Source organism: Kitasatospora sp. NPDC094016 (assembly GCF_040304045.1).
Lineage (GTDB): Bacteria > Actinomycetota > Actinomycetes > Streptomycetales > Streptomycetaceae > Kitasatospora.
In genome coordinates this window covers 1-87,778 of the sequence record NZ_JBEOUK010000038.1, presented here as the reverse complement: position 1 = coordinate 87,778, position 87,778 = coordinate 1, and the positions used below count along the sequence as shown (strand labels likewise).

Annotated in this window: 84 protein-coding genes and 1 pseudogene; 39 read left to right on the top strand and 46 right to left on the bottom strand. The window is 73.3% G+C overall.

Annotation, left to right across the window (positions count from 1 at the left end; translation table 11 throughout):
* Window positions 1-49 precede the first annotated feature (49 nt).
* The 4 genes from ABT015_RS28575 to ABT015_RS28560 all read left to right on the top strand — a co-directional run bounded on the left by ABT015_RS28575 (window position 50) and on the right by ABT015_RS28560 (window position 2,547).
* The gene (locus tag ABT015_RS28575; RefSeq protein WP_350884051.1) at window positions 50-385 is read left to right on the top strand and encodes a DALR anticodon-binding domain-containing protein; all 336 of its coding nucleotides are present in this window, start codon (window positions 50-52) and stop codon (window positions 383-385) included.
* 111 nt (window positions 386-496) lie between these two features.
* Complete coding sequence (locus ABT015_RS28570; RefSeq protein ID WP_350884042.1) at window positions 497-1,249, top strand: methyltransferase domain-containing protein; 753 nt, start codon at window positions 497-499, stop codon at window positions 1,247-1,249.
* Between the two features lie 67 nt (window positions 1,250-1,316).
* Complete coding sequence (locus tag ABT015_RS28565) at window positions 1,317-2,090, top strand: DUF5919 domain-containing protein (protein WP_350884039.1); 774 nt, start codon at window positions 1,317-1,319, stop codon at window positions 2,088-2,090.
* Window positions 2,074-2,547, top strand: coding sequence for an NUDIX hydrolase (locus tag ABT015_RS28560; protein WP_350884037.1), 474 nt, complete (start codon window positions 2,074-2,076; stop codon window positions 2,545-2,547). The genes ABT015_RS28565 and ABT015_RS28560 overlap by 17 nt, the downstream gene beginning before the upstream one ends.
* Here ABT015_RS28560 and ABT015_RS28555 read toward each other — a convergent pair.
* The 7 genes from ABT015_RS28555 to ABT015_RS28525 form a co-directional block, all read right to left on the bottom strand.
* Window positions 2,535-3,137: an HD domain-containing protein gene (locus tag ABT015_RS28555; protein WP_350884035.1), complete on the bottom strand. Its 603-nt coding sequence runs from the start codon at window positions 3,135-3,137 to the stop codon at window positions 2,535-2,537. The genes ABT015_RS28560 and ABT015_RS28555 overlap by 13 nt on opposite strands.
* A 112-nt stretch (window positions 3,138-3,249) precedes the next feature.
* Entirely contained in the window at window positions 3,250-4,548 is a 1,299-nt protein-coding gene (serS, locus tag ABT015_RS28550) for a serine--tRNA ligase (protein WP_350884033.1), read from the bottom strand.
* 428 nt (window positions 4,549-4,976) lie between these two features.
* Window positions 4,977-5,558, bottom strand: coding sequence for an NUDIX hydrolase (locus tag ABT015_RS28545; RefSeq protein WP_350884031.1), 582 nt, complete (start codon window positions 5,556-5,558; stop codon window positions 4,977-4,979).
* Window positions 5,555-7,255, bottom strand: coding sequence for a carbamoyltransferase family protein (locus tag ABT015_RS28540; protein WP_350884029.1), 1,701 nt, complete (start codon window positions 7,253-7,255; stop codon window positions 5,555-5,557). The genes ABT015_RS28545 and ABT015_RS28540 overlap by 4 nt, the downstream gene beginning before the upstream one ends.
* A 130-nt stretch (window positions 7,256-7,385) precedes the next feature.
* On the bottom strand, window positions 7,386-8,201 hold the full coding sequence (locus ABT015_RS28535) for an aldo-keto reductase family protein (RefSeq protein ID WP_350884027.1): 816 nt from the start codon (window positions 8,199-8,201) through the stop codon (window positions 7,386-7,388).
* Window positions 8,198-9,328, bottom strand: coding sequence for a radical SAM protein (locus tag ABT015_RS28530; RefSeq protein WP_350884025.1), 1,131 nt, complete (start codon window positions 9,326-9,328; stop codon window positions 8,198-8,200). The genes ABT015_RS28535 and ABT015_RS28530 overlap by 4 nt, the downstream gene beginning before the upstream one ends.
* A 542-nt stretch (window positions 9,329-9,870) precedes the next feature.
* On the bottom strand, window positions 9,871-10,590 hold the full coding sequence (locus ABT015_RS28525; RefSeq protein ID WP_350884023.1) for a class I SAM-dependent methyltransferase: 720 nt from the start codon (window positions 10,588-10,590) through the stop codon (window positions 9,871-9,873).
* A gap of 603 nt (window positions 10,591-11,193) precedes the next feature.
* Between ABT015_RS28525 and ABT015_RS28520 the strand changes: the two genes are divergently transcribed.
* The 5 genes from ABT015_RS28520 to ABT015_RS28500 all read left to right on the top strand — a co-directional run bounded on the left by ABT015_RS28520 (window position 11,194) and on the right by ABT015_RS28500 (window position 13,698).
* Complete coding sequence (locus ABT015_RS28520) at window positions 11,194-11,634, top strand: NUDIX hydrolase (protein WP_350884021.1); 441 nt, start codon at window positions 11,194-11,196, stop codon at window positions 11,632-11,634.
* Window positions 11,631-12,215: a P-loop NTPase family protein gene (locus tag ABT015_RS28515; RefSeq protein ID WP_350884019.1), complete on the top strand. Its 585-nt coding sequence runs from the start codon at window positions 11,631-11,633 to the stop codon at window positions 12,213-12,215. Before ABT015_RS28520 ends, ABT015_RS28515 begins: the two co-directional genes overlap by 4 nt.
* 6 nt (window positions 12,216-12,221) lie before the next feature.
* Window positions 12,222-12,353 (top strand): hypothetical protein, encoded by a 132-nt coding sequence (locus tag ABT015_RS28510; protein WP_350884018.1) that lies wholly within the window; start codon window positions 12,222-12,224, stop codon window positions 12,351-12,353.
* A gap of 45 nt (window positions 12,354-12,398) precedes the next feature.
* Window positions 12,399-12,887 carry an NUDIX domain-containing protein gene (locus tag ABT015_RS28505; RefSeq protein WP_350884016.1) on the top strand — a complete coding sequence of 163 codons (489 nt, stop codon included), beginning with the start codon at window positions 12,399-12,401 and terminating at the stop codon, window positions 12,885-12,887.
* 178 nt (window positions 12,888-13,065) lie between these two features.
* Window positions 13,066-13,698 carry a DUF5753 domain-containing protein gene (locus ABT015_RS28500; RefSeq protein WP_350884014.1) on the top strand — a complete coding sequence of 211 codons (633 nt, stop codon included), beginning with the start codon at window positions 13,066-13,068 and terminating at the stop codon, window positions 13,696-13,698.
* Between the two features lie 16 nt (window positions 13,699-13,714).
* On the opposite strand, the pseudogene ABT015_RS28495 reads toward ABT015_RS28500, so the two are convergent.
* Window positions 13,715-13,861: pseudogene (locus ABT015_RS28495) on the bottom strand (family 1 glycosylhydrolase); the annotation flags it as partial.
* A gap of 251 nt (window positions 13,862-14,112) precedes the next feature.
* Here ABT015_RS28495 and ABT015_RS28490 point away from each other — a divergent pair.
* Window positions 14,113-14,337, top strand: a complete 225-nt coding sequence (locus ABT015_RS28490) for a hypothetical protein (RefSeq protein WP_350884012.1) — start codon at window positions 14,113-14,115, stop codon at window positions 14,335-14,337.
* Window positions 14,338-14,490: 153 nt separating this feature from the next.
* Here the strand turns inward: ABT015_RS28490 and ABT015_RS28485 are convergent, their stop codons facing one another.
* From ABT015_RS28485 to ABT015_RS28475, 3 genes are read right to left on the bottom strand one after another with little or no spacing between them, the layout of a single operon-like run.
* The gene (locus ABT015_RS28485) at window positions 14,491-15,888 is read right to left on the bottom strand and encodes an NAD(P)/FAD-dependent oxidoreductase (protein ID WP_350884010.1); all 1,398 of its coding nucleotides are present in this window, start codon (window positions 15,886-15,888) and stop codon (window positions 14,491-14,493) included.
* On the bottom strand, window positions 15,885-17,345 hold the full coding sequence (locus ABT015_RS28480) for a cytochrome P450 (RefSeq protein WP_350884008.1): 1,461 nt from the start codon (window positions 17,343-17,345) through the stop codon (window positions 15,885-15,887). The genes ABT015_RS28485 and ABT015_RS28480 overlap by 4 nt, the downstream gene beginning before the upstream one ends.
* Window positions 17,342-18,484 carry a terpene synthase family protein gene (locus ABT015_RS28475; protein ID WP_350884006.1) on the bottom strand — a complete coding sequence of 381 codons (1,143 nt, stop codon included), beginning with the start codon at window positions 18,482-18,484 and terminating at the stop codon, window positions 17,342-17,344. The genes ABT015_RS28480 and ABT015_RS28475 overlap by 4 nt, the downstream gene beginning before the upstream one ends.
* A gap of 249 nt (window positions 18,485-18,733) precedes the next feature.
* On the opposite strand from ABT015_RS28475, the gene cpt reads away from it, so the two are divergent.
* Complete coding sequence (gene cpt / locus ABT015_RS28470; protein WP_350884004.1) at window positions 18,734-19,285, top strand: chloramphenicol phosphotransferase CPT; 552 nt, start codon at window positions 18,734-18,736, stop codon at window positions 19,283-19,285.
* Between the two features lie 126 nt (window positions 19,286-19,411).
* On the opposite strand, the gene ABT015_RS28465 is transcribed toward cpt, so the two are convergent.
* From ABT015_RS28465 to ABT015_RS28435, 7 genes are all read right to left on the bottom strand, one after another.
* The gene (locus ABT015_RS28465) at window positions 19,412-20,182 is read right to left on the bottom strand and encodes a class I SAM-dependent methyltransferase (RefSeq protein ID WP_350884002.1); all 771 of its coding nucleotides are present in this window, start codon (window positions 20,180-20,182) and stop codon (window positions 19,412-19,414) included.
* A gap of 3 nt (window positions 20,183-20,185) precedes the next feature.
* Window positions 20,186-20,956, bottom strand: a complete 771-nt coding sequence (locus ABT015_RS28460; RefSeq protein WP_350884000.1) for an SDR family oxidoreductase — start codon at window positions 20,954-20,956, stop codon at window positions 20,186-20,188.
* Entirely contained in the window at window positions 20,953-21,813 is an 861-nt protein-coding gene (locus ABT015_RS28455) for a TauD/TfdA family dioxygenase (protein WP_350883998.1), read from the bottom strand. Before ABT015_RS28455 ends, ABT015_RS28460 begins: the two co-directional genes overlap by 4 nt.
* An 18-nt stretch (window positions 21,814-21,831) precedes the next feature.
* Complete coding sequence (locus tag ABT015_RS28450; RefSeq protein ID WP_350883996.1) at window positions 21,832-23,106, bottom strand: aspartate aminotransferase family protein; 1,275 nt, start codon at window positions 23,104-23,106, stop codon at window positions 21,832-21,834.
* A 133-nt stretch (window positions 23,107-23,239) separates the two neighbouring features.
* On the bottom strand, window positions 23,240-27,646 hold the full coding sequence (locus ABT015_RS28445; protein ID WP_350883994.1) for a non-ribosomal peptide synthetase: 4,407 nt from the start codon (window positions 27,644-27,646) through the stop codon (window positions 23,240-23,242).
* Window positions 27,643-28,233 carry a DUF6309 family protein gene (locus ABT015_RS28440; protein WP_350883992.1) on the bottom strand — a complete coding sequence of 197 codons (591 nt, stop codon included), beginning with the start codon at window positions 28,231-28,233 and terminating at the stop codon, window positions 27,643-27,645. The genes ABT015_RS28445 and ABT015_RS28440 overlap by 4 nt, the downstream gene beginning before the upstream one ends.
* A 66-nt stretch (window positions 28,234-28,299) precedes the next feature.
* Entirely contained in the window at window positions 28,300-29,097 is a 798-nt protein-coding gene (locus tag ABT015_RS28435; protein ID WP_350883990.1) for a phytanoyl-CoA dioxygenase family protein, read from the bottom strand.
* A 362-nt stretch (window positions 29,098-29,459) separates the two neighbouring features.
* Between ABT015_RS28435 and ABT015_RS28430 the strand changes: the two genes are divergently transcribed.
* From ABT015_RS28430 to ABT015_RS28420, 3 genes are all read left to right on the top strand, one after another.
* A complete protein-coding gene (locus ABT015_RS28430) occupies window positions 29,460-30,137 on the top strand; it encodes a TetR/AcrR family transcriptional regulator (RefSeq protein WP_350883988.1) in 678 nt (225 codons plus the stop codon).
* Window positions 30,138-30,276: 139 nt separating this feature from the next.
* Window positions 30,277-30,471 (top strand): DUF1918 domain-containing protein, encoded by a 195-nt coding sequence (locus ABT015_RS28425; protein WP_350883986.1) that lies wholly within the window; start codon window positions 30,277-30,279, stop codon window positions 30,469-30,471.
* Window positions 30,472-30,521: 50 nt separating this feature from the next.
* Window positions 30,522-31,169 carry a DedA family protein gene (locus tag ABT015_RS28420; RefSeq protein WP_350883984.1) on the top strand — a complete coding sequence of 216 codons (648 nt, stop codon included), beginning with the start codon at window positions 30,522-30,524 and terminating at the stop codon, window positions 31,167-31,169.
* A gap of 88 nt (window positions 31,170-31,257) precedes the next feature.
* On the opposite strand, the gene ABT015_RS28415 is transcribed toward ABT015_RS28420, so the two are convergent.
* From ABT015_RS28415 to ABT015_RS28395, 5 genes are all read right to left on the bottom strand, one after another.
* Window positions 31,258-32,511, bottom strand: a complete 1,254-nt coding sequence (locus ABT015_RS28415) for an MFS transporter (RefSeq protein ID WP_350883982.1) — start codon at window positions 32,509-32,511, stop codon at window positions 31,258-31,260.
* A 5-nt stretch (window positions 32,512-32,516) separates the two neighbouring features.
* The gene (locus ABT015_RS28410) at window positions 32,517-33,125 is read right to left on the bottom strand and encodes a GNAT family N-acetyltransferase (protein WP_350883980.1); all 609 of its coding nucleotides are present in this window, start codon (window positions 33,123-33,125) and stop codon (window positions 32,517-32,519) included.
* Window positions 33,122-34,264 carry a type III PLP-dependent enzyme gene (locus tag ABT015_RS28405; protein WP_350884049.1) on the bottom strand — a complete coding sequence of 381 codons (1,143 nt, stop codon included), beginning with the start codon at window positions 34,262-34,264 and terminating at the stop codon, window positions 33,122-33,124. Before ABT015_RS28405 ends, ABT015_RS28410 begins: the two co-directional genes overlap by 4 nt.
* Window positions 34,265-34,414: 150 nt before the next feature.
* The gene (locus tag ABT015_RS28400; protein WP_350883978.1) at window positions 34,415-35,803 is read right to left on the bottom strand and encodes a DUF6271 family protein; all 1,389 of its coding nucleotides are present in this window, start codon (window positions 35,801-35,803) and stop codon (window positions 34,415-34,417) included.
* The gene (locus ABT015_RS28395) at window positions 35,785-36,879 is read right to left on the bottom strand and encodes a phytanoyl-CoA dioxygenase family protein (protein WP_350883976.1); all 1,095 of its coding nucleotides are present in this window, start codon (window positions 36,877-36,879) and stop codon (window positions 35,785-35,787) included. Before ABT015_RS28395 ends, ABT015_RS28400 begins: the two co-directional genes overlap by 19 nt.
* A gap of 453 nt (window positions 36,880-37,332) precedes the next feature.
* On the opposite strand from ABT015_RS28395, the gene ABT015_RS28390 reads away from it, so the two are divergent.
* Window positions 37,333-39,282, top strand: a complete 1,950-nt coding sequence (locus ABT015_RS28390; protein WP_350883974.1) for an FUSC family protein — start codon at window positions 37,333-37,335, stop codon at window positions 39,280-39,282.
* A 24-nt stretch (window positions 39,283-39,306) separates the two neighbouring features.
* On the opposite strand, the gene ABT015_RS28385 is transcribed toward ABT015_RS28390, so the two are convergent.
* Complete coding sequence (locus ABT015_RS28385) at window positions 39,307-40,710, bottom strand: amidase (RefSeq protein ID WP_350883972.1); 1,404 nt, start codon at window positions 40,708-40,710, stop codon at window positions 39,307-39,309.
* Between the two features lie 242 nt (window positions 40,711-40,952).
* On the opposite strand from ABT015_RS28385, the gene ABT015_RS28380 reads away from it, so the two are divergent.
* Window positions 40,953-42,284, top strand: coding sequence for a cytochrome P450 (locus tag ABT015_RS28380; protein ID WP_350883970.1), 1,332 nt, complete (start codon window positions 40,953-40,955; stop codon window positions 42,282-42,284).
* A gap of 51 nt (window positions 42,285-42,335) precedes the next feature.
* Here ABT015_RS28380 and ABT015_RS28375 read toward each other — a convergent pair whose 3' ends face one another.
* The 3 genes from ABT015_RS28375 to ABT015_RS28365 all read right to left on the bottom strand — a co-directional run bounded on the left by ABT015_RS28375 (window position 42,336) and on the right by ABT015_RS28365 (window position 44,406).
* Window positions 42,336-42,791 carry a hypothetical protein gene (locus ABT015_RS28375; RefSeq protein ID WP_350883968.1) on the bottom strand — a complete coding sequence of 152 codons (456 nt, stop codon included), beginning with the start codon at window positions 42,789-42,791 and terminating at the stop codon, window positions 42,336-42,338.
* 113 nt (window positions 42,792-42,904) lie between these two features.
* On the bottom strand, window positions 42,905-43,486 hold the full coding sequence (locus ABT015_RS28370; RefSeq protein ID WP_350883966.1) for a DUF421 domain-containing protein: 582 nt from the start codon (window positions 43,484-43,486) through the stop codon (window positions 42,905-42,907).
* Window positions 43,487-43,605: 119 nt separating this feature from the next.
* Window positions 43,606-44,406: a LysR family substrate-binding domain-containing protein gene (locus tag ABT015_RS28365; RefSeq protein WP_402452010.1), complete on the bottom strand. Its 801-nt coding sequence runs from the start codon at window positions 44,404-44,406 to the stop codon at window positions 43,606-43,608.
* Window positions 44,407-44,473: 67 nt separating this feature from the next.
* Between ABT015_RS28365 and ABT015_RS28360 the strand changes: the two genes are divergently transcribed.
* Together ABT015_RS28360 and ABT015_RS28355 are read left to right on the top strand one after the other, a co-directional pair.
* A complete protein-coding gene (locus tag ABT015_RS28360; protein ID WP_350883962.1) occupies window positions 44,474-44,902 on the top strand; it encodes a DUF5997 family protein in 429 nt (142 codons plus the stop codon).
* Window positions 44,903-45,229: 327 nt separating this feature from the next.
* On the top strand, window positions 45,230-46,930 hold the full coding sequence (locus ABT015_RS28355; RefSeq protein WP_350883960.1) for a DUF885 domain-containing protein: 1,701 nt from the start codon (window positions 45,230-45,232) through the stop codon (window positions 46,928-46,930).
* Window positions 46,931-47,025: 95 nt separating this feature from the next.
* On the opposite strand, the gene ABT015_RS28350 is transcribed toward ABT015_RS28355, so the two are convergent.
* The 5 genes from ABT015_RS28350 to ABT015_RS28330 form a co-directional block, all read right to left on the bottom strand.
* Window positions 47,026-47,496: an SAM-dependent methyltransferase gene (locus tag ABT015_RS28350; protein ID WP_350884046.1), complete on the bottom strand. Its 471-nt coding sequence runs from the start codon at window positions 47,494-47,496 to the stop codon at window positions 47,026-47,028.
* A gap of 110 nt (window positions 47,497-47,606) precedes the next feature.
* The gene (gene nadE, locus ABT015_RS28345) at window positions 47,607-48,440 is read right to left on the bottom strand and encodes an NAD(+) synthase (RefSeq protein WP_350883958.1); all 834 of its coding nucleotides are present in this window, start codon (window positions 48,438-48,440) and stop codon (window positions 47,607-47,609) included.
* 110 nt (window positions 48,441-48,550) lie between these two features.
* Complete coding sequence (gene ftsH / locus ABT015_RS28340; RefSeq protein WP_350883956.1) at window positions 48,551-50,464, bottom strand: ATP-dependent zinc metalloprotease FtsH; 1,914 nt, start codon at window positions 50,462-50,464, stop codon at window positions 48,551-48,553.
* Window positions 50,465-50,580: 116 nt separating this feature from the next.
* On the bottom strand, window positions 50,581-51,240 hold the full coding sequence (locus tag ABT015_RS28335; RefSeq protein WP_502897410.1) for a mycothiol-dependent nitroreductase Rv2466c family protein: 660 nt from the start codon (window positions 51,238-51,240) through the stop codon (window positions 50,581-50,583).
* 16 nt (window positions 51,241-51,256) lie between these two features.
* On the bottom strand, window positions 51,257-52,852 hold the full coding sequence (locus ABT015_RS28330; protein WP_350883952.1) for an alpha/beta hydrolase: 1,596 nt from the start codon (window positions 52,850-52,852) through the stop codon (window positions 51,257-51,259).
* Window positions 52,853-53,094: 242 nt separating this feature from the next.
* Between ABT015_RS28330 and ABT015_RS28325 the strand changes: the two genes are divergently transcribed.
* Both ABT015_RS28325 and ABT015_RS28320 read left to right on the top strand, forming a co-directional pair.
* A complete protein-coding gene (locus tag ABT015_RS28325; protein ID WP_350883950.1) occupies window positions 53,095-53,475 on the top strand; it encodes a PadR family transcriptional regulator in 381 nt (126 codons plus the stop codon).
* Window positions 53,472-54,077, top strand: a complete 606-nt coding sequence (locus ABT015_RS28320; protein ID WP_350883948.1) for an HAAS signaling domain-containing protein — start codon at window positions 53,472-53,474, stop codon at window positions 54,075-54,077. Before ABT015_RS28325 ends, ABT015_RS28320 begins: the two co-directional genes overlap by 4 nt.
* Window positions 54,078-54,335: 258 nt before the next feature.
* Here the strand turns inward: ABT015_RS28320 and ABT015_RS28315 are convergent, their stop codons facing one another.
* The gene (locus tag ABT015_RS28315; protein WP_350883946.1) at window positions 54,336-55,256 is read right to left on the bottom strand and encodes a polysaccharide lyase; all 921 of its coding nucleotides are present in this window, start codon (window positions 55,254-55,256) and stop codon (window positions 54,336-54,338) included.
* Window positions 55,257-55,611: 355 nt separating this feature from the next.
* On the opposite strand from ABT015_RS28315, the gene ABT015_RS28310 reads away from it, so the two are divergent.
* Both ABT015_RS28310 and ABT015_RS28305 read left to right on the top strand, forming a co-directional pair.
* The gene (locus ABT015_RS28310; RefSeq protein ID WP_350883944.1) at window positions 55,612-55,983 is read left to right on the top strand and encodes a YciI family protein; all 372 of its coding nucleotides are present in this window, start codon (window positions 55,612-55,614) and stop codon (window positions 55,981-55,983) included.
* A complete protein-coding gene (locus ABT015_RS28305) occupies window positions 55,980-57,200 on the top strand; it encodes an RNA polymerase sigma factor (RefSeq protein ID WP_350883942.1) in 1,221 nt (406 codons plus the stop codon). The genes ABT015_RS28310 and ABT015_RS28305 overlap by 4 nt, the downstream gene beginning before the upstream one ends.
* Before the next feature lie 64 nt (window positions 57,201-57,264).
* Here the strand turns inward: ABT015_RS28305 and ABT015_RS28300 are convergent, their stop codons facing one another.
* Together ABT015_RS28300 and ABT015_RS28295 are read right to left on the bottom strand one after the other, a co-directional pair.
* On the bottom strand, window positions 57,265-57,927 hold the full coding sequence (locus tag ABT015_RS28300; RefSeq protein WP_350883940.1) for a DUF6461 domain-containing protein: 663 nt from the start codon (window positions 57,925-57,927) through the stop codon (window positions 57,265-57,267).
* Between the two features lie 159 nt (window positions 57,928-58,086).
* On the bottom strand, window positions 58,087-59,523 hold the full coding sequence (locus ABT015_RS28295; protein WP_350883938.1) for a purine-cytosine permease family protein: 1,437 nt from the start codon (window positions 59,521-59,523) through the stop codon (window positions 58,087-58,089).
* 71 nt (window positions 59,524-59,594) lie between these two features.
* On the opposite strand from ABT015_RS28295, the gene ABT015_RS28290 reads away from it, so the two are divergent.
* The 3 genes from ABT015_RS28290 to ABT015_RS28280 all read left to right on the top strand — a co-directional run bounded on the left by ABT015_RS28290 (window position 59,595) and on the right by ABT015_RS28280 (window position 63,402).
* Window positions 59,595-60,227, top strand: a complete 633-nt coding sequence (locus ABT015_RS28290; protein WP_350883936.1) for a TetR/AcrR family transcriptional regulator — start codon at window positions 59,595-59,597, stop codon at window positions 60,225-60,227.
* Between the two features lie 48 nt (window positions 60,228-60,275).
* The gene (locus ABT015_RS28285; RefSeq protein ID WP_350883934.1) at window positions 60,276-61,910 is read left to right on the top strand and encodes an amidohydrolase; all 1,635 of its coding nucleotides are present in this window, start codon (window positions 60,276-60,278) and stop codon (window positions 61,908-61,910) included.
* Between the two features lie 142 nt (window positions 61,911-62,052).
* On the top strand, window positions 62,053-63,402 hold the full coding sequence (locus tag ABT015_RS28280; protein ID WP_350883932.1) for an erythromycin esterase family protein: 1,350 nt from the start codon (window positions 62,053-62,055) through the stop codon (window positions 63,400-63,402).
* Between the two features lie 37 nt (window positions 63,403-63,439).
* Here the strand turns inward: ABT015_RS28280 and ABT015_RS28275 are convergent, their stop codons facing one another.
* The gene (locus ABT015_RS28275) at window positions 63,440-63,889 is read right to left on the bottom strand and encodes a MarR family winged helix-turn-helix transcriptional regulator (RefSeq protein WP_350883930.1); all 450 of its coding nucleotides are present in this window, start codon (window positions 63,887-63,889) and stop codon (window positions 63,440-63,442) included.
* Between the two features lie 118 nt (window positions 63,890-64,007).
* Between ABT015_RS28275 and ABT015_RS28270 the strand changes: the two genes are divergently transcribed.
* Complete coding sequence (locus tag ABT015_RS28270) at window positions 64,008-65,369, top strand: aldehyde dehydrogenase family protein (protein ID WP_350883928.1); 1,362 nt, start codon at window positions 64,008-64,010, stop codon at window positions 65,367-65,369.
* Between the two features lie 82 nt (window positions 65,370-65,451).
* Window positions 65,452-66,225 (top strand): maleylpyruvate isomerase family mycothiol-dependent enzyme, encoded by a 774-nt coding sequence (locus ABT015_RS28265; protein WP_350883926.1) that lies wholly within the window; start codon window positions 65,452-65,454, stop codon window positions 66,223-66,225.
* A 283-nt stretch (window positions 66,226-66,508) separates the two neighbouring features.
* On the opposite strand, the gene ABT015_RS28260 is transcribed toward ABT015_RS28265, so the two are convergent.
* A complete protein-coding gene (locus ABT015_RS28260; RefSeq protein WP_350883924.1) occupies window positions 66,509-67,483 on the bottom strand; it encodes a helix-turn-helix transcriptional regulator in 975 nt (324 codons plus the stop codon).
* Window positions 67,484-67,582: 99 nt separating this feature from the next.
* On the opposite strand from ABT015_RS28260, the gene ABT015_RS28255 reads away from it, so the two are divergent.
* On the top strand, window positions 67,583-68,125 hold the full coding sequence (locus ABT015_RS28255) for a DinB family protein (protein WP_350883922.1): 543 nt from the start codon (window positions 67,583-67,585) through the stop codon (window positions 68,123-68,125).
* A 98-nt stretch (window positions 68,126-68,223) separates the two neighbouring features.
* Here ABT015_RS28255 and ABT015_RS28250 read toward each other — a convergent pair whose 3' ends face one another.
* Window positions 68,224-68,439, bottom strand: a complete 216-nt coding sequence (locus ABT015_RS28250; RefSeq protein ID WP_350883920.1) for a heavy-metal-associated domain-containing protein — start codon at window positions 68,437-68,439, stop codon at window positions 68,224-68,226.
* A gap of 447 nt (window positions 68,440-68,886) precedes the next feature.
* On the opposite strand from ABT015_RS28250, the gene ABT015_RS28245 reads away from it, so the two are divergent.
* The gene (locus ABT015_RS28245; RefSeq protein WP_350883918.1) at window positions 68,887-69,588 is read left to right on the top strand and encodes a DUF3152 domain-containing protein; all 702 of its coding nucleotides are present in this window, start codon (window positions 68,887-68,889) and stop codon (window positions 69,586-69,588) included.
* A 35-nt stretch (window positions 69,589-69,623) separates the two neighbouring features.
* Here the strand turns inward: ABT015_RS28245 and ABT015_RS28240 are convergent, their stop codons facing one another.
* Window positions 69,624-71,717, bottom strand: a complete 2,094-nt coding sequence (locus ABT015_RS28240) for a HelD family protein (RefSeq protein ID WP_350883916.1) — start codon at window positions 71,715-71,717, stop codon at window positions 69,624-69,626.
* A gap of 225 nt (window positions 71,718-71,942) precedes the next feature.
* Here ABT015_RS28240 and ABT015_RS28235 point away from each other — a divergent pair, with 225 nt between their 5' ends.
* From ABT015_RS28235 to ABT015_RS28225, 3 genes are all read left to right on the top strand, one after another.
* Window positions 71,943-72,872 (top strand): glutaminase, encoded by a 930-nt coding sequence (locus ABT015_RS28235; RefSeq protein WP_350884044.1) that lies wholly within the window; start codon window positions 71,943-71,945, stop codon window positions 72,870-72,872.
* A gap of 196 nt (window positions 72,873-73,068) precedes the next feature.
* Window positions 73,069-73,479 (top strand): hypothetical protein, encoded by a 411-nt coding sequence (locus tag ABT015_RS28230; protein WP_350883914.1) that lies wholly within the window; start codon window positions 73,069-73,071, stop codon window positions 73,477-73,479.
* Window positions 73,480-73,641: 162 nt separating this feature from the next.
* Entirely contained in the window at window positions 73,642-74,520 is an 879-nt protein-coding gene (locus ABT015_RS28225; protein WP_350883912.1) for an alpha/beta fold hydrolase, read from the top strand.
* A gap of 77 nt (window positions 74,521-74,597) precedes the next feature.
* On the opposite strand, the gene ABT015_RS28220 is transcribed toward ABT015_RS28225, so the two are convergent.
* Both ABT015_RS28220 and ABT015_RS28215 read right to left on the bottom strand, forming a co-directional pair.
* A complete protein-coding gene (locus ABT015_RS28220) occupies window positions 74,598-76,040 on the bottom strand; it encodes a DEAD/DEAH box helicase (RefSeq protein ID WP_350883910.1) in 1,443 nt (480 codons plus the stop codon).
* A 354-nt stretch (window positions 76,041-76,394) separates the two neighbouring features.
* The gene (locus ABT015_RS28215; protein WP_063350360.1) at window positions 76,395-76,598 is read right to left on the bottom strand and encodes a cold-shock protein; all 204 of its coding nucleotides are present in this window, start codon (window positions 76,596-76,598) and stop codon (window positions 76,395-76,397) included.
* 438 nt (window positions 76,599-77,036) lie between these two features.
* Between ABT015_RS28215 and ABT015_RS28210 the strand changes: the two genes are divergently transcribed.
* Both ABT015_RS28210 and ABT015_RS28205 read left to right on the top strand, forming a co-directional pair.
* Window positions 77,037-77,264: a hypothetical protein gene (locus ABT015_RS28210; RefSeq protein WP_063350359.1), complete on the top strand. Its 228-nt coding sequence runs from the start codon at window positions 77,037-77,039 to the stop codon at window positions 77,262-77,264.
* A 178-nt stretch (window positions 77,265-77,442) separates the two neighbouring features.
* On the top strand, window positions 77,443-77,805 hold the full coding sequence (locus ABT015_RS28205; protein ID WP_350883907.1) for a GvpU-like protein: 363 nt from the start codon (window positions 77,443-77,445) through the stop codon (window positions 77,803-77,805).
* Between the two features lie 72 nt (window positions 77,806-77,877).
* Here the strand turns inward: ABT015_RS28205 and ABT015_RS28200 are convergent, their stop codons facing one another.
* Window positions 77,878-78,588: a TetR/AcrR family transcriptional regulator gene (locus tag ABT015_RS28200; RefSeq protein ID WP_350883905.1), complete on the bottom strand. Its 711-nt coding sequence runs from the start codon at window positions 78,586-78,588 to the stop codon at window positions 77,878-77,880.
* 133 nt (window positions 78,589-78,721) lie between these two features.
* Here ABT015_RS28200 and ABT015_RS28195 point away from each other — a divergent pair, with 133 nt between their 5' ends.
* On the top strand, window positions 78,722-79,753 hold the full coding sequence (locus ABT015_RS28195; protein ID WP_350883903.1) for a medium chain dehydrogenase/reductase family protein: 1,032 nt from the start codon (window positions 78,722-78,724) through the stop codon (window positions 79,751-79,753).
* Between the two features lie 199 nt (window positions 79,754-79,952).
* Complete coding sequence (locus tag ABT015_RS28190; RefSeq protein WP_350883901.1) at window positions 79,953-80,543, top strand: lytic polysaccharide monooxygenase; 591 nt, start codon at window positions 79,953-79,955, stop codon at window positions 80,541-80,543.
* 87 nt (window positions 80,544-80,630) lie between these two features.
* Here ABT015_RS28190 and ABT015_RS28185 read toward each other — a convergent pair whose 3' ends face one another.
* The 4 genes from ABT015_RS28185 to ABT015_RS28170 all read right to left on the bottom strand — a co-directional run bounded on the left by ABT015_RS28185 (window position 80,631) and on the right by ABT015_RS28170 (window position 84,105).
* Window positions 80,631-81,671 (bottom strand): NAD(P)-dependent alcohol dehydrogenase, encoded by a 1,041-nt coding sequence (locus tag ABT015_RS28185; RefSeq protein ID WP_350883899.1) that lies wholly within the window; start codon window positions 81,669-81,671, stop codon window positions 80,631-80,633.
* A gap of 91 nt (window positions 81,672-81,762) precedes the next feature.
* Complete coding sequence (locus ABT015_RS28180; protein WP_350883897.1) at window positions 81,763-82,530, bottom strand: SDR family NAD(P)-dependent oxidoreductase; 768 nt, start codon at window positions 82,528-82,530, stop codon at window positions 81,763-81,765.
* A 43-nt stretch (window positions 82,531-82,573) separates the two neighbouring features.
* Window positions 82,574-83,224 (bottom strand): TetR/AcrR family transcriptional regulator, encoded by a 651-nt coding sequence (locus ABT015_RS28175; RefSeq protein ID WP_350883895.1) that lies wholly within the window; start codon window positions 83,222-83,224, stop codon window positions 82,574-82,576.
* A 152-nt stretch (window positions 83,225-83,376) separates the two neighbouring features.
* The gene (locus ABT015_RS28170; RefSeq protein WP_350883893.1) at window positions 83,377-84,105 is read right to left on the bottom strand and encodes a G1 family glutamic endopeptidase; all 729 of its coding nucleotides are present in this window, start codon (window positions 84,103-84,105) and stop codon (window positions 83,377-83,379) included.
* A 190-nt stretch (window positions 84,106-84,295) separates the two neighbouring features.
* Between ABT015_RS28170 and ABT015_RS28165 the strand changes: the two genes are divergently transcribed.
* From ABT015_RS28165 to ABT015_RS28155, 3 genes are all read left to right on the top strand, one after another.
* On the top strand, window positions 84,296-85,249 hold the full coding sequence (locus tag ABT015_RS28165; protein WP_350883891.1) for a LuxR C-terminal-related transcriptional regulator: 954 nt from the start codon (window positions 84,296-84,298) through the stop codon (window positions 85,247-85,249).
* 130 nt (window positions 85,250-85,379) lie between these two features.
* Complete coding sequence (locus ABT015_RS28160; protein ID WP_350883889.1) at window positions 85,380-86,801, top strand: uracil-xanthine permease family protein; 1,422 nt, start codon at window positions 85,380-85,382, stop codon at window positions 86,799-86,801.
* A 153-nt stretch (window positions 86,802-86,954) separates the two neighbouring features.
* On the top strand, window positions 86,955-87,677 hold the full coding sequence (locus ABT015_RS28155; protein ID WP_350883887.1) for a polysaccharide lyase family protein: 723 nt from the start codon (window positions 86,955-86,957) through the stop codon (window positions 87,675-87,677).
* The last annotated feature ends 101 nt before the right edge of the window (window positions 87,678-87,778 follow it).

Below are 87,778 nucleotides of genomic sequence, written 5' to 3'. Positions count from 1 at the left end.
AGAAGATCTACCCCAACGAGCCCGGCCGCAACGAACTCCCACCTACTTCATGACCGTTGGTCCACGACCGCTACACCACTTCAGGGGACACGACCAACGCCAGAGGGGGCACACCGCCACCCGGAGATGGTTCAGCAGAGGTTCGGCAGACTTCCGCGATCCGCTCTCGCAAGAGACTTGCAGTGATGGCGCGCGCATCGGCTCAACAAGACCGGCGCTACTGGGGCTGACGAAGGCCCTCACCGACTTCTACGGGTCCTGTCCCGTCCTCAAGGCGGAGACACCGGCCCGCCGGACGAACCGATTGGCACTGTGCCGACTGACCGCGGAGACGCTGGCCCGGGACCTCGACCTGCTCGGCCTCCAGGCGCCGGACCGGATGTAGTGACAACCACCGCCGCGCCAGCACAATGCCACCCGGATCCCCTTCCGCCGACCGCTGCTGACCAACTGCACGCCCACGTCCGCGCATTGCGGCCCGGGCTGGAGGTGTCCGATGTCCGAGGCTGATGAGCCGATTCACGCTCTCCTCGCAGACCTGTCGCAGCTGCCCGCAGACGGGACACTGGTCGATCTCGGCTGCGGCGCTGGACCGACGCTCACTGCGGTGTCCCGCCGCCACCCTCGGGCACGACTCGTCGGTCTGGACCGGTCAGCGGCGGCACTCTCGACCGCACGAACCCGCCTGACCAGGCATGGTCGAGGCGTACAGCTCGTCCAGGCAGACCTGCGGCGGTCCCTCCCCCTGGCCGGTGGTTGCGCCGACGCAGTCGTGTCCTACAACGTACTCGAGTGCCTCACCGACCCTGCGGAGCTCGTTCGCGAGGCCGTTCGACTCCTCAAGGCCGAGGGCACCCTGGTGCTCGCGCACGTCGACTTCGACTCGATCATGGTGGCCGGTCCGCCGGCTGACCTGGACCGGCGGGTGTGCCACGCCTTCACTGACGATCGCCAACCGTGGATGGACCACGCGAACGGCCGCATCGGTCGCGCGCTGCCTGGCTTGGTCGGGGCCGCCGGGCTGACCCTGCAGCGCACCGAGACACTCACAACCGCCTCGACGGTACTCACGGGCCACCCCGAACGTCGACTGGCCGACATGCGCAGAGCATTGCTGGGCTCAGCTGCACGTGGCACGACGACGGTCACCGCAGCCGAGGTCACAGACTGGCACGCGGGCGTGCAAGCCGCGGCCCGAGATGGGCGGTTCTTCTTCTCCGAGACGGTAGTGGTGGCCGTGGGCCGGTGAACCTGGACTCTTCCGGCGTCCCAGGACGTCCTTGCGGGTCCCGGTGGAGTCCGGTTGGATATCCGCTGTGAACGAGCGATTGCGCTCCGCACTCGTCCAGCGCGGTGTGCCCCCTGCGGCACTCGCAACGGTCTGCGAGGTGGACCCCAAGACCGTGACCCGCTGGTTAGGCGGTCGCGTGCCCCATGCCCGTCACCGGTGGGCTGTTGCGCACCACCTCCAGGTGGACGAGACCTTCCTCTGGCCGGAGCCCCATCCCCGGTCCGCACAGGTCACCGGTCCCGGTGTCGGCCTCGTGGCCACATACCCCGACCGTGCCGGCGTCCCGCGGGAGATGTGGCTCTCCCTGCTGCTGGAGGCAGACCAGAACATTGACGTGCTGGTGTTCTCGGGGACGTTCTTCGCCCAGTCGAACCCGCGCATCGCCACGATGCTGGCGCAGCGCGCGGCGGCCGGGGTGAAGGTCCGGCTGTGCTTCGGAGACCCGCAGGGCCGCGCGGTGGCGATCCGCGGACGTGAGGAGGGCATCGGCGACGCCCTCGCAGCGAAGATCCGCGCCTCGCTGACCTACTACCGGCCGCTGCTGGGCACGCCCGGCTGCGAGATCCGCCTGCACGACACCACGTTGTACAACTCGCTGTTCCGCTACGACGACGACCTGCTGGTCAACCCGCACGTCTGGGGCCAGCCGGCGTCCGCGAACCCGCTGCTGCACCTTCAGAACGACGGCCGGCTGGGCTGGTTCAGCGGCTACGCTTCGAGCTTCGACGCGGTCTGGAACTCCGCCCGGCCGTGGAACGACGACGCACAGGGGAGCCAGTCTCATGGCCGGCAGGACTGAGTACTACGGCGATCCGGACGCACCGGCCGCGAACTCGCTGGTCCCTGCGAGCAACCTGCTCGTGCAGAACGAGGTCGGCGAGATCCTGCTGCAACGCCGACGCGACACCGGGCAATGGGCGCTGCCCGGCGGGAAGCAGGACATCGGTGAGTCCGCCGCCGACTGCGCGGTGCGAGAGTGCGAGGAGGAGACCGGGATCAAGGCGGAGGTGACCGGTCTCCTCGGGGTCTACTCCAATCCGGAGCACATCGTCGTCTACAGCAGCAACGGCGAAGCCCGCCAGCAGTTCGAGGTGGCGTACATCGGCCGCCCGATCGGCGGTACCCCGACGATCAACGATGAGGCCGACGGTGTGCGCTGGGTGCGGCCCGGCGACCTGGACGAGTACGACATCCACCCGAGCATGTGGCAGCAGATCGGCCACTACCTCAGCGGGCGGTACCCCTACCTCGGCTGACCCGCGGCGGCGATCCGCTCTTCGGTGCGGGCCACCGCCGCCGCGATCTCCGGCTGGGCTCGCTGGATGAACCGTCCCACCAGCGTGTCTGCTCCGTACCGGGCGAGGATCTCCGCGACCCGGTCCCTGGAACGGGTCGGCTTCCCGTCGGGGGTAGTGGTCATGTCGCAGAAGATCAGGGCGTCCACCAGTACCTGGTCGGCGAGCATCGGGAACTCCCACTCCAGGGCTTCGCGTAGCCCGCGTTCCTCAGCTTCCAGCAGGGCGAGCGAGTGGTTTGCCACCAGTCGCACGAGCCGCGTGTCCGCGCCGTGCTCGTCCCGCAGGAACCTTGCACCGTCGAGAGGATGAAAGCCCGTCAGGGCCAAGCGGGGAGCGTAGCCGACATCGTGGAGCACTGCGGCGGCGACCAGCAGGCCATCATCCGGCCCGGCGACCGCGGCCAGTTGCTCGGCTTGACGTGTCACCCCTTGGGAGTGCAACCACCGCCTCGACAGGGTGTCCGCCAGCTCCTGCTCGGCGATCCGCCGCGCCCACTGTGGCAAGGTCTCCGTCACGTTGCCAGCCTCCCCGCCCAACACCTGGTCCATGCGTTGCTCTGGGGGGAGCACGCACTGCCCAGGTCACCGCTGTAGCAGTGCCCTGGGCAGTGGCCCGCTGTCGGCCCGGACGCGCTGTGTTCCGGGCCTGCCGCTGGTACGACTACCTGCGTTCAGCTGGGGTCAAGGACTTGCAGCCGAGCCAGCGCTGCAGCACGGTCGGCACCGCGACGGTGCCGTCCGCCTGCTGGTGCTGTTCCAGCAGGGCCGGCACCAGCCGACTGGTGGCCAGCCCGGAGCCGTTCAGGGTGTGCAGGTAGGCGGCCTTTCCTGCCACGGGGCGGTAGCGGATGTTGCCGCGCCGGGCCTGGTAGTCCCGGGCGTTCGATACCGAGCTCACCTCGACGTAGCCGTCGATGCTGGGCAGCCAGACCTCGACGTCGAAGGTCTTGGCCATCGAGGCGCTGGTGTCCTCGGCAGCCAGCCGGGTGATTCGGTGGTGAAGGCCGAGCGCCTCGACCAAGTTGGCTGCCTTGGTCAGGAGTTCCTCGTGGGCGATGTCGGAGGCGTCGGGGTGCGCGAACTGGAACATCTCGACCTTGTTGAACTGGTGGCCGCGAAGGGTACCGCGGTCGGCGGCGCGGTAGCTGCCGGCCTCGCGCCGGTAGCAGGGCGAGTAGGCGACGTACTTGCGCGGCAGTTCGGCCTCCGGGAGGACCTCGTCGCGGTGGAGGTTGACCAGGGCGGTTTCCGAGGTCGGTAGCAGGAACCGCTGCGGCCCGGCCGGACCCTGCTCGAGCGCGAAGACGTCCTCGGCGAACTTGGGGAACTGACCTGCGGTGTAGCCGGCCTGGTAGGTCAGCAGGTGGGGCGGCAGGATCAGCTCGTAGCCGTCCTGAACGTGGGTCTCGATGAAGAAGTTGAGCAGCGCCCATTCGAGGAGCGCGCCGTTGCCGCGGTAGACCCAGTTGCCGGTGCCGCCGAGCTTGACGCCGCGCTCGTAGTCGATCAGACCGAGTCGGCGGGCCAGATCGACGTGGTTGTGCGGCTCGAAGTCGAAGGCCGGGCGGGTGCCGTGCGCGCGGACGACCTGGTTCTGTTCCTTGCCGCCGGTCGGCACGTCCTCGTCGGGCAGGTTGGGCAGCTGGTCGAGGAACGCCTGGCGCTCGTCGGCCAGGGTGGTGAGCTGCTCCTCGAGTGCGGCGAGGCGGGTACCGAGTTCGGTTGCCTCGGTGCGCTTGGCGTGGGCGGCGGGGTCCGCCGAGTCGAGCCGCGCGATCTCGCGGGAGATCTGTTTGCGCTCGGCGCGTAGCGTCTCGACTTCGGTCATGCCGTGCCGGTACTTCTCGTCCAGGGCGAGAAAGGCGGTGAGGTCGATGTGAAGGGCTCGCTTCGCCAGCGCGCGCTCGACGCGCTGGGGGTGCTCGCGGATCACGGTGATGTCCAGCATTTCGGGTCCCATCGATCAGTCGGAGTCCGACGTGATCCCTTGGGGGCGTGGGCGAGAAGGGAACTCGCGGTGCCACCACGCCTTCGCCGGCACCCGGAGGTGACGGCCTCGACAGCTCGATAACGGGAGCGAACCGGCGGGGCATTGGGCCGCAGCCGGCCGTTCCTCCCCCCACTCGGGAGGGGATTCACCCCAGGACGCGAGGCTGCCTTCCCAGCTGCCGGCAGCTCTCTCGGCTCGCGTGCCCTGCGGCTACTTGTCTCCGTCAGCGCGTTGCCCAGAGGATAGATTGCTCGGGCCGCCGCGAGCAACGCAGAATCGCCGTACAGATTCGTCCGATCACCCTGAGCGACATCACGGCGGTGGGTGTGGCTCGCTGTCTTGCCAGCTCAGCAGCTTCACTGCCGCCGGTTCTCGTGAGAGCCGGTTGCCGAAGCTGATCAGTGTCGCTCGGCCAGCGCGATCAGCCCTCGCACTGCGTCCGAGACGTCCGGCAGGGCGTTCGGCCTGGCCCAGACGAAGTCGTCGTGCTCGCTCAGGATGATGGGCGCGGTGGCGGTGAAGGCGTACTGCCGGCCTCGCTGCCCCTTGCGGTTGGTGTAGTCGACAGAGCCGAGGTAGCCGGTGATCGTCGCCGTCAGGCCGCACTCCTCCAGGGTCTCCCGCAGAGCGGCCAGGACCATCGGGATGTCCGGTGAGCGCGGGCTCAGGTCCGGGTGGCGGCCGTCGACGTACTCAAAGACGAGGATGAGCCAGCCGTCGACAGTCCCGGACCACAGCGGCCGAGGCCCGAGGCCGGCTGGCGGGACGGAGTTGATCCCGGCCTCCAGCTGGTGATCCTTCGAGAGCGGGTGGCAGACGGCTATCGCCTTGAGGAAGACGCGTCGGTGGGCCAGGGTGAGAGCGGCGCTGATGCCGGGGGTGTGGCCGCCAGGGCGCTCCTCGATGCGGAGGACGGGTCCGAACTTCCTTTCCACCGCTATGCGTAAGGGGGCGGGGATGATGCCGCCGGGGTGGTTCACCGGGTGGTCTCCTCGATGACGTACGGGCCGGCCACGAGTGCGTCCAGGCCGCACTTCAGGAAGGTCGCGACCGCATCGCTCGGGGTGCAGACGATCGGTTCGTCCGCGCCGTTGAACGAAGTGTTCAGCACGACGGGCAGGCCCGAGAGCTGGTGATAGGCGTCAATGACGTTCCACAGCAGGGGGTTTGTATCCCGGTGCACTGTCTGGACCCGGGCAGAGCCGTCCACGTGGACCACGGCTGGCAGGCGTTCCCGCTGCTGCCGGTGCACCGTGCCGGTCGCCAGCATGTACGGGTAGACGAGTGCGCCGGCGGACGGCAGGGCGAAGTAGTCGTCGGCGTGCTCTGCCAGTACGGCCGGCGCGAACGGGCGAAACGCCTCCCGCTGTTTGATCATGGCGTTGATCCGGGAAGCGGTCGTGGCGTACTGGGGAGAGGCCAGGATGCTGCGGGCTCCCAGCGCCCGCGGTCCGAACTCCATGCGGCCCTGGAACCAGCCGATCACCTTCTCCGCCCTCAGCAGCCGGGCGGCGTCCCGGTGCGGCTCGGCCGTGCGCCGCACCCGGTACCGGCTGGTAGGGATGCCGCTCAGGGCCGAGCGGATGGTCTCCTCGTCGTAGGAGGGGCCGAGGAAGGCGTGTCGAAGCGGGCTCCGGACCGGGCTGACCGCAGTGACCAGCGCCGCGCCGATGGAGGTGCCGGCGTCGCCTGCTGCAGGCTGGATGAAGATCCGGTCGAACCGGCCCGATGCGATCACGGTGGCGTTGGCAACGCAGTTGAGTGCGACGCCGCCGGCCAGGCAGAGCGATCGTCGCGGTACGAGGCGCTGGGCGAAGGCGAGGTAGGAGCAGACCAGCTGCTCCAGGAGGTGCTGGAGGGCGCGGGCAATATCGCGGTGCCGATCGGTGATCGCGTCCTCGGGGTGCCGGGGCGGCCCGAGGAGTTCGACCAGAGCCGGGCTGAACAGGTTGCGCCGGGCGCTGGGCCGGCGGTGGTGGTCGAAGTAGCGCAGGTTCAGGTGCAGTCGGCCGACGCTCTGGTCGAACCAGGCGAGGCGCCCGATCTGGTCGAAGTACCGGGGGCCTCCGTAGGCTGCCAGGCCCATCACCTTGTACTCGTCGCTCTGCGGACAGAAACCGAGGTACCGGGTCAGGGCGCTGTACAGGTATCCGAACGAGTGCGGGTAGACGATGTGATGGCGCCTCGTCATCCGGCCGTCGGTGCTGTCGTAGATCGCGGCGGTCTCGTACTCGCCGCGGCCGTCGAGGGTGACGACCAGCGCCTCATCGAAGGGGGAGGTCAGGTAGACGCTGGCGGCGTGCGCCCGGTGGTGCGGCACGGGTATGAGCGGCAGGTGGCCCGGTAAGAGGCCGCTGCGGCGAACCACCTGGGGCAGCCTGCGCCGCGTGCGGTACTTGGCCAGGTCGGACAGCACCGAACCGATCGACGCCGGTGTGCCGTAGCGTAGGTTCGACGGCGCCAGGAGAAGGTGGAGCTTCGGGTCGACGAACAGCGCTGCTTGGTCGAGGTCCTGTGGGTGGGCGCCGGCCAGGTCCAGGCAGGCCCGGATCGCCTGCTCGGGGAACACCTTCGTGTTCTTGATCCGATTCAGGCGCTCCTCTTCGACGGCGGCGACCACCGTTCCGTTGTGAACGATGGCCGCTGCCGCGTCGTGGGTACCGAAGTTCAGCCCCAAGGTCAGAGTCAACAGCCCTCGCCGATCTGCTTGTGGCTTCCCACGCACGGGCGCAGGGCTCTGGAGGCAAGGATCATGCTGCCGGCCTGGACGTGGCCCTCAGGGCCCGTTCGTGGCAGGGCGACCTCAATCACAGGATGGCCTCCTTGAATCCGGTGCTGCTGGTGCGGGGACCGAAGGGCCTTGAGCGTTGCGAGTTCCGGACGGTGTCGATCACTTCGTTGACGTGTTCCGGTGAGGACATCGTGATGGCGATGGCCTCCACACGCGGATCACTCAGCGCCCAGGTGAGAGGGCGGAGTCTGCCGCGGGCGGTGCGGGCGAGCGGGTCGATCAGGGCACCGCGGTTGAGCGGCGACATCCCGACGAAGCCACGGTCGGCCTGCGAGATCTGGGCCAGATGCGAGATCGGCCACGGAGAGGCGAGGTGGTACTGGGCGGCAACGGCCGAGATCGACTCCTCCCGCAGGGCAGCACGGACCGCGGCCGGGCCGTGGCAGTAGGCGTAGACCGCGCCGATCCGCCCCGAAGCGAACGCGACCCGGGAGCCATGCCGATAGAAATCCCTCAACGCCTTCTGGTCGTCGAGAAGTTCAGCCCGCTCCGTGCGCTTGAGGTCAACCTGCAGCACTACCGCGTCGATCCGGGCGATGCCCAGCTGGCCGGTGGACATCTCGATGGCCGTGCTGATGCGCGCTTCGAGGTCCCCCCGCAGCGGGCACTCCGCCTTGACCAGGTGACGGAGCCCGGCAACGGGGCCGACGTGGTCCAGCACCTCCCGCACCGCCCACTGCGTGCCGAGGTGCGGATTGGAGTGGATCGTGCGGACCCCGGCCTCCAGCGCGGTACGCAGCGCGGCCAGACCGGGCCGCGAGTCCTTGCCGGGCAGCAGACGGCCGGCGACGAACGTCGAAGTGCCGAAGCACAGGCGCTCCAGGCCCGTCACATCTCCCCCCGCGCTTCCAGCGCCTCGCGGGTCAAGATGGTGCGGAAGTGCGCGATCGTCTTCTGCTCGCCGACGACCTTGTCGAACCGCAACTCGCCGAGCTGGTCGCGGTAGTGCTTGCGGTTCGGGTTGTCGATGTCGAACTGCTCGCTGTCGCGGTAGCCGGTCAGCCGCTTGAACGTCTCGCGCTTCTCATCCAGGGACATCCCCCACAGGACCGGAGGGTTCTTCTGGCTGATGCAGACCGTCGTCATCCCGTTCGGGCTGATCCGCAGCTTCCAGCAGCCACCGCACGGGTAGTCCCAGGAGAACATCGCGAGCACCGCGACCTTTACCCCAGTGTCGCCGATCTCGAAGTAGTTGTAGCTCGGATTGTCGCCCTCGATCGACTCCCGCCGCACCGGCCGCAGTTCACCCGCCTTCGCGAGCGCTTGGAGGATCGCCTGCTCCTCCACGAACTGGTTCTTCCAGAAGACCTCGCCCTCGGCGCCGAGCTGGGCGGGGTTCGAGGGGAAGAACTGGTTCAGCTTGATCGCCAGCTGGCCCGCCCCTCCGCTGTTGTTCAGCTCACGGGCGTGGTCGATGAAGGCGGGCAGCTCGTGAAGGGTGTCGCGCATCGTCACGCACGAGATCTTCGTCAGAGTCGGCAGCAACTCGACCGAACGCTCGATGCTGCGCAGGGCGTCACTGTGAAAGCCCCGCCGGGTGATCAACAGATTGCGCTGCTCGTCCAGGGTGTCGATGCTGACGATCGCCCGGGTCAGGCCGGCATCGATCGCCTCTTCGATGAAGTGGTGCAGGCGGTAGCCATTGGTCGTGACGATCTGCTGGTCGTAGCCGATCTCCTTGCCGGCACGCAGCAGATCCACGAAGTCGCGCCTCACGGTCGGCTCTCCACCGGTGTAGTGGACCCTCCGGAAGCCGATGTCATAGCCGGCCTGCAGGACCTCGATCGCCTCCTCCAGCGAAGGCTGAACGATGACTCCCTGCTTCCCTTCCGGAAGGCAGTACTGGCAGCGGATATTGCAGCGGGACGTAATGCCGAACCGGAGATTCCATTTACGCATGCCGGACGAGTACCGATTGTCCATCACCTTCACGGATTTCTGCCTTGCTTCGTGCTTCACGGGCACCTGCCTTTCAGGGGAACAGTGTCCAGAAGGAGAGCTGCGCGAATTGATCCGGTTCCAGGAGTGAGCGCGGTTCTCCAGGCTGCGATTACCTTGCGCCGCCAGAATGGAGAATTCTCCAGATTCTGACGGGTCTACTGGGTGCCTTCCAACCACGTTTCGGGACGCTCTGAGGACGTCCCGAAACGTAACCGGTGGGGCTGCCCGGCGTATCCCACGCGGGTGACAGCGCGAAGCCGGGTCCCACCCCACTGCGAGCGACGGCGGGACCGGCTGAGGGATCTACCGAGGGTGCATGGTGGTCGTCCCGCCCCATTGGTACGAGCCGCCAGGGCGCGATGGCGTTACGCCCGAATGCCCAACTGCCGTATTCACGAAGGCGGCGGGTTCGACACCGACATGGGCCAGGCTCTGGCCTCCGTGCCGGCGCTACGCGTGATGACTGGCTGTTCGCCGACGGTACCGGCCTGCCGAGACGAGCACGCTGTCCACAGAGCGCTGGAGGGTGCGTGCCCCGGCGCCGGGAGCGAAGCGACTGCTCAAGCGTTGGCCAGCCACAGACCCTTGTACTGGATCTTGGGGTGCCGGTGGTCTCTTGTGGTGGTACCGGCCGGGGTGTAGCCGCAGGACCGCAGCAGGTCCGCCGTTGTGACTTGGTCTCGTTCCTCGTTGTAGACGCCGATGATCAATCGGCCGCCCGGGGCGACGACATGGTCCAACAGATGGGCTACGTAGGCTCCACGCAGGTCCGTCGGCACGTAGTCCAGGCCGGTGCGGACGGCGTCGAAGCGATGTGAAGGCTTCCAGCCCATCGCGTTCGCGGTCCAGATCCGATGCGCCCACTTCGGGCAGCGCGTTCGGGCGAGGTCGGCGAGGGCCGTGGAGATCTCCACCCCGTAGGGCTCGATGATGATCCCTGTTTCAGCCGCCCAGTTGGTCAGGCTCTCCATCAGGTGGCCACTGGCGCATCCGACGTCGAGGAACGTCCCGCCGTGAGGCGGAAGCAGGTCGACGAGCAGGCCACGAGCTTCTCGCCAGCGGATCTCGTCGCCGCTGTGGCCGGACTGGGCCCGCGGGTTGTCGCCGTTGAGGTAGGCCGGTTCGATGACGTTCAGGACAGCGGAGTGCCACTCGGTCGCCGTGATCTCGCCTGCCTGGTACGCCTCGTCGATGGGTGCCAGATCGCGCCAGCCTCGCTCCTTCATGCTCGCGATGTCCTCGGCGTCGTGGCCGCCCGGAGGACGCGTGGTGGGGTCCATGCCTGCTCCTTCCGTGTTCGGTGACGATGGTGCAGTAGCAGTACAGCTGCGTTCAGCTCGATTGAAGGGGCCGGATCAGTCGCGCGGCCTCGCGCTGCGCGGGTTCCACGCCCATGTCGTTCGGTCCGGACCCAGCTGCTGCGGTCGGTGCCGGCTCCGACCGTCCGGCGCCTGCTCACCACGCTGGTCCGATCCAGCCTAGTGCCGAGGCGCTGCTCCACCTGGTCCAGGACGTGACGGACGGGCTCCCGCCGGAGGTCCATGGTCTACCGGACAAGGCCGGGGTCGGTGACCTGCGGCGAGGTGACCCCAGCCAGCTCACGTAGTCGCGGGACGGACGCGGGGATGAGCTGTTCCGCACCGAGGGCGCCCTGGCCGGTCGGCAATCGCCTTACCAGTATGACGAGTTGGGGCCGTTCACCGGATCGTGTGGCATCTGCCGCGACACGCCGACACTGCCTCGCCGGGCCGCCTACGGTGGGACACCTGCCGACGCACTCACGTACGACTGACGATCACCAGTTTGATCGCAGCTTCGCCATGTCCTGAACCAGCCGGACTCCCCGCGCTGGCTCTCTCCCGCCCCTGGAAGGAGACATCCCCGTGCCGCACACGCTGGGTGTCGGAGTTCACCTGGTCCTGATCGAGAACGGCCGGGTGCTGCTCGGACAGCGTGCCAACACCGCGTTCGCCGACCAGCACTGGCACGCTCCGGCCGGCCACCTCGAAGCGGGAGAGTCCGTCCTGGCCGGCATGGCCCGCGAGGCCGACGAGGAACTCGGCATCACCATCCGGGAGGAGGACCTCGTCCTGGTGCACACCCTCCACCACCTCGACGCCGACGACGGGGCCGGACGCCTCCAGCTGTTCTTCACCCCCCGCGCGTACACCGGCAAGATCACCAACCGTGAACCGGACAAGTGCACCGCTCTCCGCTTCTGGCCGCTGGACGGCCTTCCGGAGCCGATCGTCGGCTACACCGCGGACGCGCTCACGCAGATCACCGCCGGCCGCCCGCTGTCCGTCGTCGGTTGGCCGGCATGAGCGCCGTGAACCACCCGGTGCCCCCAGCGACCGGGACGCCTGCCGGGAGCGCGGAGACCCGTCTCGTGGTCGTTCGGGGAAACTCGGCGTCGGGCAAGTCGTCGGTAGCGGCGGGCATCCGGGACCGGTTCGGGCGGGGCCTGGCCGTGGTCGCGCAGGACAACCTCCGCCGCATCGTGCTGCGCGAGCGGGACCGCCCCGGCGGCGCGAACATCGGCCTGATCGACACCGTCGCCCGGTACGCGCTGGGCGCCGGCTACCACGTCGTCATCGAAGGCATCCTGTACGCCGACCACTACGGCGAGATGCTTCAACGCCTGGTGGACGACCATCGCGGCGTCACCCGCTGCTACTACCTCGACATCCCGATCGACGAGACGCTGGTCCGGCACGCCTCGAAGGCCGACCGCGAGTACCTGGCGGCCGTCACCGAGCGGGAACTGCGCGACTGGTACCGCGAGCACGACCTGCTCCCGGGCGGCATCGAGACCGTCGTCGGCAGCGACAGCACCCTCCACGACTCGGTCGACCGCATCATGCGCGACACCGCGCTCTCGGAGCTGGCCGGCCGCGACACCTAGGAGCAGTTGCCCGACCGCCGCGCCCGCTCCAGCGACCGCGCCACCGACGCCGACGCCCCGCTCTACCGCAGCCTCGGCTTCGCACCCGTCGACGGCTTCATGGCCCTGCGCCCCACCTCACCAGGACGGACCGGCTGACCGCCGCGACTCCGCCCATCCATCCCCCTTGACGAGGAGTACCTGATGCACGAGACGAGCAGGCTGTCGGTCGGCGTCATCGCCCACGACCTGAACACCGACCGGATCGCCACCGTCCACTACGCGCAGCGCAGTTGGACACCGGGGCCCGCGTGGACGATCCCCGGCGGGAAGGTCGACCCCGGGGAGGAGATCGCCCATGCTGCCGCCCGGGAGCTGCATGAGGAGGCCGGTCTCATCGCCCGGCCGTCCGACCTGCGCCTGGTGCACACGATCCAGGCCAAGGAGGGCTGGGACGGGGGCGGCGGGTTCGTTCTCTTCGTCTTCGCCACCAGCGAGTTCACGGGTGAGCTGGCCAACGTCGAGCCGGACAAGCACCTGGAGGTGCGCTGGCACCACTCCGCCGACGTCCTGCCCAACCCGATGTTCCCGACATCCAAGGCCGCAGTGGAGGCGTACCTCGCAGGTGGGCCCGCGTTCTCCACCCACGGATTCGACACCGCCTCCGGCGGGCACCAGCTCGTCGGAACGTGATCGGTGTCCGCCGGACCCCGTCGGTCCGCCCAGTAGGACCTCGGCGGCCGCCTGCCCCACCCGACCACCTCGACCACCTCGACCACCCAGACCACCCCGACCACCCCGACCACCGCCAGCGTCTGACCGCCTACTCACTACCCCCGACCCGAACATTCCGACCAGCAGGGAGAAGCCAGTGAGTGCACCGACCCCGCCCGAGATGCCGCAGCCATCAGCCCCGACCCCGTCGTGGGACGACCTGCTGCACCGCGGTACCGAGCACATCCAGCGTGCCTTCCACGAACTCGTCGCCGCCACCAGCGACTACGCCGGGCACAGCCCCGACCTGATCTGGGGCAACCTGCAGACCCCCGAGTACGCACGGGAGGTCCTGCGCATGGTCGCCAACCTGCACCAGCTGCCCGACGACTCGCGCGCCGGTGCGGCCGAACGCACCGCCCGCGCCCGCTACCTCGGACAGGGCGGCCGCACCTACCACGTCCTGCTCGGCGAACAGGCCCTGCTGACCGGCATCGGCGGCCCCGAGGTGATGCGTGCCCAGCTGGAACACCTGCTGGCCACCCTCGATACACCCGGTCTGCAACTCGGAATCATCCCCGCCCGAGCCCGCCTGAACATCTACCCCGGCGACGGCTTCGGCATCCACGACGGCACCCGAGTGGAAGTGGAGGGCTACCGCGGGTGCGAGACCATCACCGACCCCAAGCGCGTCGGCCTCTTCCACCGGGCGTTCCGGCTGCTCCAGGAGTCCGCCGTCTACGGGCCAGGCACCCGCGCCCTGATCACCGAGGCTCTGCACGGCTGGTGAGCCCCACCTCGTCCCGCCCGTCGAGGGCGGCGCCGGGGCGGGCGGCGAAGACGTCCCAGACGGACGGCCCGCGACCGTCCTCGGTCACGGCCCCCTCGATCTGGTAGGCGGCGGTGGCGGCGCCCCGGCGGAACCCCGTCGGCAGGTCGTAGCGATCCGGCATGACTGCCTCCTGACGAGAACATGAGGGGAACTCATGTTAGTGGCGCGGCACCGAAACGCCAGGGGCAACCGGCCACCACCACAAGGGAACAGCCGCCACCCGGCCGGAGGAACGCGGCGCGGCCCCGGCGGGCGTGGCCGGACACGCCCCGACCCGCCCGCGCGCCATCCCACCGGGCCCCGTCCGGTGGCCGACCGCCGGGGAGGGGGGTTGCATGGGGTGACCGGGCCCCAGCGATTCGGGAGGCTACCGTGTACGAGATGTGGGCCGAGCACGACCCGGCGGTGTCACCGCCGGCCGTGGTGTGGCACGTGGTGACGAAGAACGACTCGTCGACGTCCCTGTGCGGACGCTTCCTCGAACCCGCCCAGCGCGTCGCGCCGGCTGCGGGTGTCGAGGAGTCGGCGGGCCCGGACCGCTACTGCGATCCATGCCTGATCACCGTTCGCGAGGCCATGGCCGCGGCGACTCGGTGAGCGGAGCCGCTTGGCCGCCCCAGGCCTGTCCGACCGATCCGGGCGGGACAGGGCCTGGGCGTTCGACGGCGGCGACGGCGACGGCGGCGACGGCGACGGCGTGAACTGGAGTGCCGGAGCGGGAGGTTGGGCGGTTCCGACCGGCCGGGCCCGTCAGTACGGCCCGGCCAGTGCGGCCACCCCCGGGAAGCGGGCGATCGCCTGGCCGGCGGTCGGCGGGTGGGCGCGCCGGGGTCGTAGTGCGCCGAGGGCCACCGCGGGTCTGGCCAGCCGGGCGGGTCTGGCGGCGAGGGAGAACACCTCGAAGTAGGCGGCCGAGACGGCAGGGTCGGTGAGGGCCGCGCCCAGCACCCGGCGGGTGTACCAGCGGGTGAACACGGCGGCGGGCCCGGCGGCGGTGGCGGGGTGGCTCGACAGCGCGTCCGGGAAGCCCTCGTCCTGGTCCTTGGCCATGTCCCAGGGCGTGTCGACGATCCTGGCGATCCGCCGCTGGATCAGTGCGCTCACCCCCGGGTGCAGGCCTTCGCTGTCGACGGCGGCGCGGATGGCGGCGGCGCACTGGGCTGCGACCGTCATGCCGTGCCCGTACACCGGGTTCAGCGCCGCCACCGCGTCGCCGGTGGCCGCGAACCCGGCCAGCGGGCCGCCCTCGTAGCACTCGTAGCGGCGTCGGCGGTTCAGCGTCCCGTGGCAGGTGCGGATCGGGCCGAGCGGGCGGGCGGCGCGGGCGAGGTCATGGACGACCGGGTGGTCCAGCGCCTTCAGGAAGTCGTGGAACTCGCGCTCGCCCCGGGCGGGTTCGCCGCCCCGGGTGCCGGAGAGCGTGACGATCCAGCGCCCGTCCTCGATCGGGATGATGGTGGCGCCCCGACCGGGCCGGCCACGCCCCGGGACGGGCACGATGCTCACCACCGGGAAGCCCTCGTTCCCGCCCGGTGTCTCGAACACCCGGGCGGCGTAGGCGAGTCCGGCGTCCACCGTCTCCTCGCACAGGCCCTTGACGCCCAGCGCGCGCAGCCATTCCGGGGCACGGGAGCGGCGGCCGGTCGCGTCCACGACCAGATCGGCCCGCAGGGTCTCCCGCGAGCCGTCCGGGTTCTCGATGTGGACCCCGACGATCCGGCCCGGGCCGCCCACCAGGCCGAGGACGGAGGTGCGTTCGCGGACCGTCACGTTCGCCTGCTCGCGCAGCCGCCGCCGCACGACGTGGTCGAGCAAGTGGCGACTGCACGCGATCAGGTAGGCCGGCGAGTCGAAGCCCTGGAGCCAGCCCGGCCCGAGGCGCATCAGCAGGCCGGCGGGGATCGAGCGGTAGTGGGCGCCGGCGGCGAGCAGGGCGTCGAGCGTCCCGGGCAGGACCTCCTCGACGGCGTCCGCGCCGCCGCCGAGCAGGATGTGGCTGAACTCGCCCTGCGGCAGGCCCCGGCGCGGGCCGGGCAGGACGGGCAGGACGTCCTGTTCGAGAACGGTGACGCTCCGGGCGTGCGGCGCCAGGGCGGCGGCCGCCAGCGTGCCGGCCAGGCCGCCGCCGAGGACGAGGGCCGTGCTCACCCGGCGGCCCCGGTGCGGACGAGGCCGTCCCGGCGGGTCGCGCGCATCCACACCGGGCCGGGGCGCAGCGTGGCGAGCGGCACCTCGCGGACGGTCCGGCCGGGGACGGGCTCCAGCCGCCAGGCCCGCATGATCGTGGCGAGCAGCAGGACGGACTCGGTCATGCCGAACTGCTCGCCGACGCAGCGGCGCGGTCCCGCGCCGAAGCCGATGAACGGGCCGCGCTGCGGGTGGACGCCCACCCACCGCTCGGGGTCGAAGCGGTCGGGGTCGGGGAACAGGGCGGGCTGGCGGTGGAGCAGGTAGGGGCTGTAGATGACCGAGGTGCCCTCGGGCAGGCGGTGCGCGCCGAGTTCGGTCTCGGTGGTGGTGACGCGGGTGAGCAGCCAGCCCGGGGAGTACAGCCGGACGGCCTCGCGGACGACCCTGGTGGTGAGCTCCAACCCGGCCACGCTCGCTGACGTGCCGGCCGGCGCGGTGGCGTCGGCCTCGGCCAGGTCCGCCTCGGCCGCGTTCACCCCGAGCACGTTCACCCCGAGCACGTTCACCCCGAGCACGTTCACCCCGAGCACGTTCGCCCCGAGCACGTTCGCCCCGGCCGCGTCCACGTGGGCCGCGTCCACCTCGGCCCGGACCCGGTCGGCGATGTCCGGGTGCTGGGCGAGCAGGTGCAGGGCCCACACGGTGGAGTTGGCGATGGTGTCGAAGCCGGCGGCGAAGATCGTCATCACCTGGTCGGTGACCTCCGCGTTGGAGAGCGCCTGCCCGCCCGCGTCGGCGGCCACCAGCGTCGACACCAGGTCGCCCCGGTCCTCCGGATCCGCGCGGTAGGCGGTGACGACCTCGTCGACCAGGTGCACCAGCCGGGTGCGGGCGGCGTCGTAGCGGCGGTTGGCCGGCAGCGGGATCCGGTTGAGCCGGTGGGGCAGCAGCATGCGCCGGTAGGAGCCGCCGATGAGCAGCACGAAGTCGTCGACGGTCTCCTGGAGGCCGGTGAACGGCAGCCGGGTGAACAGGGTCGAGACCAGGCTGCGCCCGGCGGCCAGGCTCAACTCGGCGGTGATGTCGACCTCCTGCCCGTCGCTCCAGGACCCGGCCAGCCGTCGGGCCTCCCGGGCCATCACCTCCGTGTACCGCGCGATCCGGTCGGCCCGGAAGGCGGGCTGGACGTAGCGGCGCTGGCGGCGGTGGTCGGCGTGGGGGCAGGTCACCAGGCCGTTGCCGGCGAAGTCGCGGACCCGTTCGAACAGGAACCCGCCCTTGTCGAAGACCCGGTCCTCGCGCAGGACGTGCCGGGTCAGTTCCAGGTCGCAGACCACCACGGCCGAGACCGGCCCCAGCCTGATCTGGACGAGGCCGCCGTACGGGGGGAGGGAACGCAGGAACGCCAGCGGGTCGCGCAGGAACGGCACCAGGTGCCCGAGCAGCGGCAGGCCGCCGGGCGGACGGGGGATCATCGCGGTGACTCCGTACGGTAGCGGGCGGCCGTCGCCGTCCAGTGGATGAGCGCGCGGGTGAAGCGGACCAGTCCGAGGGCGAAGGCCCGCACCTCGCCGGGCGACGACGGGTCGCGGGCGATGCCGTCCGCCAGGAACTCCAGCGTCGTCGACTCGGCCTCGCACAGGGCCCCGAGCCGGGCCGACGCCTCCTCGGGGGCCAGGCCCTCGTGGACGGTGAACGAGCGCAGCAGGTTCTTGCCGTTCCCGGCGGCGGACTCCCCCTCGGCTGAGTAGAGGTCGTTGACCCAGCAGACGACGTGGTTGAAGCGCATCAGAAGGTCCGTCACCCTCGGGTGCCGGAACACCTCGTCGGCGATGTCCAGGCCGTGAGCCAGCTCGATCCAGCCCGCCGCGCACGACACGGCGCCGTCCTGGTCCCGGCGGCGCAGGTACTCGGGGACGGTCTGCACGGCGCCGGCCGGGGCGGCGGCCCCGGGGGCGCGGAAGTCGGGAGTGTGGAAGCCGGGAGTGTGGAGGCCGGGAGTGTGGAGGCCGGGAGTGTGGAACGGGGCATCGCGGAAGGGGGTGCCGTGGAGCGCGGCCTCGTCGAGGTAGCCGAGCGAGGTGTCCAGGTACGCGCGGAAGTACGCCGCGTAGCGCGCCCTCCACTGTGGCGGCGTCAGCTCGACCGTCTCTCGCCACAGCACCGCGAACGCCTCGACGAGTGCGTCACCGGGCGGCTCGACGCCGTCCGAGCCGCCCTCCGAACCGCCGTCCGAACCGCCCTCCAGGACGTCCGTGAGTGCCCGGACGGTCCGTCGGGCCGCCGTGACGGGCCCGCCGATCCACTGGTCGTCGAAGCGGTCGTCGAGGATCCAGGTGAGCACCAGCCACTTCGCCGCCGCGACCAGCCTCGGACCCCGGGGGACGTCGCCCCACGCCTCCGCCACCAGGTCCAGGTGGCCCTGTGCCAGGAACCCTTGGACGTCACCGCCGAGCACGTCGCTCGCCACCAGCCACGCCCCGACGTCCCGGCGGAGGGCGTCGGCCTCGCCGTGCGGCGCCGGTCTGGCGACTCCCGCGAGGAGGTCCGGGCCTCCGGGGTGCTCGGCGGCGAGGCCACACATGCCGCGGTACGGCGAAATGCCCATGCCCATGCCCGTGCTCCCCCTCGCTCACCACTTCCGACCCGGCCGGTCGGAGAAGGACCAGTCTGGCCAGCCACCGCGACTGTTCAAAGCGCAACCATCGCTTTTCCCCCGCACGAGTGACCGCGCCGTCACCACGTCGACACGGACCGTGACCAATGCCACTCCCTCGACGTGCCCCAGCCGTCGGCGGCCGGGCTCCCGCCGGGCGTCCGATATCCGGTTGGGGCGTGGCGCCGGAGTGGCTACGGTGTCGGGATGGCGACTCAGGTGATTGTGCTGAACGGTGGTTCCAGCTCGGGCAAGTCCGGGATCGCCCGGTGTCTGCAGGCGGTGCTGCCGGAGCCCTGGCTGACGGTCGGGGTCGACACCCTGATCGAGGCGATGCCCGCGTCCCTGCACGATACGGACGGGGGCATCGGCTTCGCAGCCGATGGCGGGGTGAGCGTCGGGGCGGCGTTCCGGGCCTTGGAGGCGGCATGGATCACGGGGGTCGCGGCCATGGCGGGGGCGGGCGCGCGGGTGATCGTCGACGAGGTCTTCCTCGGCCGGACGGAGTCCCAACTCCGCTGGGAGAAGGCGCTCGTGGGCCTGGACGTGCTGTGGGTCGCGGTCCGCTGCGAGGCGGCGGTGGCCACCGGCCGGGAGCTCGCCCGGGGGAACCGGATCCTGGGGATGGCCGCCTCGCAGGCGGAGCTGGTCCACCAGGGCGTGCGCTACGACCTGGAGGTGGACACCTCGCGCACCGAATCGCTGGAGTGCGCGCGGAGGATTGCCGCCCACCTTGGCGGCGACGGCGCCGGCGGGTGACCTGGGCCCGGACCCAGCCGGTCCCGGCCCTGACCGACGCGGAGTCGGTGTCGGTCAGGGCCGGGACCGGGACCAGACCTCAGGCGTCAGGCCTCAGGCGTCAGGCGTCAGGCCTCAGGCCTCAGGTCAGGGCTTCTCCCGGTGCCGCCACCGCACCGGGTCGGCGGCGCTCGGCACCGACGCGCCGGCTCCCGGCGCCCCGGCCCCGGTCCGCGCCAGCGGCCGGTAGTCGGCGCACGACAGCACGAGCAACTCGTTGTCCCCGGGCTGGAATTCGTAGTCCACCCGCTCCACCCGGCTCGGGATCCCGAGGGCGTCCAGGTGGTGGCGCAGCCCGTCCAGCTCCCCGTAGCGGACGCCGGTGTCGTACACCATGACGGGGAAGAGCCGGACTTCGCGGCGGGCGATCCGGGCGAGTTCCAGGAGGGCCGCCAGGTGGAAGTCCCCGTCCAGCCGGTTGCCGTACGAGAAGAGCAGGTGCGAGCTGAGCACCAGGTCGAAGGAGTCGTCGGCGAACGGGAGTTCGGGCAGTGAGCCGGCGACGTAGCGGTCCGGGCGGGCGGCGATGTCGGCCTGGAAGTCGCGGGCGTTGGCGATCCACTGCCAGGTGAGGCGGTCGGGGTCGCCGTACCACGTCCAGACGAAGTCCGATGCGTCCCGGACCAGCTGGTCGCGCTTGTGCCGGGTCTCCCGTTCGACGAGGACGCCGAGATCCTCCCGGTGGTGGGCGTACTCGCGGTCGACGGCCACCGCGTCGATGCCGCGCCGACCGGCCTCGGCCGTGAAGGCGGCCGCGCCGCCCGGGCAGTCCAGGATGCGCCGGCCGGGGGCGAGGTCGCCGTCGGTGAGCGCGAACATCGCCCGGTACTCGTCGAAGGATCGCGCGCTGACCAGCACGGTTCAGCCCCTCCCGACGTACGGCATGGTGGTGGGCAGGACGGTCAGGGACTGGACGTTGGTGTCCGGCGGCATCGAGGCCATCAGCAGGACGGCCTCGGTGAAGCGTTCCACCGGGATGGTCGCCTCGACCGCCATCGTGCCGTCCGCCTGCATGGCGGCGGGCTGCGGGCCGCCGTCGACCGGGGTGACGTTGCCGACGTCGATCTGGCCGACCGCGATGCCGTGCGCGCGGCCGTCCAGGGAGAGCACCTTGGTGAGGCCGAGGACGGCGTGCTTGGCGGCCGTGTAGGCGATGGAGTTGGGGCGCGGGACGTGGGCGGACGGCGCGCCGTTGTTGATGATGCGCCCGCCCTGCGGGGACTGGGTGCTCATCACCCGGAAGGCCTCGCGGGCGCAGAGGAAGCCGCCGGTGACGATGGTGTCCAGGACGCGGTTCCAGTCCTCGAACGGGGTCTCGGTGATGGGCCGGCGCGGGGCGGCGGCGCCGGCGTTGTTGAACAGCAGGTCGACCCGGCCAAAGTGGTCGCGGACGGCGTCGAACAGGGCGGCGACCTCGTCCGGTTGGCGGATGTCGGTCGGGACGGCCAGCACCCGGGCGGGGTCGACGTCCGCGAGGGCGATGGTCTCCTGGAGGGCGTCCTTGCGCCGCCCGGCCAGTGCGACGGACCAGCCGGCGCCCAGCAGCGCCAGGGACACGGCCCGGCCGAGCCCGCTGCCGCCGCCCGTGACGACGGCCGTCCGCCCGTGCGGCGCCTGTACGCTCCCGGTCACATGTCCTCCGTGTTCATCCAGATCCGCAGCATCCGCCGGGAGTTCGGGGCCGGCTCGTCCACGTAGGGCGAACGCCCGTGCAGGACCCGGCTGTTGCGGATGATCAGCAGGTCCCCGGCGGCCATCGAGAGGCCGAAGGCGATCTCGGGCCGGTAGAGCACCTCGTCGAGCACGCCGAGCGCGTCCCACTGGCGGTCCGTCAGCGGCGGGCCGCCACGGTCGGGGGACGAGCGGACGGTGCGGGTCTGGTAGTAGCAGGCGATGGTCCCGTCCTTCTGGGTGTAGAGGATCGGGGAGACCACGACCTGGGGCCCGGCCCGACCGGTCCGGTCGAAGGTCCAGTCCTCGGTGAGGGTGGCCAGGGCGTCCGGCCGCTCCCGCCTGATCAGGTCGTAGACGTGCCGTGCGCTCGCCAGCTTGGTCAACCCTCCACCGTTGTAGGCGGGTTGGATGCAGAGCAGGACGAGCAGGTCGCAGGTGTCGCAGTGGAAGCCGAGCTCGGTGTTGCCGTCGCCGTCCTGGTCGCGCAGCACCTGGGTGAAGTCGCCGCGCCCGTTCTGCGGGACGATCTCGCCGAAGTCCCGCAGCAGGAAGGACAGGGCGGCCGCGACCTCCTCCTCCGGGGCGGTCGGATCCATCAGTCCGGTGACGTGGGCGACGCCGACGGAGCGGGCGCCGCCCTGGACGAGCGCGCGCAGCTTCGCCCGGACCGGCTCGGCCGCGCCCCACCGCTCGGCCCGCGCGTCCGCCCAGAGCAGTTGTCGCTCACCCTCGTCGAGCGGGAGCGACCACTGCTCCCGCCGTGCCTCCAACTCCTCGCTGCTCCAGCCGATTTCGGACACCGTGTCGTCGTACATGTGCGGAACCACTCCTCTCTACCGCTGGGCGGCGGCCGCCGCCACCGCCTTGGACCAGAGCGCCAGCGCCTCGTCGACCTGCCCGGCCGTGACGGTCAGCGCCGGAATCATCCTCACCACGTTCAGGTGGACGCCGCAGATCAGCAGCAGCAGGCCGAGGTCGGCCGCCGCCTGCTGGGCACGCTTGGCGGTGTCCGGATCCGGGGAGCCGTCCGGGTGGCAGAACTCGTTGCCGATCATCAGCCCGAGGCCCCGGACGTCGGCGACGCCCGGTGCTCCGGCGGCGACCGCCCGCAGGCCGTCCAGCAGCCGCGCCCCCTGTTCGGCGGCGTTGTCGACCAGCTGCTCGTCCCGGATGACGTCCAGCGTGGCCAGCGCGGCGGCGCAGGCCACCGGATTGCCGCCGTAGGTGCCGCCCTGCGAGCCGGGCCAGGCCCGCCGCATCAGGTCGGTCGGCGCGGCGATCGCGGACAGCGGGAAGCCGCTGGCCAGGCCCTTGGCGGTGATCAGGACGTCGGGCACCACGCCGTCGTGGTGCAGGTGGGCCCAGAACCGGCCGGTGCGGCCGAAGCCGGTCTGGATCTCGTCGACGACCAGCAGGATGCCGTGCCGGTCCGCACGCTCGCGCAGCCCGGCGAGGAACCCGGCGGGCGCGGGCACGTAGCCGCCCTCGCCGAGCACCGGCTCGATGAACATGGCGGCGGTCTCGGAGGGGGCGCTGACGGTCGCGAGCACCTGGTCGAGTCCGCGCAGGGCGTGCTCCACGGCCTGCGCCTCGCTCAGCCCCAGGCTCAGGCCGAGCCGGAAGGCGTCGGGGAACGGCGCCACCGCGACACCGGGCATCACCGGGCCGATGCCCGCGCGGAAGCGGCTGCCGGCCGTGGTGAGCGCGGCCGCGCCCATGGTGCGGCCGTGGAAGGAGCCCTCGAAGACGATCACGTTCTGCCGGCCGGTGGCGTGCCGGGCGAGCCGCAGCGCCGCCTCCACCGCCTCGCTGCCGGCGGTGGCGTAGAACAGCGAGTCCAGGCCGGACGGCAGCACCTCGCCGAGCCGCTCGGTGAGGGTGAGCAGGGGGTCGTGCAGCACGGTGGTGTACTGGCCGTGGATCAGCCGGCCGGCCTGCTCGCGCACCGCCTCCACCACGCGCGGGTGGCAGTGGCCGGTGCTGGTCACCCCCACGCCGGAGGTGAAGTCGAGGTAGCGGCGGCCGTCGGCGTCGAAGAGGTGGAGCCCTTCGCCGCGGGTGGCGACGACGGGGGTGGCCTGCTTGAGCACCGGGGAGAGCTGGGACACGAGGTCCGCCTTCCATGGGTCTGGGGGGTACGGGTCGGTGGGGGCGCGGCTCACGGGGCGGCGGCGCGCCGGGCGGGTCGGTACGGCGGACGGGGGTCGGTCCTGCGGACGGGAGTCGGTGCGGCGGACGGGGTCAGTGCGGCGGTGCGACGGGCGGCAGGTAGCCGGCCTCGGCCGCCCGGGTGAGCGCGGCCGACCACCACTGCGGGGTGGGCTCGGCGAACCGGACGCCCAGCCGGTCCAGCACGGAGGTGGTGTACGCGCGGTCCACGAGGACGTTGCGCTCCTCCTGGAGGGACCACGCGGCGGCCAGCCCCGCCGCCGTCGGGTGGTCGCGTTCGGCCCGGGCGATCGCCGCCGCGAAGGCCTCGTCGTCGGTGAGCCGGACGGGGTGGCCGTGGCCGGCGAGCCAGCGGACGAGCTCGTCGTGCGGCGTCTCGTGCGGGCTTTCGACGTGGTAGGCGCCGGGCGCGGCGTGCGGGTCCAGCGCGATCGCGGCGATCCCGGCGGCCACGGTGTCGACGTAGGAGAACGCGTAGGTGGTGCGCGGCCGGCGCGGGGCGGCGCCGGCCAGCAGGTAGCCGCGGATCAGCTGGTAGATCCGGTTGTCGCCGATGTTGGCCTGGAAGGCGCCGGTCCGGCTGTGCGCCGCGATGTGGCCGCTGCGGTACAGGTAGGCGGCCCGCCCGGTGGCCGCCCAGGCGCGGACGGTCTGCTCGGCGGCGAACTTGGTCCGCTCGTACGGGGTGCGGAAGTGCTGGCCGATCCGCAGGTCGGCCTCGCTGAAGCGGCGGGGCGGGCCGTCCACGCCGCCCGCGACGGCGAGCGTGGAGACGTGGTGGACGCGGGCCGCCGGGGCGTGCTCGTCGATCCAGCCGAGCAGCCGCCGTACCGCGGTGTGGTTGGTCCGCTCCAGCTCGTCGGGCGAGGCCACCAGCCGGACGTCCGCGGCGGCGTGCACGACGAGCTGCGCGCCCCGGGCCCGCTCCAGTCCGGCCGGGGACAGGCCCAGCCCCTCCCGGTCGATGTCCCCGGCGACGACCCGGATCCGGCCGTCGTCGGCGCCCGCGCCCAACCGCCGGACGGCGCCGGCGTCGTGCTCGGCCCGGACCAGGCAGGTGACGTGGGCGCCCCGCTGGACGAAGGCGTCGAGCAGGTGCCGCCCCAGGTAGCCGGTGGCACCGGTGAGCAGCACCCGGGCGGGTTCGCGCACCGTGGTGCGGGCCGCCGGTACGGCGGGTGCCCGGCTGCCGGGGTGGAGCAGCTGGCCGGAGGTCGACAGTGGCTCCCGGACGGGACGGGTGGCGCTGCCGGCACCGACACCGGCCTCGGTGGCCACCGCCTCGGCGAACGCGGCGACGATCCGCTCGGCGGCGGGGTGCGGCAGACCGGGCCACCCGTACACCAGGTCGGCGACCAGCCGGTTCTCCACGATGCGGGCGGTGAGCCGCAGGTCGTACAGCGGGTCTCCGCCGGTACAGCGGGCCACTCCGGCCTGCTCGTCCGCGACGGTCCAGTCCAGTGCGGGCTCGTCGGGCAGCCGGAAGGTGCCGAGGAAGTTGAACCCGGCGGCGGGGCGGGTGCCGGGTGCGTCCATCGCCTGGACGGGGGCCTCGCGCAGGCGCCGCGCGGCCCCCTCGGGGCCGGCCGACGCCTCGACCACCAGCCACTTGACGGCGGTGAACCAACCGACGGTGTCCAGGAATTCACCCGGATCGCCGACGGTGTCCCGGCCGTGGGTCTCCACCTCGACGGGCAGCCGCGGGTGGCCGCTCCAGCCGGTCACGGCGTCGGCGAAGGCGGCCAGCAGGAAGGCCTCCAGGCCGGTCCCGCCGCCGTGGCGGCCGACCAGCCGGGCGGTGCCGTCCTCGTCGAGCGTCCAGCCGACGGCCGCCGGCTGCGCGCGGACCACGGGTTCCGGCAAGAATTCCGGCGCGAATTCCGGCGCGGACTCCGCAGAAGCGGACTCCGGAGAAACGGACTCCGGAGAAACGGACTCCGCAGAAGGCGACACCGGCGCCGGGGGCGGCGGCGCGGCAGCGGCCCACTGGTAGAAGTCCGGGGTCGGCGGCAGGTCGGCCGGCTTCTGGTCGAGCACCGCCCGGTAGGCGTGGGCGAGGTCGTCCAGCAGGATGCGCCAGGACAGCCCGTCGACCACCAGGTGGTGCGCGATCAGGGCGAGCCGGTCGTCGGTGCCGGGCGGGCCGGTGAACAGGTGGGCGCGCAGCAGCCGGCCGGCCAACGGGTCCAGGCTGCGCTGGAGTTCGGTGCAGACCCCGGCGACGGTCTCGGCGATCGGGGCCGCCCCGCGCGGGATCCGGGAGAAGGACAGCGGGTCGAGGTCGGCCACCGGCCGGGGTGCGTCGTAGCCCTCCGGCGAGACGGGCCGCCGCAGCGCCGGGTGGCGTTCCAGGACGGCCGCGAGGGCGGCCGAGAGCGCGGCCGGGTCGACGGCCGTCCGGCAGCGCAGCAGGACGGACTGGTTCCAGTGCCGCAGGTCGTCGACGGACCGCTGGCGGTACAACCACCTTTGGGCAGGGGCGAGTTGAATCCCCCGGCCGCCGCTTCCGGTCCGCCCGGCCGGAGCCGCGGCCGGAACCGGAACGGCTGCGGCGGCTGCGGCCAGGCCGTGCGCGGTCGGGTGCCGGTAGAAGTCGTCGTAGTGGACGCGCAGGCCCGACCGGCGCAGGAAGGCGACGGTGCGCATGGCGAGGATGGAGTCCCCGCCGAGGTCCAGCACGTCGGTGTGCGGCCCGACCCCGGGCAGGCCCAGTGCGGCCGCCCAGAACCCGGCGATCGACCGGGCCAGCGCGTCCCCGCCCGAGGACGGCCCCGACTCCGCCCGGGCCTCGACCAGTTCGGCGACCAGCTCGGCCAGCCGCTCCCGGTCGAGCTTGCCGTTCGGCCCGACCGGGAACTCCGGCAGGGTCAGGATCGGCTGCGGCACCGAGTAGCCGGGCAGCCGGTCGCGCAGGTAGGAACCGATCCCGGCCAGCCCGGCGCCGTCGGCCGACAGCCGTACGGCGGCCAGGAGTTGGTTCCCCACGGCGGTCTCCCGGACCAGCACCGCGGACCGGGTGACGCCCGGGAAGCCGTCCATCGCCCGCTCGATCTCGGCGAGGTCGACCCGGTAGCCCCGGATCTTGACCTGGCGGTCCACCCGGCCGAGGAAGACCAGGCTCCCGTCCGCCCGGCGGCGGCACAAGTCGCCGGTGCGGTACATGCGTTCACCGTCGTGGCGGACGAAGGCGCGCGCCGTCTCGGCGGGCCGGCCGAAGTAGCCGGCGCTGACGCCCCGGCCGCCGATCAGCAGCTCCCCCACCGCGCCGTCGGGCACCGGCCGCCCGTCGCCGTCCAGCAGGGCGAGCCGCACCTCGCCGATCCCGGTGCCGATCGGGACGGTCGGCTCCTCGGCCGGCAGTTGGCGGGAGGTGGCGGCCAGGAAGCAGGTGGCGCCGACGGTCGTCTCGGTCGGGCCGTAGTGGTTGACCAGCCGGGCGGTGACGCCGGTGTCGAGGAGGCCGGCCGCGAACGGGCGCGGCAGCGCCTCACCGCCGAGCAGCACGGTGTGCAGGGGCGGGGTGTCGCCGGGCCGGCCTTCCAGCAGGACGGTCAGGTGCGAGGGGGTGGTCTTCAGCACGGACACCCCGGCGCGCCGCAGCGACGCCCAGAACGCCTCCGGGTCGCGCACCTCGCCGTCCGGCACCACGTGCACCGAACCGCCGACCGCGAGGGCCAGCAGCCAGGCGGTGTGGCCGAGGTCGGCGGCCAGCGTGGTGACGTGCGCGACGCACGGGGCGTCGGCCTCGGTGAAGCCCAGCCGGTCGGCCAGTGCCCGCGCGTAGTGCACCGCGTTGGCGTGGGTGACGGCCACCGCCTTGGGCTCACCGCTCGACCCCGAGGTGAAGGACAGGTACGCGGGGTCCTCGGCCGCGCCGGGCATCAGCTCCTCGGCCCCGCAGAGCAGGAGGTCACCGGCCCCGCAGGGCATGAGGTCCTCGGCCGTACCGGGCGCGCCGCCCGGTGCGCCGGGCAGGCCCTCCGGCCCGGTCAGCCGGTCGACGTCCACCACCTCGGCCGGATGGCCCTCCGGCCCGGGGAAGGCCGCCTCGGTGCTGAGCACCCGGCCGATCCGGACGGCCGCCAGCCGCCGGGCGAGGTCGGCCGCCGACCAGTCCGGGTCGGCCATCACGGCCGCCGCGCCCGAGCGCAGCACGCCGTGCAGCAGCACCAGCATCCGGGCGTCCCGGGGCCCGAGCAGGGCGACCCGGTCGCCCGGGCCGGTGCCGGACGCGGCCAGCCGGGCCGCGATCCGGCCCGCCGCGGCGTCGAGGGTGCGGTAGTCGAGGGTGCGGTCGCCGTCGGTCAGGGCGGCCCGGTCCGGGTGCTCCCGGGCGAGCCGTAACAGGAACCCGGACAGTGACCGGGCGGACGACGCGGCGGACGCGGCCTGGTCGGACGGCGTGCACGGTGTGGACGACGAGGACGGTGTGGACGGTGTGGACGGTGTGGACCGGACGTGCTGCGTCGCGAAGGTCACTCCGGCTCGCCTCCCGTCCGGGCCGCCCGCCCGGCGCGGACCGCCCCGGTCGCGTGCGGGTCCACGACCAGGGGGTCACCCGCGAGGAACGCGTCCAGGCGCGGCCGGTCGGGCAGGCGTCCGGCCAGCTCCCAGGCCAGCATGCGGTGCAGGCCGTCGATGTGGATCAGTCCCTCCCGGACCAGCAGGTCCGTGTAGTCGGAGTGGTCGACCGCGCCGGTGCTCAGGTAGACCGGGGTGAACGGGGCCCACCGCAGCAGCCGGAGCTTGGCGGCGCAGACCGGGTTCGCGGCCGACCAGGCGGCCTCGTCGGAGCGGATGCGCTCGGCCGCCTCGGCCACCGTCAGGCCGGAGCGGGGCACGAGTTCGCGCGCACCGCCCTCGCTCAGGTGCCAGGGCAGGACGACGCCGAGGACGTCCGAGCGCGAGAGCCGGACGCGCCACCAGCCGCCGGGGATCCGGCCGGCGCGTTCGACGTTCTCCTCGCCGTCCCGGTTGCTGTTCGCCTCGTGGGTGCGCTCCGCCGGGTGGTCCCGCAGGTAGGCGTGGTGGACCTCGGCGTAGGCGACGGCGGTGACGATCTCCACGCGGTGCTCCTCAGACAGTTCCGATCAGGCGGTTCCGATCAGACATTTCTCGCCGGACGGTTCCGGTCAGGCGGTTCCGACGTACTCGGTGAAGTGCCGTTCCGCGAACAGTTCCGGCCACCGGCCCTCGGCCAGGCCGAGTTCACGGGCCCGGGCGAGCATCAGCCGCCAGTGCGGCTTCACCGGGCGCCAGCGCGCCCCCACCTGGCAGTAGGAGGCGTCGATGAAGTAGCGGGGCCTGCCCGGGCCGTCCGGCGCCGGTCTGCGGGTGTGGAACAGCGCCGAGTTGAGCAGCACCGTGGAGCCGGGCGGCAGCCGGTCGATGACCACCTCGCCGGGCAGTTCGGCGGTGCCGTGGTGGGCGTACGCCGTCTTGCCGACGGTACGCCGGTGCGAACCGGGCAGGACGGCCAGGCTGCCGACCTTCTCGTCCAGGCCGCCGAGGTAGTGCAGCGCGTGGACCATCAGCAGCGACGGGTCGGCGCGGTCGTTGGGCTCGCAGTCGTGGTGCCAGGCCTTGCCGGGGATCCCCGGGGCCTGGCGGTCGCTGTGCAGGTGGTGGAAGACGAAGGACGGCCCCATCAGACCGGCCAGCGTCCGTAACAGCGGTGGGTGGGTGAGGAGTTGGCCGTGGGCCGGCAGTTCCAGCTCCAGTACCGGGGGCGGGCCGTGCCGGGCGGGGTCGGTGCAGGCGGCTATCGAGCGGGCCCGTAGGCCCTCGTCCACCCAGCGGTCGACCTCGGGGGCGAGCCTGGCCCCGAGCGGCTCCGGCACCAGGCCGGGCAGGACCAGGTATCCGGACTCCAGGAACTGGCGGTGTTGCTCGGTGTCTAGGGCTTCACGCCCTCCGGAAGTCTGCGTCACCGAACCGGCCCCCTCCTTCCGGATGACGGGTCGCACAGTCGGGCACGGCGGATCGGACCTGAACAGGTTGTATGAAACGCACGGGATCATCCAGACCTCGGGTGGCGCCGGGTTCGTCCGTCGTCGCCACAGCTGACACACGTTCACCACGAAAGGGCACGAGTTGATCACGCAAGGTATCCGCTGAGGAGTATGAACCGTTGTTCGTGTCCACCACAAGACCATCGCCGACTCGTGGACATCTTCCCGCCACCGTGACGTTCAGCTCCAGCCACCGATCGACTCGTTTCCCGCCCGAAACTCGTGACCCGTTGCGCCCCGGTGATTCGCCGCTGGCACAGCGGATGCGGCACAGTGACGTCATGAGCGGCGACACCAGGAGTCACGAGAGCGCCGGGCGGGGCCCCGTGACCAGGCGCCGTCCGGTCCAGCAGCGCAGCCAGGAGCGGTATGGCCGGATCCTCGACGCCTGCGCCGGGCTGCTCGACGAGGTCGGCGCCACCGCGCTCACCACGAAGGAGGTCGCCCAGCGCGCCCAGGTGCCGATCGGCACCCTGTACCAGTTCTTCTCCGGCAAGGAGGACCTGCTGGCCGCCCTCGCCGGCCGCAACCTCGACCGCTACCTCCAGCGGCTCGACCACCGGCTGGCGACCGCCGCGCCCCTCGGCCCGGCCGGGTTCACCGACCTCGCGGTGGAGGAGTTCGTCGCGATGAAGCGCGCGGTACCCGGATTCGGCCAGCTCGACTTCGGCCTCGCCGACGCGGCCGCCCCCGCCGGGCTGCGGGACGACCGGCACCTGCTCGACCCGGGCGTGGACAACAACACCGCCGTCGCGCTGCGTCTCCAGGCGCTCGGCGGCGAGGTGTTCGCCACCGGCGACCCGGCGGCGCTCACCCTCGCCCTGCGGGTCGCCCTGGAGGCCGCCGACGCGGTGCTCAAGCTGGCCTTCCGCGGCGATCCGCAGGGCGATCCGGCGCTGATCGCCGAGTGCAAGCGGCTGGTCCGCGGCTACCTCGCGGAGCAGCCGCCCGCCGGCTGAGCCCGGTCCCCGCACGCCCTTCCCCGCCATCCGTCCCGCGCGTCCCGTCCGCCCGCGCCGTTGCGGGCCCGCCTCCGCCGCAGCACAGTGGAAAGCGGAACGGCCGCGGAGGCGGCCGCCACGACCCGAGGAGCAGACCATGCAGGCAGCGGTAGGTGACCAGCTCCACATCCACAGCAGGTCGGTGGGCATGACGGACCAGAAGGGCGAGATCGTCGAGGTGCGCGGCACCGACGGCGAACCGCCGTACGTGGTCCGCTTCGAGGACGGCCACGAGGGCCTGATCTACCCCGGCCCCGACTGCAACATCGAGCACCGCACGGCGGACCGCTGACCGACTCCCCCACCGCCCCGCACCCCACCCGGGCGAGGTGGTGAGCAGCGGTGTCCGCCCCCACGACCCCGCTGCCCGGAGCGCTCGCCGGGCTCGCGCCACTGCTGGACCACTACGGGTACCTCGCGGTGGCGCTGCTCGTGCTGCTCGACAACTGCGGCGTCCCGGTGCCCGGGCAGACCGTCCTGGTGCTCGCCTCCGTGTACGCCGGCAGCGGCCACCTGGACTTCGCCGCCGTCCTCCTGATCGCCATCGGCGCCGCCGCGCTCGGCAACAGCCTCGGCTACCTGATCGGCCGTACCGGCGGGCGCGCCTTCGTCCACCGCTGGGGCCGCTACGTGCTGCTCACCCCGGCCCGGATGGAGCGCGCGGACGGCTTCTTCGCCCGGCACGGCGGCAAGGTCGTCACGGTCGCCCGGTTCGTGGACGGGCTGCGCCAGACCAACGGCATCATCGCCGGGACGACGGAGATGCCCTGGCGCCGGTTCCAACCGTTCAACCTGCTCGGCGCCGCGCTGTGGACGGGCGTCTGGGGCGCCTTCGGCTACGTGGCCGGGGCCAACATCGGCGCCGTCTACCGGACGGCGATCCGCTACCAGCTCTGGTTCGCGATCGGCCTCGGGCTGCTGGTCGCGGTCCTCCTGCTCCGGCAGGTGCTGCGCTACCGGCGCCGGAGCCGCACCGACGCGGGAAGCTAGGGCAAACGCCACTTACTCAAACGGGCTCCATAGGGTACTGACCTGCGAAAACTCGCCCTGGAAGCCGCCAGAGCCACCGGCATCGAAGCTAGGTCCCGTCCGGGGCGAGTCGGCCGTCGCGGGTCTCGGGACGGGGCTCGGGATGGGGCTCGGGGCGGGGCTCCGGGGCGGGCCAGCTGATCCGGGTGGCGCAGAGCGAGACGACCGCGGCGGAGACGGCTACGGCGGCCATGCCCCACACCAGGCTGGTGGCGTCGGCGATGAAGCCGATCACGGCGGGCCCGGCGAGCAGCCCGGTGGTGCCCATCGCGGCGACCAGGGAGAGCGCGTCCGAGCCCTGGCGGGCCGCGGCGACGTAGACGCACGGGGTGACCGCCGCGACGCCGAGGCCGACGCAGGCGAAGCCGATCAGGGTCGGCACGACGCCGCCGACGAGCAGCGCGAGGGCCAGTCCGGCGCCGGCCAGCAGGCTGCCGGTCCGCACGATCCGGCCGTCGCCGAAGCGGGTGCGCCAGCCGTCCGCGAAGATCCGGGCGAGCACCATCATCACCGAGACGACGGCGATGCCCAGCGGGGCGAGCCCGGCACCCGCGTTCACGACGTCCTTGAGGTACAGCGCGGACCAGTCGTTCATGGCGCCCTCGGTGACGGTGCCGAACACCATCGCCAGGCCCATCCAGAGGGTCGCCGCGGCCGGGAGGACGAAGCGGCGGCGGTCCTTCTTCGCGGCGGACGCCTGCGCCTGGTCCGGCCCGTCCTGCGCCGCGGCCGGTGCGTCGTCCGTGAGCAGTCCGGGCCTGGCGGCCACGACCAGCACCGCGAGCAGCGCGGCGGCGACCCCGAAGTGCACGGCGAGCGTGCCGGTGAAGGCGGTGACGCCGGAGGCGAGCAGCGCGGCGAGCAGCGAGCCGGCGCTGAAGGTGGCGTGCAGGCGGGACATGGTGGTCCGCGCGTAGCGGGCCTCCAGCGCCGCGCCCTGGGCGTTCATCGCGACGTTCAGGCAGCCCACGGCGACGCCGTCGCAGAACAGCACCAGCAGGGTGAGCGGGTAGTCGGGCACCACGGACAGGGCGACCAGGACGCCGCCGAGGGCGAGCGCGGAGAGCACGGACAGCAGGCGGGAACCGAACCGCCGCATCAGCACCGCGACCAGCGGGAAGGACACCGCCGCGCCGACCCCGCAGGTCATCAGCAGCAGGCCGATCTGGGCCTCGCCGAGGTCGAGCCGGGTCTTCAGCGCGGGGATCCGGGAGACCCAGGTCGCGTACTGGAATCCGAGCAGGAAGAACAGTGCGGCGATGGCCAGTTGGGACCGGCGGAAGTCGTCGCGAACGGGGGACATGTGCATCAGCCCACTTCGGCTCTGGGTGGGAACCCGGGGGACGGGTCGGTGGAGGGGGTCAACGCCTGGACGGCGGCCGGGACGGCGGACGGGGCCGGGACGGCGACAGAAGCAGCGGCCGGGCTCAGCGGCATCGCCATGTAGAGCGCCTCGGGGCCGTAGCTCCCGGGCAGTCCGATCTCGGGGCGGGCGCGGTAGCCCAGCGGGGCCCACACCACCTGCGAGCCGCGGACGGCGACCAGGGACATGGTGCGGTAGCCGCGGGCCCGGGCCACCTCCTCCAGGCCGCGCAGCATCCGGTGGGCCAGGCCGCGGCCGCGCAACTCCTCGGCGACGACCAGGTCGTGGAGGTGCATGTTGGACGCGCGGACGCCGCCGGCCTCGGCCCGGCTGAGGTCGGGGCACTGGAACAGCGGGTAGGGCAGGGCCAGCAGGTAGCCGCCGAGGCCGCCGGCGTGCTCCAGGACGAAGCAGGTGTCGGGCGAGGCGCGGTGGCGGGAACGCAGCGCCTCGCGGCCTTCGGACAGGCCGCTGGCGGCGTAGGCGCGCTCCTCCAGCGCGACGACGCCGTCCCAGTCCCCCTCCTGGAGCAGCCGGATGCGGAGGTCGGTCATCTGCCCGAGTCCCCGTCCGGGCCGCCGGTCTGGCCGATGCAGGTGTAGGGCAGCGGCTCGAAGCCGTTGAACCCCTGGGTGGTGTAGGCGGTGGCGTAGGCGCCGCAGGAGTGGATCCAGACCGGTTCGCCGGAGGCGATCGCGCGCGGGACGCGCACCAGGCCGTCCTCCTGGGCGTACGCGTCGTCGCTGTCGCAGGTCGGGCCGGCGACGACGGCGTTGACGAACTGGCCGCCGGGGTGGGTGGGGAATTCGAGCCGGTACTGGAGCTCGTCCATCTCGTACAGGCCGTTGAACTTGCCGCAGCTCAGGAAGAGCCAGTCCTCGCGGGTGCCGTCGAGCTGGTGCCGGGAGGAGAGCCGGGCGACGTGGGCGCGGATGGCGCCGTGGTCGGCGACCAGGTGCCGGCCGGGCTCCAGCAGGAAGTCCAGCGGCGCGGCGTTGACGGTGCGCAGCCGGTCCATGCCCTCGCGGATGACCGCGAACATCTTGTCCAGCGGCGGATCGAGCGGGCGGCCGTGCCGGTCCAGGACGCCGAGGGCGGGCAGGCCGCCGCCGAGGTTGATCCGCTGCGGGGTGATGCCGCGCCAGTTGAGCGCCTCCAGGACGGCGGCGAGCGAGTCGACAGCGGCGCCCCAGGCTTCGGCGGTCATCTGCTGGGAGCCGACGTGCACGGAGAGTCCGGACGGGGTGAGGCCGGCCGAGCGGGCGGCGTCCAGGACGCGCAGGGCGTCCTCGGGCGAGCAGCCGAACTTGCGGCTCAGGCCCCACAGCGCGCCGTCGCCCGAGGTGGCGACCCGGCAGAACACCCGGGAACCGGGGGCGTGTTCGGCGATGGCCGCGACGTCCTCCAGGCTGTCGGTGGCGAAGTCGCGCACGCCCAGCCGGTAGGCCTCGGCGATGTTGCGGTCGGACTTGATGGTGTTGCCGTAGTGGATGCGGTCGGGGCTCACCCCGGTGCGCAGGGCCTGGGCGATCTCCTGCGGGCTGGCCGCGTCGAAGCCGGAGCCGAGGGCGGCGAGGCGGCCGAGCACCTCGTCCACCGGGCAGGCCTTCATGGCGAACCGGACGGCGACGTCGGGCAGTTCGCCGATCAGGTCGGTGTACTGGCGCTCGATGCCGTCGAGGTCGTAGATGATCCGGTCGTCGGTGGCGGCGGCGAGGGCGGCGCGGAGCGCCGTCCGGTCGTGCGCGGCCGGGTCGGGCGCGACGCCGGTGTGGGCGGTGGTGTGGTGCGCCGGGGCGCGGTGGGCGATGGTCTGACGTATCACGAATGGCTCCCGGTGCGGCTACCGCGGCAGCCGGTCGGCGGGCGTGGCCTTGCTCGCCCGCATGAGCGGGCCCCACGCGTCGATCAGCAGCGCGAAGTCCTCGATGTCCGCCTGCGCTTCGTCGAGCAGACGCGCCCGCTGGGGCGCCAGGTGGTCGGCGAACTCGGCGTACTTCCCGCCGAGTCGCCGGTAGCAGTGGTCCAGCGCGTCGAGCCGTCGGTGGTTCTCCGCGCGGTCCGTCGCGGCGCTGCGGCGGGCGGAGTCGGCGATGACGTCGGCGCGGATGTGGTTCGCCTCGTCGAGGAGGGACCCGCCGGCCGCCTCCATCTCGGAGTAGACCGGGTACAGGTAGAGCATGGAGAGCAGGAACTTGGCGTAGCGCAGCTGGTAGGCGGTGAAGCCCGTGCCGGTACGCCGTTCCGGGGTGTAGTAGTTGACGATGTGCCGGTTGTGGACGACGCCGGGCAGGGTGGCGTCGCGGACGAGGTGCAGCAGGAAGTAGTCGCTGCCGATGGTGGCGGTGGCGGGCGGCAGCGGGACGCGGTCGTAGACCTCGTGGTCGAGGGCGACGTTGCACATGTCGATCCGCCAGATGTCGGGCAGGTCGAGCACGGCGCGGTCGTGGCGGAACGGGTCGGTGCCGCCGCCGGTGAAGGAGTCGGCGACGAGTTCGCGGCGTTCCCGCTCGCTCGCGCCGGTGGGCGCCCAGAGCGCGACGACCTGGTGGTAGGCGTCCGGGTCGAGTTCGCGGATCTCGCCGATGTCGACGGAGAGTTCACCGACGAAGGAGCCGCCGACCAGGGCGACGGGCTTGTCGGCGTGCACCGGGTCGAGGGTGACCTCGGTGACGGCGGCGGCCGCGTCGGCCGCCTTGAGGCCGAGCGTGGCGAGTTCGTGCTCGATCGGGAACACCGGTTCGCCGTCGAGCAGTTGGTACGCGCTGTCGGAGTCGCGGCGGTGCACGGAGGCGCAGCCGAGCGCGCCGGCGAGCAGGAACGCCCGGTTGGTGCAGGCGCCGTAGGAGACGGCGTCGGGGAGCATCAGGTCGAGCAGCTTGTCGCCGGGCCGCCCGTCCGGGCCGGCGGCGCCGGAGCGCTCGATCACGTCGCACAGGAAGCCGCGTTGGGCGGCCTCGTCGAGGTGGTGGACGACCACCTCCCCGGCCTCGAAGGCGGCACCGGACCCGGCACCGGACCCGAAGGCGGACGCGGCACCGGACCCGACGGCGGGCAGCGCGGCGACGGCCTCGGCGTGTCGCCGGTAGGTGGCCGGGTCGGCGGAGTCCAGGATCAGCAGGTGCACCCGGACGCCGAACCGCCGTGCGGCGTAGGCGGCTTCGGCGCCGATCGCGGCGATGGTGGCCGCGCACTCGCGGTTGGTGGGCAGGGTCAGGCAGACGGCGCGCATGCCGGCTCCCCCGCGGACTCGGCGGGCTGCTGCGGGGCGGGCCGGTCGCCCGTGGGCTCCGGGTCGTGCCAGGAGCGCAGGCCGAGCAGCCGCTCACCGAGTTCGGTGAGTTCGGCGGGCCCGTAGCGCAGCGACTCGTGGCGGGTCGCGTCGCCGACCAGGGTGCGGTTCCAGTCCGGGGTGGCGAGGGTGCGCCAGGACTCCACCCGGGAGCGGCGCATCTGCGCGGCCTCCTCCAGCGCGGGCATCATCGACAGGTACTGCACGGCGCGGACGCCGTTCTCGGAGGTGTTGCGGGCGACGCCGTGGGCGAGCAGGCCGTTCCAGATCAGCAGGTCGCCGGCCTTCAACTCGGGCCGCACCACCGGGAACTCGGTGCGGTCGACGTCCGGGCGGATCGGGTCGCGGTCGGCGGCCTGGGCGGCCTGCCACTCGTTGAAGCGGCGGAACAGCTCCGGGTTGCACTGGAAGCCGCCGTGGTCGGGCCGGGTGTCGTCGAGCGCGATGATGCCCTGGACGCGCTGGGGCAGCATGCCCTGGGTGGTGTCGACGTCCCAGTGCAGTTCGATGTCGAAGCCCCGGTCGGTGGGCTCGATCAGCGCGCGGTCGCGGTTGCGGATGTTCGGCGGGTTGAGGTTGAGCCGGTCGAGGGTGACCCAGAGCTCCTCGCAGTCCCAGACGTCGACGAAGGCGTCGTAGACCCTCCGGGCCTGCCGGCTGTCCCAGATCAGCTGGTGGTGGTAGGCCTCGACGAAGCCGTAGATGTGCAGTTCCCGGTCGAGTTCGTCGCGGTAGTCGCGTTCGCGGTACCAGTCGTCGGGGCGGTCGGGCGAGAGGCCCTGGAAGTCCCAAGCGAAGTCGAGCAGGCGCCGTGCGGCCTCGGCCGGGACGGCCTCCTTGACCACGATGTAGCCGTAGGTCTGCCAGAACGCGAAGTCCTCCTCGGAGAGCACCCGCAGCGGACGCTCCTTGCGGACCTCGCGCAGCGCCGTGCGCGCGAGGTAGCTCTCCCCGTCCTCGCTGAAGTAGGGGCGCGCCGAGGCGGCTCGGTGCAGATATCCGTCAGGGCTCGGCATGGGCAGTCACTCCATGGTTCGTAGTCGACGCAGCGCTTCCTGGACGCACAGTGCGGGCACGGCGAGCCGACGGCCCGTCACCGGCCGTGCGTGGAATTCAGTCCGTGGACCGCATGCCGTCCGCATGCGCTCCACCTCGCCCGGGCCCCGGCCGTGCAAGGTTCCGCCACGTCAGGGGGCCAACTCATCGGTCCGGCACGGCCTCTCACCCCGCCTCAGCCCCTGCCGAACCGCGCCCCTCATACGTTGGACTAGACCAACTAATGGTGTCAACCCTCGACGGCTGGTTACCAATAGGGAAATCCGCGCAGTTCAGATGGCCCCTCGGGGTTCGCTTTATGTTTCGGAGAGTGACATAAGCAGGGGTATGTTTCGGGAATTGACATACCCGGACGTGAACCGAAACGAGTTCCCCAGCGTTGCGCCCCGTCCTTCGCGCCGTACGTTGGGCCTATGGCACACCGCCCCGCCGCCACCCGGCTCACCCCGCCCGGCTGGCTGACCGCGAGCCTGCGCCCCAAGGCCGCGCCGGTCCCCTGGGCCGCCGCCGCCCGGGCCTCGGTGGCGCTGGCCGCGCCGCTCGCGGTCGGCACGGCCACCGACCGGCCCGGGTACGGCGCGCTGGTGTCGATGGGTGCGCTGTCCGGGGTCATCGGGGACACCGCGGACGCCTACCGGATGCGGGTGTTCAACATCGCCGTGCCGCAGCTCTTCGGCGCCCTCGGGATCCTGCTCGGCACCCTGGTGTACGGTGCGGGCTGGACGGCCGTCGCCGTGCTGACCGCCGTCGCCCTGGTCTCCGGCATGATCTCCTCGATCGGCGCGGTCGCCTCGGTGTCCGGACTGCTCCTCCTGCTCAACGCGGTGGTCGGCGCCGGGCTGCCGCTGCCCTCCCCCTGGTGGCTGCCGCCCGGACTGCTGCTGCTCGGCGGCCTGTTGGTGCTCGGCCTCACCCTGCTCGCCTGGCCGCTGCGCGGCGGCGCGCCGGAGCGCTCCGCCGTGGCCGGCACCTACCGGTCGGTCGCCGACTTCCTGGAGGCCGCCGGCACCCCCGGAGCCGACGACGCGCGGCAGGCGCTCACCCAGTCGCTGAACCAGTCCTACGACCTGCTGCTCGCCCGGCGGGCCCGCCGGCACGGTCGCTCCCCCACCCTGGTCCGGCTGCTCGCCCAGCTCAACGCCGCCGTCCCGGTGGTGGAGGCCGCCTCGGCGGCGCAGCTGCGCCCGCGCGAGTACGGTCCGCTGCCGCCCGCCTACCCGGCGGCGGTGCGCGAGCTGGCCGCGGCCGTCGAGCGGGGCCGCGTCGGGTCGGCCCCGCCGCCCGGACTGCCCGATCCGGCCGGACCGTCCACCCGCGCCCTGGTCGCCGCGATCGGCCACGCCCGGGCCGTCGCGCACGAGCCCGCACCCGACCCGTACGCCGGCGACGACCCGCTCGGCCGGCCCGCCGCACTGCAGATCCGCGCCCGCCGGGCCGCCCACGCGCTGCTGCTGTCCCGGGCGTCCTGGCGGTACGGGCTGCGGCTGGCGCTGTGCATCGGCCTCGCCCAGATCCTGGTGTCGGTGATCGCGGTGCCCCGCTCGTACTGGGTGTCGCTGACCGTCACCTTCGTGCTGAAACCCGACTTCGGCTCGGTGTTCTCCCGGGCGGTGCTGCGCGCGCTCGGCACCGCCGCCGGGCTGCTGGTCGCCATCCCGGTGCTGGCCGAGGTGCCGCACGGCTGGTGGGACGTGCCGGTGATGGCGGCGCTGGCGACCCTGATCCCGGTGCTGTCGGCGAAGGGGTACGCGTTCCAGACCGCGGCGATCACCCCGGTGATCCTGCTGCTCTCCGACCTGCTCAACCACCGGGGCTTCCACCTGGTGCTGCCCCGGCTGTACGACTCGCTGATCGGCTGCGGCATCGCGCTGCTGACCGGCTACCTGCTGTGGCCGGACTCCTGGCACACCCGGATCGGGGAGCGGCTGGCCGACGCCGTCGCGGACACCGCCGCGTACGTCTCGCTGGCCTTCACCACCGCGCCCGGGGCCGACCAGCCGGCCCGCGCCCGGTACCGGCGGCGGCTCTACCGGGACCTGTCCGCCGTGCGCAGCGAGTTCCAGCGGGCGCTCACCGAACCGCCGCCGGTCGGGGCCCGGGCCGAGGCCTGGTGGCCGCTGGTGATCGCGGTCGAGCGGATCGTGGACACCACGACCGCCACCCGGGTCCGGGTCGAGCACGGCGCTCCGGCGCCGTCCCCGGCCGAGGTCGGCGCCGTCGTCCGGGAGCTGGGCGACCTGGCCGGGGCGCTGCGCAGCGGCGGGCCGCTGCCCGAGGCCGGGCCGGACGCCCTCCCGCCCGACTGCGCGCTGGGCCGGCTGCACCGCGAGGTGCAGGCGGCCCGGGCGGTGGTGCCCGCCTGAGGGCCGGGCCGGCCGGGGGCCGGGTCAGTCCTGGATCCGCCGCCAGGGCCGGTCCGCCTCCAGTTCGAAGGCCAGCTCCAGCAGCAGCCGCTCCTGCCCGTGCGCGGCCGACAGGTGCACGCCGATCGGCAGGCCGCTCGGTGCGGCGCCGGTGGGCAGGGCGATGCCGGGGCCGCCGGTCACGTTGTTGACCGGGGTGAAGGCCACGTAGCGCTGGAGGCGCTCGATCAGCTCGTCGAAGGCCACGTTCGGGCTGAGGTGGCCGATCGGCGGGGCGGCGTGCGCGAGGACCGGCGAGAGGATCGCGTCGTGGGTGCGGAAGAGGCCCGCGTACGCGGCTTCGGCGGCGCGCAGTCGACGCAGCACGGCCGGGGTGTGCAGGAACTCCCGCTGGTAGAGCCGGCGCAGCCCGGTGGTCAGGCCGTCGAGCCGGTTGATCCGGAAGCTGCGGTCCAGCACCAGCCGGCCGCTGACCGCGATGGCGAAGGCGATGTAGCCCCAGTAGAGGACGAAGTCGCGGGAGAACTCCTCGCCGAACGGCAGGGTGGTCTCCTCGACGTGGTGGCCCAGTGCCGCCAGCCGGGCGGCGGTCTGCTCGACGGCGGCGCGGGTGGGTCCGTCGGTGGTGGCGAGCGGCGAGTCCACGACCAGTCCGATCCGCAGCCGGCGCCGCCCCGGGCCTTCGACCAGGCCGAGCGGGGGCAGCGCGGGGTTGCGGTGGTGGCGCTCGGCGGCGGCGTAGAAGGCGGCGGTGTCGCGGACGGAGCGGGTGAGCACGCCGTCGGTGACGAGGTCGATCGGCAGCTTGCCGCTCTGGGCGTTGGTGACCAGGCGGCCCCGGGTGGGCTTGAGTCCGACCAGTCCGCAGCAGGCGGCCGGGATGCGGATCGATCCGCCGCCGTCGTTGGCGTGCGCGATCGGCACCACTCCGGCGGCGACCAGCGCGGCCGAGCCGCCGGAGGAGGCGCCGGCCGAGTGCGAGGGCTTCCACGGGTTGCGCACCGGCTGGGCGGTGGCGAACTCGGTGGAGGCGTTGAGGCCGAACTCGGGCAGCCGGGTCTTGCCGAGGACGGCCAGGCCGGTGGCGAGGAACTGGTCGGTGAAGCGGGAGTTGCGCCGGGCCGGGCGGGCCTGGAAGGCCTCGCTGCCCATGCCGGTCGGCAGGCCGCGCAGGTCGACGTTGTCCTTGAGGAAGGTGGGGACGCCGTACAGCGGGCCGTCGGTGCCGTCCGGGCCGAGCCGGGGCCGGTCGTAGGACGGGTGGGCGACGGGGGTGAGCGTCCGGTCGATCCGGGCGGCGCGGGCGGCGGCGGCCGCGGCCAGTTCGACGGGGGCCACCTCGCCGGCGCGGACGAGGGCGGCCAGGGCCACGGCGTCGTGCGCGCCGAGGGCGTCGTCGGTGAACCCGTGGGCCCGCTCGTCGGTCATCCGAACTCCCCAATCCCTACTGACCGGTAGTCGCGCAAGAGTTCGCAGTGTAGGCGTGGGGCCGCGCCGGGGGATACCCCACCCCCGGCTCCCGTCGCCGAACCCCGACGGCGCACGGGCGTTCGGCATGCGCCCCCGCGTTCCCCCCACCCGCCGGTCGGAGATCGTTTCGCCGGCGGCCCCGAGGAAAGGCCGGATCACGAACCGATCCGGTCCTCCCACCCAACTCCAAGGTGACGCCCGTGCCCACCCAGTACACCTCGGCCACCGCCCCCGGCGCCCTCCCGCTGCTCGGCCACGCCCCCGCCTTCGTCCGCCGGCCACTGGAGTTCGTCGCCGGCCTGCCCGCCCACGGCGACCTCGTCCGGCTACGGCTCGGCCCGCTCGACGCGTACGTCGCCTGCCACCCCGAACTGGTCCGCCAACTGCTCGCCGAGGACCGCACCTACGACAAGGGCGGGCTCGTCCTCGACAAGGCCCGCGAGGTCTTCGGCGACGGCCTGGCCACCTGCCCGGCCGCCGCGCACCGGCGCCAACGCCGCATGCTGCAACCCGCGTTCCACCGCGACCGGTTGCCCGGCTACGCCGCGATGATGGCCGAGGAGATCGCCGGCACCACCGCCTCCTGGAGCGACGGCGACGTGGTCGACGTCCCCGCCGCGATGTACCGCCTCACCACCGCGGTGACCGCCCGCTGCCTGTTCGCCGCCCACGAGCGGGCCGGCGCGCTGCCCGTCCACGACAGCATGGACGTCATCACCCGCGGCGTCGGCCGGCGCGTCATGATGCCGCTGCCCGGCGCCGACCGCATCCCCACCCCGGGCAACCGCCGCTTCCGCCGCGCCCAGCAGGACCTGAAGGAGGTCACCCGGCGGCTGATCGCCGACTACCGGGCCGCCGGCACCGACCACAACGACCTGCTGTCCATGCTGCTCAGCGCCCGCGACGAGGACGGGCGGGGGCTCACCGACGCCGAGATCCACGACCAGGTGGTCACCTTCCTGCTCGCCGGCATGGAGACCACCGCCGCCACCCTCTCCTGGGCCTGGACCCTGCTCGCCGCCCACCCGGCCGTCCGCGACCGCCTGCACGCCGAGCTGGACACCGTGCTCGACGGCCGCCCCGCCCGCCACGAGGACCTGCCCGCCCTACCGCTCACCGCCAGGGTGGTCACCGAGACGCTGCGGCTCTACCCGCCGGTGTGGATCCTCAGCCGCGTCGTCGCCGCCGACGCCGAACTCGGCGGCCACCGCGTCCCGGCCGGCGCGACCATCCTGTTCAGCCCGTACCTGCTGCACCGCCGCGCCGACGTCTTCGTCTGCCCCGCCCGCTTCGACCCCGACCGCTGGCTCACCAACACCCGCCCCTCCCCCGGCACCTACGCCCCCTTCGGCCTCGGTCCCCGCCGCTGCATCGGCGACGTGTTCGGCACCACCGAGGCCGCCCTCGCCATCGCCACCATCGCGGCCCGCTGGACCGTCACCCCCACCCCCGGCCGCCCGGTCCGCCCGACCCGCAGCTCCTCGCTGTCCCCCCGTCCCTTCACGGCCACCCTCGCCCGCCGGCGGTGGTGACCGGGGCTCCCGCCCCGCGCGGCGCGGACGGGAGCCATGCCTGACGGAACGTCATGTGCGCGGCGGGCGGGGGATGCCCTGCCAGCGGTAGAGCATGGACTCCCACGTGTAGGTGTAGGCGAAGGTGACGTCGAAGCTGGTGGTCCGCTCCAGGTGCGGCTGGCCGGAGGTCTCCGGGTCGAGCCAGGTGGTCGCGCCGTAGACGGACGCCCGCGGGTACACGCAGATCGTCCAGCGGAACCAGCCCGAGGAGAGCTGGACGTCCTGGGACGGCACGTTGCCGCCCGGCGTGCTGAAGCTCCAGGCGTACGTGCCGGCGTCCAGGAACAGCCGCCGCTCGACGCACTGCTGCGCCGGCGTCACCGGGGCCGGCAGCGGCACCAACTGCCCGTAGCCCTGGAGGAATTCGCGTTCGGTCGCGGCGGATGCCGTACCGGCCGTCGGCCCTGCCACCAGGGCGAGCAGGACGGCCGTCAGGGCCGGGATCCAGGAGAGTCTGCGCAGCATGCGTTCCTCCGGCCGGACAAGGGCCCGGCGAGTGTGGACGGAAGTGGTCTACGCCGATCCTGCCGGGCCGGGTGCGGCCGTTCCCATCCCAGACCTCTGGGGTGGCCGCCGGGTCAGTCCTCGCCGCGCCGGTCCGCCGCCAGGGTGGTGAGCAGCCGCTCGATGGCCTCCAGCCGTCGGTGCAGGTCCTCGACGTCGCCGCGGGTGGCGCTCTGCTCGGCGGGCTTGAGGGTGATCACCAACTGGCCGTCGGGCTCCAGCCGCCCGACCGCGACGTCGCGGATGGAGTCGCCGTTCTGGACGCGAACGGCGTGCTCGATCTCGGACGCGCGCAGCGCCAGCCCGCGCAGCGCGCCCGGGACGAGCTTGCCGTCGCGCACCACGGTGGTCGGGGTGCCCTCCAACAGCCGGGCGGCACGCGGGTCGTGGGCCAGCCAGCGGGTGACGGCGGCGTTCACCGCGATCAGGGTGACCGCGCCGATGGCCCCGCCGAGCAGGCTGTTGTCATTGCCGATGATCGCGTTCTGCACCACGTTGGACAGCAGGAAGATGACCACCATGTCGAAGGTGTTCAGGCCCGCCAGCCCGCGCTTTCCCGCGATCCGGAACAGGATCAGGATCAGCGCGTAGACCGCGATCGTGCGGAGGATCTTCTCCACGATCGGAATCTGGACGATCACCAGGTCGTGCCACATGGCCCCGCTCCTTCAACCCCTCGGCCGGACGGGGCGGGCACCGCCCGGGCCCGACGGTACGCGCCCCGCCGGGCCCCGGCCAGCACCCGGACGAACCCGGGACTCCAGCGGGACAGGACCTACGAGCGGCGCTTCGGCTTGCCGCGCTTGGCGGCGGCCGCGCCCCGGCCGCCCGCCGCGGGCTTCGGCCGGCCCTTCTGCTGGCCGCCCTTGTGCTGACCCGCCTTCTGCTGGCCGGACTTCTGCTGGCCGCCCTTCTGCGGCTGCGACTTGCGCGGCGCCGCGGCCTTCTGCGGCTCCGCCGCCGGCTGGGCGCCGCGCCCGCGCGAGCTGTTGACCGTACGGCCCCGGACGATGCCGATGAACTCCTCGACCAGGTCCGTCGTGCGGTCCTCCGGCCAGGCGAGCGCCACCTGGGACTGCGGCGCCTCGGCGACCGGCCGGAAGGTGAGGTCCTTGCGGTGGTGCAGCCGGGCCAGCGACTGCGGCACCAGCAGCACGCCGACGTTGGCCGCGACCAGCTCGACGGCGTCGGCGGTGCTCGCCGGGCGCTCGATCGCCGGGCGGCCGGGCAGCCCGCCCGGCCAGCCGAGGGTGTCGTCGAGCGGGTGGAACACCACCTCCTCGGCGAGGTCGCCGAGCGCGACCTCCTCGGCGGCCGCGAGCCAGTGGTCCTTGGGGAAGACCACGACGGTGGTCTCGGCGTAGAGCGGGATCGCGCTGAGCACGTCCCGGTCGACGGGCAGCCGGACGAGTCCGGCGTCCGCGGTGCCCTCGCGCAGGGTCGCCTCGCCGTCCCCGGCCGGGACGGCGAGGAGGTCGAGCGGCACGTCCGGGAGCCGCTCGGACCACACCCGGACCCATTTGCCGGGGGTCACGCCCGGGACGTACACGAGCCGGAAGGACGGGTTCACCTGCATGTCTGTCACAGGGCAAGGCTACCGACCGTGACCGGGAGCGCCCGCGCACTCCCTTACCCTTGTCACCATGACATCGCTCAAGCAGAAGACCAGCCAGACCATGAAGCCGGCCACCGCCGCCAAGAAGCTGGGGATCTACCTCGACGCGGCGCCGACCGGCTTCCAGGAGGGTGTGGTCTCCCGCGAGGAGCTCAACGCGCTTCAGGCCGACCCGCCGCAGTGGCTCCAGGAGCTGCGCCAGAACGGCCCGCACCCTCGCCCGGTGGTCGCCGCCAAGCTCGGCGTCTCCATCGCCGGCCTGGCCCGCGGCGGCGTGACCGAGGCGCTCACCACCGAGCAGATCGAGGCCGTCAAGGCCGAGAACCCGCTCTGGCTGCAGCACGAGCGCGCCAACCAGGTGGACGTCCGCAAGGAGGCCGTCCGGATCAAGGAGAAGCAGGAGAAGGACGCCGCGGCGCTTGCCGCCAAGGCTGCCAAGGCCGCCAAGGCCGGCTGACCCGCGCGCTCCGGCCGCCGGCCGGGCCCGACGGTCAGATCCCTGCGCAGGGCTGGTGCCGACGTCCGTTCCACGGGCGTCGGCACAGTCGTCGGCGGACATGCGGACAGGGAGCTCGCGGATGGCACAGGCAGCAGGGGCAGCACGGTCAGCGGGGTCACTGGACGGTCGGATCGCCCTGGTCGCGGCGGCGCCACCGGGCGCCGGGGAGAACCCCTTTCCCCGCGCCGCGTATTGACCGCGCCGCCGCCGACTCCGAATAATCGGCGCCACCGGGGCGCCCAGGCAACCCTCGTCACTCTGACCACACCGGACCGGGGAGCGCGCATGACCGACCAACCGCACCACGACGAACCCGCCGCGCTCACCGCCCCCACCGCACTCGCCGCCCTGGCCGAGGAGTACTTCGCCGCCGAGAACGCCCACGCCCCGTTCGACGCGACCCTGAGCGGGGTCGAGGGCTACGCCCACGAGGTGCCCGACCCGTCCCGCGCGGCCGCGCTGCGCCACCGGGACGCGCTGGCGGGCTTCGGGGCGCGACTGGCCGCGATCCCGGTGGACGCGCTGGCCGGCGAGGACCTGGTCACCCACCGCGTGCTCGGGCGGCTGATCGACAACGGCACCGGCCGGATCACCCACGGGCTGGGTGACTTCAGCATCTCGGCGACCATCACCGCGCCCCAGAACGAGGCCTTCACCTCGCTCGCCATGACCTCCGTCGACCAGGAGGGCGCCGACGCGTACCTGGAGCGGCTGGCCGGCCTGCCGGGCTACTTCGACGCCGCCCTGCAGCTCCACCTGGACGCCGCCGCCGAGGGCCGCACGCCCCTGCGCAGCGGCGTCGACGCCGCCCTCGACCAGCTCGACGCCTACCTGGTCGCCGGCCCGGACGACGACCAGGTGCTGCGCGCGCTGCACGGCCGCCCGGAGTTCGACCGGGGCCGGGTGATCGTCCTCGACGGCGTGCGCCCGGCCGTGGCCCGCTACCGGGCCGGCCTGGCCCAGCGGCTGGCCGCGGACGCCCGGCCGGACGACCGGGCCGGGGTCTGCCACGTGCCCGGCGGCGCCGAGGGCTACGCCGACGCCGTCACGCGCTACACCCGGCCCGGGCTCACCCCGGAGGAGGTCCACCGGATCGGCCTGGACACCCTGGCGCAGCTGCGCGAGGAGTTCGCCGAGCTGGGCGGCAAGGTACTCGGCATCACCGGCCCCGACGCCGTGCTGGCCGCGCTGCGGGAGGACCGCGCGCTGCGCTTCGGCAGCGCCGGGGAGATCATCGCCCTGGTCGACGCGGCGCTGGAGCGCGCCCGCCGCGCCTCGGCCGACTACTTCCGGGCCTACCCGATCGCCGACTGCGTGACCCGGGAGATCGACCCGATCGAGGCGGAGACCGGGCCGCTGGCCTACTACCAGCCGCCGGGCCCGGGCGGCCTGCCCGGCACCCACTGGATCAACACGCTGCGCCCGCAGACCAGGTTCAGGTACGAGTACGAGGCGATCGCCTTCCACGAGAGCGTGCCCGGCCACCACCTGCAGATCGCCGTCGCCCAGACGCTGCACCACCTGCCGGAGTTCCGGCGCCGGCCGAGCGGCCAGCTGACCGCCCACGTCGAGGGCTGGGGCCTGTACACCGAGCGGCTCGCGGACGAGATGGGGCTGTACAGCTCGGACCTCTCCCGTTTCGGCATGCTCTCGCTCGACGCGCTGCGGGCCGTGCGCCTGGTCGTGGACACCGGGCTGCACCACTACGGCTGGTCCCGGGAGCGGGCGATCGCCTTCATGCGGGACAACACGGCCACCACCGAGGCCAACGTCCGCAACGAGATCGACCGCTACCTCGCCTGGCCGGGCCAGGCGACCGCGTACCTGATCGGCCGCCGGGAGATCGTCCGGCACCGCGAGCGCGCGCAGGCCGCGCTGGGCGGCCGGTTCGACATCCGGGAGTTCCACCACCAGCTGATCGGGCACGGCAGCCTGCCGCTGGGAGTGCTGGACACGCTGGTCACGGACTGGATCGCGACGCAGTAGGGCCCGCCGCCGCGGGGCGTACGGCTGCGGGGCGGGGGCCCCGCCCCGCAGCGGCGCGCGGCCAGAAGCCGACTCGGCGTCAGTTCGTCCCGGTGTCAGTTCGTCCCGGCGTCGTAGTAGGCGCGCATCAGCTCCGCCGACCAGGCGGGCTGGCTGACCTCGCCGCGCGGGCCGAACTCGGCCAGGTAGGGCTTGATGTCGAGCACCGGCGTACCGGCCACCGCGTCCAGCCCGGTCACGTGCAGGTCCAGGCCGTCCACCCGGACCAGCCGGCAGCGCGAGACGCCGAGCCGGTTGGGGCGGTTCTTGCCGCGCTGGGCGAAGATGCCGACCAGCGGCCAGTCCGGGTTGCCGCGCGGGCGCCGGGCCCCGGTCTCCACCTTGTCGGCGGGCACCCGGTCGAAGTGGTACACGATCTCCAGGTGCGAGAAGTCCGCCAGCCCGTACAGCGCCTCCTCACCGAACTGCGCGCCGTCCAGCCGGATCACCGCGCCGACGCTCCCCCAGTCGTCGTCCCTGACCTCCTCCCGGCCGCCGACCACCCACGCCACCGGACGCGACGTCACCTCGTCCACGCTATCCTCCCTCGATGTCGAACACCTGTTCCCCGTACCGTAGCCGTGCTCCCGCCCGGGTCGTCGGCGGGGCCGGCGACGGCGCCGTCCCCGCCCGGCCCCTACGCCGGGGTGGCGGGCGGGCGGCGCTTGTGCTCGGTGCGGCGGTAGTGGCCGAGGACGGTGCGGAAGACCTCCTCGCTCACCGGCCGCTCCTCCAGGAAGTCGTCCAGGGCCTCGTAGGGGACGCCGAGGGCGTCCTCGTCAGGGCGGCCGGGGGCGAGGTTCTCCAGGTCGGCGGTGGGCGTCTTGTGGACGAGGTCCACCGGGGCCCCCAAGGCCTCGGCCAGGGAGCGGACCTGACGCTTCGTCAGCCCGTCCAGGGGCATCACGTCGGCGGCGCCGTCGCCGTACTTGGTGAAGAAGCCGACGGCCGCCTCGGCGGCGTGGTCGGTGCCGACGACCAGGCCGCCGGTGGCGCCCGCGACCGCGTACTGGGCCACCATCCGCTGGCGGGCCTTGACGTTGCCGCGGACGAAGTCCTCGTGGGAGCGGTCGGCGAAGGCGAGGCCGGCGGACGTCAGCGCGTCGAGGGCGGCGTCGGTCGCGGGCCTGATGTCGACGGTCAGGGTCCGGTCCGGCCGGATGAAGTCGAGCGCGCGGCGGGCGTCCGCCTCGTCCGCCTGGGTGCCGTAGGGCAGCCGCATGGCGCAGAACTCGGCCGGGTGTCCGGCGGCACGCAGCCGGTCGACGGCGAGCTGGCAGAGCCGCCCGGCGGTGGTGGAGTCGACGCCGCCGCTGATGCCGAGCACCAGCGTGCGGGCGCCGGCCGCCCGGAGCTGGTCGGCGAGGAAGTCGGCCCGGCGCTCGGCCTCCCGCTCGGGGCTGGGGACGGGGGCCACCCGCAGGGTGCGGGCGATCTCCCGCTGGAGGTCGGCGGACAGGGGTTCGGTCATATCGACTCCCGGGTGAAGGTGACACGGTGGGTGCCCGCCCAGGACGCTACCAGCGGGTTCGAAGCGTTCGACGAGGTGGTGGCGGTGCTGCGGCAGGCCGGGGCGGGCGCCTACGCGGGGTGCCGCAGGATGTCGAGGACGACGGCGCCGTCGACGGTCTCCTGGGCGACCAGCAGGGCGGCCAGTTCGTCGAGGTGGTGGCGGTGTTCGCGGAGCAGGTCGACGGCGCGGCGTTCGGCGCGGCGCAGCAGTCGGGCCACCGCCTCGTCGACGGCGCGCTGGGTCTGCTCGGAGTACGGGCGGCGGAACAGGTCCTCGGGACCATCGCCGAGGTAGTTCGGGGAGCCGCTGGAGTAGCCGACCGGGCCGAGTTCCGGGGAGAGGCCGAATTCGCGGACCATCCGGGTGGCGACGCCGGTGGCGTGGGCGAGGTCGTTGGCGGCGCCGGTGGAGCCCTCGCCGAAGACCACCAGCTCGGCCGCCCGCCCGCCGAGCTGGACGGTGATCAGGTCGGTGAGGTAGCCCTCGGTGTACAGGTGGCGTTCCGCTTCGGGGAGTTGTTCGGTCGCGCCGAGGGCGACGCCGGCCGGGAGGATGGTCACCTTGGCGACGGGGTCGGCGTGTTCGCAGAGCGCGGCGGTCAGGGCGTGCCCGGACTCGTGGACGGCGACGGCGTGGCGTTCCTCGGGCAGCAGCGCGTTGGAGGAGTCCCGGCGGCCGAGCAGGACGCGGTCGCGGGCGGCGTCGAGGTCGTCGGCGGTGAGGGTGGCGCGGTCGCCGCGGACGGCGTTGATGGCGGCCTCGTTGACCAGGTTGGCGAGGTCGGCACCGGAGAAGCCTGGTGTGCCGCGGGCGATGCGGTTGAGGTCGGCGTCGGGGGCGAGGGTCTTGCCGCGGACGTGGACGGCGAGGATCGCGGCCCGTTCCGCCTGGTTGGGCAGCGGGACGGTGACCTGGCGGTCGAACCGGCCGGGGCGCAGCAGGGCCGGGTCGAGGGCGTCCGGGCGGTTGGTGGCGGCGATGACGACGATGCCGGTGGTCGGGTCGAAGCCGTCCATCTCGGAGAGCAGCTGGTTGAGGGTCTGCTCGCGCTCGTCGTTGCCGCCGAGCCGGGTGCCGCCCGCGCGGCGGCCGCCGACGGCGTCGATCTCGTCGATGAAGATGATGGACGGCGCGCGTTTGCGGGCCTCGTCGAAGAGGTCGCGGACGCGGGAGGCGCCGACGCCGACGAACATCTCGACGAAGCCGGAGCCGGTCACGGAGAGGAAGGGCACCTCGGCCTCCCCGGCGACGGCCCGGGCGAGCAGGGTCTTTCCGGTGCCGGGCGGGCCGACCATGATCACCCCGCGCGGGCCCTTGGCGCCGGCGGCGGCGTAGCGTTCGGGGCTGCGCAGGAAGTCGACCACCTCGCTGACCTCCTGCTTGACGCCCTCGTACCCGGCGACGTCGGCGAAGCGGGTGGCGGGCCGCTCGGCCTCGATGATCTTGGCGCGGGAGCGGCCGATGGCGCTCAGGCCGCCGCCGAGCGAGCGGGCGGCCATCCGGCCGGACCACAGGAACAGCCCGCCGAAGAGCAGCAGCGGCAGGAACAGCAGCAGCGTCGACCAGATCGAGCTGCCGCCGCCGCGGCTGGCGGTGATGTCGACGTGCTGGCCGGCCAGCTCGCCGCTGAGCTGGGAGGTGTCCAGGGCGGTCGGGATCTGGCTGGTGAAGTGCGTGCCGTCCTTGAGGGTGCCGGTGACCCCGCCGGTGTCGGTGATGTCCACGGTCTGCACCTGGCCGGCGCCGACCCGGTTGAGGAAGTCGGTGTAGCCGTAGGTGGCGCCGGTCGAGCCGGAGCGCGAGAACAGGACGAGCAGCAGCAGGGTCACCAGGACGGCGACGGGCAGCAGCCAGCGGCGCATCGCGGGCGGGGGCGGCTTGGGCGGCGGGCCGCCGGGGGTGCGGGGCCGCCCGGGGCCCCCGCCCGGGGGCGGCGGGGTCGCGGGGTGGCGGGCGGCGCGCAGCCGGACTCGGGTGATCATCCACGCTCACCGCCTCTCCGTCGCCGGGCCTTCCTCTCCATGGTGGGGCGAGAAGGGCCCGGACGGGAGGTCCAGGACGAACCGGCCGGCCCCGGCGCGGGGGCCGGCCGGGGCCGTCAGGAGAAGTCGAGCGAGCCGGTCCGGGTCCGCTTGAGCTCGAAGAAGTTCGGGTAGCCGGCCAGCAGCCGCACCCCGTCGAAGACCCGGACGGCGTCCTCGCCGCGCGGGATGGCGGTCAGCACCGGGCCGAAGAAGGCGACGCCGTCGACGTGGATGGTCGGCGTGCCGACCTCCTCGCCGACCGGGTCCATGCCCTCGTGGTGGCTCTTGCGCAGCGCGACGTCGTACGCCGTGCTGTCGGCCGCGGCGGCGAGTTCCTCCGGCAGCCCGGCCGCGACCAGGGCCTCCCGGATGACGGCGTCGTCGGCGGGCCGGTCCTGGTCGTGCAGGCGGGTGCCGAGTTCGGTGTACAGGTCGCGCAGCACGTGCTCGCCGTGCTGTTCGGCGGCGGCGATGCAGACCCGGACGGGGCCCCAGCCGGTGGTCATCAGGCGCTGGTAGCGCTCGGGCAGGTCGGTGCGGCCCTCGTTGAGGACGGACAGGCTCATCACCCGGAAGGTGAGGTCGAGCTCGCGGTGGCGCTCGACCTCCAGGATCCACCGGGAGGTGATCCAGGCGAACGGGCAGATCGGATCGAAGTAGAAATCGACTTTGGTGGTCACGGTGAAGAGCCTAGGCGCCGAGTGGACCGCCTTCCAGGGCCAATCGATCACCATTGCGGTGGGCCACTTCTCAGCTGCAGGTCTTCCCGTCGGCCGGCACGGTGCCGTCCAGCAGGTAGGCGTCCACGGCCTGCTTCAGGCACGGGTCGCCGGTGTTGTAGCCGCCGTGGCCCTCGCCCTGGAGGGTGACGTTGACGCCGACGCCCGGGCCGAGCTGCTGCGCCATCGCGTGGGCGCCCTCGACCGGGGTGGCCGGGTCGCCGGTGGTGCCGACCACCAGGATCGGGGCCGCGCCGGCGGCGGAGACGTCCGGGTGGTCGGCCTTGCCCGGCACCGGCCAGCCTGTGCAGCTCGTCAGGCCCCAGGCGGAGTAGGGGCCGAACACCGGGGAGGCGTCGCGGAACTGCGGCAGTTGCTGTTCGACGTCCTGGTCGGAGTAGCGCTGCCGGGCGTCCACGCAGTTGATCGCCCGGTTGGCGGCGCTCAGGTTGGTGTAGCGCCCCTGCGGGTCGCGCCCGAACATCGCGTCGGAGAGTTCGAGCAGGGTGTTGCCGGTGCCCTGCTGCATCGCCTCGGTGAGCCCGGCGGCCAGGACGGGCCAGGTCTCCTCGCTGTACAGGGCCGCGGCGATGCCGGTGACGGCCAGGGTCTCGGTGAGCTGCCGCCCGCCGGTGGTGGGCAGCGGGGACTGCTCCAGCTTCTGCAGCAGCGCCGTGACCGCCGCCGTGCCCTCGACGCCGCCGGCACCCGTCGGGCAGGCGGCGGCCTCCTCGGCGGCGCAGGCCTTCATGAAGTTGTCGAACGCGAGCTGGAAGCCCTGGGCCTGGCCGAGCGCGGCCTGCTGCGGGTCCTTCGTCGGGTCGACGACCGAGTCCAGGACGATCCGGCCGACCTCCTGCGGGAACAGGTGCGCGTAGACGCCGCCGAGCTGGGTGCCGTAGCTGATGCCGAAGTAGAAGAGCTTCTCGTCGCCGAGCACCTGCCGCATCAGGTCGAGGTCGCGGGCGGCGCTCTCGGTGTCCACGTAGGGCAGCACCGGACCGGAGTTGTGCTCGCAGGCGGCGGTGAACTGCGCGTTGCTGGCGTCCAGCGCCTTCACCGCGTCGGGGGTCCCGGGGGTGTTGTCGATCTCCAGGCTGGCGTCCATCGCCTTGTCGTCCAGGCAGCTCACCCCGGCGCTGGCGCCGACCCCGCGGGGGTCGAAGCTCACCAGGTCGTAGCGGGCGTTGAGGGAGGCGTAGTCGGCGGCGAGGGAGGGCAGCGTGGCGACGCCGGAGGCGCCGGGGCCGCCGAAGTTGAACAGCAGCGAGCCGATCCGGTGCTTCTCGTCCTTCGCCCGGCTCCGGATCATGGCCAGGTCGATGGTCGGGCCGTCCGGCTTGCCGTGGTCGAGCGGCGCCTTGAGGGTGGCGCACTGCCAGTCACCGGCGGGCGCGGTGCCGCTGCCCTGCGCGGGGCTGGGGGCCGAGCAGGCCTGCCAGTCGAGCCGCTGGGCCGCGAGTCCGGTCGCGGACGCGGCGGGCGAAGCGGGTGAGCCGGGCGGGGAGGCCGGGGAGGTCGGTGCGGGCTCGACGGCGGAGCGGGCGTCGCCCTGGCAGCCGGCGGCGGAAGCGAGCAGCAGCACGGCCAGGCCGAAAGCGCCGGCGCCGCGGACGACGGTGTGCATGGAGCGGTCCACCTCTCGGGTTGCCGGGCGCGCCCCGGCAGACGGCGGGGCGGCGTGCGCCCCGGCGCTCGGCACGGTCAACGCATCACAGACCCTAGGGGTGGCCAGGCGGTCACGCCCGTCGGAAGGCCCCGCCGGGGGGCGTGCGCCGGTCCGGCTGCCACCCGCCGTCCGGGTGAGGTGCTCCTGCGGCCCTCGTCCGGATCGCCCACTACCTGGCGTCGCATGCTATCTTGCATCGCATGGTACCTGGCATCACACACCACGACGGCGACGCCGGTACGGCCGACGGACCGGTGGCGACGCAGCTGCGCAAGGGCGTACTGGAGTACTGCGTCCTGGCGCTGCTGCGGGACGGCCCCCGGTACGGGGTGGAACTGCTGCAGGAGCTCGGCCGGTTCCCGATGCTGGCGACCAGCCAGGGCACCATCTACCCCCTGCTGTCCCGGCTGCGCCGGGCCGGCCTCGCCGACACCTTCCTGCGCGACTCGGCCAGCGGCCCGTCCCGCCGGTACTACACGCTCACCGACGCCGGCCGCAGCGCACTGGAGGAGTTCACCACGCTGTGGCCCGCCTTCCGCGAAACCGTCGACCACGTCCTGGCCCCGGGAGAGAACCCGTGAACAACCCCATCGAGCACCCCCTGGTCCGCGCCCACCTGGCCGCGGTCGCCCGGTACACCGCCCCGCTGCCCGAGCAGCGCCGCCGCGAACTGCTCGCGGACCTGCGCGAGCACGTCGAGGTCTCGCTCGCCGAGAGCGACCCCGCCGACGAGGCCGCCGTCCGGCGGGTCCTGGAGCAGCTGGGCAGCCCCCGGCAGATCGCCGACGCCGCGCTCGACGAGGAGGGCGGCACCCGACCGGAGCCGGAGAGCCGCGGCCGCACCGTCCGCACCCTGGTCTTCGCGGTGCTGCCGGTTCCGCTGTCGTTCGTCCCGGTCATCGGGCCCCCGCTCGCGCTGGCCGCCGCCGTCATCGCCGCGAGCAGGGTCTGGCGGTCCACGCAGTGGAGCCGCCGGGAGAAGCGGCTGGCGGCCCTGTTGCTGCTCTCCCCCCTCCTGCTCACTCCGCTGGCCGCCGTCGTCGCCGCCGTCGCGTCTCCGGTCGGCCTGACCGCGGCCGCCGTCCTCGCCGCCTGCGTGGTGGGCTTCTGCCCCGCCCTGCTCGCGGCGTTCTTCCTGGCCCGCTCCGCCGCCCGGCTGCGCAACGCCGCACTCGTGGCCTGAACCGGCTTCATCGACAAGCACTGACGCTTCGCCGGCCACCCTGGCGATGCCGGAGACCGCCCCCGAATACAAGGGGGGGCGGTCTCCGCACGTCGGAAGCTGATGTCTTGCGCGTGTTTCACCGTCAAATCCGTTTCGGATCAGGGCGGTTCATGCGGTAGACGGAAACCCGCACACTGTGTGCGGACCTGAAGGACCCGAACCTCCTCCCCGTACGGCGAACCGGCCCTCACCGTGACGGCGACGGCCGGCTGACGGTCAGTGCTGGACGCCGGAGGACAGCGAGAAGTCCGCGAAGTAGGCGCGCTGGGTGCTCGCCGGGCCCCAACTGGTGTCGTGCCCACCGTAGAAGGTGGAGAAGAACACGCCGCCGAAGGGGATCCCGCCGATGCCCGAGGCCACCCCGCGCGCCGCGTAGACCTGGCGGCCGTCGTACCAGACGGTGACGTCCCCGGTGCCGCGGTCGACCAGCTGCTCGACGCTGTGCCACGCGCCGTCGGCCTGGAAGCGCCAGTCACCGAGCCCCTCGTCGACCCCGTAGCCGGTCGGGCCGGAGTTGGTCGGGGTGTAGAGGTAGACCTCGCCGTTGTCCGGCACGCCCTTGGCGCCGCGCCACATGTAGCGCGTCGACCAGCCCGCGCCGTGGTTGCCGCCCGACTCCTCGCCGATCTTGCCGCCGTACAGCCCGGGCAGCTTCCCCGCCTTGCCCCAGTCCCGGCCGGCCGGGAACTTGAGGGAGTACTTCAGGTCCAGCGTCCGGCCCTGGGCCAGGGCGGACAGGCCCAGGCTGGTCAGATCCGTGTAGAACTGGCCGCCGCCCGGATTCGGGCAGTCGGTGCACTGGTTGGAGGAGGACCCGGCGCCGTAGGTGACCTGGAGCGCCGAGCCGCCCCCGGGAGCGGCCGGGTCGTCGACCGCGCTCAGGTCCGAGCCGCCCCACGTCCCCTGGCCGACCGCGCCCCAGGCGTGCTTCCACTGGTCCGTCCCGTAGCCGCGGAACTGGCCGGTCCAGGCCGCCTTCCCGCTCGCCACCGCGGCCGACGCGGCTCCCCTCGCTGCCTCGGACCCCGAGGCGGCCGGCGCGGCGATCGAGGCCGCGGCGGGCGACGCCGACGGGGCGCAGGCGGCCAGGGCGGCGGCCGCGAGCACCGCTCCGAACACACGACGAGTGCTTTTCATGACTGCCCCTCCTGACGGGACCGGGCCGGGACGGCCCACCCGCTCCATGTGACGCTCCGCCACCGGGTCACAGTAGCGGCGCCCGATGTGACGTGACCATCGCACTCCCGGGCGATGGCGGGACTGTTCCCGGCCCCGGCCCTCCCGGTACGGGCCGTGCGGAGATGTGGGGTGCGGGGTGCGGGGTGCGGGGTGCGGGGTGCGGGGTGCGGGGTGCGGGGTGCGGGGTGCGGGGTGCGGGGTGCGGCCGCGAGGATTCCTCCGAACGTCCGGCGGAGGACGTCAAGACCGCGGCGACGGCTCCGACCACCGGTCGAGGAGCCCAGCCGGGCCCGCGAACCACGAGGAGCACGAGATGAAGTTCCTGATCAGCCTGCACATCAACCCGGCCGTGATGGACGCGCTGACCGACGAGGAGAAGGCGGCGATCGGCCACGGCCACGGCGAGTTCATCGAGGCGCTGAAGGCGTCCGGAGAGCTGATCACCACCCAGGCACTGGCCGATCCGGCCCAGGCCGCCGTGGTGACCGTGCGCAACGGCCAGCCGGTGGTGACCGACGGCCCGTTCCTGGAGGCCAAGGAGTACCTGGGCGGCTTCTACCTGATCGACTGCGAGGACAAGGAGCGGGCGATCGCGCTGGCGGCGCTGATCCCGGACACCGCGATCGAGGGCCTGGGGGTCGAGGTGCGGCAGGTGATGTTCGCCGACGGACACTTGGAGGCATGACAGCACCGGATTTCGAGGACCTGCTGCGTGCGCTCACGCCGCAGGTCCTCGGCACCTTGGTTCGCCGGTACGGCCGGTTCGAAGGGTGCGAGGACGCCGTCCAGGAGGCCGTCCTCGCCGCCACCGTGCAGTGGCCGTCCGAGGGCAGGCCCGACAATCCGCACGGCTGGCTGGTGACCGTCGCCGCCCGGCGGCTCATCGACCAGCTGCGCCGCGACCGCGCGCGCCGCGAACGGGAGTCGGCGACGGCCGCCGAGGTGGTGCCGCCGGAGGTGCCGGACACCGACGACACGCTCGTCCTGCTGTTCCTGTGCTGCCATCCGACGCTCACCGCGGCCTCCCGAACCGCCCTGACGCTGCGGGCGGTCGGCGGTCTGACCACCGCCGAGATCGCCCGCGCGTTCCTGGTGCCGGAGGCCACCATGGCGGCCAGGATCAGCCGGGCCAAGCAGCGCATCAGGGCCGCCGGCAGCTCGTTCGCCCTGCCGGACGGCGCGGAGCGCGAGGAACGGCTGCGGGTCGTGCTGCACGTGCTCTACCTGATCTTCAACGAGGGCTACACCGCCACCTCCGGACCGGAGTTGCACCGCCCCGACCTCGCGCGCGAGGCCATCCGGTTGACCAGGACGGTGCACGCGCAGCTGCCCCGGGACGACGAGGTGACCGGGCTGCTCGCACTGATGCTGCTGACCCACGCCCGCCGGGAGGCGCGGACCACCCCGGCCGGCGACCTGGTGCCGCTGGACGAGCAGGACCGCAAGGCCTGGGACCGCGCGCTGATCGACGAGGGCGTCGGGCTCGTCGAGGCGGCGCTGGCCGGCCCGACCCTGGGGCCCTACCAGTTGCAGGCCGCCATCGCGGCCACGCACGCCGACGCGGCCACCGCCGAGGAGACCGACTGGCCCCAGGTGCACGCCCTCTACCTGATCCTGGAACGGATCGCACCCAACCCGATGGTCACCCTCAACCGGGCGGTCGCCCTCGCCGAGACCGACGGCCCGGCCGCCGGACTGGCCCTGCTGTCCGCCCTGGACGGTGACGGGCGGATGGCCGGGCACCACCGGCTGCTGTCCGTCCGGGCGCACCTGCTGGAGAAGGCCGGCGACCCGGCCGGCGCCCACGAGCACTACCGGCGCGCCGCGAAGGCCACCGCCAGCCTCGCCGAGCGGCGCTACCTGGAGGCCCGGGCCGGCCGGACCAGGCCACGTTCCGACTGAACACGCGTCCGGGGCATCCAAAACGTCCGGCACGCGGCCCGGGCGGGCCCGGGGCCGGCCGGGCTCAACGGCCCTGCGGCTCCATCCCCGGCCTGCCCCGCACCGCGTACGCCGGCAGCCGCAGCTCGCCGAGGACGGCCCGGGGCAGGCTCAGCCCGAACCGCCGCCCGACCACGCCGAGGGTGCGGCGGCGGACGGCCGCGGGCGGCTCGCCCCCGGGGCCGCGGGTGATCCCGTCGGACTCCAGGACACCTGCGGCGACCAGCTCGGGGACGAGCAGGTCGGGCTCCCGGCCCCAGCGCCAGCGCTCCTCGGCGAGGCCGAACCCGCACAGCACGGCGCCGTCGCGGGCGTAGTCCAGCAGCGCGGGCGGGTGGTCCGGCATCGGGCGGAAGTGGACCACCTCGACCCCGTCGCGCGCTATCTCGGTGAGCCGTTCGCCGCCGGTGGAGTCGCCGTACTCGACCGCGAAGGACCAGTCACCGGACTCGCCGACCCGGATCACGCCGTCGCCGTCGTCGCTCGGGCGGAACACCTCGATGTCGAGGTCCCACACCTCGGTGCCGCTGAGCGGCCCGGCCGCGGCGGCCGGATCGGCGCCCATCCGGCGGGCGAGCTCCTGCGGCGGTATCCCCCGGGCGAACAGGACGCCGTCGACGGAGCACCCGGCGTCCGCGAGCCACCGGATGCCCTCCTCGCCCCCCGCCCCTTCGGTACCGTCCGTCATGACGCCCCCTCACCTCGCGGCCGGCCCGCGTGGCCGGGCCGCCGGTCCGCACCCTAACGGACGCCACTGACAACGGACGGTCCCAGGCGCCTCCCGGCCGGACGTCCTCAGCACCCCTCGACGGAAGGGCAGTTCGCCGGGGGCGCCGGAAGACCGCGCTCAGGCACCCCGGCGGTTCAGCTTCCCGCGCATCAGCACCGCGTACACGGCCGCCGCGACGACCATGCCGACCGGCAGCGCGAGGTCCGCGCCGACGAGCGCGGCCACCGGCCCGGTGTAGAGGGTGTCCACGCAGAGCGCGGCGCCGGCCACCCCGGCCGCGAGGGCGAGCGCGCCGGCCGGGTTGACGCCCGCCCGGTACCAGAAGGGGCTGCCCGGGCTCTCGTCCGTGAGCGCGCGGCCGTCGTAGCGGTTGCGGCGCAGCAGGATGTCGGTGGCGTAGATCGCGGTGCTGGGACCGAGCAGGACGACGGTCAACTGGAGCACGTTGCTGACGGTGTCGAGGAAGTTGGAGACCAGCAGCGCGTACAGCGTGAGGCAGACGGCGACGGTGCCGTCGACGAGCACGCTGAGCGTGCGGCGGATCCGGATGCCGACGGCTTGCAGGGCGAGGCCGGCGCTGTAGGCGGTGAGCGCGTTGACCGCGATCGTGCCGACGACCAGGGCGAGCAGGAAGACCGGGTCGAACCAGCCGGGCAGGATCCGCTGGAGGGCGGCCTGCGGGTCCGTCATGTCGACCGCGCTGGCGGCGAGTACGCCCAGCCCGCCGACCGCGACGCTGGGCAGGAAGCCGCCGAGGGCGGTCCAGCCGAGGACGGCACGGGGGGAGGTAGTGTGCGGGAGGTAGCGGGAGAAGTCGGCGCTGGTGGTGTAGGACAGCGAGCCGGAGGCGATCAGGGTGACGCCGGCCAGGACGGCGGACCACAGGCGGGTGCCGGAGAGCGGTTCGGCGGGCGTGTAGCCGAAGTCGGCGTGCCGGAGCACCACGTACCCGACGACGGCGAAGGCGGCGGCGAGCGCCAGGGTGATCGGCAGGTAGAGCCGGAGGATCGCGGCGTGGCCGTAGACGCTGATGGTGAGCGTCACCACGACGATGGCCACCACGATGGCGATCTTGATCGGGGTGGTCGGGGTGATCCCGGCCTGCTCGGCGAGCGAGAACGCGGCGACGGCGGCCGCGGCGAGGTTGAGCGCGAAGTAGCAGACGGAGATCATCCAGCCGGTGACGGCGTTGTTCACGCGGTTGCCGAGGACGCCGTACATGGCGCGGGTGATGACCTCGCTGGGCGCGCCCGCGGCCGGTCCGGAGACCGCCAGCAGGCCGGTGCCCAGCCAGAACAGGTTGCCGACGACGACCACCGCGAACGCCTGGGGCAGGTCGAGCCCGGCCAGGACGAGGGTGCCGCCGACGGCCAGGTTGAGGTAGTTGACGCTGGCCGCCGCCCAGACGGGGAAGAGTTCGCGGGCGCGGCCGCGCCGTTCGGTCTCGGGGATGTGGTCGATGCCGTGGACCTCGACCCGGCCGGCCCGCTCCTGCTGGAGCGGCGCGGCGGCGCGGGTGTCGGGGTGGGGGTGGTCCGGGAGCGTGGACGCCATTGGGGGCCCTCCGTGGGGGTGTCGTGCCCACCTGCTTGCTTATTGGTCGCACACTCAATAGCATCCGGCACATGACGTCAAGCGTTCAGCGCAAACGGGTCCGCAAATCCGCCGACGACCGGCGGGCGGAGATCGTCGAGGCGGCGGCCGCCGTCGCCCTCACCGAGGGCCTGGAGTGCATCACGCTGCGCAGGATCGCCGAGCAGCTCGACGTCCGACCCGGTCTGATCAGCCACTACTTCCCCGCCGTCGAGGACCTCGTCGCCGAGGCCTTCGGCAGCGCCGCCACCGCCGAACTGGAGACGCTGCTGCCCGCCGACCCGCACGACGGGTCGCCGCTGCACCACCTCGCACGGTTCTTCGCCCGCGCCACCGGGCCGGCCTACGACGACATGAGCCGGCTCTGGATCAACGCCCGCCACCTCAGCCGCTACCGGCCCATCCTGCGCGACCGGGTCCTGGAGCAGCAGGCCGGCTGGCGCGGACGGCTCGGCGGCGTCATCGAGGCGGGCGCCACCCAGGGCGAGTTCCGCACCGAGGACGCCGATGTGGCGGCCCTTCAGATCCTGGTCGTGATCGACGGTCTCGCCGCCCACGCCAACACCGGCCTGCGCGACCACCCTTCCGCCGTCACCCGGCTCGCCATGGTCACCGCCGAACGTGAACTCGGCCTGCCCAGCGGCTCCCTCACCTGGAAAGACTGACCCCTCCACCTCACAACTCCCCCACCCCGCAACACCGCTGGAGTCGATGTGCGCACCTCCCTCGTCCTCCTGTCCGCCCGCCTGCTCGACCCGGCGACCGGCGGCCCCCTCCCGCAGACCGCCCTGGCCGTCGCCGACGGCCGGATCGCCGCCCTCGGCGACGACCGGGAGATCCGCCGACTCGCCGACGCCGCCACCACGGTGGTCGACCTGAAGGGCGCCGTCGTCACCCCCGGGCTGGTCGACGGGCACCTGCACCCGGTCACCGGCGCCGAACTCACCCACGGCCTCGACCTCTCCGGCTGCACCGACCTCGCCGATGTCCGCGCCGCCCTCGCCGCCGAGGTCCGCACCCTCGCCCCCGGCGCCTGGCTGCACGCCTGGGGCCTGGACCCGAACGTCTTCGGCGACCGGCCGGTGGAATCCGCCGCGCTCGCGCCCGTCCTCGACGGCGTCCCGGCGCTGCTCCAGCTCTTCGACGCCCACTCCATGCTCGCCAGCCCGCGCGCCCTGGAACTCGCCGGCGTCGACGGCCCGCGCAGCTTCGCCCAGGCCGCCGAGGTGGTCTGCGACGCGGCCGGGCGCCCCACCGGCCTGCTGCTGGAGGACGCCGCCTGCGAACTGGTCGAACGCGCCGCCCCGCAGCCCACCCGGGCCGAACGCCGCGCCCGCCTGGCCGCCGCGCTCGCCGCCATGGCCGCCGCCGGCCTCACCGGCGGACACGCGATGGACGCGAACGGCGACAGCCTCGACCTCTACTCCGAACTCGACGAGGCGGGCGACCTGCCGCTGCGGCTGCGGGTCGCCCCCTGGTGCCAACCCGGCGTGGACGCGGACGGGCTGCGCGCCCTCGTCGAACAGCAGCACCGGGGCGGCCGGCTCTGGCAGGTCGACGGCGTCAAGCTGTTCATGGACGGCACCATCGACAACGGCACCGCCTGGCTGGAACGCCCGGACTGCCACGGCGAGTCCACCCACGCGTTCTGGCCCGACCCGGCGCAGTACACCCGCGTCATCGCGCACCTGCACCGCGCCGGCGTGCCGACCGCCACCCACGCCATCGGCGACGCCGCCGTCCGCCACGCGCTCGACGCCGTGGCCTCGGCGCAAGGCCCGGAGACGGCCGCCGGGGCGCGTACCGTCCGGCACCGGATCGAACACATCGAGACCGTCCCGGACTCCGTCGTGCGGCGCTTCGCCGAACTGGGCGTGATCGCCTCCATGCAGCCCACCCACTGCTGCGACTTCACCCGGGCCGACCACACCGACAACTGGTCCCGCCGCCTCGGCGAGGAGCGCGCCGACCGCGCCTGGCGCTGCCGCGACCTGTGGGACGCGGGCGCCACCGTCGTGCTCGGCTCGGACTGGCCGATCGCCCCGTACCCGCCGCTCGGCGTGCTGGCCGGCGCCCGCCACCGCCGCCCGAGCCGCGACCTGACCCAGCCGCCGCACCACCCCGGGCAGGCGCTCACCGCCCTGGAGGCGCTGCGGGCGATGACCGTCAACGCCGCGCACGCGGCCGGGGAGGAGGAGCGGGCCGGCCGGATCGCCGTCGGGCAGCGCGCCGACCTCACCGTCCTGGCCGCCGACCCGCTCACCACCCCCGCCACCGAACTGCCGGACGTCCCCGTGCTGCTCACCGTCCTGGACGGCCGCCCGACGCACCGCGCCGCCGCGCTCTGACCCACCGGGCGGAGCCCGCATCGACGCAGGTCGGGGGTTATCCCCCCGAAGAACCCGGCGGTCGGCCCCAGCGCGCCGCACCCCCGCCGCGACCGATGATCTTCTCACCGAGCTTTCGGGACAAGGAATCTGAGGAGAGATCATGACCACGGCGAACAAGCGAATGGTCGGCCGACGCGGACTGATCGCGGTGACGGCGGCGGCCGCCGGCACCGCCCTGCTGGCCCCGGTGGCCTCCGCCGCCCCCGCGGCGGACGGCCAGCGGAGCACGGTGGTCCGCGCGTTGGAGCGGTCCGCGCACCCGCTGCGGTCGACCGAGCCCGGCGGCAGCACCAGCGACCTGCGGGCGCTCGGCGCGATGGTCGGGGACGCCAAGGTGGTGGGCCTCGGCGAGGCCACGCACGGCTCGCACGAGTTCTTCACCATGAAGGAGCGGGTCTTCCGCTACCTGGTCCAGGAGAAGGGCTTCACCACCTTCGCCCTGGAGATGAGCTGGTCGGCGGGCCTGAAGATCGACAAGTTCCTCCAGGACGGCAAGGGCGACGCCCGGCAGATCGTCAAGGACGAGCTTGGCCAATCACCTTGGGAGCGTCAGGAGTTCGTGGACCTGATCAGCTGGATGCGCGAGTACAACCGCCAGCACCCGCAGCGCCCGGTCCACTTCATGGGCGACGACGTCGGCGCCCCCAAGCTCGGCGAGGAGGTCTTCGCCCGGGTCGACGCCTACCTGCGCAAGGCCGACCCCGCGGCCCTGGCGCGCGTGGACGGGCTGTACGCGGGCCTGCGCCCGCTCGACGACACCGTCGGCTACCTGAAGCGGCCGGTGGCCGAGCGGAAGGAGAACGCCGCCAAGGCGAAGCAGGCGCTGGACCTGGTCACCGCCGCCAGGGGCACCGGCGGCGAGGAGTACGACTGGGCCGTGCAGCACGCCCGCGTCATCGCCCAGACCTTCGCCTTCGCCACCTTCGAACTCACCGACACGGCCTCGGTGAACGCCGCGGAGGTCATCCGCGACCAGGCCATGGCCGACAACACCGCGTGGTGGCAGCGCCGCACCGGCGACCGGATGCTGCTCTCGGCCCACAACGGGCACGTCGGCTACCTGGCCAGCGATCCCGAGATGTACCCCAAGACGCAGGGCGCGATCCTGCGCGACGCCTTCGGCCCGGACTACCTGAACATCGGGTTCACCTTCGACCAGGGCTCCTTCCTCACCATGGGCGCCGCCCTCGACACCGACTGGGAGAAGAACACCGTGCCCCCGGCCACGCCCGGCATGAACGAGTACACCCTGGACCAGGTCCGCCGCCAGGACTACTACGTCGACCTGCGCACCGCCCCGCGCGTGGTCCGCGACTGGCTGGACACCGCCCGACCCGTGTACGAGGCCGGGTCCACGTTCACGAAGGACCCGCTGCCCTCCATCGCCCTCGGCCGGGCCCACGACGTCCTCATCCACCTCCACCAGGTCCACGAGGCCGAGAAGCTCTGACCGGGCTCCGGCCCCGCCTCGGATCGGCGGCCCGGCCTCAGGCCGGCGGGGCCGCCGTCTCGGGGAACGCCCGGTCCAGCAGCGCGCCCAGGGCGGCCCGGTCCTGGCCGGAGAGCTGTTCCAGCGCGGTCAGGCCGGACATCAGGTCGGCCCGGATCAGCCGGACGGTGTGCTCGCCCCGGTCGGTCAGGGCGATGCTCTTGACCCGGCGGTCGGCGGGGTCGGGCTCGCGGCGGACCAGGTCGCGGCCCTCCAGCCGGTCGACGATGCCGGTGACGTTGGAGGCGTCGCAGGACAGCAGTCCGGCGAGGGCGCGCATGGAGCGCGGCCGGGTGAGCAGGCTGAGGGTCTTGCCCTGCATCAGGGTCAGCCCGTGCCCGGCCGCGGCGGAGGCGAAGTGGCGGTAGTAGGCCGCGGCCACCCGGGCGAGCTGATCCATCAGCTCGCCCGGCGTGGCCGGTGGGTCCGGGTGGGGGTTCTGGTGCACGGTTCGAGCATAGGCACATTGCTTGACACCCTCAACCATTGAGGTTTACCGTCCAAGAATGCTTGAGGTCATAAACCATCGACGACCTCAAGCCAGCTGGAAGGACCCCGAGACCCTCATGAACCACACCCCCGCCGCCACCCCGGACACCGCCCCCGAAGCCACGGAAGCCGCCCCGGAGACCGCCGCCGCCACGGTCACCCGCCTGCGCGCCGCCTTCGACACCGGCCGGACCAAGCCGCTCGCCTGGCGCCAGGCCCAGCTGGCGGCGCTGCGCTCGCTGCTCACCGAGCAGTCCGAGGCGTTCCTCCAAGCCCTGCACGAGGACCTCGGCAAGAACACCGCCGAGGCCTACCGCACCGAGATCGGCTTCACGCTCAACGAGCTCGACCACACCGTCGCCCACCTGGAGCAGTGGCTGCGGCCGAAGCCCGCCGCCGTGCCCGAGGTCTTCCAGCCCGCCGCGGCCCGCATGGTGCGCGACCCGCTCGGCGTGGTCCTGATCATCGCGCCCTGGAACTACCCGCTCCAGCTCGCCCTGTCCCCGCTGGTCGGCGCGCTGGCCGCCGGGAACGCGGCCGTCCTCAAGCCCAGCGAGCTCGCCCCCGCGACCTCCGCCGCGCTCGCCCGGCTGCTCCCGCGCTACCTCGACCCGGCGGCCGTCGCCGTCGTCGAAGGCGCCGTCCCGGAGACCACCGCACTGCTGGAGCAGCGCTTCGACCACATCTTCTACACCGGCAACGGCGCCGTCGGCCGGATCGTCATGGCGGCCGCCGCCCGGCACCTGACCCCGGTCACCCTGGAACTCGGCGGCAAGAGCCCGGTGGTGGTCGAACCCGGCGTCGACCTCGCGGTCACCGCCCGGCGGATCGCCCGGGGCAAGTTCCTCAACGCCGGCCAGACCTGCGTCGCCCCCGACTACGTCCTCGCCATCGGCGAGAGCGCGCCCGCGCTGGAGGCGCACCTCGCCGACGCCGTCCGGGAACTGTACGGCGACGACCCGGCGACCGGCGGCGAGTACGGCCGGATCGTCAACGAGCGCCACTTCGACCGGCTCACCGCTCTGCTCGGCGACGGTCGGACCGTCACCGGCGGCACCCACGACCGCGCCGACCGCTACCTCGCCCCGACCGTCCTCGCCGACGTCTCCCCCGAGGCCCCCGTGATGCGGGCCGAGATCTTCGGCCCGATCCTCCCCGTCGTCGCCGTGCCCGACCTCGACGCGGCGATCGCCTTCATCAACGAGCGCGACAAGCCGCTCGCCCTCTACGCCTTCACCGAGTCCGCGCACACCAAGCAGCGCCTGACCGAGGAGACCTCCTCCGGCGCGCTCTCCTTCGGACTGCCGGTCTCCTACCTCGCCATGCCCGAGCTGCCGTTCGGCGGCGTCGGCGAAAGCGGCATGGGCCGCTACCACGGCGAGTACTCCCTCGACACCTTCAGCCATGCCAAGGCCGTCGTCGACAAGCCCCTCGCCTGACCGCTCCCCCTCGTCCGACCGCTCCTCCCCCGTCCGACCGCTCCTCCCCTCCCCGCCACCCCGACACCGAGCGAGCACCCTCATGACCACCATCGACCACGGCGCCGCCGTCGCCGCGGAGACCGCCCGGCTCGTCGCCGCCCTCCAGGACGCCGACCCGGCCACCCCGGTGCCCACCTGCCCCGGCTGGACACTGACCGACCTCACCCGCCACACCGGCAGCGTGCAGCGCTGGTTCACCGTCCTGCTCCGGCAGCGGATCCAGCAGCCGCCCCGCAGCCGCGAGGTCGACCTCCGGCTGCCCGCCGGGCCGGACGGCTACCCCGCCTGGCTGGCGGAGGCCGCGGCCGAGGCCGGCGCCGCGTTCGCGGAGACCGACCTCGACGCCCCGATGTGGGCCTGGGGCGCCGACCAGCACGCCCGCTTCTGGGTACGGCGGATGCTGTTCGAGACCTTGGTCCACCGCGCCGACGCGGAACTCGCCCTCGGGCGCACCCCGGTGCTCGACCCGGAGCCGGCCGCCGACGGGGTGTCCGAATTCCTCACCAACCTGCCCTTCGCCGCCTTCTTCGCCCCGGGGACCGCCGAACTGCGCGGCGCGGACCGCACCATTCGCTTCACCCGCACCGACGGCAACGCCGGCTCCGCGGACGGCGACTGGCTGATCCGCCTGCGGCCCGACGGCTTCGGGCTCGACGCGGACGGCCCGGGCCCGGAGGCCGACGCGACCGTCCGAGCGAGCGCCGCCGATCTGCTGCTGCTCCTGTACGGCCGCCTCGACCTGGCCTCCGCCCGCCTCGACGTGCGCGGAGACGAGGAACTGCTCGCGCACTGGTGCGCCAACTCGGCGTTCTGACCTGCCCGGGCGAGGGGCGACGGCCGGGCCATCCGAGCGGATGGCCCGGCCGTCCGCGTTGTCGTCGTCCTGAGCGGCGGGATGTCGGCACCCGCGCTGAACGCCCGCTGCCCGGCGCCGGTCAGCACGACCTCGGACGGTGTCGTCGGCGTCGACGCGGTCGGGTTCGGCGAGCAGCGCGTCGATGGTCGGGTGGTCGAGCGCGTCGAGCTCGTGCGCGCGGTCGATGGTCAGGGTGACGACGTGCTGGTCCCGCTCGCCGCGGATGTCCTGCCCCGGTGCCCTACTCCCCCAGGCCGCCCCGCGCCGCCCGGGTGAACCGCGCGCCCCACTCCTCGACGAGGTCGAGCAGTTCGGGCGGGCCGAGGACGCGGAAGTCCGCGCCCAGCGAGCCGAGCGCCATGGCGGGCCAGTCCAGGGAGTCTGCGGTCATCTCCAGGTGGCAGCGCCCGGCGTCGACCTCCTCGACGGTGCCCCACCGGCCGACCCGGGCGCGGACGGTCGCGGCCGGAGCGTCCACCAGCGCCGACACCCGGTACGGGCGCGGCACGCCGTTGAGACCGGCCCGGACGAACTCGGCGGCGTCGGCGGCGGGCAGCGAACGGGGCCCGAACCGGACGCCGCCGCCCTGCGGCGCGCTCAGCCGGTCGAGCCGGAAGGTGCGCCAGTCCTGCCGGTCGAGGTCGTAGGCGACCAGGTACCAGCGGCGGTGCAGGCAGACCAGCCGGTGCGGTTCGACCTGCCGTTCGGCGTGCCGACCGTCGGCGGCGGTGTAGGAGAAGCGCAGCCGCTCGCTGTCCCGGCAGGCCAGCGCGACCACGGTGAGCCGGTCGGGGTCGACGCCCGGCCCGGCCGTGGCACCCCCGCCGACAGGGACGGTCACCGCGCGCAGCGCCTCGACCCGGTGCCGCAGCCGGGCGGGCATCACCTGCACCACCTTGGCCAGCACCCGCACCGAGGCCTCGGCGATGCCCTCCACCGGGCTCTCCGCCGCGGCCTGGAGGCCCACGGCCAGAGCGACCGCCTCCTCGTCGTCGATCACCAGCGGGGGCAGCGCGGCGCCCGCGGCGAGTTGGTAGCCGCCGTCGACGCCGCGCTGCGCCTCCACGGGGTAGCCGAGTTCGCGCAGTCGGTCGATGTCGCGGCGCAGGGTGCGGATCGAGACCCCAAGCCGGTCGGCCAGCTCCTCGCCGGGCCAGTAACGGTGGGTCTGGAGCAGGGAGAGCAGTCGCAGCGTCCGGGTGCTGGTGTTCGCCATGACGCCGATCATCCCGGAATTCAGGCCAGGAAGTGGCCGCTATCGCGTCTAGCGTGGACCTTGTCCGAAGGAGCAGGAACCGAACGGAAGGCCACCACCATGACCAGCACCGCGACCCCGAACAACAGCACCACCGCCGGCGAGCGCGCCGACCTGCTGGCGGCCCTGGCCAAGCAGCGGCACTTCCTGCGCTTCACCACCCGCGACCTCACCGACGAGCAGGCCGGTCTGCGGACCACCGTCAGCGCACTGTGCCTGGGCGGCCTGATCAAGCACGTGAGCGCGGTCGAGCGGTTCTGGGTGGCCTTCATCGTGGAAGGCCCGTCCGCGATGCCCGACTTCAGCAGCTTCACCGAGGCCGACTTCGCCCGCCGTGCGGACGAGTTCCGCCTGCTGCCCGGCGAGACGCTGGCCGGCGTCCTGGCCGAGTACGCCGAGGTGGCCCGCCGCACCGACGACCTGGTCGCCACCCTCCCCGACCTGGGCGCCGCCCAGCCGCTGCCGAAGGCCCCCTGGTTCGAGGCCGACACCGAATGGTCGGCCCGCCGAGTGCTGATGCACATCGTCGCCGAGAGCGCCCAGCACGCGGGCCACGCCGACATCATCCGCGAGGCCCTGGACGGCGCGAAGAGCATGGGCTGACGCCGCCGGACAGGCCCCGGGCGCCCGGGGCCTGTCCGGCGGATCCGCCGGGCAGGCCCCGGGCCACCCCTCCCCCTCAGCCGGTTGCCGGGGGCGGGTCAGCCCCGGCCGACGAAGGTGAACCCGGCCCCGGCGACCGCGCCACGGAGCACGGCGTCGTCGAGCGGTTGCGCGGACGCCACGGTGACGCGGCCGGTCGGCGCGTCGGCGCTGACCCCGGTGACGCCGGGGAGGGCGGCCAGCCCGGCGCTGACCGTCTTCTCGCAGTGGCCGCAGCTCATGCCGTCGACGGTGAGGACGGTGGTGATGGACATGGCGGTGCCTCCGGTGAGGTGAGGTGGGATGGGGCGGGGTGGGGAAGCCCGGCCGGGTCCGCTCGGACGCGGCCGGTGATCAACGTGCACCACGACAGCGGAAAGCGCCGCCGACGCCGAGGGACACGCCGCACGGGTGGCACCTTCGAGTGGTTCCGGGAACCGATCGGGCCGCGCGACCGACGGACCGTCACCGACCGACTGAACCGGTGGTCCGCTTTCGCCCGTTCCTCCCCATAACGCCCTTCCTTTCGGCGGCCGAACCCCGTCCGAACCCGTCTGAACCCGTCCGAACTCCGCCTAGACTCGTCTGATCCCGACCGAACCCGCCCAGGAGCCCTTCACCGCCATGCCCACCCCGACGCCCCACACCTCCATACCCGGCGGGTCCACCGGACCCGACCCGACCACCGGAGCGAGGGCGCGCCTCGCAGCCGGGGGCAGCCGATGAAGACGTTCACCGGATTCCGGCGCCTGCGGCTCTGGCACGGCGCGCTCGCCCTGGTGGTGGCGGGCGCCGTGACCGCCGGCCTGCTGTGGTGGCACCCGTGGGCCCCGGGCGACGGGCAGAAGCCCATGGAGTTCACCACGGCCGCCGGCGACTCGCCCCGCTTCGGCACCGGCGAGCACCTGTACCGCTACAAGGTGCGGGCGGAGAACGGGATCGCCGAGAGCCCCGGGCAGTTCGCCGCCGAGGTCGACGCGGTCCTCGGGAACGTCCAGTACGGCTGGGCCGCCGGTGGCACCGCCTCCTTCCAGCGCATGCCCGCCGACCCGGTGGACTTCACCGTCTACCTGGCCACCCCGAAGACCACCGACCGGATCTGCGGCCAGTACGGCCTGGACACCGGCGGCACGGTGAACTGCGGCGTGGGCCACCAGGTCGTCATCAACCTCAAGCGCTGGACGGAGCTTTCGGAGTTCTACGTCGGCAAGCCCGAGCTCTACCACGCGCTCGCCGTCAACCACGAGGTCGGCCACATCCTCGGCAACGGCCACGTCGACTGCCCGGGCCCGGGCGCTCCGGCGCCGGTGATGATGCAGCAGATCAAGGGCCTGCACGGCTGCGTCCCGAACGGCTGGCCCTACTCCGACACCGGCACCCTCCTCACCGGCCCGCCCGTCCAGGCCCCCACCTCCGCCCCCTGACGGCCCGCGCCCGACCGCCCGGCTGCCGGCCGCCCTCAGGACCAGGCGGCCGGCAGCGGACGGGCGTGCAGCACGTCCAGCCGGGACACCGCCCGGGTCACGACCACGTAGAGGCGGTGCAGGCCGCGCGGTTCGGCCTCGACGATGGCGGCGGGCTCCAGCACGATCACATGGTCGTACTCAAGTCCCTTGACCAGCGAGGCCGGTAGCACCGTGACCCGTGCCGGGGTGCCGACCTCCGCCGCCGACGCGGCCGCCACCCCGGCCTCCCGCAGTGCCGAGGCGGCCCCCGGGGCCTCCGCGTCCGCGGCGATGACCGCGATCGACCCCTCCCGCTCCAGCGCGCCGCGCACCGCCTCCACCACCGCCCGCCCCGGGTCGTCGACATGACGTATCGTCAGCTCGCCGTCCTGGCGCAGCGAGCGGGCCGGCGGGACGCCCACGTCCAGCGCGGCGAGCAGTCGGTTGGCCAGGGCCAGGACGGCCGCAGGCACCCGGAAACCGGTGGTCAGCGGGACCACGGCCGCCTGCGGCTTGCCCAGGTGGGCCAGTTGCTCGGGCCAGCTGCGCGCCGACCACGGCGCGGTCGCCTGCGCGAGGTCGCCGAGGACGGTGAGCGAACCGAAGGCACTGCGGCGGGCGATCGCCCGGCACTGCATCGGCGAGAGGTCCTGCGCCTCGTCGACCACCACGTGGCCGAAGCCGGCCGGCCGCTCGATCAGCCCGGCCACCTCGTCGAGCAGCAGCAGGTCGTGCCCGGACCAGCGCGCGCTCTTCGGCGAGCGCGGCGGCCGGTGCCGGCGGATCGCCGCCTGCTCGGCCGGCGCGAGCAGGCCGTCGGCGGCCTCGGCCAGGACGGCGGGGTCGCCGAGCAGGGCCGCCAGCACCGCCTCCGGGCGCAGCGCGGGCCACGCCGCGTCGAGGAAGGACGTCACCGGCCGGCAGCGGCCGATCCTCGCCCGCCAGGCTCCGCCCTTGATCCCGGACCGCCGCTCGGCCCGGTCCTGGAGCGCGGCCACCACTCGGGTGCGGAGGTTCTCCCGGCCGATCGCGTACGGCGCGTCCTGCTCGCGCAGTTCGGTGACCATCCGGTCCAGTTCGTCCGCCGGGACACGCCAGCGGTAGGAGCCGTCCGGGACGACCAACGCCTCGGAGCCGGTCGCGCCGACCGGCCCGTACAGCGCCCGGCGCAGCACGGCCGCCATCCGGGCGTCCTGCTTGACCGCGGCGGCCCGATCGTCGTCCTCCGCCTGGACGGGGTGCGTGGCCACCAGGTCCTCGACGGTGCACTGGGCGATGTCGATCTCGCCGAGCGCGGGCAGGACTTCGGCGATGTAGCGCAGGAAGGTCGGGTTCGGGCCGACGACCAGCAGGCCACCGCGCTGGATCCGCTGGGGGAAGGTGTAGAGCAGGTAGGCGGCGCGGTGCAGGCCGACGGCGGTCTTTCCGCTGCCCGGCGCGCCCTGGACACACACCGACTCGGTCAGCCCGCCGCGCACCAGCGCGTCCTGCTCGGGCTGGATGGTGGCGACGATGTCACGCATCGGCCCGGTCCGGGGGCGTTCGATCTCGGCGGCGAGGATGCCGCCGGCGCCTCGCCGCCCGCCCAGCGCCCCGGCGCGGTCCAGGTGCTCGTCCTCCAGGCCGGTGAGGTCCTCGGGCGCGCCGGGGCTCGACGGCGCCCAGCCGAAGCGTCGTCGCCTCGCGAGGCCGAGCGGCCGGTCTGCGCTCGCCTGGTAGAACGCCCTGGAGACCGGGGCCCGCCAGTCGATCACCAGCGGCGGCGCGGCCGGGTCGGCCGAGATCCGGCGGCGGCCCACGTAGTAGCGCTGGCGCCGGTGGTCGCCGGTCTCCGGGGCGTCGTCGAAGTCGAGCCGGCCGAAGAACGCCGGGCTCTGCGGCAGTTCCCGCATCCGCCGGGCCCGGGTCCGCAGGTAGCGGCCGAGGGCCTCCGCGCCGGCGCCGTCGCCGGAGACGTCCTCCGCGGCGGCGACCTGGTGGTCCGCGTCCTCGACCTGCCAGGCCAGTGCCGCCCGGCAGGCCTCGACGTGGGCCCGTTCGCCGTCCAGTTCCCCGTCGAGACCGGCCGTCTTCCGCTCGCCGTCCGCGCGCCGGAGGTCTCCCGCCATCGCCGCACCCCTTTCCCCGTCACTTCCCTGCCACCGGTTCCGCCCGGCCGTGCGCCCGCAGCGCGTACGCACGGAGCAGCATAACTGAACCCGGTTAAGAGAATGACTGAGTTGTGTTTCAGGTGGAGTCGGGGTGCGCGTCCGCGCGTCCCGGAGCACGGATAATCCTGTATCGGACCAGGTCGTGGTCCTGATCGTGCTCATGGAGGAACAGCGTTGAACGGTATGCCCGCCGGAGAGAACCTCGACTACCGGCTGCTGCTGGATGCCGCGGCGGCGGCCGCGCGGGCGACCGGCGACCAAGGGCATGTCGCCGACTACATCCCCGCCCTCGCCACGGTCGACCCGGACGCCTTCGGCATGGCGGTGGCCACCGTCGACGGCGAGCTGTACGGGGTCGGGGACTGGGAGCAGCCGTTCTCCGTCCAGAGCGTCTCGAAGCTGTTCACCCTGGCGCTGGCCCTGGCCCACGGCGGGGACACGGTCTGGCGCGGGGTGGGGCGGGAGCCGTCCGGCAATCCCTTCAACTCGCTGGTGCAGCTGGAGAGCGAGCACGGCATCCCGCGCAACCCGTTCATCAACGCCGGCGCGCTCGTGGTGACCGACCGCCTGCAGACCATGACGGGCGACGCCGCCGGGGCGGTCCGCGAGTTCCTCCGCCGGGAGTCCGGCAACCCGCTGCTCGACACCGATCCGGTCGTGGCCGCGTCCGAGGCCGAGCACGGCCACCGCAACGCCGCCCTGGCCCACTTCATCGCCAGCCACGGCAACCTGGAGAACCCGGTCGAGACCGTCCTCGACCACTACTACGCGCACTGCGCGGTGTCCGCCAGCTGCCGGGACCTGGTCCTGGCCGGCTCCTTCCTGGCCCGCTACGGGGTGCGCACCGACGGCACCCGGCTGATGTCGCGCAGCGAGGCCAAGCGCGTCAACGCCGTCCTGCTCACCTGCGGCACCTACGACGCGGCGGGCGAGTTCGCCTTCCGGGTCGGGCTGCCGGGCAAGAGCGGCGTGGGCGGCGGCGTCCTCGCGATACTGCCCGGGCGGGCCGCGGTCTGCGCCTGGGGCCCCCGGCTGGACCAGGCCGGCAACTCGGTGGCCGCGGTCACCGCCCTGGACGCCCTGACCACCCTCTCCGGCTGCTCGATCTTCTGACCGGTCGGCCGCCGCCCCGTCACTTCCGCGGGCTCGCGCGCCGCACCCGGCCGTCGCCCGACTTGTGGCGCTGATCCGGCTGTTGGGCACCGGCCGGCCGGTCGTCCATGGCATGCTCCAGGCGGGGGCGCCGATCGTGATGACGATCGGCCGGCCATGAGGAACACGACCAAGAGGAAAGTGGGGGTCCCGTCCCATGCGAACCGCCGTAGCAAGCTTGTTGGCCCTGGCCGGCGCGGCAGGGCTGGTGCTCAGTTCGTTCCAGCCCTGGTACGCCAAGAGCGATCCGAGGTCCGTACCGGTCGCCGACCTGTTCCGGGGCATGTCACCCACCCGCACCACGTCGACCGGTATGTCGATGTTCCTGCTGCTGGCCGTCGCCGCGGCGATCGCGGTGCTGGCGCTGCTGGTGCGCTCGCGCCCGGGCCTGCTCCTGGCCGCCGTGGTCGCGGTGGTCACCGGCGTGCTCTGGGTGTACCAGAAGGGGCGGGAGCTGAAGCCGCTCTCGCTCGGGATCGGCGATCTGGAGAACGGCTTCTGGAACGCCTGCGGCGGCGTCCTGGTGCTCCTCCTCGCACTGGCCGTGATGCCGCCCAAGCGCTCCTGAACCTTCCCGCCTCCCGGCCCGGTCGCCCCCAACGGCGGCCGGGCCGGAGTCGTTTCCGCCCGAGGCGACCCACTCCCCATCACTCCCTAAAATCATCTTTACTTCACCTCTCGCGGTAGTTTAAGGATAGATACCTACCTATCGAGCGAGCTGGAGTACGGCATGACCATCTACACCTCCGACGAGGGCGCCCGCGTCCTCGCCCAGGAGTACACCGCCCTCCTGGACCGCTGGCCCGTGCCCGCCGAACGGCTGCACGTCCCCACCCGCCAGGGTTCGACCTTCGTCCTGGCCTGCGGCCCCGAGGACGCGGCGCCCCTGGTCCTGCTGCACGGGTCCGGGGCGAACACGGCGATGTGGGCGGACGACGTGGCCCTGTGGGCCCGGCACTTCCGCGTCTACGCCGTCGACGTGATCGGCGAGCCCGGCCTGAGCGCCCCCGTACGCCCCGAACTGCACTCCGACGCGCACGCGCTGTGGCTGGACGACGTGCTGGACGCGCTGCGCGTCGAGCGCGCCGCCTTCGCGGGGACGTCGCTGGGCGGGCTGCTGGCCCTCGACTACGCCATCCGCCGCCCGCAGCGGGTGGACCGGCTGGCGCTGCGCTGCCCCAGCGGGATCGGCCGCCAGAAGTGGGGCGTCCTGGTCGCCGCGCTGTTCGTGCTGCCGTTCGGGGAGTGGGGGCGGCGCACGATGCTGGGGCTGGCCCTGGCCCCCGCCCCCACCACCGCCCCGCCCACGGCCGAGCAGCGCGCCTTCGGCGAGTACGTGCTGCTCATCCATCAGCACTTCCGGCCGCGGCGGGAGAAGCTCCCGGTCGTCACCGACGCCGACCTGGCGGGCCTGGAGATGCCGGTGCAGGTCACCATCGGTGGCCGCGACCGGCTCATCGACTCCCACGACACCCGCCGCCGGCTCCAGCGGGCCGCCCCCCGGGTCTCGGTCACCTTCCTCCCCGAGGCCGGCCACCTGCTCAGGGACCAGACCCGGCCGGCCCTCGACTTCCTCCTCGCCGCGGAAGGCGGCCCGCCCCGGGCCTGAACGCGAACGGCCCCGCGCTCCACCGCCCGTCGGGGCGGGGAGCACGGGGCCGTCGTACCGGGCCCGCACGAACAAGGTCAGGACCGCGCGGCGGACCTCACGGAGCGCGGATGACGGGCGGCGGCAGCGCCGGCCGGGCGGCGGCGCCCGCCACCGACGGCGCCCCGGGCGGAGCGGCGGGGACGCTCGACGACCGGGTCGGGGATCGTCACGGGGATGCCGGTCGGAACGCGGGCCCCGGTGAGGCGGGCGAGTTCGTCGTCGTCGGAGTGGACGCGGGTGGTCGTGGGGGCGATCCCGGCGGTGGCCGCCAGCCGGGCCATCTGGCGGCGCTGGCTGGGCAGGACGAGGGTGACGACGGTGCCGGACTCGCCGGCCCGGGCGGTGCGACCGCCCCGGTGGAGGTAGTCCTTGTGGTCGACCGGCGGGTCCAGGTTGACGACCAGGTCGAGGCCGTCGACGTGGATCCCCCGCGCGGCGACGTTGGTGGCGATCAGCGCGGTGACCTGGCCGGTGCGGAACTGCTCCAGGGTCCGGGTGCGCTGGGGCTGGGACTTGCCGCCGTGCAGGGCCGCGGCCTTCACCCCGTTGGCGAGCAGGTCCTCGACCAGCGCGTCGGCACGGTCCCGGGTCTCGGTGAACATGATCACCCCGCCGTCCCGGGCGGCGATGCGGACGATCAGGGTGTTCTTGTCGTGGTTCTGCACATGCAGCACGTGGTGCTCCATGGTGGTGACCGCTCCGGCCGACGGATCCACCGAGTGGGTGACCGGGTCCTTGAGGAAGCGGCGCACCAGCCGGTCGACGTTGCGGTCCAGGGTGGCGGAGAAGAGCAGCGTCTGGCAGTCGGCGGCGACCTGTTCGAGCAGCTCGGTGACCTGGGGCAGGAAGCCCATGTCGGCCATCTGGTCGGCCTCGTCCAGGACCGCGATGTCGACGTCGTCCAGCCGGCAGTGGCCGCGCTGGATCAGGTCCTTCAGCCGGCCGGGGGTGGCCACGACGACCTCGGCGCCCCGGTGCAGCACCTGGGACTGGCGGCCGATCGACACGCCGCCCACCACGGTCGCCATCCGCAGCCGCACCGAGTGCGCGTAAGGGGTGAGCGCCTCGGTGACCTGCTGCGCGAGCTCCCGGGTGGGGACCAGCACCAGGGCCAGCGGGCTGCCCGGCTCGGCCCTGCGGCCGGCGGCACGCGCGGCGGTGCGGGCCAGCACGGCGAGACCGAAGGCGATGGTCTTGCCGGAGCCCGTCCGGCCCCGGCCGAGCACGTCACGGCCGGCCAGCGAGTTCGGCAGCGTGGTGGCCTGGATGGGGAACGGCGAGGTGACGCCCTGGCGGGTCAGCGTCTTCAACAGGGCCGCGGGCATGTCCAGTTCGTCGAACGACTCGACGGCGGGCAGGGCGGGGGTGGTGCTGACCGGGAGTTCGAACTCCTGCTGGGAGGAGCGGCCCTGGGCCCGGTTCGGGGCTCCGGTCCGGCGGTGCGGGCTGCGGTGCGACGGGCGAGTCGAGCGGTTCATACGGAACCTTCCTCAGGACGGCACGTCGCGAGGAAGGCTCCGCTGCACGGACGCGCGGAGATCACAAGAAACGGGCCGGAGATGTGCCGGGCGGGGCGCGAACGATGCGGCCGGGCGAGGCATGGACGGTGCAGCCACCGGTGGGCGGGCGCCGGTGCGCGCGGTCGGCGCGACACGGCCCGCGCGGAACGGCGGACGACGGCCGAGGGCGGATCCACGGGGCCCGGTACGGCCGGGGCGGCCTGGCGGCCGGAACAGCCGGAGGCGATCGGGGGTGGAACGGCCGAGGGGCCCGCACCGGGCGTAGTGCACGGTGCGGGCCCCTCGCTACCAGGCGAGTGCCGTGGCAGAGAACTACAGCGGGCGAATGTTCTCGGCCTGCGGGCCCTTCTGGCCCTGCGTGACGTCGAACTCGACCTTCTGGCCCTCGAGCAGCTCACGGAAGCCCTGGGCGTTGATGTTCGAGTAGTGGGCGAAGACGTCAGCGCCGCCGTCCTCCTGCTCGATGAAGCCGAAGCCCTTTTCCGCGTTGAACCACTTCACGGTACCAGTAGCCATTAAAAAATCTCCTTCGAGAGACTGTACGAAGTCCGCACCGTGCGGACGTCGAGTCGCCGCGATGAGCACCCGCCGGGGAAAGAGCCGGAAAACAAAAAATGCGCCTGCAATACATCAGCAGGCGCACACAAAGTTCATGGGAACCACTACTGCAACTAAATCGACTGTAGCAGGCCCGGGCTCGTCGCGGTGGATGTTCCGCACCCGGTCTTTCCCGCCCCTCCCCCACAGGATCGGCTCGCCCGCCGACGGGGTCGGCAACGGGAGGTGCCGCCAGGGCAGTTGGGGTGGCGGCGGCGGGGCCCGGTCGGGCGGAGAATTTTTTCGGGCCGGGCGGGTCCGCCGAGCCGGGGCCGACTGGTGGCGCCCTGTCACCCGGCGGGGTTCCGGCCCTCCGGAAGGGTCCGCTCCCCGGTTTTTCGGAGCATACTGATCGGGATGACGAAATCACCGGCAGTCCGGCGCCACCTGCCCACCAGCCCCTTCAAAGCCCCGGCCGAGGTGCCCCGCAAGCGGTTCGCCGCGGGCGACCGGGTCACCCACGACAAGCACGGCCTCGGCCGGGTCGTCGACGTCGAGGACGGCAGCGACATCGCGGTCCTCGTCGACTTCGGCTCCCGCCAGGAGCGACTCACCCCTCCGTACGCCGAGATGTGGAAGCTCTGACCCGGGGCTCCCCCCGGGACACCAGGGCCCGGGCCCCGGAAGGTTCCACGAGACCTTCCCCAGGACGCCGGACCGTGCGTAGGCCGTAGGACAGGCCACGCGCACGGTCACGCGCCCGGCCTGCACCGAACCGTGCACGAGACCACCGAAGCCGGCGGCGGCGCAATAGTCTGGGTGCATGTCGAACTCTGATGAGCTCCTCGTTGACATCGCCGCCATGGTGGAGTCCGAGCACAGCAACCAGATGTCCTTGACCGTGGTCGTCCCCGGAGCGGTCATCACCGGCCGGCTCGCACCGATGGCCCTCTGGTTCGAGCGGGTGTCGGAAGTCCTGCACACCTCACAGCACTTGAAGCCGTTCGCCGCCCTCTTCTCGCCGCCCTCCGCCAGCGTGCCCGAACGGCCGACGCACCTGCACCTGCACCGGGCGCGGATCCTCCAGGGCGACTTCGGACTGCCCCACACCGGCGGCATGTACCGGATCGCCATCGAGGACGTGAGCAGTTGGACGGTGGGTGACCTCAGCTACTCCGACGCCTGACCTCCGACGGGGCCCCGGGCGCCGCACGGCCGCCCGGGGCCCCGTCCGTACACCCGGGCCCGCGCCGCGCCGTCAGCGGCCGGTGAGCGAGCGGAGCTCGGCGGCGTAGAGCTCGGCGGGGTCGAACCCCATGCCGGCGAAGTGGCCGGCGAGTTCGAGGGAGAGCACGCCGTGCAGCCGGGTCCAGACGGCGAGGGCCAGGTGGAGGACCGCCGGCGGGGCCGGGTGCTCCCCGGCCCAGGCCCGGTGTTCGGCGAGGTGGGCGTCGAACGGGGACGGCGGCACGGCCGGTGACCGCTCCGCCGGCGGCTGCTCGACGGGCGGCTGTTCGACGGGCGGCTGTTCGACGAGCGACCGTTCGGCGGCGCAGGCATCGAGCAGGACGGCCATGATCTCCACGGAGATCCGGGTGGTGTCCTCGGGCGCCCGGTAGCCGGGCACGGGAGTGCCGTAGACGAGCAGGTACCGCTGGGGGTCGTCCAGGGCCCACCGGCGCAGCGCCTGCGCCAGCCCGGCCACGTCGGCACCCGCGGCGGCGCGGGCCCGGAAGGCGTCGGCGAGGCTCCGGTAGGCGTCCCGGACGAGTTCGGTGATCAGCTCGTCGCGACTGGCGAAGTACCGGTAGAGGGCCGGGCCGCTCATGCCCATCCGCTTGGCGATGGCGTTGAGGGACAGCGCGGAGGCCCCGGCGGTGGCGATCTGCTCCCAGGCCCGCTCCTTGATCTCCTCCTGCACCTGGGCGCGGTAGCGCTCCCGGGGAGTCCTCACATCCGACGCGCCCATGGCCGCCTCCAGACCTCACGACGACGACATCACCATCTCGTTAGAGGCTATCACTCCCCCTCTTGACTCTCACCGATGCCTGTCGTTATAACTTCTAACGAAGGCAACAGCATCTACCGAGAAGGAGGGCGTCATGGACACCGAACGCCTCGTCCAGGTCGTACTGCCGGGCGTCGTGGCGCCGGAGGGCCTGGAGATCCGGCACGGAGCCGTACCGCGGGCCGGCCGGGGACAGGTCCTGATCGCCATGGAGGCGAGCGGCGTCTCGTTCGCCGAGCAGCAGATGCGCCGCGGCCGGTACTACGACCAGCCGCCGTTCCCGTTCGTCCCCGGCTACGACCTGGTCGGCCGGGTACTGGCCACCGGCGAGGGCGTCGACCCGGGGCTGGCCGGGCAGCGGGTGGCCGCGCTGATGAAGGTCGGCGGGTGGGCCAGCCACGTGACCGTCGACGCCGCCGACGCCGTGCCCGTCCCGGACGGCCTCACCGCGGCCGAGGCGGAGACCGTGGTGGTCAACGGCATCACGGCCTGGCAGCTGCTGCACCGCCGGGCGCGGGTGCGCACCGGGCAGCGGATCCTGGTGCACGGCGCCTCCGGCGGGGTGGGCTCCGTGCTGGTCCAGTTGGCGCGCGCGGCCGGCGTACAGGTGATCGGCACCGCGTCCGCGCGGCACCACGACGCCCTGCGGGAGCTCGGCGCGACCCCGGTCGACTACCGCACCGAGGACGTGGCGGCCCGAGTCCGGGAGCTGGCGCCCGGCGGGGTGGACGCCGTGTTCGACCACGTCGGCGGGCGCAGCGTGATCGACTCCTGGCACCTGCTCGCCCCCGGTGGCACCCTCGTCGCCTACGGCAGCGCCTCCACCCGCGACGACAGCGGCTCCAAGCAGTGGCCCGTGCTGAAGATCCTCGCCCGCACCTGGCTCTGGAACACCCTGCCCAACGGCCGCCGCGCCCACTTCTACAACATCTGGGCCGGCCGCGCCCTCGGCCGGGACCGCTTCCGCGCCCGCCTGCGGTCCGACCTCGCCCAGGTGTTCGCCGCCGTCGCCCGCGGTGACGTCACCGCCCGGATCGCCGCCCGGCTTCCGCTCGCCCGGGCCGCCGAGGCCCTGCGGCTGGCGGAGTCCGGGACCGTCAGCGGCAAGATCGTCCTGACTCCCTGACCTGCGGGGGCGCGGAGGTCCGGGGCACGGCAATGGCTCGGCAATGACCCGGCAATGGTTCAGACCATTGACGGCCCGGGCGGGGGCTTCTACGGTGTCAGCACCGACCTGACGCAGGCATGCCACGATCTTCGGCCGCGCCCCCACGCGCGCGTCCTACGTCGGGCGCACACTCCATCCACCCCCACGGAGGAGCACCATGCGCAAACGTCATCTCGCCGGCGCGGCCGCAGCCGCGATCGCGCTCCCGCTCGTGCTGGCCCTGCCCGCCCAGTCGCACGGCTACATCAACCTGCCGCCCAGCCGGTCCGCGCTCTGCGGAGCGGGCGGGGTGCCGTGGGACTGCGGCGACATCCAATGGGAACCGCAGAGTGTCGAAGGCCCGAAGGGCTTCCCCGGCCGGGGCCCGGCCGACGGCACCATCTGCGCCGGCGGGGACGCCCGTTGGGCCCCGCTGGACAACCCGCGCAACGGCACCTGGCCGACCACCCGGGTGACGGCGGGCCAGCAGCTCACCTTCACCTGGTACATCGAGGCCCGGCACTCCACCACGAACTTCAGGTACTTCCTCACCAAGCCCGGTTACGACGCGAGCCAGCCGATCACCCGGGCCAGCCTGGACCTCACCCCCTTCCTGACCGTCCCCTACAACGGCCGCCAGCCCGCCGCCACCACCACCCACACCGCGACCCTCCCCAGCGGTCGTACCGGGCACCAGGTGGTGGTGGCGGTCTGGGACGTCGCCGACACCGGCAACGCCTTCTACTCCTGCACCGACGTCCAGTTCTGACGCTCCTGACCGCTGCACCGTGCTGACGGCCCCGGTCCCGCCGCCCCTGGTCGGGGCCGGCGGGACCGGGGCCCCAGCCGTCAGCCGTCAGCCGTTGGGGAGGATGACGGCGCGCCCGTTGATCCGGCCGCTGTGCAGGCGCTCGTAGGCGAGCGGCGCCTCGTCGATCCCGAAGGTCTCGACGCGCACGTCCACCGCGCCGGCCCGGGCGAGGTCGAGGACCTCCATCAGCTCGGCGCGGGTGCCCCAGTACGGGGAGGACACCGAGACCTCGTACGGCAGGGCGCCGAAGCCGACGGCCAGGGTGCCGCCGCCGAGGCCGACGATCGTCACGTCGCCCTCCACCGCCACCATCGCGCCGGCCGCGGCCGCCGTGGGCGGGGCGCCGACGAAGTCCAGCACCACCTGGGCGCCGACGCCGCCGGTGAGTTCGCGCACCCGGGCGGGCGCGGAGGCGTCGGAGCGGACCGTCTCGTGCGCGCCGACGCTGCGGGCCAGCGCGAGCTTCTCCTCCGTCACGTCCAGGGCGATCACCCGGGCCGCGGTCATCGCACGCAGCAGCTGGATCGCGACGTGACCCAGGCCGCCGGTGCCGATCACCACGACGGTGCTGCCGGGCGTCAGCTTGCCGAGTGAGCGCCTGATGGCGTGGTACGGGGTCAGGCCGGCGTCCGTGAGCGGCACGGCCCGGACCGGGTCGAGGTCGCCGAGCGGCACCAGGTGCCGGGGGCTGTCCACCAGCATGTACTCGGCCATCGCCCCGGGGGCGCCCAGGCCGGGCGGGCGGATGCCCAGTTCGGCGGCGCGCAGGCAGTAGTTCTCCTTGCCCTCCGCGCACTTGGCGCAGCCGCCGCAGCCCCACGGCCCGTAGACGGCGACCGGTTCGCCCTCGGCCAGGCCGGTCACACCCGCGCCGAGCGCGGCCACGGTGCCGACGCCCTCGTGCCCGAGGGTGAGCGGCAGGGGGAAGGAGAGCCGCTCGGCGGGCATGCTCATCACGGCGATGTCGGAGTGGCACACCCCCGCCGCGGTGACCTTGAGCAGGACCTGGCCGGGGCCGGGCTCCGGATCGGGGACGGTGACCACCTCGGGGGCGGCGCCGACGCTGCGGTACTGGACTGCCTTCATGGGTTTCGGACTCCCTCTCTCTGCTCCCCCGGACTTGCCTGTCCCCCCGGTTGCGCTGCCCCGGCTCCCGGACGGGCCGGTGACGGGCCGGTCAGCGGGCCGCGTAGGCGCCGTCGACCAGGTGGTAACTGCCGTGGATGAAGGAGGCCCGGTCGGAGAGCAGGAAGGCGGTCAGTTCGGCGACCTCCTCGGCACGGCCGAGCCGGCCGGCCGGGTGCAGGGCGACCAGCGCCTGACGGGCCTCCTCGTCGGCCGCGCTCAGCAGCGGGGTGTCGATGAAGCCCGGGCCGACGGCGTTGATCCGCACGCCCTGCGCGGCGTACTCCAGGGCGGCGGTCTTGGTCAGACCCACCACGCCGTGCTTGGCGGCGGCGTAGGCGGGCGAACCGGCGAAGCCGTTGGTGCCCAGGATCGAGGCCATGTTGACGACGGCGCCGCCGCCGGCCGCGAGGATGGCGGGGATCTCGTAGCGCAGCGAGTAGAAGACTCCGTCGAGGTTGGTGGCCAGGACCCGGCGCCACTGCTCGGGCTCGTACGCGCCGGTGGGGGCCTTCGCGCCGCTGATGCCGGCGTTGTTGACGGCCAGGTGCAGGGCGCCGAGGCCGTCCACGGTGGCCTGGACGGCGGCCCGCACCGACTCCGGGTCGGTGACGTCCGTCCCGATCGCCAGGGCCCGGGCGCCGGCGGCCTCCAGTTCGGCGGCGGCCCTGCGGGCGCCCTCCAGGTCGAAGTCGGCGACGGCGACGGCCGCGCCGCCGGCCGCCAGGCGGCGGGCCACGGCGAGGCCGATGCCGGAGGCACCACCGGTGACCAGTGCGGCCTTGCCGGTGAACTCCTGGGGGTGGTCGGTGCCGGTCATGGCGTACGTCCTTTCGTGCGGGTGCGCCGGGGGGCGCGGTGGTTCAGGCCGCCGGGCCGTCGGGGGGCGGTTCGGCGGCGAGCAGGTCGAAGGCCCGTTCCACGAGGTCGGGCAGATCCGGTTCGTCGGCGCCGACGGGGTGGCGGACCCAGGCGCGGGCGGCGGCCTGGAGGGCGGCCACACCGAGGCCGACGGCGACGGCCGGACGCAGGTCGTACTCCGCGTCCAGGCCGAGGCGGGCGGCGGCGATCCGGATGGAGGCCTCCTCCTCGTCGACGCAGATCCGCCGGTAGGCGGCGGTCAGCGAGGGCTCGGCGGCGATCAGGCCGAACAGCTCCCGCACGCCGGGGCGCCGGTGCCAGGCCGGGTCCCGCTCGTCGCCCAGCCAGATCCGCAGCGCCGCGCGGTAGGCGGCCACCGGGGTCTCGGCGGCGGGGCGGGCCGCCAGCGCCGCGTTGATCCGGCCGAAGTCGGCGCGCAGGCAGTCCAGCACGGCGTCCTCGCGGGAGGCGAAGTACCGGCTGAAGGTGCGGCGGGAGACGTCGGCCCGGTCGGTGACGTCCTCGACGGAGACGGCGGCCAGGCCGTGGTCCAGCACCAGCTGGAGGGCGGCGGCGGCCAGTGACTCGCGGGTGCGGCGTGCCTTGCGGTCACGCCGTCCCTCTGTGCTGCGCTCGGCCTTCTCGGTGGTCACGGGAGCCACCGTACACCCGGAAATGTCCCATTGGGACATGAGTCCCGATGAGACGCGAGCCCGCCCCGGCCCCCGCAGGATGGCGGGGGCCGGGGCGGGCTCGGAGGCGGGTCAGGTCGAACGGGTCAGGCCGGCGGTGCAGGCGGGGCGGGTCAGGCGGGGACTATCGCGAAGGAGCCGTTGCTGAGCGGGGTCTCGGTGTAGGGGCCGCTGTTGATGGCCTGCGGGGAGTAGCCGTCGAAGACCTGGCCGTTGACCGTGACGCCGGAGAAGTCCAGGCGGCTGAAGGAGGGGTAGCTCTGGCTCGGGGACTCGATCACGGCCTCGGCGCTGACGTTCTGGCCGTTGAGCTGCTGGGTGGTGGTCTCGGTCCAGCCCTTGGTGTTGTCGGTGATCTGCAGGGCGTAGCTGGAACCACCGCTGTTGACCACCGAGGCGGTGAAGCTGTCACCGGCGTCCACCGGGTCGCTGAAGTACTGCGGCGGGGCCGGGTACATCTCGTACCAGGCCGAGTAGACCGGGGAGCCGCTGGAGCAGTCCGCCTGGACACCGGTCTGCTCGACGGTCTGCGAGCCGTAGCCGTCGATGCCGACCCACGGGGCGAACAGGTCGTTGGTGGTGTTGCACTGCACGGCGGGCATGGTCCAGGAGCCGGAGACGCTCTGGAAGCCGTTGCCCTGGGCGACGTAGCCGCCCCAGACTCCGCCGTCGTAGCGGGCGCCGTGGCCGAAGCGGTGCGCGGCGCCGTAGCCGTGCGCGGCGCCGTAGCCGTGCGCGGCGGAGTGGGTGGCGGGGGCGGCGGTGGCCGGGGTCGCGGCCGCGGCGGCCGGGAGGGCCAGCAGGGCGGCGAGCACGAGCCGGCCGGTGCGGGAAAGGGCCATGGGGGGCTCCTTCACTGGGGGTTGAGGGGGTGCCGCCCAGCTTGCGGGCGCCGTGGGCGGCCGGGAAGGGAGTCGCACGGGCAGGAACCCGACATGGCGGGAACATGTCGACCGATCAATCCCTTGATTTCGGGCACCGAGTGGCGCACAGTCGGCTCGTCCACTGGCGGTGCAGGACGAGGAGGGCGCAGTGTCGGGGACGGGCATGCTCGCCGGACTCGGCCTCGGCACGGTCGAGGAACAGCTCTACCTGCGGCTGCTCGGCGTCCAGGCCGCCGACCCGCAGTGGCTGGCCACCCAGATGAACCTCCAGGCCTCGATCGTGCTCGCGGCGCTGGTCTCGCTGGCCGCGCAGGGGCTCGTGGAGGCCTGCGCGGCCGGGGCCTGGGCGGCGGTGCCGCCGGACGTGGCGGTGGAGGAACTGCTGCTGCGGCGCGAGGTCGAACTGCGGCGCGCCCGGGGGCGGATGGGCGAGCTGATGCGCGCCTACCGGCAGGGCCGGGACGGCACCGGCTCCGACGGGCCGGCCGAGGTGATCTGCGGGCGCAGGTCCGTCGCCGAGCTGTGGCGCACCCTGCAACAGGGGGTGCGCCGGCAGTTGCGGGTCCTGGACCGGCCCCCGTACATCCGGCGCAGCGATCCGCAGACCGAACTGGCCCTGCTGGCAAGGGGGGTGACGACCAGGGTGGTGTACCACAGCCAGGTGCTGCGCGATCCGGAGCGCCTGGCGGAGATCCACTCCTTCGCCACGGCCGGGGAGCAGGCCCGGGTGCACACCGAACTGCCCTTGAAGCTGGCGCTGTTGGACGACCGCTGGGCGCTGCTGCCGGTCAGCGCGGGCACCGAGCTGCAGAGCGTGCTGCTGATCCGGCCCTCCACCCTGCTGGACGCGCTGACCGGGCTGTTCGAGCTGTACTGGGCGCAGGCGATGCGGCTGCCCGCCCTGCCGGAGGAGAATCCGGAAGACCGGCACCGCCAGCTGCTCCCGCTGCTCGCGGCGGGGCTCACCGACGAGTCGATCGCCCGCCAGCTGGGGGTGTCCACCCGGACGGTGCAGCGCTGGGTTCGGGAGCTGATGGACCGGTTCGGGGCCCGGACCCGGTTCCAGGCGGGCATCCAGGCCGCCCGGGCCGAGCTGCTGTAAACCGGCTGCGTCGCCCCCGCGCCGCGCGAGTGCGCAGGTCAAGGCCGGGCCGGGTGCGCGCGGGAGGCCCGGTGACCGGGAGAATGGTGCGGACAGTTCACCGGAAGTACAGAGAAAGCGAACCCCCACCATGGATCTCGGCGTGCGCTGGAAGCTGCACGGTGACGGGCGTACGCCCGCGCCGGGGGCGGTCGTCCGCCCCGACGAACGGCTCTCCTGGCCCCGCACGGCAGGGCTCGGCGCCCAGCACGTGGTGGCCATGTTCGGCGCGAGCTTCGTGGCGCCCGTGCTGATGGGGCTCAACCCCAACCTGGCGATCATGATGTCCGGCGTCTCGACGATCATCTTCCTGCTGGCCACCCGCGGCCGGGTGCCCAGCTACCTCGGCTGCTCGCTGTCCTTCGTGGGCGTGGCCGCGGTGATCCGGGCGCAGGGCGGCACCAGCGCGACCGTGACCGGTGCGGTGTTCGTGGTGGGCGCGGCGCTGTTCCTGGTGGGCCTCGCGGTCCAGCGGTTCGGGGCACGGATCATCCACGCGGCGATGCCGCCGATCGTGACCGGCGCGGTCGTCATGCTGATCGGCTTCAACCTCGCCCCCGTCACCGCGTCGACCTACTGGCCGCAGGACCAGTGGACGGCGCTGCTGGTGATGCTGTTCACCGGTCTGGCCGTGGTGTGCCTGCGCGGCTTCTGGTCGCGCGTGGCGATCTTCCTCGGGCTGCTCTTCGGGTACGGGATCTCCTGGCTGTTCGACCAGGTCTTCGGCAAGATCCACTCGGTGGACGCGGGCGGCCACCTCACCGACCACTGGCGCCTGGACCTGTCGGGCGTCGGCAAGGCGGACTGGATCGGCCTGCCCGACTTCCACGGCCCCTCCTTCCAGTGGTCCGCGATCCTGGTCGCCCTGCCCGTGGTGATCGCCCTCGTCGCGGAGAACGCCGGACACGTCAAGGCCGTGGGCGAGATGACCGGCCAGACGCTGGACGACAAGCTCGGCGTCGCGATCTCCGCCGACGGCGTCGGCTCCATGCTCTCCACCGCGCTCGGCGGCCCGCCGAACACCACCTACTCCGAGAACATCGGCGTCATGGCCGCCACCCGGGTCTACTCCACCGCCGCCTACTGGGCCGCGGCCGGCTTCGCGCTGCTGTTCGGCGTCTGCCCGAAGTTCGGCGCCGTCGTCGCCGCGATCCCCGGCGGGGTGCTCGGCGGCATCACCGTCATCCTGTACGGCATGATCGGCCTGCTCGGCGCGCAGATCTGGACCCGGGCCCAGGTGGACCTGCGCAACCCGCTGAACCTGGTGCCGGCCGCGGCGGGCATCATCATCGGCATCGGCAACGTCACCCTGAAGTTCACCGACACCTTCAGCCTCAGCGGCATCGCGCTGGGCACCCTGGTCGTCATCACCGGCTACCACACGCTGCGGGCGCTGGCCCCCGCACACCTCAAGACGCAGGAGCCGCTGCTGGACGAGGGCACCTCCTCCTACGACGAGGGCGCTGAGGGCAGCGCCGGTGCTGAGGGCTCCGGGGGGCCGCGCACCCCGTAACGGACGGGCCCGGGCTCGGGTTCAGGCTGACAGGACGGCCGGCGGAAGTGTCCGAAAGGGACCTTCCGTCAGCCGTTCCATGTGGCCGGACGGGCCCGGCGGTGGTCGAATCACTGATCGCTCGTATCGGCCACTCATCCCCCCGGGAGAGGCATGTCCCTTCTGAACCACCGCCGCAAGGCCGCCGCCGCGGCCGCCGCCCTCGGCACGTTCGCGATCACCTGCGCCGGGGTGACGCCCAGCAGCGCGGCCGGCCAGGTCCTGTGGACCCCGAGCACCAGCACCGGCCCGTCCTCGTTCAAGGCCGTCCAGTGCGCGGCGAACAACTTCGGCGTCGTCAAGGACGCGGCCAAGGGCAACGTGTGGCGGGCCTTCCAGGCCGCCGGCGAGGAGCGCTGCGAGACGCTCAGCCCGGACCTGAAGGAGGGCGACACCTTCTACCTGGGCTGGTCGTCCAAGGTGGACATCAAGGACACCAACAGCCGGTACGTCTTCCAGCTGAAGTGCTCGCCGAGCACCGACACGGCCAACCACCCCATCGAGATCGACATCGTCAACGGGCGCGTCCGTCTCCAGGAGTGGGACATCGACCACGTGTCGCACTCGCTGTGGACCGCGCAGACGACCAACAACACCTGGCACTCCTACGCCCTGAAGATCCACCTGGGGCGGACGGACGGCACCATCGACTTCTGGTTCGACGGCGTGAAGCAGACCTTCACCACCGGCTCGGGCACCTTCACGGGCACCACCTGGGACGGCGACCGCAACTACCTCAAGTGGGGCTCCTACCACCCCTCCACGGGCGATGCGACGAACACCTTCACCAGCCCGATCATGGCCACCACCCTGGAGGCGGCCACCGCCGGCTCGTGACGGCGCGCGGGCCCGGACCGGTGAGCGGTCCGGGCCCGCCGGGGGGGGGGGGGGGCCCCCCCGGGGGGGCCCCCCCCCGGGGGGGGTGAGCCACAGAGAAA

What these genes read in the sequence shown, in the direction of transcription:
- ABT015_RS28575 (WP_350884051.1), top strand. Translation starts at nt 50, where the DNA reads ATGACCGTTGGTCCACGACCGCTACACCACTTCAGGGGACACGACCAA.
- ABT015_RS28570 (WP_350884042.1), top strand. Translation starts at nt 497, where the DNA reads ATGTCCGAGGCTGATGAGCCGATTCACGCTCTCCTCGCAGACCTGTCG.
- ABT015_RS28560 (WP_350884037.1), top strand. Translation starts at nt 2,074, where the DNA reads ATGGCCGGCAGGACTGAGTACTACGGCGATCCGGACGCACCGGCCGCG.
- ABT015_RS28555 (WP_350884035.1), bottom strand. Translation starts at nt 3,137, where the DNA reads ATGGACCAGGTGTTGGGCGGGGAGGCTGGCAACGTGACGGAGACCTTG.
- serS (WP_350884033.1), bottom strand. Translation starts at nt 4,548, where the DNA reads ATGGGACCCGAAATGCTGGACATCACCGTGATCCGCGAGCACCCCCAG.
- ABT015_RS28525 (WP_350884023.1), bottom strand. Translation starts at nt 10,590, where the DNA reads ATGGACCCCACCACGCGTCCTCCGGGCGGCCACGACGCCGAGGACATC.
- ABT015_RS28515 (WP_350884019.1), top strand. Translation starts at nt 11,631, where the DNA reads ATGAGCGCCGTGAACCACCCGGTGCCCCCAGCGACCGGGACGCCTGCC.
- ABT015_RS28505 (WP_350884016.1), top strand. Translation starts at nt 12,399, where the DNA reads ATGCACGAGACGAGCAGGCTGTCGGTCGGCGTCATCGCCCACGACCTG.
- ABT015_RS28480 (WP_350884008.1), bottom strand. Translation starts at nt 17,345, where the DNA reads ATGATCCCCCGTCCGCCCGGCGGCCTGCCGCTGCTCGGGCACCTGGTG.
- ABT015_RS28475 (WP_350884006.1), bottom strand. Translation starts at nt 18,484, where the DNA reads ATGGGCATGGGCATTTCGCCGTACCGCGGCATGTGTGGCCTCGCCGCC.
- cpt (WP_350884004.1), top strand. Translation starts at nt 18,734, where the DNA reads ATGGCGACTCAGGTGATTGTGCTGAACGGTGGTTCCAGCTCGGGCAAG.
- ABT015_RS28455 (WP_350883998.1), bottom strand. Translation starts at nt 21,813, where the DNA reads ATGTACGACGACACGGTGTCCGAAATCGGCTGGAGCAGCGAGGAGTTG.
- ABT015_RS28430 (WP_350883988.1), top strand. Translation starts at nt 29,460, where the DNA reads ATGAGCGGCGACACCAGGAGTCACGAGAGCGCCGGGCGGGGCCCCGTG.
- ABT015_RS28425 (WP_350883986.1), top strand. Translation starts at nt 30,277, where the DNA reads ATGCAGGCAGCGGTAGGTGACCAGCTCCACATCCACAGCAGGTCGGTG.
- ABT015_RS28415 (WP_350883982.1), bottom strand. Translation starts at nt 32,511, where the DNA reads ATGTCCCCCGTTCGCGACGACTTCCGCCGGTCCCAACTGGCCATCGCC.
- ABT015_RS28410 (WP_350883980.1), bottom strand. Translation starts at nt 33,125, where the DNA reads ATGACCGACCTCCGCATCCGGCTGCTCCAGGAGGGGGACTGGGACGGC.
- ABT015_RS28400 (WP_350883978.1), bottom strand. Translation starts at nt 35,803, where the DNA reads ATGCGCGCCGTCTGCCTGACCCTGCCCACCAACCGCGAGTGCGCGGCC.
- ABT015_RS28395 (WP_350883976.1), bottom strand. Translation starts at nt 36,879, where the DNA reads ATGCCGAGCCCTGACGGATATCTGCACCGAGCCGCCTCGGCGCGCCCC.
- ABT015_RS28390 (WP_350883974.1), top strand. Translation starts at nt 37,333, where the DNA reads ATGGCACACCGCCCCGCCGCCACCCGGCTCACCCCGCCCGGCTGGCTG.
- ABT015_RS28385 (WP_350883972.1), bottom strand. Translation starts at nt 40,710, where the DNA reads ATGACCGACGAGCGGGCCCACGGGTTCACCGACGACGCCCTCGGCGCG.
- ABT015_RS28375 (WP_350883968.1), bottom strand. Translation starts at nt 42,791, where the DNA reads ATGCTGCGCAGACTCTCCTGGATCCCGGCCCTGACGGCCGTCCTGCTC.
- ABT015_RS28370 (WP_350883966.1), bottom strand. Translation starts at nt 43,486, where the DNA reads ATGTGGCACGACCTGGTGATCGTCCAGATTCCGATCGTGGAGAAGATC.
- ABT015_RS28365 (WP_402452010.1), bottom strand. Translation starts at nt 44,406, where the DNA reads ATGCAGGTGAACCCGTCCTTCCGGCTCGTGTACGTCCCGGGCGTGACC.
- ABT015_RS28360 (WP_350883962.1), top strand. Translation starts at nt 44,474, where the DNA reads ATGACATCGCTCAAGCAGAAGACCAGCCAGACCATGAAGCCGGCCACC.
- ABT015_RS28355 (WP_350883960.1), top strand. Translation starts at nt 45,230, where the DNA reads ATGACCGACCAACCGCACCACGACGAACCCGCCGCGCTCACCGCCCCC.
- nadE (WP_350883958.1), bottom strand. Translation starts at nt 48,440, where the DNA reads ATGACCGAACCCCTGTCCGCCGACCTCCAGCGGGAGATCGCCCGCACC.
- ftsH (WP_350883956.1), bottom strand. Translation starts at nt 50,464, where the DNA reads ATGATCACCCGAGTCCGGCTGCGCGCCGCCCGCCACCCCGCGACCCCG.
- ABT015_RS28335 (WP_502897410.1), bottom strand. Translation starts at nt 51,240, where the DNA reads ATGGTGATCGATTGGCCCTGGAAGGCGGTCCACTCGGCGCCTAGGCTC.
- ABT015_RS28330 (WP_350883952.1), bottom strand. Translation starts at nt 52,852, where the DNA reads ATGCACACCGTCGTCCGCGGCGCCGGCGCTTTCGGCCTGGCCGTGCTG.
- ABT015_RS28325 (WP_350883950.1), top strand. Translation starts at nt 53,095, where the DNA reads ATGGTACCTGGCATCACACACCACGACGGCGACGCCGGTACGGCCGAC.
- ABT015_RS28315 (WP_350883946.1), bottom strand. Translation starts at nt 55,256, where the DNA reads ATGAAAAGCACTCGTCGTGTGTTCGGAGCGGTGCTCGCGGCCGCCGCC.
- ABT015_RS28310 (WP_350883944.1), top strand. Translation starts at nt 55,612, where the DNA reads ATGAAGTTCCTGATCAGCCTGCACATCAACCCGGCCGTGATGGACGCG.
- ABT015_RS28305 (WP_350883942.1), top strand. Translation starts at nt 55,980, where the DNA reads ATGACAGCACCGGATTTCGAGGACCTGCTGCGTGCGCTCACGCCGCAG.
- ABT015_RS28300 (WP_350883940.1), bottom strand. Translation starts at nt 57,927, where the DNA reads ATGACGGACGGTACCGAAGGGGCGGGGGGCGAGGAGGGCATCCGGTGG.
- ABT015_RS28295 (WP_350883938.1), bottom strand. Translation starts at nt 59,523, where the DNA reads ATGGCGTCCACGCTCCCGGACCACCCCCACCCCGACACCCGCGCCGCC.
- ABT015_RS28290 (WP_350883936.1), top strand. Translation starts at nt 59,595, where the DNA reads ATGACGTCAAGCGTTCAGCGCAAACGGGTCCGCAAATCCGCCGACGAC.
- ABT015_RS28280 (WP_350883932.1), top strand. Translation starts at nt 62,053, where the DNA reads ATGACCACGGCGAACAAGCGAATGGTCGGCCGACGCGGACTGATCGCG.
- ABT015_RS28270 (WP_350883928.1), top strand. Translation starts at nt 64,008, where the DNA reads ATGAACCACACCCCCGCCGCCACCCCGGACACCGCCCCCGAAGCCACG.
- ABT015_RS28265 (WP_350883926.1), top strand. Translation starts at nt 65,452, where the DNA reads ATGACCACCATCGACCACGGCGCCGCCGTCGCCGCGGAGACCGCCCGG.
- ABT015_RS28260 (WP_350883924.1), bottom strand. Translation starts at nt 67,483, where the DNA reads ATGGCGAACACCAGCACCCGGACGCTGCGACTGCTCTCCCTGCTCCAG.
- ABT015_RS28255 (WP_350883922.1), top strand. Translation starts at nt 67,583, where the DNA reads ATGACCAGCACCGCGACCCCGAACAACAGCACCACCGCCGGCGAGCGC.
- ABT015_RS28250 (WP_350883920.1), bottom strand. Translation starts at nt 68,439, where the DNA reads ATGTCCATCACCACCGTCCTCACCGTCGACGGCATGAGCTGCGGCCAC.
- ABT015_RS28245 (WP_350883918.1), top strand. Translation starts at nt 68,887, where the DNA reads ATGAAGACGTTCACCGGATTCCGGCGCCTGCGGCTCTGGCACGGCGCG.
- ABT015_RS28240 (WP_350883916.1), bottom strand. Translation starts at nt 71,717, where the DNA reads ATGGCGGGAGACCTCCGGCGCGCGGACGGCGAGCGGAAGACGGCCGGT.
- ABT015_RS28235 (WP_350884044.1), top strand. Translation starts at nt 71,943, where the DNA reads ATGCCCGCCGGAGAGAACCTCGACTACCGGCTGCTGCTGGATGCCGCG.
- ABT015_RS28230 (WP_350883914.1), top strand. Translation starts at nt 73,069, where the DNA reads ATGCGAACCGCCGTAGCAAGCTTGTTGGCCCTGGCCGGCGCGGCAGGG.
- ABT015_RS28225 (WP_350883912.1), top strand. Translation starts at nt 73,642, where the DNA reads ATGACCATCTACACCTCCGACGAGGGCGCCCGCGTCCTCGCCCAGGAG.
- ABT015_RS28220 (WP_350883910.1), bottom strand. Translation starts at nt 76,040, where the DNA reads ATGAACCGCTCGACTCGCCCGTCGCACCGCAGCCCGCACCGCCGGACC.
- ABT015_RS28215 (WP_063350360.1), bottom strand. Translation starts at nt 76,598, where the DNA reads ATGGCTACTGGTACCGTGAAGTGGTTCAACGCGGAAAAGGGCTTCGGC.
- ABT015_RS28210 (WP_063350359.1), top strand. Translation starts at nt 77,037, where the DNA reads ATGACGAAATCACCGGCAGTCCGGCGCCACCTGCCCACCAGCCCCTTC.
- ABT015_RS28205 (WP_350883907.1), top strand. Translation starts at nt 77,443, where the DNA reads ATGTCGAACTCTGATGAGCTCCTCGTTGACATCGCCGCCATGGTGGAG.
- ABT015_RS28200 (WP_350883905.1), bottom strand. Translation starts at nt 78,588, where the DNA reads ATGGGCGCGTCGGATGTGAGGACTCCCCGGGAGCGCTACCGCGCCCAG.
- ABT015_RS28195 (WP_350883903.1), top strand. Translation starts at nt 78,722, where the DNA reads ATGGACACCGAACGCCTCGTCCAGGTCGTACTGCCGGGCGTCGTGGCG.
- ABT015_RS28190 (WP_350883901.1), top strand. Translation starts at nt 79,953, where the DNA reads ATGCGCAAACGTCATCTCGCCGGCGCGGCCGCAGCCGCGATCGCGCTC.
- ABT015_RS28185 (WP_350883899.1), bottom strand. Translation starts at nt 81,671, where the DNA reads ATGAAGGCAGTCCAGTACCGCAGCGTCGGCGCCGCCCCCGAGGTGGTC.
- ABT015_RS28180 (WP_350883897.1), bottom strand. Translation starts at nt 82,530, where the DNA reads ATGACCGGCACCGACCACCCCCAGGAGTTCACCGGCAAGGCCGCACTG.
- ABT015_RS28170 (WP_350883893.1), bottom strand. Translation starts at nt 84,105, where the DNA reads ATGGCCCTTTCCCGCACCGGCCGGCTCGTGCTCGCCGCCCTGCTGGCC.
- ABT015_RS28160 (WP_350883889.1), top strand. Translation starts at nt 85,380, where the DNA reads ATGGATCTCGGCGTGCGCTGGAAGCTGCACGGTGACGGGCGTACGCCC.
- ABT015_RS28155 (WP_350883887.1), top strand. Translation starts at nt 86,955, where the DNA reads ATGTCCCTTCTGAACCACCGCCGCAAGGCCGCCGCCGCGGCCGCCGCC.